Source organism: Rhodococcus opacus, from assembly GCF_012396235.1.
GTDB lineage: Bacteria > Actinomycetota > Actinomycetes > Mycobacteriales > Mycobacteriaceae > Rhodococcus_F > Rhodococcus_F opacus.
The window spans coordinates 172,221-286,431 of sequence record NZ_JAAXPA010000005.1 but is presented as its reverse complement, the minus strand read 5'-3'; the positions used below and the strand labels follow the sequence as shown (position 1 = coordinate 286,431).

General features: G+C 67.3%; 108 protein-coding genes (2 of these 108 only partly in view). 49 read left to right on the top strand and 59 right to left on the bottom strand.

The window, feature by feature from the left end:
• Positions 1-817: the 5' portion of an acyl-CoA dehydrogenase family protein gene (locus tag HGB39_RS08955; protein ID WP_005570194.1), read on the bottom strand. The gene continues 335 nt to the left of window position 1, outside the view; only the first 817 of its 1,152 coding nucleotides appear in the window; its start codon is at positions 815-817; its stop codon lies off the left edge, out of view.
• 141 nt (positions 818-958) lie between these two features.
• Between HGB39_RS08955 and HGB39_RS08950 the strand changes: the two genes are divergently transcribed.
• From HGB39_RS08950 to HGB39_RS08940, 3 genes are all read left to right on the top strand, one after another.
• On the top strand, positions 959-1,909 hold the full coding sequence (locus tag HGB39_RS08950) for a hypothetical protein (protein WP_005570195.1): 951 nt from the start codon (positions 959-961) through the stop codon (positions 1,907-1,909).
• A 132-nt stretch (positions 1,910-2,041) separates the two neighbouring features.
• A complete protein-coding gene (locus HGB39_RS08945) occupies positions 2,042-2,653 on the top strand; it encodes a TetR/AcrR family transcriptional regulator (protein ID WP_005250938.1) in 612 nt (203 codons plus the stop codon).
• A gap of 212 nt (positions 2,654-2,865) precedes the next feature.
• A complete protein-coding gene (locus HGB39_RS08940) occupies positions 2,866-3,516 on the top strand; it encodes a TetR/AcrR family transcriptional regulator (RefSeq protein WP_007301583.1) in 651 nt (216 codons plus the stop codon).
• On the opposite strand, the gene HGB39_RS08935 is transcribed toward HGB39_RS08940, so the two are convergent.
• Positions 3,513-3,980 (bottom strand): DUF6069 family protein, encoded by a 468-nt coding sequence (locus tag HGB39_RS08935; RefSeq protein ID WP_005567080.1) that lies wholly within the window; start codon positions 3,978-3,980, stop codon positions 3,513-3,515. The genes HGB39_RS08940 and HGB39_RS08935 overlap by 4 nt on opposite strands.
• Positions 3,981-4,161: 181 nt before the next feature.
• Between HGB39_RS08935 and HGB39_RS08930 the strand changes: the two genes are divergently transcribed.
• The gene (locus HGB39_RS08930) at positions 4,162-4,701 is read left to right on the top strand and encodes a nitroreductase family deazaflavin-dependent oxidoreductase (RefSeq protein WP_210752598.1); all 540 of its coding nucleotides are present in this window, start codon (positions 4,162-4,164) and stop codon (positions 4,699-4,701) included.
• Here the strand turns inward: HGB39_RS08930 and HGB39_RS08925 are convergent.
• Positions 4,679-5,239, bottom strand: coding sequence for a TetR/AcrR family transcriptional regulator (locus HGB39_RS08925; RefSeq protein WP_005567077.1), 561 nt, complete (start codon positions 5,237-5,239; stop codon positions 4,679-4,681). The two genes, HGB39_RS08930 and HGB39_RS08925, sit on opposite strands and share 23 nt — an antisense overlap.
• Positions 5,240-5,489: 250 nt before the next feature.
• On the opposite strand from HGB39_RS08925, the gene HGB39_RS08920 reads away from it, so the two are divergent.
• The 4 genes from HGB39_RS08920 to HGB39_RS08905 are packed head-to-tail and all read left to right on the top strand — an operon-like array spanning position 5,490 to position 12,339.
• The gene (locus HGB39_RS08920) at positions 5,490-6,725 is read left to right on the top strand and encodes a cytochrome P450 (protein WP_005567076.1); all 1,236 of its coding nucleotides are present in this window, start codon (positions 5,490-5,492) and stop codon (positions 6,723-6,725) included.
• A 26-nt stretch (positions 6,726-6,751) separates the two neighbouring features.
• The gene (locus tag HGB39_RS08915) at positions 6,752-7,378 is read left to right on the top strand and encodes a TetR/AcrR family transcriptional regulator (protein WP_005567075.1); all 627 of its coding nucleotides are present in this window, start codon (positions 6,752-6,754) and stop codon (positions 7,376-7,378) included.
• A 33-nt stretch (positions 7,379-7,411) separates the two neighbouring features.
• Entirely contained in the window at positions 7,412-9,121 is a 1,710-nt protein-coding gene (locus tag HGB39_RS08910; RefSeq protein WP_005567074.1) for an AMP-binding protein, read from the top strand.
• Positions 9,118-12,339, top strand: coding sequence for an acetyl-CoA carboxylase family protein (locus HGB39_RS08905; RefSeq protein ID WP_064080326.1), 3,222 nt, complete (start codon positions 9,118-9,120; stop codon positions 12,337-12,339). The genes HGB39_RS08910 and HGB39_RS08905 overlap by 4 nt, the downstream gene beginning before the upstream one ends.
• Before the next feature lie 32 nt (positions 12,340-12,371).
• On the opposite strand, the gene HGB39_RS08900 is transcribed toward HGB39_RS08905, so the two are convergent.
• The 10 genes from HGB39_RS08900 to HGB39_RS08855 form a co-directional block, all read right to left on the bottom strand.
• Complete coding sequence (locus tag HGB39_RS08900) at positions 12,372-13,361, bottom strand: MDR family oxidoreductase (protein WP_005572974.1); 990 nt, start codon at positions 13,359-13,361, stop codon at positions 12,372-12,374.
• Positions 13,362-13,449: 88 nt separating this feature from the next.
• The gene (locus tag HGB39_RS08895) at positions 13,450-14,520 is read right to left on the bottom strand and encodes an L-idonate 5-dehydrogenase (RefSeq protein WP_043793400.1); all 1,071 of its coding nucleotides are present in this window, start codon (positions 14,518-14,520) and stop codon (positions 13,450-13,452) included.
• A 35-nt stretch (positions 14,521-14,555) separates the two neighbouring features.
• Positions 14,556-15,494, bottom strand: coding sequence for a sugar kinase (locus HGB39_RS08890; protein WP_005572976.1), 939 nt, complete (start codon positions 15,492-15,494; stop codon positions 14,556-14,558).
• Complete coding sequence (locus HGB39_RS08885; RefSeq protein WP_005572977.1) at positions 15,494-16,108, bottom strand: bifunctional 4-hydroxy-2-oxoglutarate aldolase/2-dehydro-3-deoxy-phosphogluconate aldolase; 615 nt, start codon at positions 16,106-16,108, stop codon at positions 15,494-15,496. Before HGB39_RS08885 ends, HGB39_RS08890 begins: the two co-directional genes overlap by 1 nt.
• The gene (locus HGB39_RS08880; protein WP_005260999.1) at positions 16,105-17,484 is read right to left on the bottom strand and encodes an MFS transporter; all 1,380 of its coding nucleotides are present in this window, start codon (positions 17,482-17,484) and stop codon (positions 16,105-16,107) included. Before HGB39_RS08880 ends, HGB39_RS08885 begins: the two co-directional genes overlap by 4 nt.
• Before the next feature lie 49 nt (positions 17,485-17,533).
• Complete coding sequence (locus tag HGB39_RS08875; RefSeq protein WP_043793401.1) at positions 17,534-19,069, bottom strand: mannitol dehydrogenase family protein; 1,536 nt, start codon at positions 19,067-19,069, stop codon at positions 17,534-17,536.
• A gap of 5 nt (positions 19,070-19,074) precedes the next feature.
• Positions 19,075-20,292 carry a D-mannonate dehydratase ManD gene (gene manD / locus HGB39_RS08870; RefSeq protein WP_005572981.1) on the bottom strand — a complete coding sequence of 406 codons (1,218 nt, stop codon included), beginning with the start codon at positions 20,290-20,292 and terminating at the stop codon, positions 19,075-19,077.
• Positions 20,289-21,293 carry a 2-hydroxyacid dehydrogenase gene (locus HGB39_RS08865; RefSeq protein WP_005572983.1) on the bottom strand — a complete coding sequence of 335 codons (1,005 nt, stop codon included), beginning with the start codon at positions 21,291-21,293 and terminating at the stop codon, positions 20,289-20,291. The genes manD and HGB39_RS08865 overlap by 4 nt, the downstream gene beginning before the upstream one ends.
• A complete protein-coding gene (locus tag HGB39_RS08860; protein ID WP_005250920.1) occupies positions 21,294-22,310 on the bottom strand; it encodes a LacI family DNA-binding transcriptional regulator in 1,017 nt (338 codons plus the stop codon).
• Between the two features lie 112 nt (positions 22,311-22,422).
• On the bottom strand, positions 22,423-23,397 hold the full coding sequence (locus HGB39_RS08855; RefSeq protein ID WP_005572985.1) for an LLM class flavin-dependent oxidoreductase: 975 nt from the start codon (positions 23,395-23,397) through the stop codon (positions 22,423-22,425).
• Between the two features lie 137 nt (positions 23,398-23,534).
• Between HGB39_RS08855 and HGB39_RS08850 the strand changes: the two genes are divergently transcribed.
• Entirely contained in the window at positions 23,535-24,665 is a 1,131-nt protein-coding gene (locus tag HGB39_RS08850) for a nitric oxide synthase oxygenase (protein WP_005572987.1), read from the top strand.
• Here the strand turns inward: HGB39_RS08850 and HGB39_RS08845 are convergent.
• Positions 24,633-25,592 carry a LysR family transcriptional regulator gene (locus tag HGB39_RS08845; RefSeq protein ID WP_231137705.1) on the bottom strand — a complete coding sequence of 320 codons (960 nt, stop codon included), beginning with the start codon at positions 25,590-25,592 and terminating at the stop codon, positions 24,633-24,635. The two genes, HGB39_RS08850 and HGB39_RS08845, sit on opposite strands and share 33 nt — an antisense overlap.
• Before the next feature lie 77 nt (positions 25,593-25,669).
• On the opposite strand from HGB39_RS08845, the gene mdlC reads away from it, so the two are divergent.
• Genes mdlC through HGB39_RS08830 form a run of 3 tightly spaced genes read left to right on the top strand, consistent with a single transcriptional unit; the run spans position 25,670 to position 30,165 of the window.
• Entirely contained in the window at positions 25,670-27,256 is a 1,587-nt protein-coding gene (gene mdlC, locus HGB39_RS08840; protein WP_005572989.1) for a benzoylformate decarboxylase, read from the top strand.
• A gap of 47 nt (positions 27,257-27,303) precedes the next feature.
• A complete protein-coding gene (locus tag HGB39_RS08835; RefSeq protein WP_005572990.1) occupies positions 27,304-28,680 on the top strand; it encodes an MFS transporter in 1,377 nt (458 codons plus the stop codon).
• Positions 28,681-28,707: 27 nt separating this feature from the next.
• Positions 28,708-30,165, top strand: coding sequence for an aldehyde dehydrogenase family protein (locus HGB39_RS08830; RefSeq protein ID WP_005572991.1), 1,458 nt, complete (start codon positions 28,708-28,710; stop codon positions 30,163-30,165).
• 26 nt (positions 30,166-30,191) lie between these two features.
• Here HGB39_RS08830 and HGB39_RS08825 read toward each other — a convergent pair whose 3' ends face one another.
• Positions 30,192-30,662 (bottom strand): group II truncated hemoglobin, encoded by a 471-nt coding sequence (locus HGB39_RS08825; RefSeq protein WP_005572992.1) that lies wholly within the window; start codon positions 30,660-30,662, stop codon positions 30,192-30,194.
• Positions 30,663-30,732: 70 nt separating this feature from the next.
• Here HGB39_RS08825 and HGB39_RS08820 point away from each other — a divergent pair, with 70 nt between their 5' ends.
• Entirely contained in the window at positions 30,733-31,311 is a 579-nt protein-coding gene (locus HGB39_RS08820; RefSeq protein ID WP_005572993.1) for a TetR/AcrR family transcriptional regulator, read from the top strand.
• A gap of 8 nt (positions 31,312-31,319) precedes the next feature.
• On the opposite strand, the gene HGB39_RS08815 is transcribed toward HGB39_RS08820, so the two are convergent.
• Entirely contained in the window at positions 31,320-32,744 is a 1,425-nt protein-coding gene (locus HGB39_RS08815) for an MFS transporter (RefSeq protein ID WP_054245984.1), read from the bottom strand.
• On the bottom strand, positions 32,741-33,193 hold the full coding sequence (locus tag HGB39_RS08810) for a MarR family winged helix-turn-helix transcriptional regulator (protein ID WP_005572995.1): 453 nt from the start codon (positions 33,191-33,193) through the stop codon (positions 32,741-32,743). Before HGB39_RS08810 ends, HGB39_RS08815 begins: the two co-directional genes overlap by 4 nt.
• A gap of 257 nt (positions 33,194-33,450) precedes the next feature.
• Between HGB39_RS08810 and HGB39_RS08805 the strand changes: the two genes are divergently transcribed.
• The 6 genes from HGB39_RS08805 (at position 33,451) to HGB39_RS08780 (ending at position 40,191) form a co-directional block, all read left to right on the top strand.
• Positions 33,451-34,647, top strand: coding sequence for a L,D-transpeptidase (locus HGB39_RS08805; RefSeq protein WP_005572997.1), 1,197 nt, complete (start codon positions 33,451-33,453; stop codon positions 34,645-34,647).
• Between the two features lie 9 nt (positions 34,648-34,656).
• A complete protein-coding gene (locus HGB39_RS08800; RefSeq protein ID WP_043793403.1) occupies positions 34,657-36,066 on the top strand; it encodes an FAD-binding oxidoreductase in 1,410 nt (469 codons plus the stop codon).
• Positions 36,067-36,127: 61 nt separating this feature from the next.
• Entirely contained in the window at positions 36,128-37,108 is a 981-nt protein-coding gene (locus HGB39_RS08795; protein ID WP_064080327.1) for a quinone oxidoreductase family protein, read from the top strand.
• A 111-nt stretch (positions 37,109-37,219) separates the two neighbouring features.
• A complete protein-coding gene (locus tag HGB39_RS08790; RefSeq protein WP_043791111.1) occupies positions 37,220-38,140 on the top strand; it encodes an LLM class flavin-dependent oxidoreductase in 921 nt (306 codons plus the stop codon).
• A 6-nt stretch (positions 38,141-38,146) separates the two neighbouring features.
• Positions 38,147-39,481, top strand: a complete 1,335-nt coding sequence (locus HGB39_RS08785; RefSeq protein ID WP_005569373.1) for a PucR family transcriptional regulator — start codon at positions 38,147-38,149, stop codon at positions 39,479-39,481.
• Positions 39,478-40,191 (top strand): SDR family NAD(P)-dependent oxidoreductase, encoded by a 714-nt coding sequence (locus tag HGB39_RS08780; RefSeq protein ID WP_005569371.1) that lies wholly within the window; start codon positions 39,478-39,480, stop codon positions 40,189-40,191. The genes HGB39_RS08785 and HGB39_RS08780 overlap by 4 nt, the downstream gene beginning before the upstream one ends.
• Positions 40,192-40,204: 13 nt before the next feature.
• Here the strand turns inward: HGB39_RS08780 and HGB39_RS08775 are convergent, their stop codons facing one another.
• Positions 40,205-41,002 (bottom strand): SDR family NAD(P)-dependent oxidoreductase, encoded by a 798-nt coding sequence (locus HGB39_RS08775; protein ID WP_005569370.1) that lies wholly within the window; start codon positions 41,000-41,002, stop codon positions 40,205-40,207.
• A 122-nt stretch (positions 41,003-41,124) separates the two neighbouring features.
• Here HGB39_RS08775 and HGB39_RS08770 point away from each other — a divergent pair, with 122 nt between their 5' ends.
• Positions 41,125-42,165: a phosphotransferase family protein gene (locus HGB39_RS08770; RefSeq protein ID WP_005569368.1), complete on the top strand. Its 1,041-nt coding sequence runs from the start codon at positions 41,125-41,127 to the stop codon at positions 42,163-42,165.
• A gap of 10 nt (positions 42,166-42,175) precedes the next feature.
• Here HGB39_RS08770 and HGB39_RS08765 read toward each other — a convergent pair whose 3' ends face one another.
• Both HGB39_RS08765 and HGB39_RS08760 read right to left on the bottom strand, forming a co-directional pair.
• Complete coding sequence (locus HGB39_RS08765) at positions 42,176-43,168, bottom strand: NADPH:quinone oxidoreductase family protein (protein WP_064080328.1); 993 nt, start codon at positions 43,166-43,168, stop codon at positions 42,176-42,178.
• Positions 43,169-43,187: 19 nt separating this feature from the next.
• Positions 43,188-43,640 (bottom strand): MaoC family dehydratase, encoded by a 453-nt coding sequence (locus HGB39_RS08760; protein ID WP_043791109.1) that lies wholly within the window; start codon positions 43,638-43,640, stop codon positions 43,188-43,190.
• Between the two features lie 151 nt (positions 43,641-43,791).
• Here HGB39_RS08760 and HGB39_RS08755 point away from each other — a divergent pair, with 151 nt between their 5' ends.
• The 3 genes from HGB39_RS08755 (at position 43,792) to HGB39_RS08745 (ending at position 47,468) form a co-directional block, all read left to right on the top strand.
• A complete protein-coding gene (locus tag HGB39_RS08755) occupies positions 43,792-45,033 on the top strand; it encodes an acyl-CoA dehydrogenase family protein (protein WP_005569363.1) in 1,242 nt (413 codons plus the stop codon).
• Positions 45,034-45,162: 129 nt separating this feature from the next.
• On the top strand, positions 45,163-46,455 hold the full coding sequence (locus HGB39_RS08750) for an MFS transporter (RefSeq protein ID WP_005569362.1): 1,293 nt from the start codon (positions 45,163-45,165) through the stop codon (positions 46,453-46,455).
• On the top strand, positions 46,452-47,468 hold the full coding sequence (locus tag HGB39_RS08745; RefSeq protein WP_005569361.1) for an Rv3169 family protein: 1,017 nt from the start codon (positions 46,452-46,454) through the stop codon (positions 47,466-47,468). The genes HGB39_RS08750 and HGB39_RS08745 overlap by 4 nt, the downstream gene beginning before the upstream one ends.
• Positions 47,469-47,516: 48 nt before the next feature.
• Here the strand turns inward: HGB39_RS08745 and HGB39_RS08740 are convergent, their stop codons facing one another.
• Positions 47,517-48,068 carry a TetR/AcrR family transcriptional regulator gene (locus HGB39_RS08740; protein ID WP_064080329.1) on the bottom strand — a complete coding sequence of 184 codons (552 nt, stop codon included), beginning with the start codon at positions 48,066-48,068 and terminating at the stop codon, positions 47,517-47,519.
• A 45-nt stretch (positions 48,069-48,113) separates the two neighbouring features.
• Here HGB39_RS08740 and HGB39_RS08735 point away from each other — a divergent pair, with 45 nt between their 5' ends.
• Positions 48,114-48,635: a thioesterase family protein gene (locus tag HGB39_RS08735; protein ID WP_043789958.1), complete on the top strand. Its 522-nt coding sequence runs from the start codon at positions 48,114-48,116 to the stop codon at positions 48,633-48,635.
• A 127-nt stretch (positions 48,636-48,762) separates the two neighbouring features.
• Here the strand turns inward: HGB39_RS08735 and HGB39_RS08730 are convergent, their stop codons facing one another.
• The 5 genes from HGB39_RS08730 to HGB39_RS08710 all read right to left on the bottom strand — a co-directional run bounded on the left by HGB39_RS08730 (position 48,763) and on the right by HGB39_RS08710 (position 53,815).
• Positions 48,763-49,557, bottom strand: coding sequence for an IclR family transcriptional regulator (locus HGB39_RS08730; RefSeq protein ID WP_043789957.1), 795 nt, complete (start codon positions 49,555-49,557; stop codon positions 48,763-48,765).
• Between the two features lie 76 nt (positions 49,558-49,633).
• The gene (locus HGB39_RS08725; protein WP_005566962.1) at positions 49,634-50,647 is read right to left on the bottom strand and encodes a DUF7064 domain-containing protein; all 1,014 of its coding nucleotides are present in this window, start codon (positions 50,645-50,647) and stop codon (positions 49,634-49,636) included.
• Between the two features lie 31 nt (positions 50,648-50,678).
• Positions 50,679-51,986: an MFS transporter gene (locus tag HGB39_RS08720; protein ID WP_005566960.1), complete on the bottom strand. Its 1,308-nt coding sequence runs from the start codon at positions 51,984-51,986 to the stop codon at positions 50,679-50,681.
• 36 nt (positions 51,987-52,022) lie between these two features.
• Positions 52,023-52,571, bottom strand: a complete 549-nt coding sequence (locus HGB39_RS08715) for a hypothetical protein (protein WP_005566958.1) — start codon at positions 52,569-52,571, stop codon at positions 52,023-52,025.
• On the bottom strand, positions 52,571-53,815 hold the full coding sequence (locus tag HGB39_RS08710) for a phosphotransferase family protein (RefSeq protein ID WP_005566957.1): 1,245 nt from the start codon (positions 53,813-53,815) through the stop codon (positions 52,571-52,573). The genes HGB39_RS08715 and HGB39_RS08710 overlap by 1 nt, the downstream gene beginning before the upstream one ends.
• A 348-nt stretch (positions 53,816-54,163) precedes the next feature.
• On the opposite strand from HGB39_RS08710, the gene HGB39_RS08705 reads away from it, so the two are divergent.
• The 5 genes from HGB39_RS08705 to HGB39_RS08690 all read left to right on the top strand — a co-directional run bounded on the left by HGB39_RS08705 (position 54,164) and on the right by HGB39_RS08690 (position 58,026).
• On the top strand, positions 54,164-54,970 hold the full coding sequence (locus HGB39_RS08705) for an enoyl-CoA hydratase-related protein (protein WP_005566956.1): 807 nt from the start codon (positions 54,164-54,166) through the stop codon (positions 54,968-54,970).
• Between the two features lie 86 nt (positions 54,971-55,056).
• Positions 55,057-56,193 (top strand): acyl-CoA dehydrogenase family protein, encoded by a 1,137-nt coding sequence (locus HGB39_RS08700; RefSeq protein ID WP_005566954.1) that lies wholly within the window; start codon positions 55,057-55,059, stop codon positions 56,191-56,193.
• 28 nt (positions 56,194-56,221) lie between these two features.
• Positions 56,222-57,118: an SDR family oxidoreductase gene (locus tag HGB39_RS08695; RefSeq protein WP_005566953.1), complete on the top strand. Its 897-nt coding sequence runs from the start codon at positions 56,222-56,224 to the stop codon at positions 57,116-57,118.
• 101 nt (positions 57,119-57,219) lie between these two features.
• A complete protein-coding gene (locus tag HGB39_RS39555) occupies positions 57,220-57,342 on the top strand; it encodes a hypothetical protein (protein WP_005566952.1) in 123 nt (40 codons plus the stop codon).
• Positions 57,343-57,390: 48 nt separating this feature from the next.
• Positions 57,391-58,026: a PaaI family thioesterase gene (locus tag HGB39_RS08690; protein ID WP_005566951.1), complete on the top strand. Its 636-nt coding sequence runs from the start codon at positions 57,391-57,393 to the stop codon at positions 58,024-58,026.
• A gap of 67 nt (positions 58,027-58,093) precedes the next feature.
• Here the strand turns inward: HGB39_RS08690 and HGB39_RS08685 are convergent, their stop codons facing one another.
• The 14 genes from HGB39_RS08685 to HGB39_RS08620 form a co-directional block, all read right to left on the bottom strand.
• On the bottom strand, positions 58,094-59,128 hold the full coding sequence (locus tag HGB39_RS08685) for a phosphotransferase family protein (protein ID WP_005566950.1): 1,035 nt from the start codon (positions 59,126-59,128) through the stop codon (positions 58,094-58,096).
• A 36-nt stretch (positions 59,129-59,164) separates the two neighbouring features.
• Entirely contained in the window at positions 59,165-60,016 is an 852-nt protein-coding gene (locus HGB39_RS08680; RefSeq protein ID WP_005566949.1) for an enoyl-CoA hydratase/isomerase family protein, read from the bottom strand.
• Between the two features lie 5 nt (positions 60,017-60,021).
• Positions 60,022-60,831, bottom strand: a complete 810-nt coding sequence (locus tag HGB39_RS08675; protein WP_054245962.1) for an enoyl-CoA hydratase/isomerase family protein — start codon at positions 60,829-60,831, stop codon at positions 60,022-60,024.
• Between the two features lie 81 nt (positions 60,832-60,912).
• On the bottom strand, positions 60,913-62,100 hold the full coding sequence (locus tag HGB39_RS08670; protein WP_005569727.1) for a CaiB/BaiF CoA transferase family protein: 1,188 nt from the start codon (positions 62,098-62,100) through the stop codon (positions 60,913-60,915).
• A complete protein-coding gene (locus HGB39_RS08665) occupies positions 62,101-63,072 on the bottom strand; it encodes an EamA family transporter (RefSeq protein WP_054245961.1) in 972 nt (323 codons plus the stop codon).
• Positions 63,073-63,077: 5 nt separating this feature from the next.
• A complete protein-coding gene (locus tag HGB39_RS08660; protein WP_043791362.1) occupies positions 63,078-63,863 on the bottom strand; it encodes an enoyl-CoA hydratase-related protein in 786 nt (261 codons plus the stop codon).
• 116 nt (positions 63,864-63,979) lie between these two features.
• Positions 63,980-64,837 carry a 1,4-dihydroxy-2-naphthoyl-CoA synthase gene (menB, locus tag HGB39_RS08655; protein ID WP_005569731.1) on the bottom strand — a complete coding sequence of 286 codons (858 nt, stop codon included), beginning with the start codon at positions 64,835-64,837 and terminating at the stop codon, positions 63,980-63,982.
• A gap of 105 nt (positions 64,838-64,942) precedes the next feature.
• Positions 64,943-65,701, bottom strand: a complete 759-nt coding sequence (locus HGB39_RS08650; RefSeq protein WP_043791360.1) for an SDR family NAD(P)-dependent oxidoreductase — start codon at positions 65,699-65,701, stop codon at positions 64,943-64,945.
• 45 nt (positions 65,702-65,746) lie between these two features.
• Entirely contained in the window at positions 65,747-66,670 is a 924-nt protein-coding gene (locus HGB39_RS08645) for a hydroxymethylglutaryl-CoA lyase (protein ID WP_005569734.1), read from the bottom strand.
• A 19-nt stretch (positions 66,671-66,689) separates the two neighbouring features.
• Positions 66,690-67,928: an acetyl-CoA hydrolase/transferase family protein gene (locus tag HGB39_RS08640; RefSeq protein WP_005569735.1), complete on the bottom strand. Its 1,239-nt coding sequence runs from the start codon at positions 67,926-67,928 to the stop codon at positions 66,690-66,692.
• A complete protein-coding gene (locus HGB39_RS08635) occupies positions 67,928-69,121 on the bottom strand; it encodes a thiolase family protein (RefSeq protein ID WP_005569737.1) in 1,194 nt (397 codons plus the stop codon). The genes HGB39_RS08640 and HGB39_RS08635 overlap by 1 nt, the downstream gene beginning before the upstream one ends.
• On the bottom strand, positions 69,121-69,870 hold the full coding sequence (locus tag HGB39_RS08630) for an SDR family NAD(P)-dependent oxidoreductase (protein ID WP_005569739.1): 750 nt from the start codon (positions 69,868-69,870) through the stop codon (positions 69,121-69,123). Before HGB39_RS08630 ends, HGB39_RS08635 begins: the two co-directional genes overlap by 1 nt.
• Positions 69,870-71,036 (bottom strand): acyl-CoA dehydrogenase family protein, encoded by a 1,167-nt coding sequence (locus tag HGB39_RS08625; protein ID WP_005569741.1) that lies wholly within the window; start codon positions 71,034-71,036, stop codon positions 69,870-69,872. Before HGB39_RS08625 ends, HGB39_RS08630 begins: the two co-directional genes overlap by 1 nt.
• Positions 71,037-71,108: 72 nt before the next feature.
• Complete coding sequence (locus HGB39_RS08620) at positions 71,109-72,188, bottom strand: acyl-CoA dehydrogenase family protein (protein WP_064080330.1); 1,080 nt, start codon at positions 72,186-72,188, stop codon at positions 71,109-71,111.
• 117 nt (positions 72,189-72,305) lie between these two features.
• On the opposite strand from HGB39_RS08620, the gene HGB39_RS08615 reads away from it, so the two are divergent.
• Positions 72,306-73,067 (top strand): FadR/GntR family transcriptional regulator, encoded by a 762-nt coding sequence (locus HGB39_RS08615; RefSeq protein ID WP_005250869.1) that lies wholly within the window; start codon positions 72,306-72,308, stop codon positions 73,065-73,067.
• A 73-nt stretch (positions 73,068-73,140) separates the two neighbouring features.
• Here the strand turns inward: HGB39_RS08615 and HGB39_RS08610 are convergent, their stop codons facing one another.
• Both HGB39_RS08610 and HGB39_RS08605 read right to left on the bottom strand, forming a co-directional pair.
• A complete protein-coding gene (locus HGB39_RS08610) occupies positions 73,141-75,093 on the bottom strand; it encodes an AMP-binding protein (RefSeq protein ID WP_005560241.1) in 1,953 nt (650 codons plus the stop codon).
• A gap of 2 nt (positions 75,094-75,095) precedes the next feature.
• On the bottom strand, positions 75,096-76,271 hold the full coding sequence (locus HGB39_RS08605) for an acyl-CoA dehydrogenase family protein (protein WP_005560240.1): 1,176 nt from the start codon (positions 76,269-76,271) through the stop codon (positions 75,096-75,098).
• A gap of 62 nt (positions 76,272-76,333) precedes the next feature.
• Here HGB39_RS08605 and HGB39_RS08600 point away from each other — a divergent pair, with 62 nt between their 5' ends.
• Complete coding sequence (locus tag HGB39_RS08600; RefSeq protein ID WP_005560239.1) at positions 76,334-76,786, top strand: FAS1-like dehydratase domain-containing protein; 453 nt, start codon at positions 76,334-76,336, stop codon at positions 76,784-76,786.
• Entirely contained in the window at positions 76,783-77,199 is a 417-nt protein-coding gene (locus tag HGB39_RS08595; RefSeq protein WP_005560238.1) for a MaoC family dehydratase, read from the top strand. Before HGB39_RS08600 ends, HGB39_RS08595 begins: the two co-directional genes overlap by 4 nt.
• Positions 77,200-77,262: 63 nt before the next feature.
• Here HGB39_RS08595 and HGB39_RS08590 read toward each other — a convergent pair whose 3' ends face one another.
• A complete protein-coding gene (locus HGB39_RS08590; protein WP_005560236.1) occupies positions 77,263-78,942 on the bottom strand; it encodes an AMP-binding protein in 1,680 nt (559 codons plus the stop codon).
• Positions 78,943-79,045: 103 nt separating this feature from the next.
• The gene (locus HGB39_RS08585) at positions 79,046-79,825 is read right to left on the bottom strand and encodes an enoyl-CoA hydratase/isomerase family protein (protein ID WP_005560234.1); all 780 of its coding nucleotides are present in this window, start codon (positions 79,823-79,825) and stop codon (positions 79,046-79,048) included.
• Positions 79,826-80,047: 222 nt separating this feature from the next.
• On the opposite strand from HGB39_RS08585, the gene HGB39_RS08580 reads away from it, so the two are divergent.
• Together HGB39_RS08580 and HGB39_RS08575 are read left to right on the top strand one after the other, a co-directional pair.
• Entirely contained in the window at positions 80,048-81,175 is a 1,128-nt protein-coding gene (locus tag HGB39_RS08580; protein WP_005560233.1) for a LuxR C-terminal-related transcriptional regulator, read from the top strand.
• Positions 81,168-82,094, top strand: coding sequence for a helix-turn-helix transcriptional regulator (locus tag HGB39_RS08575; RefSeq protein WP_005560232.1), 927 nt, complete (start codon positions 81,168-81,170; stop codon positions 82,092-82,094). Before HGB39_RS08580 ends, HGB39_RS08575 begins: the two co-directional genes overlap by 8 nt.
• A 15-nt stretch (positions 82,095-82,109) precedes the next feature.
• Here the strand turns inward: HGB39_RS08575 and HGB39_RS08570 are convergent, their stop codons facing one another.
• The gene (locus HGB39_RS08570) at positions 82,110-82,430 is read right to left on the bottom strand and encodes a 2Fe-2S iron-sulfur cluster-binding protein (RefSeq protein WP_005560231.1); all 321 of its coding nucleotides are present in this window, start codon (positions 82,428-82,430) and stop codon (positions 82,110-82,112) included.
• A gap of 312 nt (positions 82,431-82,742) precedes the next feature.
• On the opposite strand from HGB39_RS08570, the gene HGB39_RS08565 reads away from it, so the two are divergent.
• From HGB39_RS08565 to HGB39_RS08545, 5 genes are all read left to right on the top strand, one after another.
• Positions 82,743-84,065 carry a cytochrome P450 gene (locus HGB39_RS08565; protein ID WP_005560230.1) on the top strand — a complete coding sequence of 441 codons (1,323 nt, stop codon included), beginning with the start codon at positions 82,743-82,745 and terminating at the stop codon, positions 84,063-84,065.
• A 4-nt stretch (positions 84,066-84,069) separates the two neighbouring features.
• Complete coding sequence (locus HGB39_RS08560; RefSeq protein WP_005560229.1) at positions 84,070-85,299, top strand: NAD(P)/FAD-dependent oxidoreductase; 1,230 nt, start codon at positions 84,070-84,072, stop codon at positions 85,297-85,299.
• Between the two features lie 57 nt (positions 85,300-85,356).
• Positions 85,357-86,463, top strand: coding sequence for an NAD(P)-dependent alcohol dehydrogenase (locus HGB39_RS08555; protein WP_005560228.1), 1,107 nt, complete (start codon positions 85,357-85,359; stop codon positions 86,461-86,463).
• A 35-nt stretch (positions 86,464-86,498) separates the two neighbouring features.
• The gene (locus HGB39_RS08550; protein WP_005560227.1) at positions 86,499-87,935 is read left to right on the top strand and encodes an aldehyde dehydrogenase; all 1,437 of its coding nucleotides are present in this window, start codon (positions 86,499-86,501) and stop codon (positions 87,933-87,935) included.
• Between the two features lie 73 nt (positions 87,936-88,008).
• On the top strand, positions 88,009-88,263 hold the full coding sequence (locus HGB39_RS08545) for a hypothetical protein (RefSeq protein ID WP_043786688.1): 255 nt from the start codon (positions 88,009-88,011) through the stop codon (positions 88,261-88,263).
• A gap of 19 nt (positions 88,264-88,282) precedes the next feature.
• Here the strand turns inward: HGB39_RS08545 and HGB39_RS08540 are convergent, their stop codons facing one another.
• A complete protein-coding gene (locus tag HGB39_RS08540; protein WP_005560224.1) occupies positions 88,283-89,152 on the bottom strand; it encodes a PaaX family transcriptional regulator in 870 nt (289 codons plus the stop codon).
• 47 nt (positions 89,153-89,199) lie between these two features.
• Entirely contained in the window at positions 89,200-90,306 is a 1,107-nt protein-coding gene (locus tag HGB39_RS08535; RefSeq protein ID WP_005560223.1) for a CaiB/BaiF CoA transferase family protein, read from the bottom strand.
• 158 nt (positions 90,307-90,464) lie between these two features.
• On the opposite strand from HGB39_RS08535, the gene HGB39_RS08530 reads away from it, so the two are divergent.
• From HGB39_RS08530 to HGB39_RS08510, 5 genes are all read left to right on the top strand, one after another.
• Positions 90,465-91,637, top strand: a complete 1,173-nt coding sequence (locus HGB39_RS08530; RefSeq protein ID WP_005560221.1) for a 2-hydroxyacyl-CoA dehydratase subunit D — start codon at positions 90,465-90,467, stop codon at positions 91,635-91,637.
• Between the two features lie 28 nt (positions 91,638-91,665).
• Positions 91,666-93,006, top strand: a complete 1,341-nt coding sequence (locus HGB39_RS08525; RefSeq protein ID WP_064080476.1) for a 2-hydroxyacyl-CoA dehydratase subunit D — start codon at positions 91,666-91,668, stop codon at positions 93,004-93,006.
• Between the two features lie 3 nt (positions 93,007-93,009).
• Complete coding sequence (locus HGB39_RS08520; protein WP_043791442.1) at positions 93,010-93,966, top strand: acyl-CoA dehydratase activase; 957 nt, start codon at positions 93,010-93,012, stop codon at positions 93,964-93,966.
• A complete protein-coding gene (locus HGB39_RS08515) occupies positions 93,963-94,763 on the top strand; it encodes an SDR family NAD(P)-dependent oxidoreductase (RefSeq protein WP_005569882.1) in 801 nt (266 codons plus the stop codon). The genes HGB39_RS08520 and HGB39_RS08515 overlap by 4 nt, the downstream gene beginning before the upstream one ends.
• Before the next feature lie 198 nt (positions 94,764-94,961).
• On the top strand, positions 94,962-96,611 hold the full coding sequence (locus tag HGB39_RS08510; protein ID WP_005569881.1) for an AMP-binding protein: 1,650 nt from the start codon (positions 94,962-94,964) through the stop codon (positions 96,609-96,611).
• A 66-nt stretch (positions 96,612-96,677) separates the two neighbouring features.
• Here the strand turns inward: HGB39_RS08510 and HGB39_RS08505 are convergent, their stop codons facing one another.
• The 5 genes from HGB39_RS08505 to HGB39_RS08485 are packed head-to-tail and all read right to left on the bottom strand — an operon-like array spanning position 96,678 to position 102,055.
• The gene (locus HGB39_RS08505; protein ID WP_005569879.1) at positions 96,678-97,763 is read right to left on the bottom strand and encodes an ABC transporter ATP-binding protein; all 1,086 of its coding nucleotides are present in this window, start codon (positions 97,761-97,763) and stop codon (positions 96,678-96,680) included.
• Positions 97,764-97,814: 51 nt separating this feature from the next.
• The gene (locus tag HGB39_RS08500) at positions 97,815-98,693 is read right to left on the bottom strand and encodes a carbohydrate ABC transporter permease (RefSeq protein ID WP_005261017.1); all 879 of its coding nucleotides are present in this window, start codon (positions 98,691-98,693) and stop codon (positions 97,815-97,817) included.
• Positions 98,693-99,658: a carbohydrate ABC transporter permease gene (locus HGB39_RS08495; RefSeq protein ID WP_005569878.1), complete on the bottom strand. Its 966-nt coding sequence runs from the start codon at positions 99,656-99,658 to the stop codon at positions 98,693-98,695. Before HGB39_RS08495 ends, HGB39_RS08500 begins: the two co-directional genes overlap by 1 nt.
• Positions 99,655-100,980, bottom strand: coding sequence for an ABC transporter substrate-binding protein (locus HGB39_RS08490; protein ID WP_005569877.1), 1,326 nt, complete (start codon positions 100,978-100,980; stop codon positions 99,655-99,657). Before HGB39_RS08490 ends, HGB39_RS08495 begins: the two co-directional genes overlap by 4 nt.
• A gap of 52 nt (positions 100,981-101,032) precedes the next feature.
• Complete coding sequence (locus tag HGB39_RS08485) at positions 101,033-102,055, bottom strand: sugar-binding transcriptional regulator (RefSeq protein WP_005569876.1); 1,023 nt, start codon at positions 102,053-102,055, stop codon at positions 101,033-101,035.
• 151 nt (positions 102,056-102,206) lie between these two features.
• On the opposite strand from HGB39_RS08485, the gene HGB39_RS08480 reads away from it, so the two are divergent.
• From HGB39_RS08480 to xylB, 4 genes are read left to right on the top strand one after another with little or no spacing between them, the layout of a single operon-like run.
• A complete protein-coding gene (locus HGB39_RS08480) occupies positions 102,207-103,211 on the top strand; it encodes an NAD(P)-dependent alcohol dehydrogenase (RefSeq protein ID WP_064080874.1) in 1,005 nt (334 codons plus the stop codon).
• Between the two features lie 10 nt (positions 103,212-103,221).
• Entirely contained in the window at positions 103,222-104,703 is a 1,482-nt protein-coding gene (locus HGB39_RS08475; protein ID WP_005569874.1) for a mannitol dehydrogenase family protein, read from the top strand.
• Positions 104,700-105,623, top strand: coding sequence for a carbohydrate kinase family protein (locus HGB39_RS08470; RefSeq protein ID WP_005569873.1), 924 nt, complete (start codon positions 104,700-104,702; stop codon positions 105,621-105,623). Before HGB39_RS08475 ends, HGB39_RS08470 begins: the two co-directional genes overlap by 4 nt.
• Positions 105,620-107,002, top strand: coding sequence for a xylulokinase (gene xylB, locus HGB39_RS08465; protein ID WP_005569871.1), 1,383 nt, complete (start codon positions 105,620-105,622; stop codon positions 107,000-107,002). The genes HGB39_RS08470 and xylB overlap by 4 nt, the downstream gene beginning before the upstream one ends.
• Before the next feature lie 53 nt (positions 107,003-107,055).
• Here the strand turns inward: xylB and HGB39_RS08460 are convergent, their stop codons facing one another.
• Both HGB39_RS08460 and HGB39_RS08455 read right to left on the bottom strand, forming a co-directional pair.
• Complete coding sequence (locus tag HGB39_RS08460; protein ID WP_005569869.1) at positions 107,056-108,063, bottom strand: NADP-dependent oxidoreductase; 1,008 nt, start codon at positions 108,061-108,063, stop codon at positions 107,056-107,058.
• A gap of 26 nt (positions 108,064-108,089) precedes the next feature.
• Entirely contained in the window at positions 108,090-108,476 is a 387-nt protein-coding gene (locus HGB39_RS08455; RefSeq protein WP_005569867.1) for a DUF1304 domain-containing protein, read from the bottom strand.
• Between the two features lie 80 nt (positions 108,477-108,556).
• Between HGB39_RS08455 and HGB39_RS08450 the strand changes: the two genes are divergently transcribed.
• Positions 108,557-109,150: a TetR/AcrR family transcriptional regulator gene (locus HGB39_RS08450; RefSeq protein WP_043791435.1), complete on the top strand. Its 594-nt coding sequence runs from the start codon at positions 108,557-108,559 to the stop codon at positions 109,148-109,150.
• A gap of 37 nt (positions 109,151-109,187) precedes the next feature.
• Here the strand turns inward: HGB39_RS08450 and HGB39_RS08445 are convergent, their stop codons facing one another.
• From HGB39_RS08445 to glnT, 5 genes are all read right to left on the bottom strand, one after another.
• On the bottom strand, positions 109,188-110,417 hold the full coding sequence (locus HGB39_RS08445) for an allantoate amidohydrolase (protein ID WP_005569864.1): 1,230 nt from the start codon (positions 110,415-110,417) through the stop codon (positions 109,188-109,190).
• A 104-nt stretch (positions 110,418-110,521) separates the two neighbouring features.
• Positions 110,522-111,838 (bottom strand): FMN-binding glutamate synthase family protein, encoded by a 1,317-nt coding sequence (locus tag HGB39_RS08440; protein ID WP_005569862.1) that lies wholly within the window; start codon positions 111,836-111,838, stop codon positions 110,522-110,524.
• Positions 111,839-111,848: 10 nt separating this feature from the next.
• The gene (locus HGB39_RS08435) at positions 111,849-112,547 is read right to left on the bottom strand and encodes a GltB/FmdC/FwdC-like GXGXG domain-containing protein (RefSeq protein ID WP_005569860.1); all 699 of its coding nucleotides are present in this window, start codon (positions 112,545-112,547) and stop codon (positions 111,849-111,851) included.
• The gene (locus HGB39_RS08430) at positions 112,535-113,431 is read right to left on the bottom strand and encodes a class II glutamine amidotransferase (protein ID WP_005569858.1); all 897 of its coding nucleotides are present in this window, start codon (positions 113,429-113,431) and stop codon (positions 112,535-112,537) included. Before HGB39_RS08430 ends, HGB39_RS08435 begins: the two co-directional genes overlap by 13 nt.
• Positions 113,432-113,455: 24 nt before the next feature.
• A protein-coding gene (gene glnT / locus HGB39_RS08425; protein WP_005255994.1) for a type III glutamate--ammonia ligase crosses the window boundary here: on the bottom strand, positions 113,456-114,211 show its 3' portion. Its footprint extends 606 nt past the window's final position; the window shows 756 of its 1,362 coding nt (coding positions 607-1,362); its start codon lies off the right edge, out of view; the stop codon is at positions 113,456-113,458.

Below are 114,211 nucleotides of genomic sequence, written 5' to 3'. Positions count from 1 at the left end.
GACGGTCGAACTGCGTGCGCTCGCGGGAATAGGCGACGGCGGCCTCGAGGCAGCCCTGGATGATTCCGACGCAACCCGCGCCCACCGACACGCGACCCTTGTCCAGCGAGTGCATCGCGATGGAGAAACCCTGCCCCTCGGATCCGAGCAGGCAACTCGCGGGGACGCGGACGTCCGTGAAGGACAACTCGGCCGTCGCCTGCCCGCGCAGTCCGAGCTTTCCGCGGATCTCGCGCGATTCGAATCCCGGGGTGTCCGTCGGAACCAGAAAGGCCGAAACCCCTTTGGGCCCAGGGCCTCCGGTGCGCGCGAACACCAGGCACAGTTTCGCCCACGTGCCGTTGGTGATGAAGATCTTGGACCCGTTGATGACGTAGTCGTCGCCGCTGCGTACCGCCTTGGTCTTCAGATTGCCCGGGTCGGAACCGTTGTCCGGCTCGGTGAGCCCGAAGCAGGCGAGCGCCTCACCGGACGCGATGCGGGGCAGCCATTCGTGCTTCTGATCCTCGGTGCCGTGCGAGAGGATGACCTTGCCCACCAGCCCCATCGACACCGACACGATGCCCCGGACCGCGGAGTCCGCCCGGCCGAGTTCCTCCATGCCGAGGCAGTACGTGATGTAGTCGCCGCCGAGACCGCCGTACTCCTCCGGAATGGTCATGCCGAAGAAGCCGATGTCGGCGAGCTTCTCGACGATCGCGGTGTCCACCGATTCGGCGCGGTCCCACGCGGCGCGGTGCGGCACGACCTCCTTGTTCACGAAGTCGCGGGCCAGCTGCCGGAACTCCTTCTGCTCCTCGGTCAGTGTCAGGTCCATGGATGCTCCTCGATGCCGCGTTGAATACACGATCACTTTTCGTGAGTTATCACTCACTTGAAGTGAAGCTATATTCACTCCCGGGTGTCGTCAACCCCCGAGCACTGGCCCGGTGCCGCGTCGGCTGAGTAGGCTCGACTCATGCCGGTCACCTGGTCGGACGGGGTCGATGACGTCATCCGTGGCGATCTGACCTGCGGGTTCGCGTACATCACACCCGCAGGCGGGGCGGTGGTGACGGCGGTGGCACCCCTCGGGCTGAGCGACCGCGAGCGGGGAACGGTCGGCTTCACCACCTCGCTGGGGTTCGGCCGCAAGCTCGAACGCATCAAGGGTGAACCCCGGGTGGCGCTCGCCTACCACGCCCGCGAGCACGGGATCGGCGACGGTACCAATAAGCGCTACGTGCTCGTGCAGGGAGACGCGACGTTCGACCCCACCCCCGACCCGGAACTGCTCGAGGACATCGGCCGGCGCTCGACCCCCTACACGGGCGAGCCACGCCGCGGCGCGTTCTGGGACCGGTGGCTCAGCGCGTACTACGCCGACCGGGTACCGGTGACCGTGACGGTGACACGGGTCGTCGCCTGGCCCGATCTGCACCTGACCGGCCGGCCCGAGGTGTTCGGCGCACCGCTGCCCGCCGTCGACCCGGAACCCCAGACTCCACCGAAGAGGGGCACCGGCCCACGGGTGGATGCGGCCAAAACCGGTGGGCGCGCGGCGAAGCTGTCGCACCGGTTGCTCGCCTACCGTCAGGCGGACGGCTATCCGGTCGTCGTTCCGGTCGACGTCGTTTCTGCGAGCAGCGAGGGCGTGCGTCTGACGGTGCCCGCCGGCGCGCCGCAGGGCGGCCGCCGCGCCGGGCTGCTCGCCCACGCCTACCGCGCCAAGCTCGTCGGCCTCGAGTCGCGTCAGAACACCGGTTGGATCGAGGTCACGGGCACCGAGGCGCTGTATGCGCCCCATACCCAGGCCGGGTTCGCGGCGCCGCCGAACAAGACCCTCCTGCTCCTCGCCAACGGGTTTGTCGCCCGGCGGGGGCTGGCGAAGGCCCGCAAGGAGGGCCGGACCCAGGCCATGGGCGGCTGATTCACCCGTCGCACGTGGTTCACCGCCGCCGGGTTACTCGCGGTATTCTCACCTCAACCGAACCTTCGGTCGGCTCCCGTGGATGACGGCGCACCGATGCGGTGGAGTTCTGCACCTGGAAGGATTGCGCGCATGACTACGGCACGCCCCGCACGGAAGACCGGATCGCCCGGACGTCCCGGCTACGACCTCGACTCGCTGCTCGCTGTCGCAGTCAAGGTCTTCAACGACAAGGGTTACGACGGCACCAGCATGGAGGTACTGGCCCAGCGCCTGGGAATCACGAAGTCGTCGATCTATCACCACGTGTCCGGGAAGTCGGAGCTGCTCGAGCTGGCATTGTCGCGCGCGCTCAACGCCCTCTTCGCGGTCACCACCGAGGAGAAGGCGACGAGCGGCCGGTACATCGACCGTCTCGAGTATCTCGTCCGCCGCAGTGTCGAGGTCCTCGCCGCCGAGCTTCCCTACGTGACGCTCCTGCTGCGCGTTCGCGGCAACACCGCGGTGGAGCGTCGCGCACTCGCCCGCCGCCGCGAGTTCGACGCGTTCGTCAGCGACCTCGTCGTCGCGGCGGCGGAAGAGGGAGACCTGCGGCCCGGCATCGATCCCGCGCTCACCAGCCGGCTCGTGTTCGGCACGGTCAACTCACTGATCGAGTGGTACCGCCCGCGCACCGGCGGGACCGTCGCGGACCTGGCGGACGCCGTCGTCGAGCTGACGTTCGACGGGCTGCGCCGCACCTGATCACCGCGGCGACCGGCGTCAGCCGCCGTCGCCCGGGGACGAACCGGAATCCGCTCCGCACCGCCGCGCCGAACGTCGTTGGGACGGAAGCTCTGTGGTGGTCATGACGACCTCCTGATGCCGCTCGATGCGGCACGTGGTGCATTCGGGATGACCGTTGACGTCTGGTGTGGATCCCCGATCGTTACCGGGATCGATGAGACGATGACGGCATGACCGACAGCGAGAACCCACGTGGAGCGCCGCGCAAATGGCGTGGCCGGGAGCCGGCCGACCGTCGCGCGGCGAGGCGTGCGGCACTGATCGAGGCCGGCCTGCAGATCATGGGAACCGAGGGAACGGCAGCGACGACGATGCGCGCGACCTGCCGTCAGGCCGGCCTCACCGAGCGCTACTTCTACGAGAGTTTCGACAATCGCGAGGCGCTGCTCGTCGCACTCCTCGACCACGTCGTCCTGGGCGCGAGGGACACCCTGCTCAGGGCTCTCGAGACGGGTCCCGACGATCCGGGCGAACTCGTCCGCCACGTCGTGAAGGCGTTCACCGGCTACATCGCCCAGGACCGGCGGCGGGGACGCATCATGTTCGTCGAGTCGCAATCGGTGCCGGAATTGGCCCAGCGCGGCGACCAACTCGTCACCGAGTTCACCACTCCCATGACGGCGGCACTGACAATGCTGGGTGTCGACGGCGCACCCCGCGACGCCGTCAACACCCAGCTGAACGCGATTGCCCTGTTCGGGGCGATCGCCTTTCTGTACCAGCGCTGGCTCACCGGCAGCCCGAAGATCTCGCAGAAGCGGATCGTCGAGCACATCGCACTCACCATCGAGGCTCATGCGCCGGTGAACAGCACCCCCTAGACGTGCGCGGCGCGAACCAGCGGTCGCCGCATCGCTTCCAGGCCCGCGACGACCGCCACGGCGATCACCACGTGCATGACCGAGAGCGCGATGGTGCTGGCGGTGTCGAAGTCGGCCTGAATGGTCAGGGCGATCGTCGCGAGCGGCAGCAGGGCGCCGATCACTTCGGCCGGACGGATGACGGCCACCCATTTCAGCGAGATCAGCGCGGCCAGTGTCATTCCGATCAGTATCGGAACGACCGTCAGGATGACGACACCGCCGGGCGCCACACTGCTGGTCTTGCCGGCATCCGTCATCTCGAACGAACCGCCGGCAGCCAATCCCAGCAGCCAGATCACCAGGTTGGGGACGAGCGCGCCGATCGTAGTCGCGGCGATCGCCCACGGACGGCTCAGTTCGAGCTCCATCGGGTTGATCCGTGAGGTCGAGGTTGCAGAAATCGTGGTTCCGGTGCTGGACATGTTCGTTTCTCCCTGTCGAGTGGCTCGAAGTGCTACTGACCGATCCTGCAACCTCAACCATTGTTTGGGTCAAGGCCTGAAATCGAGGTCTTGTCGGTGAGACCTGAACGGGTAGACCCGGGGGGAACGCAAAACTCATCGCGGGCGGCCCCGGTCGGCCATCTGGGGAAAGATGGTCACCATGAACTCTGCCCCCACGACACCTCCCCGACCGCGGGGGCTCCGCAACCCCCTCCGCATACTCGCGCGCTGGCTCGGCACCCGCGAATGGGTGATGCGGATGGCGCCGATCATCATCTGGCTGGAGTCGCACCTGCGCGCGTGGACCGGCAACCGGGTGAGCCTGATCGGTATCGCCGGACTGCAGTCCGTGCAGGTGACGGTCCCGGGACGCAAGAGCGGCACCCCGCGCACGACGGCCCTTCTGTGCATTCCGTACGGGGACGGGTACATCGTCACCGGCTCGAATTGGGGACGTCCCGAGCATCCGACGTGGTCGGTCAATCTGCGTGCGGCCGACGAAGCCCAGGTGAAGGCCGGGTCGCACGAATCCCGGATGAGCGTCCGGATGATTACCGGGGACGAACGCGAGAATCTCTGGAAACTGGTGGTCGACTACTGGCCCGGCTACCTCATGGAGCATCGACGGTCCGGCGGGCGTGAGTTCCGGCTGTTCGTGCTCGAGCCCACCCGCTCGGCTACAGAGAGTCGCGAATCCTGAAGACCGGCTCCACGAAGCGTTCGACGGCGCGACGCTCGGCGGCCGAATCGCCCAACGGCCAGGTCAACAGCGACAGGACGACGCGCACGATCCACCCCGCCGCCTCCTCGTCGGGCGCGATGCGGGTGAGCGAGATTGCCACCCGGCCGAGTTCGGGTGCGCGGGCCAGGTACTCGTCCGTACTTCTCGACCGTGACCCGGTGAACCACCGCGCCAGTGTCGGCTCCGCGCGGATCGCGGTCACCGACGCAAGAATCGCCTCGACGATCCGCTCCGAGTTCTCGAACGATTCCAGCGACTGCTCGACGTGGGCCGCCACGGCTCCGGCGGCGCGGGACATCACGGCGTCGACGAGAGCCCGCTTGCCCCCGACGTAGCGATAGAGCGTGGCGCGCGAGCATCCTGCCCGCGCGGCGACTTCGTCCACACCCACGCCGTCGATGCCCTGCTCGCGGATGAGGTCGGCCGCGGCGGCGTGAATCCGCCCGACGGCGAGCGCCCGCCGGTTGCCGCCGGTCAACCAATCCGCGTGTTCCACCCGCTCCACCGTTCGAAACGTCATTGCCACTGTGTCTCAGCATGAGACGGATCTCCCAAGAATTCTAGAACATGTTCTCCACTTTGACTTCGTGATCAGCGACGATGTTTCCAGATCCACTCGCGCTGAGACACCGGCAAAATTGCTGTTGGCCCCCGGTGTCGCAGTCCGCAGACCACTCTTGACAGCATCGTCCTTCGACGCGAACTGTGGTGATCTATAACAGGTTCCCGCCAACAAGGAGGCCCCGATGGCCCACACGCCGACCCTCGGAATCGACATCTTCGATCCCGTCCATCTCGACGAACCGAACGAGCTCTACCGGACACTCCGCGAGCACTCCCCCGTCCACCGGGTCGCCGGAACCGACTTCTTTCTGGTGTCCACGTGGGATCTCGTGACCGAGGCGGCAAACCGCACCGAGGTCTTCTCGTCGAATCTCACCGGTGTGCTGGTGCAGCAACCGGCGGGGCCGCCCGCGACGTTCGACATGGACGGCGGCGGTCAGGCCGTGCACGTGCTGGCCACCGCCGACGACCCGGCGCACCTGCACCATCGCAAGCTCGTGCTGCCGGCGCTCGGCCGCCGCATCCGCGCGCTGGCCCCGGCCGTGGACTCGCTCGTCGACACGCTGTGGGACGAGGGAATGCGGGACGGGCAGATCGACTGGGCGTCCGCGATGGCGGACCGGCTGCCGCTGGCGATGGTCGCGCATCTCATCGGCCTGCCCGAGTCGGACGTACCCCAGCTACTGACGTGGGCCTACGACAGCACGGAGCTGCTCGGCGGGGTCGTCGCCGCGGACCGCCTCGGTCCCCTCGTCACCTCCGCGGCGGAACTGGCCGGCTATCTGCGGTCCGAACTCGTGCGGGCGAGGTCGGACCCACGCGCCGACCTTCTGGGCGTCCTCGCCCACGCGTGCAATGCAGGCGAACTCTCCGAGGACGTGGCGACGCTCGTCCTGGTCCAGCTGGTCGGCGCGGGCGGCGAATCGACCGCGGGGCTGATCGGGGGCGCCGCACGCCTCCTCGCCACGCGCCCCGGACTGCAGACCCGGCTCCGGCAGCAACCCGCCCTCGTCGACGCGTTCCTCGACGAGGCGCTCCGTCTCGAGTCTCCGTTCCGGGGGCATCACCGGCACGTGGTTGCCGACACCACGCTGGGCGGCGTCGATCTGCCCGCCGGTAGCCACCTGCTCCTGCTGTGGGGTGCGGCCAACCGGGATCCGGCCGTGTTCGAGCGTCCGGACGAGATAATGCTCGACCGGCCGCACATCCGTTCGCATCTCGCATTCGGCAAGGGCGTCCACTTCTGTGTCGGATCGGCGCTCGCCCGCATGGAAGCGCTCGCCGCGACCACCGCACTGCTCGCGCGCACCAGCCGCTTCGCCCTCGCCGCCGACTCCGAGCCACGTTGGGTCCCCAGCTTGTTCGTGCGGCGCCACAGCGCGCTCCCGCTCCGACTCGAGGTGACACCCAGAGATTGACATTGACGTCAACATCAACACATACTGTGACCGTGACCACAAGTGAGGCTCAGGAGCGGGCGCGGTCGGCGCGGAAAGACAACGACGGTCCCCGCCGCCGCGAACTCCTCCGCGCCGCGAGCGCATGCTTCGCCGAACTCGGCTACGACCGGACGACCGTCGAGGTGATCACCACCCGGGCCGAAGTGTCGCGGGCAACGTTCTACGCCTACTTCTCGTCGAAGGACGAGGTGTTCCACGCCGTCGCCGCCGACGTGTGCGAGGAATTCCTCGAGTCGCAGCACGTGGAAGGACCGGCGAGCGAGGACCTGCGAGAGGTGCTGCGCACCACCACGAAAGCGTTCGTGGAAGCCGTGTACACCAACGGACGCGTCCTCGAACTGATCAGGCACCGGGCCCGGCTCGACCCCGAGGTCGGCCGAAGCTGGACCGCCGTGCAGACCCGGCTCATCCGCCGCTACACCCGGTTCATCGAGCGCATCGTCGCCACGTGCGACGTCACGCCGTGCGCGCCGCCCGCCCGCATCGCGCAGACCCTCGCCGACGCCCAGCTCGCGGGTGCCGCCCGGCTGGTCGACGCGACGGCCCGTGAACAGCGCCGGTACACCGCCGACCTGACCGCCATCTCCGAAAGACTCATCGGCTTCGCCTGACAACGACAATCCGCACAGAATCGGGAGTTCGGTATGCCCACTTCGCCTTCGAGTGACCCCGCGGCCCTGGAATCGGCCCTCGCCGAGATACGCGAACTCCAGGACGCCGCGTGGCCACCGCAGGTACCGCGGACAGTCGAGTACCCGATCGAGGGCCGCACCGTGATCGACTACCTGCGGCACTGGGCGACGGCACGACCGCAGACTGTCGCGATCGACTTCTACGGTCGTGCGATCACCTACGCCGAACTCGACGAACTGTCCGACCGCTTCGCCGGCTGGCTCCTGCAGCGGGGCGTGTCCGCCGGCGACCGCGTCGGCGTCCATCTCACCAACTGTCCGCAGTTCCATGTCGCCATGCTCGGGATCCTGAAGATCGGCGCCGTCCACGTCCCGATCAACCCGTTGTTCCGGGAGCACGAACTCGCGTACGAACTCGACGACGCCGGCGTGGAGATCCTGCTGACGCAGGATTCGTTCGCGGCCATGGTCGAATCCGTGCGCGGCCAGACGGCGCTGCGGCACGTCGCGATCACCGCCTTGTCGGACCTGCTGCCGGCCGAACCCGGCGTCACACCGCCGTTCCCCGCCGCCTCCGTAACCACCGACTGGGCGGAGATCATGGACTCTTCACGTGCCCAGCGGATTCCGATGGACCCCGACGCGTTGGCGGCACTGAACTACACCGGTGGTACCACCGGGATGCCGAAGGGCTGCGAACACACGCAGGCGCACATGGTCTACACCGCCGCCACCGCGACACTGGCCGGCGGCAGGCAGGTGGGCGAGGCTCCCCCCGTGGTCCTCGGGTTCCTGCCCATCTTCTGGATCGCCGGCGAGGACTTCGGCATCCTGTACCCGCTGATCAACGGCGGCACCGTCGTGCTCCTCAACCGCTGGGACCCGGAGGCCGCGGCGACGCTCGTCGACAGTCGTGGGGTGACGTCGATGGTCGGGACGGTCGACAACTATGTGGAACTGATGGATCTGCCCGGCTTCACCGACCGAGACTTCTCCACCCTGGACAACGCGATGGCCGTGTCGTTCGTGCTCAAGCTCGACCCCGCGATTCGCGGCCGCTGGCGCGACGCCACCGGACACGTGCTGCGGGAGGCCAGCTACGGGATGACGGAAACGCACACCGCCGACACCATCACGCTCGGTTTCCAGACCGACGACGAAGACCTGCTCAGCGAACCCGTGTTCTGCGGACTTCCGGTTCCGGGCACCGACGTGCTTATCGTCGACGAGGCCGGGGCGCCCGTGCCGGTGGGGCAACCCGGACAGATCATCGTGCGCAGTCCGTCGCTGCTCACCGGTTACTACGGCAAACCCGATGCCACCACTGCTGCGCTCCGCGACGGATGGCTCCAGACCGGCGACGTGGGCAAGCTGAACGGCAAAGGCGCACTGCACTATCTGGCGCGCAACAAGGAAATGATCAAGACCAACGGGATGAGCGTGTTCCCGTCCGAGGTGGAGGCACTGCTCATGCTGCACCCCGACATCCAGTCGGCCGCCGTGGTCCCGAAGCCCGATCCGGGCAAGGGCCAGGTGCCGTTCGCGTTCGTCCAACTCCTGCCCGACCGTCAGATCTCGGGTGAGGAACTGCGGGAGTGGGCCGCCCGGAACATGGCCACCTACAAAGTCCCTACCGTCGAGGTGCTCGACGCCCTACCCATGACGGCGACCGGGAAGGTCCGCAAGGCCGACCTGTTCGCTCTGGCCGAGGAGTACAAGTGACCCTGCTGGTCGCCAATCGTGGCGAGATCGCGCTCCGCATCATCCGCACCGCCGAGGAGATGTCGGTCGACACGGTCGCCGTCTACGCGGAGGACGACGCGGACAGCCCCCACGTGCGCGCGGCAACCGAAGCGGTCGCGCTCCGCGGGTCCGGCCCGTCCGCCTACCTGGACGCTCGCGCCATTCTCGACGCGGCAGCGGAGTTCGGTGCCACGGCAGTGCATCCCGGATACGGATTCCTCAGCGAGAACGCCGATTTCGCACGCGCCTGCGCCGAGGCGGGACTGTCCTTCGTGGGTCCGAGCCCCGAAGTGCTCGACATCTTCGGCGACAAGTCGTCGGCACGCGAGGCCGCCGTGGCCGCGAAGGTGCCGGTGCTCGCCGCGACCAACGGTCCCACCGACCTGGACGGCATCCGCGCGTTCTTCACGGAACACCCGGGCGGCATCATGATCAAGGCGCTCGCGGGCGGCGGCGGTCGCGGCATCCGTGCCGTCCGCAGCGCGGACCGTATCGACGAGGAGTACCGGCTGTGCGCGTCCGAGGCGCAGCTCGGGTTCGGCAACCCCGCGCTGTTCGCCGAGTCCCTTCTCGACGGCGCCCGGCACATCGAGGTGCAGGTGGTGGCGGCACCGCACGCGGGCGTGACGCGGGCCCTGGCCGTCGGCGACCGCGACTGCAGCGTGCAGCGCCGCCACCAGAAACTCGTCGAGATCGCCCCCGCGCAGGGGCTCGACCCGGGACTGCGCAGCGAACTGCACGAGGCCGCGGCCCGGCTGTGCGCCAGTGTCGGGTACCGGGGACTCGCCACCGTCGAATTCCTGGTGTCCCGGGACGGCTTCGTGTTCCTGGAGGTCAATCCCCGAATCCAGGTGGAGCACACGGTCACCGAAGAGGTGACGGGGATCGACCTCGTCGCCGTGCAGATCGCCATCGCCCGGGGAGCCGACTACGGGGAGCTGTCACTGCCGGACGGCGTCAGCGCCGTGGGGCTCGACGCGTCGGGCACACCCACTGCTGCGCGCGGAATCGCCGTCCAGGCCCGGGTGAACATGGAGACGATGCGCCCCGACGGTCAGGCCGTCCCCGCCGCGGGCACCCTGTCCGTCTTCTCGCCGCCGACGGGGCGGGGTGTGCGCGTGGACACCTACGGGCGACCCGGACTGTCACCGAGTCCGCGGTACGACTCGCTCCTCGCGAAGGTGATCGTGCATTCGCGGGGCCCGTCCTTCTCCGCCGCGGTGCGCAAGGCCGATGCGGCGCTCGCCGAGTTCGTCGTCGAGGGCGTCCCCACCAATATCGGCTTCCTCCGGGCGATTCTGGCGGACCCCGGCTTCGCCGACGGCGTCGTCGGCACCGACCATCTCGCCGAGCGGATGAGTGCGCTCGTCGACGCCGCCCACGTGCACCAGCCGGCGGAGGTGGCGTCGGAAACACTCGAGTTGCGGGCGGGCGAGGACGTGCTGCGCGCCCACATGGCCGGGACCGTCGTAGAGGCGGCCGGAGAAGGTGCGACCGTGGAGTCGGGTGCCCAGCTCGTGGTGCTCGAGGCCATGAAGATGCAGCACGTGATCGCCGCGCCCGCCGGTGCGGTAGTCGAGCGGAATCTGGTGGCGCCCGGGCAGACCGTCAACGCCGGCGACCCGCTGGTCGTGATCCGCCGCACGGGATCGGAGGCCGGTGACGTCGCCGACAGCGCAACCGATCTGGATCGTGAGCGCGCGGACCTGGCGGAGATCCGGCAGCGACACGAGGTGACCCTCGACGCCGCCCGGCCCGCCGCGATCGCGAAGCGCACGAAGCTCGGGCGGCGCAGCGCACGCGCCAACATCGACGATCTGGTCGACCCCGGCAGCTTCGTCGAATACGGACCTCTCGTCCTGGCCGCGCAGCGTAGCCGCCGCTCCGAGCAGGACCTGATCGAGAACACCCCCGCCGACGGGCTCGTCGCCGGGCTCGCCACCGTCAACGGTGACGTGTTCGGTTCGCGCGACGCCCAGGCGGTCGTGCTGTCGTACGACTACACGGTGCTCGCCGGGACCCAGGGCATGCGTAACCACGCGAAGACCGACCGGGTGATCGAACTGGCCGGCCGCAAGCAGGTCCCGGTCGTCCTGTTCGCCGAGGGTGGCGGCGGACGGCCCGGCGACACCGACGCCGGCCCGGCAGCAGGATTGGACCTGAACACCTTCCGGTCGCTGGCGGCGTTGAACGGGAAGGTTCCGCTGGTGTCGGTGGTCTCCGGCCGCTGCTTCGCGGGCAACGCCGCCCTCGCCGGAGTCTGCGACGTCCTCATCGCCACCCCCGACGCGAACATCGGCATGGGTGGCCCGGCGATGGTGGAGGGCGGTGGACTGGGTGTGTACCGGCCGGAGGACATCGGGCCCGTCGACGTGCAGCGGCGCAACGGCGTCATCGATCTGCTCGCCCGGGACGAGGTGCACGCCGTCGAACTGGCCAAGAAGTACCTGTCGTACTTCCAGGGCGCGCTCCCCGAGTGGGAAGCCCCCGACGAGCGGCTCGCGCGCCACGTCGTCCCGGAGAACCGGTTGCGCGCCTATGACGTTCGTAGTGCCGTGGAATCCATCGCCGATGTGGGCTCGGTCCTCGAACTACGCCGCGACCACGGCGTCGGCATCGTCACCGCGCTGATCCGGGTGGAGGGTGCGCCGTACGGGCTGGTCGCGAACAGCAGCCACCACCTCGGCGGCGCGATCGACGCGGTCGCGGCGGACAAGATGGCCCACTTCCTGGAGCTGTGCGAATCGTTCGGCTTGCCCGTCGTCTCACTGTGTGACACACCGGGATTCATGGTCGGACCCGATTCGGAGAAGGAGGCCACGGTTCGCCGCTTCGGCAATCTGTTTGTCGCGGGCGCGCGGATGACCGTGCCGTACGGAACGATCATCCTGCGCAAGGGGTACGGCCTCGGCGCGATGGCCATGGCGGGCGGCTCCTTCCACGCGTCCGAGTTCACGGTCGCGTGGCCGACCGGCGAGATCGGGGCCATGGGACTGGAAGGCGCGGTGCGGCTCGGATTCCGGAAGGAACTCGAGGCCATCGACGACCCCGCCGAGCGCGACACCGCGTTCGCGCAACTCGTCGACGCCGCCTACCAGCACGGGAAGGCACTCAACGCGGCGACGATCTTCGAACTCGACGACGTGATCGATCCGGCCGACTCCCGTGCCTGGATCGTGCGCCTCCGGCGCCCGTGAGTACTTGTTAACCGCGGGACGTTAATAAGTACTCACGGGGCGACGCCCACCACGGCCCGGCCCGAGTAGGTGCCGGCCCGCACCTGGTCGATCACCGAGACGACGTCCGCGATCGGAACGTCGTGGGTGATCGACTCGAGCCGGGACGGCGCGAGGTCGGACGCGAGACGGCCCCACAGCCGGCGCCGCTGCTCGATCGGGTACTGCACCGAGTCGATGCCGAGCAGGCTGACACCGCGCAGGATGAACGGCAGGACCGTGGTCTCCAACTTCGGTCCGCCGGTCAGCCCACTCGCCGCGACCGCACCGCCGTACTCGATGGTGCTGAGCACGTGCGCGAGGGTGGCGCCGCCGACGCAGTCGACCGCCGCAGCCCACTGCGCCTTGCCGAGCGGACGCGGTTTCGTGTCGGGCTCCGGGAGGCGGCCGATCACCGTGCTCGCGCCCAGTTCGGTGAGCAGTTCCGCCTTCTCCGGCTTTCCGCTCGACGCGACCACCTCGAAACCCGCCGCCGACAGCAGGTCGACGGCGACGGTGCCGACGCCGCCACTCGCACCGGTCACGAGCACCGGACCGTTGCCCGGCTCGACCCCACGGGACAGCAGCGCCTCCACGCTCATCGCGGCCGTGAAACCGGCGGTACCGATCGCGGCAGCGGTGCGGGTGGACATGCCGTCGAGTTTCACCACCCAGTCGGCCGGGACGCGGGCGAACTGCGCGTACCCACCGTGACGGGCGGTGCCGATGTCGTAACCGTGCGCGATGACCGTGTCACCGACGGAGAACTCCGGGGACTGCGACTCGACGACGGTGCCCGCCACGTCGATACCGGGCACGATGGGGTACTCGCGGACCACTCCACCCTTCGGTGTGAGCGCCAGTGCGTCCTTGAAGTTCACGCTGGAGTACTCGACCTGGATCGTGACCTCGCCCTGCGGCAGGAACGACTCGGCGACCGTCTCCTGGGAGAGGCCGATGGCGCCCTCGTTCTCGCGAGCGATCCAGGCGGTGAATTCCTTCATCAGCTTGCTCTCCTGACCTCGGGGGTGCGTCGAGACCATCATGCGACAGCCGTGCCCCGCAGACGAGGCCGGGGCGACGTTCCCCGGATCAGAACCGCAGGAGCACCTTGCTCGACGAGGACGCATCCCTGGCCGACGCGAACGCGGTGAGCGCATCGGCGACGTCGTACTCGGCCGTGACGATCGGATCCACCACCAGCGAGCCCTCGGCGAGGGCGGCCACCACCTCGTCGATCTCGTCGTTGAACCGGAACGAGCCGACCAGATCCAGTTCCCGGGTGATCGCGATCGACATGGGTACCGGCTGATCCCCCGAGGGAAGCAGACCGACCATCACGACCCGGCCGCCGCGGGCCGTGCCGTGGATTGCCGATGCCAGACCGCGATGGTTGCCGGAGCATTCGATGGTGACGTCCGCTTCCACCGCCGCGACTGCGTCGGTATCGGTGGCGGTGAGTGTCGCGTCCGCACCCACGGCGCGCGCGATCCTCAGCGGGTATTCGTGCATGTCCACTGCCGTGATCTTCCCGGCGCCCGCTCGCTTCAGCACCGCCACGACGAGCGCGCCGATGGGTCCGGCACCGATGACGAGGACCGACCGGTCCTTCACCTCCCCTGCCCGCGCGACCGCGTGCCACGCCACGCTCGCCGGCTCGGCCAGTGACGCCAGACGAAGATCGAGGCCGTCGGGAAGAACCCGGAGCATGCGGGTCGGGACGGCGACGTGGCTGACGAACAACCCGTCCGCGTGCGGGAAGTGCGCCGCACTACCCAGGTACGTGCATCCGGGGGAAATATTGGGGCGATCGGCTGGATACTTCGCGCTGTCGCCGCCGGGGGTCGCGGGATGGATGGTGACGGGGGTGCCGGCGCCGGGACCGCTTCCGTCCGTCGCGCCGATCAGGACGGTGCCCGACGCCTCGTGTCCGAGCCGCATCGGTGCGCGAAGGATCGACTCGCCGGCGGCGCCGTGCTGCCAGTAGTGCAGATCGGATCCGCAGATCCCGCCGTAGGCGATGCGGATCACCGCTTCGTCCGGCTTCGGTGCGGCGATCGGCACCTCCTCCACGCGCAGGTCCTGCGCGCCGTGGGTGACGACCGCCTGCGCGTGCGTCGGAATCTCGGTGGCGTGTGAAGCGGTGGTCGGGCTGGTGTTCATGCGTGGAGTCCAGTTCTGTCGGAGATCGGAGCTGGTCATCTGGTGACGGGTTCCGTTGTGGTGAGGAGGCCGAGTTCGTCCCGGCGTGGCATGCCCTCCCAGTCGCCGGACACGGTGCACGCGAACGCCCCGACCGTCACAGCGGTTCGCAGGCGGTCGGCGGGTGCCTCACCGGCCAGTCGTTCCGCGAGGTAGCCGGCGACGAAACCGTCTCCGGCCCCGACGGAGTCGACCACGCTCACCGGCACCGCGGGCAGGGAGTACGTCTCTCCGTCGACCATCGCGAGGCATCCCTGGTCGCCCAGTTTCAGGATGCTCTCGCGTGGTCCGAGGTCGCGGATGCGGGCGACGAGTTCGGCGGGAGTGCCGTCGCCCACCGCGATGGCGGCCTCGTCCTCACCTGCGAAGACGATGTCCGACAATCCGATCAGCTCACGGAAGACGGGGCCCGCGTCGTCCGGCGACCACAGCGCGCGGCGATAGTTGAGATCGAATGACACCGGAATGCCCAGTGCGCGTGCCCGTTCGACGCAGTGCAGGGTGGTCTTCCTGGCGGTGTCGGACAGGGCGGGGGTGATGCCGGTGACGTGCAGCAGGGACGCCGACTCGAGGCGGTCGTCCGCGATGTCCGACATCGTGAGCCGTGACCCCGCGCTGCCGGTCCGGTAGTACCAGACGCGGGTGGCGGTGGCGGTTCGCCGCTCCTTCACCATCAGTCCGGTCGGAGCGTCCGGATCGCGGATGACGTCGGCGGTGATTCCCTCGGCCCGGAGTTCCCGTTCGATCAGGTCGCCCAGGCTGTCCTGGCCGACGCGCCCGATCCAGGTGACGTCGACGCCGAGTCGCCGCAAGGCGATCGCGAAGTTCGATTCGGCGCCGCCGATTCCCAGATGCAGTGTCGATGTGTGGGCGAGGACACCGGTGTCCACCGCCCTGGTGAGGGCCATCGTCTCGCCGAACGTCAGCACCGTCATCACGCGACCTCCAGTTCGGCGACGACGTCGGTGAGGCGCCGGCATCGTTCGGCCAGCTGCCCGAGGTCGCCTCCGCGGAGTGCGTCCCCGATCAACGGTCCGCCGAGGCTGACCGCCGCCGCTCCGGCCGCGAACCACGCGGGGACGTCGTCGATGCCCACCCCACCCGAGGGGACGACCTGGATGTCGGGGAAGGGCCCGCGCAGGTGCCCGATGTACTCCGGCCCGACCACCGACGCCGGGAACACCTTCACGGCAGTGGCACCCGCGTTCCATCCGTTCCACAGCTCGGTCGGGGTGAATCCGCCCGGGTAGATCGGAACTCCGGCACGCACGGCCGTGGCGATGACGTCGAGGTTGGTCGTCGGCGTCACGAGGAAGTCGGCTCCCACGTCGAGGGCGGCGCGGGCCTGCTCGACGGTGGTGACCGTCCCGACCCCGATCTCGACGCCGTCGGGTGCGGCGCGCCGGATGCTGCTCAGGGACTCGAGGGTTCCCGGCGTGCTCATCGTCAGCTCGACGGCGCGCACGCCGTTCTCGGCGAGGACGTTCACCACCGGGGCGTACCGGTTGGCGTCCGCGGCACGCAGCACCGCGATGACGGAAGACGTCATGCCGCCGTCACCTCACGGTCGGTGGCGTTGGCGGCCAGCGTGAGGTCGCGGTCGCGGGTTTCCGGTGCCATCGCCGAGGCGATCAGAACGGTCACGGCCATCAGGATCATGTAGACGGCCACGGGGATCCACGAGCCGGAGAACGCCGTGACGAGCGCCGCACAGATCAGCGGTGCGACACCGCCGCCGAAGATCGAGGCGAATTCGCGGCCGAGTGTGACGCCGGCGTAGCGGTAGCGGGAGCCGAAGATCTCCGGGAAGTAGCTCATGGTGACGCCGACGGCGCCCTGGCAGGCCAGGATGAAGCCGACGATCATCGCCATCGTGATCAGCAGATGCGAGCCGGTGTTCAGGGCCAGGAAGGTCGGCACCGGCAGGATGATCAGGGCGATCACGATCGAGATGTACACCGGCTTGCGGCCCACCCGATCGGACAGGCGGCCGAACCCGTAGGCCGCGATGCCGCCGCAGATGGCCCCGACCAGCAGCACCTTGGGAATGAACGTGGGGTCGACGTGCACGTCGTTCTTGAGGTACGAGGCCATGAACACCTGGTACGTGTACGACTGCGCGCTGATGCCGATGGTCATGAACATGACGATGAACAGCGGCTTCTTGCCGTTCGCGAAGATCTCCTTCACCGGCGTCTTCGGAACCTGGTGCTGCTCCTTGAGTTCCTGGAACACCGGGCTCTCGTTGAGCTTGCGACGAATGACGAACGCGGCGACCGTGACGAACAGACTGCTGATGAACACGAGACGCCAGCCCCAGGACATGAGCTGCTCTTCGGGCAGGAGCTGCGCGGCGATCCACGCGACTGCGCCGAGCGCCGTGCCCAGTGCGGCTCCCGTCATCACCAGGGCGGCGAGCCTACCTCGCCTGCCTATCTGCGCCGTCTCCGTCAGAAGGGTTGCACCGCCGGACTGTTCGGCTCCCGCTCCGAAACCCTGGAAGAATCGGCATGCGACGAGGAGAGCAGGTGCGAGCAGCCCGACCTGACTGTAGGTGGGCAGCAGGCCGATACCCAGTGTCGCGCCGCCCATCAGCATCAGCGTCGCGACGAGCACCCACTTGCGGCCGAGACGCTCTCCGTACCGCGAGAAGAACAGGCCGCCGAGCGGCCGGGCGAGAAACCCGACGGCGTAGGCGCTGAAGCTCGCGAGGATGCCCGCCGCCGGCGAGATGTTCGGGAAGAACAGGGTGTTGAATATCAGCGCCGAAGCGGTGCCGTAGATGACGAAGTCGTACTGCTCGAGCGTGGTGCCGATGAGCCCCGCCCACGCCGCCCGGCGGACCGCGGACGGGTCTGCCTGGGGTGTACCGCCACCGCGGCCGGGAGTTTTCGGGTTCACCGTGGGGTCGAGTGTAGTGTCCATGGATTCCTCCATTGGTGGTTCCCGGAGTGTCCGGGCAGGGTTGAGGGAGTCAGATGGTCGCGCTGGACTGCAGCGACGTGGTAGTCCCGAGGTCCGGGACCGGGTCGGATGCTTCGCCTGCCGCAGCTACCGGCCCGTGACGGACGATGATGTCGACGAAGTCGGCGATCCGCGCGACGAAGTCGGTGTGCGAAGCGAGAGTGCTGGGAAACAGACCTCCGTCGAGGAAGACGGAGCGAACGAATTCTGTAGTGGAAGCGGCGTTGTCGGCCATTCCTGCCAGGCGCGGTCGAGCGGGGTCGGTCATGGATCGTGCGTGGGGGCCGGGATCGAACCCGGGCGGCGGGGCGATGCAGCAGAGGTATGCCGCCACCGTCAGAGAAAGGTACTGCGGGACGGTACCGCGGCCGAGGTGTTCGAGCGCGGGAATCGGGATGCGCTGCGTCAGTTTGACCGATCCGTCGGAGCCGACCTGCGAGGTGCGATGTCCCAGAGCGGTATTGGACCAACGCGAGAACAGCTGCCGGATGTAGTCGTCCGTGTCCACCGATTCGGGAACGGTGACCGTCGGCAGGTACTCGTCGCAGAGGATCCGGCGCGCTGCGTCCTCGACGAACGGCTGCGCCACGGACTCGGGGATGGTGGCGCGCCCGTCGAGTGCGCCGAGGTAGGCGATGAGCGAATGCGTCCCGTTGAGCAGTCGGACCTTCATCAGCTCGTACGGCTCGACGTCGTCGGTGAACAGCGCGCCACCGTGCTCCCAGGCGGGACGCCCGGCGGCGAACCGCTCCTCCATGACCCACATCGTGAACGGCTCCGCGGGGACGGCGATCGTGTCGCGCACGCCGAGGTGTGCCAGCGCCGCCTCGTTGTAGCGGTCCGAACCGGACGGCACGATCCGGTCCACCATCGAGTTGGGGAACGTCACGGACGAGTTCATCCAGGACAGCAGGTCGTCGCGGAGAGGCGGCGCGAAGGTGCCGACGAACTCGCGTACGAGCCTTTCGGTCTGGCGCCCGTTGGACAGCAGGTTGTCGCAGCTGAGGATCGTGACCGGGGCGGCGTGCGTGCTCGCCCGCAGGGCCAGTCCGCGGGCGATCTGCCCGATCGTGGTGCGGGGCGTCCGCATTTGGGCGAGGTCGCGGCGAACGACATCGGAGTCGAGGTCGAGGGAACCGGTCTCGGGTGAGACCGTGTACCCGTGTTCGGTCACCGTGATCGTGACGATCTTCGTCGCCGGGTCCGCGATCGCACGGACGACCGACTCCGGGTCCTGCTCGGCCACCAGCGTTCCGGTGTGTGAACCCGGGACGCTCACACGAGAACCGTCCGGCGAGATCTCGACGACGCTGTACAGGAGGTCCTGCGCGTTCATCGCATCGGCGACGGTGCTCGAGCGGCTCGCCACACCGAGAATGCCCCACGGTCCGGGTTCGCGTTCCATCGCGAGCGCGGTGTACACCGCCTGGTGTGCGCGGTGGAAGTTGCCGAGGCCCAGGTGCACGATCCCGGCGCCTTCCGGTACCCGCCGGTGGATCAGTGCCGCAGCGGGAACGTTTCGGCGCGAGAGTGTCGGTTCGGACATGCTCGTCACCAATCCGTCATGGAGCCGTCGCGGCGCCGGGCGACCGGGAGGTAGGCCTGCTCGTACGGATATTGCTCCGCGAGTTCCTCGTTCATGCTCACTCCGATGCCCGGAACGTCGCCGGGGGTGAGGTGCCCGTCCGAGAACGACCACTCGTGGGGGAAGACCTCGCTGACGAGCGGGTCGTAGCCCATGTACTCCTGGATTCCGAAGTTCGGCGTCGCAAGCCCGAGGTGCAGGCTCGCGCCCAGGGAGATCGGCGAGACGTCCGACGGGCCGTGCGGTCCGCCGCGAATCTGATACACCTCGGCGAGCGCGAAGATCTTGCGGACGTGGCTGATTCCGCCCGCGTGGACGATGGCCACCCGGATGAAGTCGATCAGCTGCTCGGTGATCAGGTGCTGGCAGTCCCAGATCGTGTTGAAGACCTCCCCGATCGCCAGGGGTGTGGTGGTGTGGTTGCGCACCAGACGCAGCGCGTCCTGGTTCTCGGCGGGCGTGACGTCCTCGAGCCAGAACAGGTCCACGTGTTCGACCGACTTCCCCAGCCGCGCAGCCTGCTGCGGGGTGAGCCGATGGTGGGCGTCGTGCAGCAATTTGAGGTCGGGGCCGACGTGTTCACGGACCGCTTCGAGGATCCGGGGTGCATGGTTGAGGTAGGCATCGGTGTCCCATACTTCCTCGACCGGGAGTGCGCCGCGGCTTGCGGGCTCGTATCCGGCGGCGCCCTGGTGCACGCCGTACACCGAATCCAGGCCGGGAACCCCGGACTGCACTCGAATCGCCTGGAAGCCCTTCGCGCGCTTGGCGTCGACGGAGTCGAGTAGCGCGGGCGCGTCCCACCCGGTCGCGTGGGTGTAGGAGAGCACCCGGTCGCGGACGGCGCCGCCGAGCAGCTGGTAGACGGGCTGGCCGAGGGTCTTGCCCTTGATGTCCCAGAGTGCGACGTCCACGGCTCCGATCGCGGCCATCGTGACGGGCCCGCGCCGCCAGTACACGCCGCGGTAGAGGTACTGCCAGGTGTCCTCGATCCGCGCCGGGTCGCGCCCGATCAGCAAGGGCGCGACATGGTCCCGGAGATACGACGCGACGGACAGTTCACGGCCGTTGAGCGTGGCGTCACCGTAGCCGACGACGCCGTCGGCCGTGGTGATCTTGAGGGTGACGAAGTTGCGGGTGGGGCTGCAGATCAGCACGTCCGCGGAGATGATCTTGTCGGTCATGCTCGTGATCCTTTCGAGCCGACGGCGGGTGCGACGACGTTGCGCAGTTGCTCACCGCGAGCGAGTCGAGTGATGTTGTCGGCGATGTCGTCGACGCGGCCGACGAAAGTCTGTTGTGAGACTCCGGAAGAATGCGGTGTCATCAGGATGTTGGGGAGTTCGGAGAACGGCAGAGCGCTGGGTGTCCCTCGACCGTCGGGTCCGGGATAGTCGTACCAGACGTCGATGGCCGCACCGGCGATGGTCGACGAGGACAGTGCGTCGAACAGGGCCTGCTCCTGGACGAGAGGTCCGCGGCCCACATTCACCAGCACACCGTCGCTACCGAGTGCGCGCAATTCGTCGGCGCCGATCATGCCCCGCGTACGGTCGTCGAGCGGTGCGGACACCACGACGACATCGGATTCGACGAGGAGACGCCCGAGTTGGGACACGTCGGCCGCCCAGTCCAGTCCCGCACTCGGCGCGTCGACGTTGCCACGACCGGTCACGGCCGCTCCTGTCGCGCCGAATGCTCGGAACAGATTCCACGTGGCGTGGCCGATGTGGCCGAACCCCACGAAGCCCACTCGCGCGCCCTGCAGCGAATTCGACTGCGTAAGACGGTCGTCGTAGACCGAGGTGGCCCAGACGCCCTGCCGGAGTGCCTTGTCCTGCGCGACGAAGCCGCGTCGAAGCATCACCGCGGCCGCCACGACGTATTCCGCGATCGACTTCTCGTGATGGAAGGTGTTCGCCACCAGCACGTCCTGCGCCAGGGCATCGAAGGTGATGTTGTCCGTGCCGGCACCGGCGACGTGGACGAGGCGCAGCCTCTCGGCAGCCGACGCCATGGACGGTGTGAACTTTCCCCCGACATAGACGTCGGCGTCGCGCAGATCCTCGATCAGGGCGGCCTCGTCGAAGCCGCCGTGCCAGGACAGCCGCGATTCGGACGGAACTGCGGCCTCGAGCCGGGATCGGTGCGGAATCAGGTTGCTGTCGGCAACAACGATTTTCATCTAGCGGCTCTCTTTTCCGGGGCGAAACACCCGATCGTGCGCCGGTCCGGCCGAAGCCCGGACGACCAGTTGAGTGGGGAGGTGGATTTCTCGGATATCGGAGTCCGGCTCGTTCGCGCGCTGGAACACCAGGTCCAGACTCAGCACTCCGGCTCGTGCCATCGGCACATTGATGCTCGTGAGCGCGGGGCTGGCGAGTTCGGCCAGCGGCGAGTCGTCGATGCCGACGACGCTCAGGTCCGCCGGCACCGAGAAGCCCATTGCGCGGACGCCGTTCATCACTCCGATGGCCATCGGATCGTTGTGTGTGATCACGGCGCTCGCGCCCGTCGCGATCACGCTCGCCGCTGCGGCATGACCGCCCGCGAGGGTTTCCTGCTGCCAGCCGAGTAGACTCAGCTGCACATCCCTGGCCTTGCAGAATTCCTCGACCGCGGCGACACGACGCTGGTTCGACCAGGACTGCGGCGAGCCCTGGACGTAGGCGAGGTGCTCGTGCCCGAGGGCGACGAGGTAGTCGATGGCCTGGCGAATTCCGTCTTCGGAATCCGCCACGATGCAATCGCATTCGGGTGACGAGCGGTTGACGAGCACCAGGGGGGTGTCGCCGGCGAGCTGCACGATGTCCGATGCGGGCAGCCGCGGAGCGCAGACCACGAGTGCGTCGACGCGACCCTGCAACTCGCCGAGAACCTCACGCTCACGGTCGGCGCTGCCGTCGGTGTCGGTGAGGAGCACCGTCTGGCGCCGGTGCCACCCCTGAGCCTGCGCCGCCTTCACGAAGCTCGCGAACACCGTGTGTCCGATGTCGGGCACCACGACCGCGACGGTGGTGGCGGTGGGGCGCACGACGTCGGTGCGGGTCGGTGACGCCGCCCGGTAGCCGATCTCGTCGGCGACCGCGATGATCCGCGCGAGCGTGTCCGGTCCGATCCGGTCCGGGGCACTGAACGCCCGTGACGCGGTGGACAGGGATACCCCTGCGCGTTGTGCGACCTCGGTCAAGGTGGGTGCCACGGTGCTACCGCCTCGCTGTTCGTTGTGACTGCCGACACACACTATCCACCGGCTTGCGCAAAGTTGTCAATAGTTGCGCAAGGCTTGCAGCAAACCTGCGCGTCGTGCGTGTTCACACGTCCAGGAGTGACAACTGCCGATCGGATTCGAACAACGCGGCCCGGTCGAACGTCGACGTCGAGGCCAGGAGTTCGTCCGCGCCGGTGCGCGCGGCGAGGGCCTCGACCGCGACCCTTACCTGCTCGACGGTGCCGTGGATCGACGACGCGATCGAGGCGTCGACCTGTTCGCGCAGCCGCGGCGTCCACGCCCGACCCCGGATGTCCGCGACCGATTCGAGCGGCGGGAACTCGCCGGTCCGGCTCGACTGCGCCAGCGCCCACGCCTCCGGAAGCAGCAGTTCACGGGCTCGATCTTCGTCCTCGGCGATCATGACCTCGAGCGAGACGATCACGTACGGGGACGGATTCCCGGCGGACGGGATGAAGCTGTCGCGGTACCGGTCGAGTTCCGGGACGCGGGCGCCCGGCGCTCCGAGGATCGGCCCACCGACCACCACCGGCAGACCCGCTTTCGCGGCGAAGTCGAGCCCGCGCCGGGTAGCGAGAACGAACATCGGCGGTGGACTCGTCACGTGAGGCCGGGCCGTCACGGCGCCCTTGCCCTCGAGGTAGCTCCGCACCTCGTCGAGGTCGCCGGCGAACGTGTCGGGGGCGTTGCGGTCGCGGCGCAGCGCCTCGCGTACCGGCTTCGTGAATCCCAGCGACCGTCCGACGCCCAGGTCGATCCGGCCCGGGTACATCGCCTCCAGCATCAGGAACTGCTCGGCCACCACGAGAGGCTGATGATTCGGCAGCATCACACCACCCGAGCCCAGCCGGATCCGGGCGGTGCGGGCGCCGAGGGCAGCGAGCAGCACCGGCGGCGACCCACTCGCGATGCCCGGCACGGCGTGATGCTCGGCCACCCAGAACCGATGGAACCCCAGATGCTCGGCATGCACCGCACGCTCGATCGTCCCGGTCAGCGCGGCAGAGTCGGGCGCACCCCGGCGCGTGCGGGACCGGTCCAGAATCGACAGCTTCACCCCCGGGGCAACGGTCCGCCGGCCGACGGTATTTCCTCACCCCGCACTCGGTGGACGAGTGTGCCCGCTTCGCTGACATACTGACCGCCGCAGGATCCACGATCGCCGGGAGGTCAATGGTGAGCAGCACAGGGACTATGTCGTACTCGCTGGACGTCACGTCGCGGTCCGCAGCGCAGATGCGGGAGTGTGCAGAGTTCTTCAGTGAGCCCGAGCTGGCCCACCTGCCCACGGCCCGCCTCGCGGACGCACTGGAGTCGCTGGCGGAGACGGGCCGCTACGAGCACACCGTGGAGGAACTGGAAGTCGGCTCGCAGCTGGCCTGGCGCAACCACGCCCGGTGCGTCGGTCGCAAGCACTGGCGCACGCTGAAGCTGATCGACGCCCGGCACGTCACCACCGCGGACGAGATTGCGGAGGCGTGCTGGGAGCACCTGCGGGTCGCGACGAACGGCGGCGCGCTGCGCTCGGTCATCACGGTCGGTCCGCTGCCGCTTTCCGACGGTCGCGAGTACAAGATCGTCAGCCCGCAACTGATCCGGTACGCGGGCTACCGCCACGCGGACGGGACGGTGACCGGGGACCCCGCGCAGGTCGGCATCACCGAGGCGGTGACGAAGATGGGGTGGCGGGGCGCAGGCACGCCGTTCGACGTGCTGCCGCTGCTGGTCAGCACCCCCGACGAGACGCTGCGCTGGTACGAGATTCCATCCGAGCTGGTGCTCGAGGTCCAGATCGAGCACCCCGACTACGCCTGGTTCGCCGATCTCGGTCTCAAATGGCATGCCGTTCCCGCCGTGTCGAACATGAGTTTCTCGGTCGGCGGGCTGACCTACCCGCTCGCCCCGTTCAGCGGGTGGTACGTGAGCACCGAGGTCGGGGCCCGCAACCTCAGCGACCAGGATCGGTACGACATGCTGCCCGCCATCGCCGAACGGCTGTGCCTGGACACGACGTCGGAGCGGACGCTGTGGCGCGACCGCGCACTGGTCGAACTGAACCGCGCCGTGATCCACAGTTACCGGCAGGCCGGTGTGCACATGGTCGATCATCACACCGTCGCCAAGCAGTTCATCAGCCACGTCGAACGAGAAGAGTCACTCGGCCGGAAGTGCCCCACCGACTGGTCGTGGATCAACCCGCCGATGTCGGCGGCGCTGACGCCCACCTTCCACCGGCTCTACGACGCACCCGACATGGACATCCGCCCTAACTTTCTCCCGGCCGCCACTGCATCAGGATGTCCAATCGGCGGCGGGAGCCTGTAGGACGTCGGCTATCAACTCCCGCAACCAATCGACGCCCGGCGACGGGAGAGCCCGCCGCACGGTAAAGAGCGACACCTCGACGTTCGGTATCTCGACAGGTAGCGCGAACGTGCGGACGGGCGAGGACCGGGTGAACAGTTCCGCGACCCGGCTCGGCACCACGGCGAGGTGCCGGGTCTGCGCCACCAGTTCCGGCAGCACCGCGAAGTGCGGTACCCGCACGGCGATGTCACGGCGACGCCCCATCCTCGCGAGGGCTTGATCAGCGTCCACGTGCCCGGCGGCGGCGTCGACGACGATGTGCCGTTCGGCAAGGAAATCGTCCAGTCCGGGTTCGACTCCGATCCGCGGATGCCCGAGTGCGCACAGTCCGAGATAGCCTTCCCGAAACAGGGGGTCGCGGCGCAGATCCGGCGCGTCGATGCGCGGGGTGCAGATGACGGCGTCAGCACGACCCTGACGCAATTCCTCTGCAGCACTGGCAAAATCGAGCGGCGTTACTTGCACGGCGCAGCCGGGAGCGCGGGTTTCCAGCGCCGCGAGCACTCCGGGGAGCAGTGAAATCTCCCCAAGATCGGTGGCGCAGATCCGAAAGGTTCGGTCCGACGTCTCGGCGTCGAATTGACCGACACCGGAGACGGTCTCGTCGATGACCTCCAGCGCCTGATGCAATTGCGGGTACATACTCGCCGCCAGAACCGTGGGCGCCAAGCCGTCCGACGACCGGATGAAGAGGTCGTCGTTGAACTGCCGCCGCAGTCGGCGGAGCGAATGGCTCACCGACGGCTGCGTGATGAACAGCAGCTCCGCCGTACGGGTGACGCTCCGCGTTTCATACAGCAGCACGAAGGTCCTGATGAGGTTGAGGTCCACGTCGGCCATACCGATAATATAGATCCTGTCTATGTGCTGATCGACAGTATTCATTGGACCTATAGGACGCGGCTCCCTACCGTGGTTCACGTCACACCGCGAGGACCATGCGAAGAAATGGAGAACACCTGATGGCCGACGTCAGCGAAGCGACCTATGACCTACTGCGGGCGCATGGCCTGACCACGATCTTCGGCAACCCCGGATCGAACGAGCTCCCCTTCCTCGCCGGGATGCCCGACGACTTCCGCTACATCCTGGGTCTGCACGAAGGCGCCGTCCTGGCCATGGCCGACGGGTACGCCCAGGCCCGCGGCGGCGCGGCCTTCGTCAATCTGCACGCCGCCGCGGGCACCGGCAACGCGATGGGCGCGCTCACGAACTCGGTCTACTCCCACAGCCCGTTGATCATCACCGCCGGGCAACAAGTCCGCTCGACCATCGGCCAGGAGGTGATGCTCGCCAACGTGGACGCGCAGTCGCTGCCGAAACCCCTGGTCAAGTGGTCCTGCGAGCCGGCGTGCGCGCAGGACGTGCCGCGGTCGATCAGCCAGGCCATCCACATCGCGAACCTGCCCGCGAAGGGTCCGGTCTATGTGTCGGTGCCGTACGACGACTGGGCGCAGGAAGCACCCGCCGAGACAAAGCACCTCCTCACCCGCGCCACAACCACTGCCGGTTCCCTCAGTGCGGATCAACTCGCCACCCTCGTCGACGCCCTCGACCGCGCCGAGAACCCGGTCCTCGTACTCGGACCGGAAGTCGATGCCGAGTACGCCAATGACGACGCGGTCCGTCTCGCGGACGCACTCGGCGCCCCCGTCTGGATCGCGCCGTCCCCGTCACGATGCCCGTTCCCCACCCGCCACCGCAGCTTCCGCGGGGTCCTGCCAGCCGCCGTCCAGGGCATCACCGACGCACTGGTCGGGCACGACCTGATCCTCGTCGCGGGAGCACCCGTGTTCCGGTACCACCAGTTCGTCCCCGGCGAGTACCTGCCCGACGGCGCCCGGCTCATCCACCTCACCAGCGATCCCGGCGAGGCCGCCCGCGCCCCGATGGGTGACGCACTGGTCGGCGGTGTGCGGGATGCGTTGTCCCGCCTCGCCGACAGCGTGACGCCGGGCCGCCGCCCGGTCCTGCCGCCGCTGCCCGACATCCCACAGGCCAGGACGTCGTCCGAGCGCGTGCATCCGGAGGAGCTGTTCGAACTGTTGCGCGGCACTGCGCCGGACGACGCCGTGTACGTCAAGGAGTCGACGTCCACCACCGGCGCGTTCTGGTCGCAGGTCGACGTCTCCCGCCAAGGCAGCTACTTCTTCCCCGCATCGGGCGGGCTTGGATTCGGACTGCCCGCCGCAGTCGGTGCCCAGCTGGCGAATCCGGACCGTCAGGTGATCGGCCTGATCGGAGACGGCTCGGCCAACTACGGCATCACCGCCCTGTGGACGGCCGCGCAGTACGACATTCCGGTGATCATCGTCATCCTCAAGAACGGGACCTACGGCGCACTGCGCTGGTTCTCGACGGTGCTGGGGTCCGGCGAGACCCCCGGCATGGACGTTCCCGGGATCGACTTCACCGCCATCGCTGCGGGGTACGGCGTGACGGCCACCGCGGTACGGACCGGCGACGACTTCGTCCGCGCCTTCAAGACCGCCCTCGGCAGCGGAAAGCCTGCCGTGATCGAGGTCGAGACCGACCTCACCGAGCCGTGATAGCCCCACTCGTTCCCACGGCAGCAACGCTGCCCCGCATCGGGAGTATGCCCTTGTCTCAGAACCCGCTGTCCCAGAACCCGCTGTCCCAGAACACAGTTACCTCGATCATCTCCAACGCCCGACTGCGGCCGTTCCATTATGGTGTCGTAGCCCTGTGCTCACTGCTGATGATCATCGACGGATACGACATGGTCTCGTACGGCACCGTGATCGTCCATCTGATGGACGAGTGGAACATGGACCCGGTCACCGCCGGCACCCTCGGATCCGCGGCGCTCGTCGGCATGCTGATCGGCGGACTGTTCGTCGCCCCGCTCGCCGATCGGTACGGCCGCCGTCCGCTCATGCTCATCTGCGTGACGGTGGCGAGCGTGGCGTCGTTCAGCTGCGCCTTCGCCGGCGCCCCGGCGCAACTCGGCATTCTCCGCCTCGTCGTCGGTGTGTCGCTCGGCGCGCTCGTACCCAACTTCACGGCACTGATCGCCGAGCTCGCCCCACGCACGTCGAAGGCACTGCTCGTCACGTTCGTGTCGTCGTTCTACTCCGTCGGTGGCATCGCCGCCGCGGTCTTCGCAATCAACGTGGAGCCGCTCTGGACGTGGCGCGGTGTGTTCTACGTCGCCGGTCTGCCGCTCCTGTTGTTACCCGTTCTGCTGAGGTACCTGCCGGAGTCGCCGGAGTTCCTCGCCATCAACGGTCGTCAGGACAAGCTGGAGGCTGTGCTGTCCAAGGTCGACCCGGGTCGCGACCTGAGCGACGTCGTGGCCACGCCACGTCCGGAAGCTCGGAAGGCGCCCGTCGCGCAGCTCTTTACCAACGGAAACGCCCTGAACAGCTTCCTGATTTGGGTCTTCTTCGCGATGTGCATGTTGTTGAGTTACGGGCTCAACACGTGGCTACCGAAACTGATGCAGACCGCCGGCTACGCTTTGAGTTCCGCGCTGTGGACCCTGGTGGTGCTGAATCTCGGGGGCATCGCCGGCGCGATCTTCGGCGGCTGGCTGGCCGACCGCTGGTCCTACCGCAACACCCTGATCACGTATTTCTCCCTGGCATCCCTGTCGCTGGTGGGACTGTCCTTCGACCCGGCCGCCGCACTGCTCAACGTGCTGCTGTTCGTCGCCGGTGCGGCGACCATCGGCGCGCTCGCCATCATCCACGCGTTCGCCGTCGAGTTCTACCCGACCGAGGTACGGTCGACGGGCGTCGGGTGGGCTGCGGGCATGGGACGGATCGGTGCGATCGGTGGCCCCACCCTCGGCGGCGCGCTCCTCGCTCTTCATCTACCGTTCCAGCAGAACTTTCTCGCCGTCGCCGTCCCGGGAGTCGTCGGCGCGGTCGCGGTGGCAATCGTCGCCAAGCGGAAGTTCCGCTCGCCCCGCACCGAATCCGCGGCACCGTCACCCGCACTCGCGTCCTGACCGACCTCACCGAAAGAAGGATCGACCATGAGCCTGCTCGACATCGACTGGGAGAAGAAGGTCTTCACCGGCAGCTGGACCGCCGCCGAAGGCGCGTTCTCCGAGGTCGTGGAGCCCGCGACGGGCAGCACCCTCGGTCACGTCGGCACCGCGACCGCCGCCGACGTCGCCGCGGCCTGCACCAAGGCCGCCGAGGTCCAGCGCCGCTGGGAGAAAATGCCTTTCGAGGATCGGGCCGCGATCCTGCGCCGCGCCGGTCGGCTCTTCGAGGAGCACGCCTCCGAGATCGAGACGTGGATCGTCCGGGAGGCCGGATCGATTCGCGCGAAAGCGAGCCTCGAGACGCACGTCGCAGCGCAGGAATGCTACGAGGCGTCGGCGTTGCCTTCGCATCCCAAGGGTGAGGTGTTCCCGTCCGCCGACGGACGTCTGAGTTTCAGCCGTCGGATCGCGGCGGGTGTCGTCGGCGTGATCGCTCCGTTCAACTTCCCCCTGATCCTCTCGATCCGCGCAGTGGCACCCGCACTGGCACTGGGCAACTCGGTGGTTCTGAAACCCGACACCCGGACCGCGGTGTGCGGCGGTGTGGTGCTGGCGGCCGTGTTCGCGGCCGCCGGGGTACCGGACGGCGTCTTCCAGATGCTGCCCGGCGGCGCCGATGCCGGTGCCGCCCTCGTCACCGACCGGCACACCCGCGTCATCGCGTTCACCGGCTCCACGTCGGCGGGACGGAAGGTCGGCCAGACCGCGGCGGCGCACCTCACGCGGGCACACCTCGAACTCGGCGGCAACAACGCCCTCATCGTCCTTCCCGACGCCGACGTCACCAAGGCTGCGTCGGCCGGAGCCTGGGGCGCATACCTCCACCAGGGCCAGATCTGCATGGCCGCAGGCAGGCACCTGGTCCACGAATCGGTTGCCGACGAATACGTGGCGGTGCTCGCCGAGAAGGCGCGAGCGCTCCCCGTCGGCGACCCGTACACCAGTGAGGTGGCACTCGGCCCCATCATCGACGCGGTGCAGCGCGACAGCATCCACCGACTCGTGACCGAGAGCGTCTCGGCCGGAGTGACCCTCGTCGAGGGCGGCACCCACGACGGGCTGTTCTACCGCCCGACCGTCCTCGACCACGTGCAGCGCGACACCCCCGCGTTCTGCCAGGAAGTGTTCGGCCCCGTCGCTCCCGTGCTGCGCTACTCGACGATCGACGAGGCCGTCGAGATCGCGCGCGACACCGAGTACGGATTGTCGCTGAGCGTCCTCGGCTCGGATGCGATGGCGGCCTGGGAAGTTGCGCGGCAGATTCCCACCGGGCTCGTGCACATCAACGACCAGACCGTCGGCGACCACGCCCACATCCCGTTCGGCGGAATGGGATCCTCCGGAAACGGCGGACGAGTCGGCGGCGCCGCAGCGAACCTCGAGGCGTTCACCGAACTCCAGTGGGCCACCATCCAGGGGCCGATTCAGCAGTACCCGTTCTGATCGGACAGGCTGACACCCTGCCCTACTCAGCCGCGGTAGGGCGGGGCCACGCCCCAACCCCAGTGCGGGACGGGTGCGTGCTCGATCACCTCGGCACCGGGGCTCGAGTTCTGCAGCGCGAGTCTGGTCCCCCACTCGACGTATGCCATGAATGCGGAACGGAATTCGGGATCCGACGGGAGGCCGGCGTCGTCGGCGGCGAGGCTCATCGTCGACGCGAAGCGGTGCCGCTGCTCCGGGCTGATGGCGAGGCCGATGTGGTGGCGCAACATTCGTTCGTAACCGCCCAGCTGTTCGCTGTAGCCCGGCGGGCCGCCGAACACCTCGCACCACCAGAGAGTCACGTTGCGCCGATGCTCCTCGTGCACGCCGCCGGGGAACATCGGCGACAGCAGTTCGTCGCCCTCCACCCGGTCGTAGAAGGCGTCCATCAGCCGCCGGAACGACGGCTCACCGCCCGCCCACTCGTACAGGGACGGTGTTTCCTGATCACTCATGGGAGCTCCCGATCTCCGTCGTCTGTCCATTACAATACACACCAGTATTGGATTGAAAAGAGGATCGAGCATGAGTGTGGCCGGGCGCAGTCGCGACACCGATATCGACACCCGGGTTCTGAAAGTGGCGGGCAGGCAGTTGTCCTGCGCCGGCTACGACGCGATGTCGCTCGCCGCGATCGCCGCGGAGGCAGGCACCACCCGGCAGGCGCTGTACCGGCGGTGGGCGTCGAAGTCGGAGCTCGCCGCGGCAGTCGTGGCGCAGTTGGCCGACGAACAGTCGGGGAGGGCGTCGGCCGATCCGTTCGGGGATCTGGTCCGCGAGCTGACCGACTTCCGGCGCGGGGTGTCGCGGAGCGGCCGGTTGTCGCTCGTCGGCACGATGCTGCAGGACACGATGGACGCCGACGTCCGCGCGCAGTACCGCGCCCGGGTGGTGGCGCCGCGCCGCCGCCGCATCCGCGCCATCCTGGACCGCGCCGCCGAACTGGAGCTGATCGACGCGGACGCCGATCTCGACGTCGCCGTCACCATGACCACCGGCAGTTGGTACGGCCGGGCGCTGGCCGGTGATCGCCCACCCGCCGACTGGCCTGCCCGGACCGCGACACTGATCTGGCGGGCCGTCGGCGGGGTGCCGCCGACCTGACGCGGCTGCTACGCCGTCGACGCGCTCGTCGACCGCCGGTCTCCCATGTTCCGTGACATCAGGACGCCGATGAGGAGGAGAACGCCCGCGACGGCGATGAACCAGCCCGTGCGGTGCAGTCCGTCGTCGCCGATGACGTGACCGGCGGTGGTCTGCAGCACGACGGCCGACAGGTTCGCTCCGATGTACTGCACGGTGCGGTACATCCCGATCGCCGTGCCGACTTCCTCGACGGACGTGACCGAGCTGATCAGATTCTGATTACCGATATTGTTGAATCCATTGGGAATCCCCAGCACCGCGGCCACCAGGAGTAGCACGACGATCGGGGCCGTACTGCTCTCCACCGACGCCAGGAGCAGTCCTCCCACCAGGAGCGCACACGTTCCGACCGTGAGCGTTCGGCGCACCCCGTGTCGCCGATACGTACGTGACGCGAACAGCGTGGAGCCGATGCCGACGACGGCGACGGGCAGCATCGTCAGACCGGCTTCGGTGGCGCTCATTCCGCGGGAATACTGCAGCCACTGCGGGATTCCGAAGAAGATGCAGTAGAACGCCGTGTACGTGAGGAGGGTGCGGGAGAGTGTGGCGCTGAGCGCACGGTTCCGGGCCAGGGCCCGAACGTCGATGAACGGTTCGTCCGCACGACGTTCCCAGTGGACGAACAGGGCGAACACCAGCGCCCACACCGGGATCAGCCACCAGACGGGATCGGTGGTGAGCGACAGCAGGAACAGCATCGTCGACGAGACGAGCCCGAGGAACAGCAGGACCCCGGCCACGTCGAGCGCGTGCAGCAGTTGCCGACCGCTGACCGAGATGCCGCCGACGAAGCCGACCTTCGCGAATTTCGTGACCGCCACCGCGCTGAACGCGACGATCGGCAGGTTGATCCACATGATCGACTGCCAGCCGAACGCCCCGACGAGCAGTCCGCCGAGCGTCGGGCCCAGTGCCACGACAGCCTGGCTGCAGATCGCGAGGGTCGTGATCGCGGTGCGCGGCTGCGCGCCGTGTCGGTCCGCGTACCCGCGAATCATCGTCATCGCATTGGGATACTGTGTGGCGGTTCCGATTCCGACGAGGATGCGGGAGAAAATGAGCCAGCCGACGCTGGGGGCGAGCAGACCGGCGATCGAGCCCAGCGCCACCAGGGCGAGGCCCCCGAGGTAGACCTTCCGGGCTCCGAGCAGCGCGCCGAGCTTGCCTGCCATCGGAGCGGTGACGGCCGTGGCGATGTAGAGCCCCGAGATCACCCATGCGATCCCGGACGAGGAGCCGAACTGGGCGGCGATGCCGACGATCGCCACCGCGATCATCGACGAGTTCAGCGGTTGAAGGATGCTCCCGGTGGCGACGGAGCCGCTGACCCGGAACGGTACGGACGGGGACTTCTGCGCGAGGCCGGTATCGGCGACGGTCGCGCTCACGAGTTCATCAGTGACTCCTGCGGCGCCGGCTCGGGAGTTCCGGCGAGCCGACGAAGTAGCCGTCCGGCGATGAAGAGGAGGTCACGTTCGGCGTCGGTGCATTCGGCGGCCAGCGCGGCCGTCAGCCACTCGCTACGCCGCGACCGGTCGTCGACGAGCGTCTGCAATCCCAGCGCGGTGACCGCGACGATGCTCGCGCGCGCATCGTGGGGGTCCACGGTCCGGGAGACCATTCCGGACTCCTCGAGGATCGAGACGGTCCGCGCGATGGACTGCGGCGCGACCTGCTCGAGATCGGCGAGAGCGCGTGCGCTCATCGGACCTTCCCGGTCGAGGTGCGCGAGGGCTTGGAGTTGCGAGGGGGTGAGCAGGTGCCCGGAGCGCTGGGTTCGGATACGTCGGTTGAACAGAACGACGTCCTCGCGGAACTGATCGACCATCTGGTCCATGGCGGCCTCCCTCTCACAGTCAGATTCATTAGCCAGTCTAGCTGTTCTATTTACAGCCTTCAATAGATCGATTAACGCTGTAAACAGACGATTCAGTCACAATTTTTCATCAGCACTGCTGTCTAATGCCTTGAGGGGAGACCCCGCGACCTCGAATTTCTGCAGGTGGGGCGGGCGCAGCGAGCGTCTCACAGGAAAGTCCGAGGCGATCGCTGGCAGTATGAGGACGGCGAGCGCTGATCCAGATCCGAAAGAAGGTGGTCGTGACTCTTCGCACACGGACAGCCGGCATTGTCGCGGTGGTGGCCCTGACGTTCCTGGCCACGGCGTGCACCATCGGAGACACCGGCACGTCGGAACCCCCGACAACGTCACAGTCCGCGCCCGCCTCGATTGTCGTCCCCGCTGCCGACGGGGCGCCGATCAATCCGACCACCCCGATCGTGGTCACCGCGACAGGCGGCAAGCTGACCGCCGTGACCGTCACGAATCGCGCGGAGCAGAACACCCCGGTCGCCGGAAATCTCACGCCCGACGGCACGAACTGGACGAGCAGCCAACCACTCGGCTACGGCTCCACGTACACAGTCGTCGCGGACGCGGTCAACCCCGACGGCGCCCCGATCGAACAGACCTTCACCGTCACGACGTTGACGCCCGGCACCACCGCGTACGCGAACGTCGTCCCGGCACCCGAGGTCGTCGCCGACACCGGCATCGGCGTCGGCCAGCCGATGGTCTTCCAGTTCACCGCACCGGTCGTGAACAAGGCCGAGGTGCAGCAGCGACTGCACGTGACGACGACACCGCCGCAACCCGGCGCCTGGTATTGGACCGACGACCAGAACGCGCACTATCGAGCGGCGGGATACTGGGCGCCCGGCACCAAGATCCACATCGAGGCCGACGTGTACGGCGTCGATCTGGGCGACGGGGCCTTCGGCGCCGAGAACAACTCCGCCGACTACACCGTGCACGACTCGTGGGTGGCCAAGGCGGACGGCGCGAGCAAAATGCTCACCGTCTTCCACAACGGCGTCCAGGAGAACGCGATGCCGATGAGTCTCGGCACCCCCGACCACCCCTCGCACGAGGGTCCGCACGTGATCTCCGACAAGCAGCAGAGCATCATCATGGACTCCTGCACGTACGGGGTGTGCGCCGGCGATCCCGACTACTACCGCGAAAAGGTCGATCTCAACCTGCGGATCTCCAACGACGGCGAGTTCGTCCATTCGGCGCCGTGGTCGGTGGGTGATCAGGGCAGCAGCAACGTCTCCCACGGCTGCGTCAACCTGGCACCCGCCAACGCCCAGTGGATGTTCGACCATTTCGGTATCGGCGACGTCGTCGAGATCACCAACTCGGGCGGGCCGCTCCTGCCCGTGTGGGACACGTACGGTGACTGGGAGGTCCCGTGGGATCAGTGGCAGGCAGGTAACGCAACGGGATAGGAGGTGCTCGTGAGTTCACCATCCGCGGAATGTGTCGCACAGTTGAAGGCGGTTCTCCCGCACCGGGTTCATCTGCCGGACACCGACGACTACCGCACCGCGCTGGGCAGAGTGTTCTTTCCCGATGCCGCGAGACGCCGTCCGTCCTGCGTCGTCGAACCGGCGTCCGTGGAGGAGGTCTCCACCGTCATGAGGGTCGCGCACCGGACGGGCGGCACCGTCACCGTCCGCGGCGGCGGGCTGAGTTCCAACTGCGTCGCCGACGATGCCGTCATGCTCGACCTGTCGGCGCACCTGAACACGGCCCGACCCGAGGACGACCGGGTGGTCGTCGCCGGCGGCGCCACCGTGGGAACCATGCTGGACGCCCTCGCACCCACCGGCCGGGTGGTGCCGGTGGGGATCGTGGGCCACGCCGGATTCGGACTCGTCACCCGCGGCGGCGTCGGATACCTCACGCGCAGTCTGGGATTGACGATCGATCAGCTCGTCGAGGCCGAACTGGTGCTTCCGTCCGGTGAGGTCGTCCACCTGTCCGATGCCAGCACCGGCGACGAGGCGGACCTGTGGTGGGCGGTCCGGGGTTGTGCACCGTGCTTCGGCGTCGTGACGTCGGCAGTGCTGCGCACACACCCGGTGGGTCCGGTGTGGGTCGACCGGATGGTGCTCGGACTCGAAGCGCTCGCCACCTACTTCCTTGTCGCACCGACGCTTCCGCGGGACACGACGATGGGCGCGGTACTCGGTTACAGCGCACTGTCTCCCGACGAGCCCGTCCTCTTCGTGTACACCGCGTGCGCGAGCGGGGACGAGTCCGACATCGACCGCGCCCGATCCGCCGCCACCACGGTCGCCGACGTGTCGGGCAAGGTGCTGTACCGATCCGAGATGTCCGGTACGTACCTCACCGGGTTACCCGAATTCGCGCCACCCGGCCCCGACGGCGAAGAACCGGAACCGATCCGGCTGCCCGAACCGGGCGAGCGCCGTGGGTCGTTCTTCGGGAAGGCCGTCTTCACCGGACCGACCCTCGACTCCGAACTCGCGGAGGCTCTGGCCACCCAGATCCGTGGGGCGCCGACACGGGAATGTCGTATCGACTTCCAGCACACCGGCGGTGCCCTCGCCGACGTCGGTGACGGCGACACCGCGTTCTGGGGCCGAAGCGGCGAGTGGAACATCCCGCTCAACGCCGTCTGGTCCGACCCCTACGACGGAGCCGCCTGCCTGTCGTGGGCGGGCGGCACCCTCGACGCGCTCGCACCCCACACGATCGGCATCTACAGCGTCGAAGTCCGGCCCGGCTTCCCCGAGACCGGCGCCGAGATCGACGCAGCCTACGGTGGAAACCTTCGCCGACTGCGCCAACTGCGGCAGAGGCACGATCCGATGGGGGTGCTGACGCACTATCCGCTCTAGCCGTGCTCACTACTCGGCCAAATCATGCTACTTTTCGAATGGTACGACCGAAAGGGTAGCTGTGGACGCCGTAGTGTTGCGAGAGTTCGGGGAGCCGGACGTCTTGAAAGTGGAGTCGGTCCCCGATCCCGTCGCGAGCGCCGGCTGGGTCACCGTCCGACTGAAGGCCGCCGCGCTCAACTGGCACGACGTGCTCGTCCGCCAGGGCAAGTACTCGTCGCCACTGCCACACGTCCCCGGCGCCGACGGCGCGGGTACTCGCGCGGACACGGGCGAGGCGGTCCTTGTCCTGCCGTCGTTGTGGTGGGGTGACCGAGAGGCCGCCCCGGGGCCACGGTGGGAAATTCTCGGAGACCACCACCGCGGCACCTACGCCGAGTTGGTACGGGTTCCCGAGGATTGCATAGCCCCGAAGCCCCGCGGCCTCACTTGGGAGCAGGCCGCCGCGCTGCCACTCGTCGGACTCACGACCTACCGCGCCTTGTTCACGCGCGGCCGCCTCCGCGCCGGCGAGAACCTCCTCGTCCTCGGCGCGGGCGGCGGCGTCGCGACGATGGCAGTGATGCTGGCCTCCGCGGTGGGCGCGAACGTCACCGTCACGTCGTCGTCGATCTCCAAGATCGCACAGGCGCAGGAACTGGGTGCGGCGAACGGCGTGCTGTACGACGACCCCGGCTGGCCGGAAGCCTCGCGCCGGCTCTCTTCCGACGGGCGGGGATTCGACCTCGTCCTGGATTCGGTGGGAACCTGGTCGCAGTCCATCGCGGCCCTGTGTCCGGGCGGCCGTGTGGTCGTGCTCGGTGCGTCGCGGAGCGAACTCGCCACCCTCGACGTTCGCCAGTTCTACTTCGGCCAGTACGAGCTGATCGGGACCACGATGGGTAGCCCGGGGGACTTCGCGGGCCTACTGACACTGTTGGACACCGAAACCGTCCCGCCCGTACCCATCAGTGCGGTGTTCCCGCTCGCGGAGGCAGCGGCCGCGCACCAATACCTCGAACAGGGCAGCGGGTTCGGCAAGGTCGTCCTGTCGCACGGCTGACACGTGTCCCACTACCGAACGGGAACGATCGTTATCATTATTTCGCCCAGCCCTTGCCACCGTCGGGGTTAGAAGTTTATGGTCAGTCCATTCGCATGAGAGGAGATCAGCGTGTCGATCAGAGTGGGATTGTCGGTCACGGACGCACTCCTCGTCCCGAAACCCGCGGATCGGCGGCTTCTGCTCGATTCCGCGGCAGAGGCGGGGCTCGATCACATCACCGTCGGTGACCACATCAGCTTTCACGGCGGGACCGGGTTCGACGGCATGGTCTCGGCCACATCCGTCCTGTCCAGCCACGACACCCTGTCGGTGGTCATCGGCGTCTACCTACTCGGCCTGCGCCATCCGATGCTCGCTGCCCGCCAGATCGCGACGCTCTCGCAGTTCGCTCCCGGCCGACTGGTCCTCGGTGCCGGGGTGGGTGGAGAGGACCGCTCCGAGATCTCGAACAGCGGGGTCGACCCCAGCACCCGCGGCCGTCGCCTCGACGAGACCCTCGAGGTGCTGCGCGCCGTCCTCACCGGCGAAGAGGTGACCCATCACGGTGAGTTCTTCACCCTCGACCGGGCACGTATCCTGCCGGCGCCGCAGCCGGCGGTGCCGATCCTCATCGGCGGCCGCGGCGAATCCGCCATTCGCCGCACCGCCCGCTACGGCGACGGCTGGCTCGGAATCTTCTGCACACCGCGACGTTTCGCCGAGACTCGCACCGCGATCCTCGAGGCCGCCGCGCGGGAAAATCGTGCACCCGACTCGTTCGGCGTCAACGTATGGTGCGGGCTCGACAAGGATTCCACTGTCGCGGACCGACTCGTCGGCGAGAAGATGCAGGCGCTGTATCAATTGCCGCGCGACAAATTCCGCCATCTGGCACCCGCCGGAACACCCGAGCAGGTGGCCGAGTGGCTGAACTCGTTCGTCGAGGCAGGCGCCGACAACATCACCCTGGTGCCGGCCACCACGTCGATGGAGTCGGCCATCGAGCATGCGGCGTCCGTCCGTGCGCTGCTACTCGAGCATCACCGCTGACCGGTGATGTCCACCTCCGACGAGCGCGCCGGCCGTAAGCACCTGCCGCTCAGCGTGTTTGACGAGCTGCTCGACGACGCGGCGGTGGCCGTCGACTGCCTGTCCGCGATCGTCCGGGTCTGTGCGGAGGCCACCGGCAAAGCAGTCACCCTGTTCGACCGCCAGGGGAACGTCGTCGCGTCCACCCGGCCCGATGCCGGCAGGCAGACCACGTTCCCACCACTGCGCGACATCGTGCGCGGGCACACGACGACCCCGACCAGCGCGGACCCCGTGCTGTTGCCAGCCGAACTCGGCACCGGGTTGTCGCGGCGCAAGATCCTCAGCGCGATCGTCGAACGCGGCGAACACCTCGGATGGCTCGTCGTCGACGAACAACCCACGCCGTTCCACGCCACGGACGAGTACGTGGCCCTGCGCTGCGCCCGCCGCATCGGAGCGCAGTTCCTCACCCAGCGTCGCATCACCCGGGTCGCCTGGAATGCACGGTCCGCCCTGGCCCGCCAACTCGTTCGCGGCTCCGGCGCCTGGGCCGATCTCGCGGCCGGTGCCGAATACCTCGGCGTGAACGTCCACGCCCGCCGCGCCCTGGTGTACATCCGCGAATCCGAGGGAGCACCCGCGGATCTCGACCGCTCCCTCGCCGAGCACACCGAGCGGGCTCTTGGTCTGGAGGTGCTGTCGACTCGCGGTTCCGAGGGAATCCTCCTGCTCATCGAGGCACCCGATCACGTCGCATCCCCGACCGTCGTCCGGCGCATCACCGCGAACCTCGAGACGGCGGCCACCGAACTGAGCCCCACCGGCGGACTGATCGCCGGAGTGTCGTCGGTGTACGAATCCGATTCGTTCGCCCGTGCCTACCGGGAGGCACGGGAAGTCGTGCGCTGCATAGACCGTTTCACCCACGGAACGGGGCATCGCGTGCTCGCCGTCGACGATCTGGGACCGGCCCGCCTCTTCCTGGCGAACGGTGAGGTCTCGGCCATCCGGCACTTCATCGACGACATGCTCGGCCCCCTCCTGGACGACGCAGCTGCGTCGACCGAACTGATTCGCACACTGGCCGTCTGGTTCGAGCAGAACCGCGGCATGCGCCGCACCGCCACCCGGCTGGGCGTGCACGAGAACACGGTGCGCCTCCGGTTGTCGCGAGTGCACACTCTCACCGGCCTCGACGTCACCGGCGAGGCGTCCCATCAACTGAGCATCCACACCGCGCTTCTCGTCCTCCGACTTCGCGACCATCCGGCCTTCCACATCGAAAGCCGCTGTGCCGAAGCAGAGGACGACGACCTCGAGCGCGCCGACACATTGCCCGACGAACGGAGATCCGCATGACCGACCCGCGCCGCCGCAAGGCACTGGTGACCGGTGCCGCACGTGAGGGCGGTATCGGCAAGGCCATCGTCACCCGGCTGGAAGCCGACGGGATGGAGGTGGTCACGCTCGACCGCGCGCCCGGATGCACGTACCAGGCCGACATGTCCACCGACGAACTGCCGCCCCTCGACGACATCGACGTCTACGTGGCCAATGCGGGTCTGACGACGATGTTCGGTGCCGCACACAGTCTGTCGATCGACAAGTGGCGGAAGGATCTCGATGTCAACCTCACCGGGACCTTCCGAGTGCTTCAGCAGTGCCTGCCGGGGATGCGCGGACGGCAGTATGGCCGCGTGGTCGTGATCTCCAGTACCGCAGGCACGCAGGGCATGCCGGCCCAGGTGTCCTACAGCACCACGAAGGCGGGCCTGCTCGGTCTGGTGAAGACCGTTGCGGCCGAGAACGTCGCCCTCGGCATCACCGCCAACGCCGTCCTGCCCGGGATGACAGCCAGTTCCGGCATCCTGTCGATGCCACAGGACATCCAGGACGCGTGGCTCGCGTCGATGCCCAACGGATTCGTCGACCCGGCCGACATTGCGGATGCCGTCGCGTTCTTCGCCTCCCCCACCGCTCGCAGCGTCACCGGCCAGTTCCTCACCGTCGACGCGGGCGACGGTCTCAACACCCGCACGGTCACCTCCTCGATGGCGCAGCACCGATAGCGTTCGCGCGCGCTCAGTTCACCAGCACGCCGCCGTCGACGGGCAAGCTCACCCCGGTCAGATACGCGGACGCGTCGCTCGCCAGGAACACCACCACCGCGGCGATGTCCGCGGGATCACCGATGCGTCCGAGGGGTATCCGCGCGTCGATGATCTTGCGCTTGTAGTTCTCGGTGTAGTGCGCGGTCGCCTCGGACGGAAAGACACCCGGCAGAATGGCATTCACCCAGATTCCGCTCGGTCCGAGTTGCGCGGCGAGGTCGCGGGTCAGCCCGAGGACGGCGGCCTTGCTCGCGCTGTACGCGGCGGCGGGCATCTTCGCAGTCGTGAGCGCCATGACGCTGGAGACGTTCACGATCGAACTGCCGCGGCCCATCACCCGCGCGCATGCCTGAATCATCCAGTAGGAGCCGTGCACGTTCACGTCGACGACGGACCGGAAGTGGTCGGGTGGATCCTCCGTCACGTGGTGGTACTCACCGCCAGTGCCTGCGTTGTTGACGAGGACGTCCACCCGCCCGAACGCCTCGACGGCGGCTTCGACGAGGCGATCACACTGGTCCACCTGCGTCACGTCGGTCTCCACCGCCACCACGCGGGGGTTGTACTTCCGCACCTGCTCCGCGGTCGCGGCCAGTTTGTCGCCACGCCGGGCCCCGAGGACGACGTCGGCACCCGCTCGAGCCAGCGCGAGCGCGTATGCCACGCCGAGACCGGACGACGCCCCGGTCACCACCGCGACCTTGCCGTGCAACGAGAACCGCTCCAGCCCAGCATCGTTCCGGGACCGATATCCGCTGATCGATGTCATAGGCAAGCTCTATCACGCACCGGAGATCACCCGAAGCAACCACCGAGGGGCCACTGTGGATTTCTTCAGCGACGGTCGTGCGCGTGTTTGCGGTACCGGCCGACCGGCCCGATCGTGGAGACGTGACGGAATTCGACGTGAACACGCTGACCACACGCGCGACGGCGGCCGCGGGTCGCCGATGGCCGGGAGCCGTGGTGTCCGCGCCGTCGGCGCTGCCGGGTGGGGTGTCGAGCCTGACCTACCGGGCCACCCTCACGCGGCCGGAGCGGCCAGACACAGCGGTCGTCCTCAAGATGGCACCGCCCGGCCTCGAGCCGGTCCGCAACCGCGACGTGCTCCGGCAGGCGCGGATCATCGGACTTCTCGGCGCTGCCTCCGGCGTCCGCGTCCCCACGATCCTCTTCGAGGAGAACGGGACACCCGAACGCCCACCCCTCTTCGCGATGTCCCTCGTCGACGGGCAGTCCTACGAACCGCTGCTCGACGTCGTCGACTCACCGCCCGAACCCGACACCGTCGCCTCCCGCGCCCGCGCGGCCGCCGGGATGCTCGCCCGGATGCAGAACCTCGACCCCGTCGCGCTGGGTGTCGGGAACGAGCCGGTCGTCCCGGTCCCGGAGGAACTCGCCCGCTGGGCGCGTCTACTCGACACCGTCGACGACGACATCGTGCCTCGCCACGCCGAATTGCATGCAGCGCTGGCGGACCGGATCCCGGCACCGGTCGCCCCCACTCTGCTGCACGGCGACTACCGGCTTGCGAACATGCTGTTCGCCGGCGAAGACCTCGCCGCGATCATCGACTGGGAGATCTGGTCGGTCGGCGATCCCCGCACCGATCTGGCGTGGTTGCTGATGCACACCGACCCGGTGCACCGGTTCCGGCGGTCCCGTCCGGCCGCCGATGTCGCGGCCGGCGCCGGGATGCCGTCCCCCGGCGAACTCCTGGCCGCCTACCGCGCCGAGCGTGACATTCCGGTTGCCGACCTGGACTGGTTCCTGGCCTACTGCCACTACAAGACGGTGTCGACGATGTCGGTGTTCGTCAAGCGCAACCGGAGGCGGTCCGACCCGGACCCCGCCCTGGTCGTCGCCGCGGAAAGCCTCGCCGAGGTCGTCGAACGAGGGCTGGCCGTCCTCGGCGCCCCGGCGGTTCGCTGAGTCTGTGTCGTCAGGCCGGCGGCACCACCTCGACGACGACCTTGCCGAGCGCGGCCCGGTCGTCCAGCGCGCACAGTGCGGCCGCCGCCTGTTCGAGCGGGAACGTCGCGCCGACATACGGTCGTATCCGCCCGTCGGCGGCCAGTGATTCGACGGCGTCCCGGACCATCCGTAATGTCCCGGGATACTCGGTTTCCATGTTGTCCATGGTGATTCCCGTGACGGTGAGGTTGCGGTGGAGCAGTCGGTTGACCTTGACGGTGGGGATAGAGCCACCGGTGAATCCGACGACGACGAGCCTGCCGCCCTGGCGCAGGGCGCGGAGCGAGTCGGTGAACCGGTCGCCGCCCACCGGATCGATCACCACGTGCACACCGCGCCCGTCGGTGAGACCGCGCACCTCGTCGAGCCACGGCCCGTCCGACCGCACCACCGCATGCGCTCCACACTGGCGCGCGACCCCTTCCTTCCGGTCGCTGGAGACCACGGCGATCGCCTTCACCCCGAACGTCACTGCGAGATCGAGGGCCGCGGTGCCCACCCCTCCCGCGGCGCCGTGGACGAGTACGTATTCGACCGGCTGAACCTGCGCCCGGTGGAGTGCGTACCAGGCCGTCGAGTAATTCATGTAGAGCGCCGCACCTTCGACGAACGACATCGACGCCGGAATCTTCACCGTGTACTCGGGCAGTGCCAGCGCACGGTCGGCGAGGGCACCGTGCCAGACGATTCCCCCGACCCGGTCGCCCGGTCGGAAGTCCGCCCCTTCCGGCGCCTCGACGACGACACCTGCGTACTCGCTGCCACACACGTACGGAGTCGGCACACCGTTCTGGTACTTACCCCAGCTCTGCAACGGGTCGATGAACGACAACCCGGCGGCGTGCACGTCGACGAGCAGTCGCTGTCCCTCCGCCCGGGGGTGGGACCCGTGCGGTTCTGGTATCTCCACCAGCGTCGCGGCCTGCGGACCGGTGAGCTCTTCGACGACGACAGCACGCATGGACGTCTCTCCTTCTGCTTCAGTGGAAGTAGGCCACGACCGCGTCCGCGACGCAGGCTGCCTTGTCGTGACCCTCGATCTGGAAGGTCTGCCGGATCGTGAACCGGTATCCGCCCTCGATCGGCCGCGCGTCGAGCAGTCGCGCCGTCATGCGGATCCGGGAACCGACCCGGGCGGGGCCCAGGAAGCGCACCGTGTCGAACCCGTAGTTGAGCCCCAGCGAGTGCCCGGTCATCTCGAAGATCTCGTAGAGGAACTTCGGCCCGAGGGACAGCGTGAACAACCCGTGGGCGATCGTGCCGCCGAATCCGGCCTCCCGGCCTCGCTCGGGGTCGAGGTGGATGCGCTCGAAGTCGTCGGTATCCCGAGCGAATGCCGTGATGCGGTCCTGCGTCACGTCGTACCACTCCGTCGCGCCCAGGTCGGCGCCGACCCTCGCGACCAACTCGTCGATCCCGTTCAGCTTCAGCATGACCGCATGCAACCACGGCGGCCGCGGTGTCGACACGACGTGCCGGTCCGGGCACTGGAGAAATCAACAGTGCATCGCGGCGACGTCGTGGCCGAGTGCCCAGGCGCTCCCTACCGTCCGACACATCGGATCCCGAACCGGAGGACGCCTTATGGACTGGACCATTCCCGACGACGTGCAGCAGTTCGTCACCGACCTCGACGCGTTCATCGATCGCGAGATCGCGCCGCTCGAGGCCAAGCACCCGCAGTTCTTCGACCATCGACGCGAGTACGCCCGCACGGACTGGGAACGGGACGGGTTCCCGAAACAGGAATGGCGCGAACTGCTGCTCGAGGCCCGACGTCGATCCGACGCCGCCGGATTCTTCCGGTTCCCGTTGCCGCAGGCCCTCGGCGGGAACGACGGCAGCAACCTCGCGATGGCCGTCGTCCGCGAATACCTTCTCACCAGGGGTTCCGGTCTGCACTTCCCGCACGCCGACGAGGCGTCGGTGGTCGCGAACCTGCCGCTCGCCCTCGTGCTGCACGAGTACGGCACCGACGAGCAGCGGGAGCAGTACCTCGAACCGTTGATCCGCGGAGACCTCGAGATCGCGTTCGGCCTCACCGAGCCCGGACACGGTAGCGACGCCAACTACCTGGAAACGACCGCCCGACGGGACGGGGACGACTGGATCATCAACGGGGCGAAGCGCTTCAACAGCCTCGTCGACTGCTCTGAGGTCGACCTCGTGTTCGCCCGCACGTCCGGGCAGGCAGGCGAGGCGGACGGGATCACCGCGTTCTTGGTACCAACGAACGCACCGGGCTTCTCTGTTCCGTTCAACCACTGGACGTTCAACATGCCCAGCGACCACTCGGAGGTTCATCTCGACGACGTGCGGGTCCCGGTGGGTGCCGTGGTCGGGGAGGTCGGGCGCGGTCTCGACTGCGCGCAGCTGTTCGTCCACGAGAACCGGATCCGGCAGGCGGCGTCGTCGCTCGGTGCCGCGCAGTACTGCATCGACGAGAGCGTGAGGTACGCGCAGGAACGCGTCGTCTTCGGGAAACTGCTGCACGAGCATCAGGGCATCCAGTGGCAATTGGTGGAACTCCAGACCGATGCGGAACTGATCCGCAACACGATCTACAAGACCGCGGCGATGATGGACGAGCTCGGGAAGACGGCCGTCACCGACAAGGTCGCGATGGTGAACCTGCGTAGCAACCAGCTCGCCTGCCGGGCGGCCGACCGCGCGATCCAGATCCACGGCGGCGTCGGATACTCCCGTCACAAGCAGTTCGAGCACATCTACCGCCACCACCGTCGCTACCGCATCACCGAGGGCACGGACGAGCTGCAGCTGCGACGCATCGCGAGCAGGATGTTCGACTTCTCGTCCCCCCGCTAGTTCCGTTTTGGACTGTCCTTTACTTTGGACTGTCCATATGGTGTTATTTGTGACGGAGACCACTGACCATGGGATCCCCTGCGCGGCATCGCCGCCCCCGACTACCGATATCAATCGACAGGAGCTTCCATGAGCGCAGTCGGCACGACTGGGTTGCAGGCGCCCACGCGGCATCTGAACCGCTGGTGGTATGTGGTGACAGGCTTTCTGACTCTGTTGTTCGGCACGACCGCGGTGAACGTCTTGTTCAACATCCTGGGCAAGCCGATGACCGCGGAATTCGGCTGGGAACGAAGCGTCATCAGCAACGGTCTGTCCATCGAGACGGTGCTGGTGGGTATCAGCATCGTCATCCTGGGCTTTCTCATCGACCGGTACGGTCCCAAGATCCCGTCGGTTCCGATGTCGCTGGCGTTCGGAATCGGCCTGATGCTGATGGCCACCCTGCCGAACAACCAACTCGTCTTCTACCTGCTCTGCGTGGTGATCGGTGCCGGAGCGGGCGCCGTGAACCCGGTGGCGCACTCGACCGTGGTGAGCGCGTGGTTCCAGGACCGTCGCGGCATGGCGCTGGGCATCCTCATGGCCGGCCTCGGCTCGTGCGGGGTACTCATGCCGTATCTGGCCAACTGGATGCTCAGCATCGGCGGATGGCGCCTGGCGTTCCTGGTCATCGGCGCACTGTGCACGGTCATCCCGGCCGCGGTCTACGCCTTCGTCACCCGAATGCCCGCCGAACACGAAGCCGAGCGCAAGGCCGCACGTCTGGAAGGCCGGATGGCCGGGGAATCGCTGCTCACCGTGGCGAGGAAGTACCGGCAGTTCTGGTTGCTGTCCGTCGCCATCTTCCTGGTGTCCTCGGCGACGTTCGGCTTGATGTCCCAGGTGGTGCCCATGACCACGGACAAGGGCATCAGCCAGGGCACCGCCGTCTCGATCCTGTCTGTTCTGAGCCTGGCGTCGATCGCCGCGCGACTGTTGGTGGGCTACCTGCTGGACCGGTTCTACGCCCCCGCCATCGGCTCGATCATCTTCGCACTGTGCGGGGTCGGGGTCTTCTTCATGATCACGTCGTCGCAGACCGGCCTTCTGTTCGTCGGCGCGGCCCTGATCGGCCTGGGCCTGGGGTCCGAGGGTGATCTCGCCGCCTACATGGTGAGCCGATACTTCCCCAAGCACTCCTACGGCCGGGTGCTGGGATTCATCTACTTCCTCTACGCGCAAGGGTCGGCGTTCGGCATCTTCCTGCTCGGACAGGTCTACAGCGCCACCGGTTCCTACAGTGCCGGCGCGCTGCCGATCATCGCGCTGGTCGGAATCGCCATCGCCTGCCTGCTGATGATGGGCTCCTACCGCTTCACCCTGGACCATCGCGAGATCGGCGCCGACAATGTCAGCGTCGAAGAAAAGGAGCACGTATGACTGGCGGATTTCACGACGCCTTGGTGACTCGCGCCACCGAGGACATGCCGGAGAAGTTCTTCGACCGGTTCATGTTCAACCTTCACCCGGACGGGCGTACCGCGCCGTCGGTGATCCTCGGCGCCGGGGTCTACCCGCCCCGCAACGTCGTGGACGGCTTCGTCGTCCTGACCACGGAGTCCGAGCAGCGCAACCTCCGCTACTCCACCGAACACTCCGAGACCGACGGCGCCTCCGTCGGACCACTGAGGTGGGAGACGGTCGACGACAATTCAACCTGGCGAATCCAGCTGGGCGAGAACAAGACCGGACTTGAACTGGATCTTCTGTGGCACGCCCGTGCACCGTATTGGCTCGGGTCGGTGGATGTGGAGAACACCGACGGAAACGTCACCTCGTTCGACCACCTGTTCCAGCCCGGCCGGTACGAGGGCACACTCGCCCTCGACGGAACCACCACCGACGTCGCGGGCTGGTACGGACTGCGGGACCGTTCCCGCGGGGTACGCACCATGTCCGGCGGGCAGGGCCTGCACATCTGGTACCAGGCGCAGTTCCCGGACCGCACGTTCGGATTTCTGCTCGTCGAGGACCGTCGAGGTGGCCGAATTCTGCTGGAAGGCGCCGTCATGCACGACGACGGCGGACTCGACGACATCACCGACGTCCGGCACGACCTGTTGTTCACCTCGGGCAACGACCTCGTCAGCGGCGCAGTGGAGGTGGTAACTGCCGGCGGTGCGACCTACCGCGTCGACGCGGACGCCTCCGCAGGCGGCGGCTATATGGCAGGCGGCGGCTATGGCGGACACCACGGCAAGGTTCGTGGCCGCGACCACGAAGAGTTCGACGTCTATCCCCTCGACGGAACCGTGGGCCCGAAGACTCTCGACTCCGCCCTCACCGACCGTTGCTGCACGTTCGGGTGGAACGGCCAGACCGGGTACGGGATTTTCGAATTCGCGCTGTCGCGGTCATCCTCTTACACGTACCGCCCCAGCCTCGCACCATAATCCGAAGTAGTACTGCCTCTGCACCTATCGGTAGGTGCAGAGGCAGTACTACTTACGGAAAGCGTCCAGGCCCTCGGTCGCCATCCGCACCATGTGATCGGCCAGCCCTGCGGTGCGGGTCACCTTGGCGGGCCAGTACGCGATCGAGAAGATCATGCCCAGGCAGGACTGGGTTGCCACCGAAACCTCCGCCGGCGACGCGGCGGGGATCGACCGCGTCACCGCGGCCTCCCACCCCTGGACGTACTGCTTGCGCCGGCGGTTGATCGCCTTCCGCCACGGATCGACCAGCGACCGGTCCTCCCGCTGGCTGACGTTCACGAGATGGCGGTGCCGGGCAGCGTAGAGAGCGTGGTGGCGGATCATCCGCTGGAGATCGAGATCCGCGTCCTCGTGCACCGGTTCGGTGGCGCCGATCAACTCGTCCATCGCCTCGTCGAACAGGGTGGCCAGAATCTCGTCCTTGCCGGAGAAATGGCGGTAGATGGCAGGACCGCTCAGACCGGCGCGGGAGCCCAATTCATCGACACTCGTTCCGTGAAAGCCTTTTTCGTAGAACAGCTCTGCGGCGGTGTCGAGGATCTTCCTGTTCCGGTCCACAGTTGCATTCTAGCACTCGCTGTTAACGATCGTTATTATGGACCGATGACGTCACCAGCCGGAATCCCCTCATACCACCAGGTGGTTGCACTACCCCGCGAGTGCGGGCCCGTGCTCGTTCCGTCCGCCTACGAGGACGAGAACGGCCACATGAACATCCGCCACTATTTCGATCTCGAGGCGCAGGCGATCGCGGAAGTGTTCGATCGGATGGGCATAACCGACGACTACCGCACCACCCGTGACCAGGGATTCTTCACCGCGGAGCATCACATCCGCTACCACGCGGAAGTCCACGTCGGCGATCGCGTGTCGGTGCACGCGCGGATCGTGGAACGCTCCGACAAAGTCGTCCACGCCATGGCCTTCCTCGTCGACGACACCACCGAGCGCCTCGCCAGCACACTCGAGGTCACCGCGACCCACGTCGACCTCACCAGTCGCCGGGTCGTGTCCTTCGCGGACGACGTCGCCGACGCCGTCGACCGGGAACTCGCCCGCACCGACGTCGACTGGCCCGCCCCCGTCTGCGGTGCGATGGGCATCCGCGCTAGGGCCGCGCGCTGACGGCGTCGGACTGACGGCTCCCACCATCCATTGACGCTCACCTTCTCGGTTCCCGCACTCGCTGCCGAGGCCCAGAAGGTGCGCGTGTGCGGAAAAGTAGTGCCGGATGCCGTCACCGCGGCCCGTGTCATGCGGCGTCGGACGACCTCAAGTCACGAATGCGAGACTCGATTCCCGCTGCGGTTCTGCGCATCTGGCTGACCAGTCCCGACTCCAGGCTCGCATGAAACCTGGTTGTCGGCATCGCCACGACCAGAGCGCCGAGAGCCACACCCTCGCCGTTACGCAGGCAGACCGCGACGGAGGACAAGCCGACCTCGACCGTGTCGACCGCTGTCGCGTAACCCTTCTCGGCCACCGCTCGCAGTTCCCTCTGCAGCTGAGCGAACTCCGCCGGCGACAGCCGGGCGGCCGAGAGCGCATGGTCGGACCGATAGAGATCGGCGAGTGCAGTGTCGTCGAGTTGCGCGAGCAGCACCCGGCCGCCGGCCGACGTTCGTGCAGGCGGGACGTGCCCCTGACGATTACCGACCCGGAGCAGCCGCTCCGACTCGACGGCTCCGATCACTCGCGACTCGACCCCGGTCCGCACGACCAGATTCACGGTCTCCCCTGTCAGAGAAGACAGTTCGTGCATCGAGTCGAGGCAGGCGTCGCGGAATGTCCGGGTCCAGGACGAACCGGTGGGCCCGACTCCCATCGACGGCCCTGGTAGGTACCGCCGTGATTCGTCCTGGACGACGAAGCCGTGGTAGACCAACATGGCCAGCAGTCGGTGGGCAGTCGATTCGGCCACGCCAATCTCTTCGGCGGCGTCCTTCAACCGGAGGCTGCCGTGGTCGCGGACTGCGTTCAGCAGCAGAAGCGCATTGTGCACGGACTCGATCATGTAAGTCGGCTTACTGATCGGCCTCGTCCTCATACCGGGATGATAGTCCGACTTCGCAGCATCCGAAAAGGGTCTCCAGCACGCCGCACCCGAGGTTCCGGCGGGTCGCTCAGACGCAGACAAGTCCGCGTGTCTCGGCCTGGAATCGCCCGAACTTCCGATTCAACTCGGACAGGTGCCGAGTACTCATGACGACCCCGTAGCCCTCCCGGCCCGCGCAGGTCCAGCGCATCAGGGCGTTGTGCACCATCGCGGTCGGCGCCGCGATCCAGGGCGCCCCGATGTGGGGCGTGGCCTGGAGTCGGAACTTCTTCCCGCGCACATCGGTGACCGTCATGTCGATGCCGGTACACACCATTCCGAGGTGCGTGCTGGTCATCTCCAGTTCGTCGGTGAGGCCGTAGACCTCGCCGTCGTCCAACACGTATCCGTGCGAGAGCTGGAAAGCGTTCGGGTTTGCCGCCTCGGGATTCCAGGGACAGATCATGTGGAAGGCGAGGTCTTCACCGAAGGTCGCCGACACGATGTGGTTCGGCTTTCCGGCCTTCATGGGGTCACGCGGTCCCCAACTCCGATCCATCCGCTCGATGGAATCCACGATGTACTCGCGGCCGCGAACGATCATCCTCCCGGTCGCACGCCCGGTGGCATCGCCGTGCCCGACGGACTTGTGCGCACCGACCTCCAGGTCGGCGTGGATGTCCGGGGCCGCGCCGGCCTGCGGGCTGTGCTTCGGATCGTGAATGTCGAACGGGTCCATGAGATTCACCCAGTCGACGTGGATCTCGGTGCCGTCGTCGGCGACGTAGTCGATGCGGAACTTGCGCGGTGCGTCCACCGCATCGATCGACAGTCCGATCGGCGAATCGATCCGCGTGAAGGATGCCGGCGCAGGGAGATGCGGATTCTCGTTGTAGTGCAGCAGTTCCGCGCGGGTGTCGGTGAGCGAACCGCAGACCATGACCTGGTTCCACATCACCCCGAGACTGGGACGCACGTTGGTGTAGATCAAGGTGTAGAGATTCGCTTCCGGAATCACAATCGGGAACAGGATCGTCTCGACCCACAGATGGTCGGCCTCAGGGGGGTTCTGGTACTCGAAATTCTTGGCGTCGAATGCCATTGTTCTCATTCCTCAGTTCTGAGTGGTTGGTCTAGTGGGCTCGGGATCGTGCAAGCGTGCGCGCCGCGAAGATGCCGGCGATCACGGTGAGTGCGACGACGGCCATCGCATAGAAGGCCGGGACAGTCGCTCCACCGAGCCCGGCGAGGGCGGCAAGGATGATGGGGGTGGGACCGGCGAAGAGGGTCGTCGACATCTGCCAGCCGAGAGACAGGCCCGTGTACCGGGTGTCGGTCCCGAACATCTCGGTCAGCAGGGGTGTCACTGCGGCGATGTTCGCGGCCACCACGGGGGTCACGACCACCATCGCGGCGACCGCGAGCGCGAGTACACCGCTCGAGAGCATCACGAGGGACGGGTAGATCAGTACGATCAACGTGGCCGACGAGACGAGGAGTTGCGGTATCCGTCCCACTCGATCGGACATCCGCGCAAAGGGAAGCACTGCAACGCAATACGCCACCAGTCCGACGAACGTGATCAACTGGGCGTCGGCGGCGGAGAAATCCGTGAACTCCTTCAGCGCGGACGGCATGTAGATGAAGTACAGGGCCATCATGCACGAGTTGGTCGCCGCGATACCGATGCCAATGAGAACCGAGCGGTAGTCCCGTCTCAGCGTCGTGAGCAGCGGCGACTTCTGCACGCGCCCCTCCCGGGAAAGAGCGGTGAATGCCGGGGTCTCCTCGAGCCGGAAGCGGATGTACAGACCGATCAGCCCCAGTGGCAGCGACAGCAGCAGCGGCAACCGCCACCCCCACGACGACATCGACTCGGGCGACAGAGTCCGGGTGAGCACCATCGCCGTTCCCGATCCGAACAACATCGCCCCGCCGACGGTCAGCGAGATGAATCCGACGAAGAACCCACGCCGCGAAGGCGGCGCGAACTCGGCGATGAGTGATGTCGCTCCACCGTATTCGCCGCCCGCGGAGATTCCCTGCACGAGTCGAAGCGTCATCAGGAGAATCGGTGCGGCGACACCGATCTGGTAGTACGTGGGCAGCAGCCCGATGCCCGCCGTGGCGAGGGTCATGAGAATGATGACGACGGAGAGGACAGTCCGCCTGCCGTACTTGTCCCCCAACGGCGCGAAGATCACCGCACCGAGGGGGCGTGCCACGAAGCTGGCGGCAAAGGCACCGAAGGTCACCAGCAGGCTGACGAACGAGTTCCCGGTGGGGAAAAAGGCTTGCGCGATGTAGGTCGCCACGTAGCCGTAGATGACGAAATCGTAGTACTCGACAAAGGTTCCGAAACTGGCGGCGGAGATCGCGCGCCGACGCACGGCTGTCGAGACCGTACTGTCGGGGGCGGTGGTGATCACCTCGGATGACATGTTTTCTCCTGATCCATGAGGCAGACGCTGCGTTGGCTAGTGCGCGCGAGGCGTGGCGGCGGTGTCGCCGAGCAGAGAGCGGAGCGGCGGGACCTTATGCGGGTCCGGATCGACACCCTGAGGGAGGAACCACGACCGCTGCAACTCGACGAGTGGTCGTGAGTGTTCGAGCACGATGCGGCTGACCTCGGCGCCCGTGGCCGGGTCGGTGGTTCGCGCCGATCGGATGATCCCGGCAATCGCACGCGTCAACTCGTCCGTGGCCCGGTCGAGTTGTCCGTACTCGGGAACGGCGAGCCGATCGGTGCGGCGCGCATTCTCGAGTGCGTCCGCGAGCAGTGACCGGGCAGTGCGATCGACCTTCGCGTAGTCGCTGAGCCGTTCTGCGAGAGCGAGATATGTTCGGAACTCGTACTGCTTCCGCGGATACTCGTGGTGTGCGCGGTCGCGATAGAAGTCGAGGACGCCGGCGATGACCCTCACCTGCTCTGCGGCCAGCGAGTTCGATTCGCCCAGCGCCGGTGTCACCGTCACGCGGAGGGAGCGGGCGGCAGCGTCGAACGTGTTCGCGGATTTGTTCACCATCACAAAACCTCCTCGAGATCCTGGCCGAGTTGAAGGGCCATCAGATATCCGGTCGCCTCGAGTCCTGTCAGTAGAACGTCCTGGTGGGTCTTCCCCAGCTTCGAGACGCGGTAGGCCGAGCCCAGCGCGGTGACGACGGACTGGTATTCGTTCAGAATCCGGTAGAACGTCAGTTTGTCCGGATCGACGGTCAGGCCGGATGCCTGCTCGTACATCTCGAAGAACACGGCGGTCGGCAGCAGTCCGGTCGCGAGGAATTCGGAACCGTCCTCGGACGGATGGCCGAACGGGTACAGCGTCGCCCACGCCAGGTCGCGGTGGCGGTCGCCGAGGAAGCTGCGCTCCCAGTCGAGAATGGCCGTGACGGATCCGGTGTTCTCGTCGAACAGGAAGTTTCCGCCCCGGTAGTCGCCGTGGACGAGACTGACACGGTCGAGAACAGGCAGGTTGTCCTCCAGCCAACCCGCCGCCGCATCGAGCAGCGGAAAGTCTTCGCCGCGGTCCTCCTCCCATACCCGCCTCGCCCGATTCAATTGCCACAGTGCGCTCTCGGTCGTGGCAACGACGGGCTTCTCGTAGTGATCCAGCTTTGCCGCCGTCACGTCGAATGTGTGAATGCGTGCCAGAAGATCGACGAACTGCGGTGCCAAGACTTCTCGGAGTTCGGGACCGAAGTTGATCCCGATGCCGGCGATCCGGCTCTGGGCGCGGCTGGGCTTCGCGGATCCGTGCACCCACGTATAGACGAGCGCCGGCTCCGGGAACCACCTGGCGTCCTCGTCGACCCACCGGACCGTCGGAACGGGAACCGTTCCGGCGAGGGCGTTGATCACCTCGAATTCCCGCATCCGGCTGGTGGCGTTCAGTGACTCGGGCGGCTCCATGCGCAAGACCAGATCCTCGGTCACCTCACCGGCTACGGAGTCGTCGTAGCGCAGCGTGAAACCCATCTGAATTTTCGACGCCCCACCTGTGAGCCACCGCGCGTTTCGGACCTCGAACCGCGAAGACGGCAGTACTTCCCTCAGCATGTTCTCGAGCGCCGCGGTGAGAAGGTCGAGATCGAAGCTGCGATAACCCTCCCCCGCCCGCCGCTCCATCTTGCGGGTCAACATCCGATCGTATTCGGTTTCGGTGGGGAACCGCGCGCGAATCCCCTCTATGACGTCGGGCGTGGGCTCGTCTCGATCGGAGTCTGCGATCAGTCCGGGTATCTGCCGATCCCGTTGGATGGTTGCACTCATGATTTCCTCATCACGCTCATGGCGGGACACGCCGTGACCGGAGCGCTACAGCACGGCTCTCCGGGAGATTGGGCTTGCGAGTCGGGGGGTCGTCATCTCGACGACCCGAACACTAATGTGACCGGGCGCACACGTACAGAAGGTTCTGCTGTGCAGAGGATGGGGACGCGACAACCAGAAATCGGACGGATATTGCAGACCTTGCTCCGATATCACTGCAGGTCACTGCGTTCTTCACCGTCGCTCTTGAAAACGCTCGTTATCAGCGCTACCTTCGTCATAAGGTAAGACCAAAAGAACTTCGCGGGGCTCACGTCCCGCGGGCAACACGAAAGGACCAACAGGTCGATGAGTGACTTCACGAGTGACTTCACGGATGTGACGTACGAGGTCGAGGACGGACTCGCCTGGATCACGATCAACCGGCCCGACCGGTACAACGCGTTCCGTGCGCGGACTGTCGACGAGTTGGTGAAGTCGTTCAAGAAGGCGTGGGGCAGCTCCGAGGTCGGCGCGATCGCGCTCACCGGCGCCGGCGAGAAGGCGTTCTGCTCGGGTGGCGACCAGAAGCAGCGGATGGAGACCGGCGACTACGGCCCGTCCGACAGCGGCCTGTTCGAGGTCGAGGCACTCCACCGCGTCCTCCGGGACGTCCCCAAGCCCGTGATCGCCGCGGTCAACGGTGTCGCGGTCGGTGGCGGTCACGTGCTGCACCTGCTGTGCGATCTGTCCATCGCCGCCGAGCACGCAATCTTCGGGCAGAACGGCCCGCGCGTCGGGTCGTTCGACGCCGGACTCGGCACCGGCTACCTGGCGCGGGCCATCGGCGAGAAGCGCGCACGGGAGATCTGGTTCCTGTGCCGCCGCTACAGCGCCGAGCAGGCCCTCGACTGGGGATTGGTCAACAAGGTGGTGCCCGGTGACCAGTTGCGGGCGGAGGTCCGGGCCTGGGCGGACGAAATCCTGCAGCTGTCGCCGACGTCGCTGAAGGTGCTCAAGCAGTCCCTGAACGCCGACACCGAGCACTTCATCGCGCAGGGCAACATGGCCTACTCCACGCTCAAGCTGTTCGGTGAGTCCGCCGAGGCGATCGAGGGCATCAGCGCGTTCAACGAGAAGCGCAAGCCCGACTTCTCCAAGTTCCGCGGGGCCTGACGGATCGGGGAGGCGGGGCGTACGCGCCTCGCCTCCCGCCGGCCGCGTCGACCCGAACCCCCTCACGCGAGAGAGCAGCCGCCGCTATGCGTTTCACTAGAGAGCAACAAGAGTTCGCGGTCGCCGTCCGCGAGTTCTGCGCCGCCGAATGCAAGACCCTCCAGCAACGCGACCTGCTGACCGAGGGCGGCACACTGGCGAACAGCCCCGTCATTCTCGACAAGTTCGCCGGCCTCGGCTGGCTCGCCGTGTCCCTGCCGGAGGAGTACGGAGGTGGCGGCGCCGGAATGGTCGAGGAGTGCATTTTCCTCGAGGAGTCTGCACGCGGCCTCGCCCCCGTCACCGCCTACTCCACCGGTCTCACCGCCGCCCAGACGTACTTGCGCTACGGCACCGAGGAACAGAAGCGGACGATCGTCGGCAACATGGCGTCCGGCACGCTCGAGGCGATCGCCCTCAGCGAGCCCGGTGCGGGTTCCGACCTCGGTGGTGTCCGGATCAAAGCGGAACTGGTCGACGACCACTACGTCATCAACGGGCAGAAGACCTGGATCTCCGCGGCCCATATCGCCGAGCACATCCTCCTCCTCGCCCGGACCGACACGACCGGTAGCAAACACCAGGGCCTGACCCTGTTCATGGTGCCGACCGACACACCCGGCCTCGAGATCCACGAGATCAAGACCATGGAGGCCCGGACCTGCAACGACCTGTACTTCACCGACGTCGCGGTTCCGGCGAGCGCTGTCGTCGGTACTCCGAACCAGGCGTGGCGTCACCTCATGCGGGGGCTCAGTGTCGAGCGCCTCATCATCGCGACGATGGCACTCGGCGGAGCACAGCGATCGCTCGACGACGTGATCGCCTTCGTCACCGAGCGTGAGCAGTTCGGTCACAAGATCAGCAGCTTCCAGGCCATCCGTCACCGCATCGCGGATCTCGCCACGGAGATCGCCTTCGCGAAGTCGTTCGTGTACGAGGTGGCCGAGCGGATCGATGCCGGCGAGGAAGACAACCTCAACCGCGAGGGGTCGATGGCTAAGCTGAAATGTACCGAGATCGCGAAGAAGACCGCACTCGAGGCGATGCAGATGATGGGTGGCTACGGCTATACGCGCGAGTACGGCATGGAGGAACAGGTCCGCCGCTCTCTGGCTCCGCCGATCTACGGCGGTACCAACGAGATTCAGCGCGAAATCATCAGCAAGAGCCTGGGCCTGTAGCCCTCGTTCCCGACCAGAGGACCATCGCATGACCACTTCACCCTTCACTCCCGACGCCCTCGCGGGCAAGCGCGTGCTCATCACCGGCGGCGGCACCGGCCTCGGCCGCGGCGTCGCCCGGCACCTCGTCGACCACGGCGCCGAAGTCCACCTGTGGGGCCGGCGGCCCGCCGTCCTCGAAGAAGCCGCGGCGGAAGCGTCGGTCTCCCGGCCGGGCTCGGTCCACTGGCAGACCGTCGACGTCCGCAACGCCGACCTGGTGTCGTCGGCGATGGACGAGATCTGGACCCTGCACGGCCCGCTCACCGGCGTGATCAACAACGCCGCGGCCAACTTCATCGCCCCCACCGAATCGCTCAGCCCACGCGCCTTCGAGGCCGTCACCTCCACCGTGATGAACGGGTCCTTCAACACCACCCACGCCGCGGGCCGCCGCTGGATCGACGGCGGCACCAAGGGCGTCGTCCTGTCCACCCTCACCACCTGGGTGTGGAGCGGCTCCGCGTTCGTCGTCCCCTCCGCGATGGCGAAGGCCGCCGTGCACTCGATGACGATGTCACTCGCCGTCGAATGGGCCCGCTACGGCATCCGCCTCAACGCGCTCGCACCGGGACCCATCCCGACCGACTACGCATGGGAAATGCTCAACCCGACCGAAAAGAGCGCAGTCGGCGCGACCCAGGCAGACCAGGTACCCATGGGCCGGATGGGCACAATGGAAGAACTCGCCAACCTCACCATCTTCCTGCTGTCGGACGCCTGCGACTACCTCACCGGCCAGACCATCGCCATGGACGGCGGCCAGATGCTCGCCGGCCCCGGCACTTTCGCCGGACTGACATCGATGACCAACGAGGACTGGGCCACCGCCCGGGAGAAGAGCAAGGCCGCCAGCGAAGCCGCCAAAGCGCAGCGCGGAGTCTGACCCCCACATACGAGGCCTGCCTGCCGGTGACGACGGTCCCGGCCGGCAGGCCTTCGCCATGTGCCACGCATTCCGCATCGCACCAGCCGTCCAGGAGAAACGTGAGCATCGAGAACATCACAGCGCTTCCGTTCGTCGAAACCGGCGTCGAAGCGCTGTTCCGGGTAGCTCCCGTGACCGGCGACGGGACCCACGGCAGGTCGGAAATGCCGACCGGACCGTAGCTGTCCGACCAGCGCGGCCTGCCGTGCCGCGGCGCACTCGGCGTCCTGATGGACGACGTGACCGGCTACCCGATCACCGCACGTTGTCAGACCGGGCAATGGGCCGTCACGACGGAACTTCACCTCGACTTCACCCGCGGCCCTGCCCTCGACGGCTCGATCCTGCGGGCGGAGAGCACTGTCGTCGCCGTCAACGCGGACGGTGGTGTGGCGACCGGCCGGATCCTCGACGAGAGCGGACAGGTCGTGGCCCTCGGGAGTGCCCGGCTGCGATACGTCGCCGCCGACGCACCAGCGGGATCCGTGCCCGACGACGTCCGCGCACGGGCGACCGCCACGTCGATCGTCGAACTACTCGGCGCCCACCACCGACGGGACAACGCCGGCGCGGGACTGGAGCTCGATCCGTCGGAGTCGCTGTGCAATCCGCTCGGCAATGTCCACGGCGGTATCCTCCTGTGCGCGTCCGAGATCGCCGGCCACTCCGCGGTAGCACCGCACACGGAGTTCCAGACGACGTCGATCGCAATGGCATTCGTGCGGCCGTGCCCAGGCACCGAGCCGCTCACCTTCGCACCCCGGATGATCTACCGCGGCCGCAGCTTCGCCGTCGTCCAGGTCGTCGCGCGCAATCGATCCGGAAAAACCTGCACCACAGCGACGGTCACGTGTCACCGGGCGTGATCTCGACATGCACGAGGCGGTCGGTACGTCGAGGTCCACTCGCGTACCGACCGCCTCACCCGCGTCGTCAGACCACCGACGGTGCCAACCCTGCCGCCCGGTGCGCGGCGTCGAGGAAGGAGCGCACCAGTGCCCCGTCGCGGTAGTACTGGTCGCCGACGCCGGCGACGGCGCGGCGCCGCCCGTATTCGTACAGGACCGCCAGTTTCCACAGGGCCAGTGTCGTGTACCAGTTCAGGTTCGACAGGTCGGCGCCGGTGGCGTCCGCGTACCGCTGCGCCAGTTCGTCGCGGGTGGGATACCCCTGCTCGAGCACGGCCACGCCGAGGTCCTCGGTCGGTGTGCGCTGTTCCCCCGCGACGGGATACGACGTGAGGAAGTAGCCGAGATCGAACAGGGGGTCGCCGATCGTCGCGAGCTCCCAGTCCAGCACTGCGGCAATACGTCCCGGTGAGTCGGGGGCGAGGATGACGTTGCCGATGCGGTAGTCGTTGTGAATGATCGCGGCACCGGATTCGGCGGGCACGTGGGCGCCGAGCCACGCGTCGATGTCCGCGAACTCCGGCGGCGGTGTCCCGTCGTCGGCTGCCACCAGCCTGCCCATGCGGCGCAGGTGACGTTCGTTGAATCCGTCCGGACGGCCCAGATCTCCCAATCCGGCGGCCTGCCAGTCCACCGCGTGCAGCGCTGCGAGGGTGTCGATGAGCGCCTCACCGATCCGGCGACGGTCCGCGGGGGCGCTGAGCGCCGGCGGTGTCTCGATTGTGACCACCGGACCGGCGACGTAGTCCATCACATAGAACGGGACGTCGAGCACGTCCCCGGTCTGGCCGACGGCGAGAACGTCGGCCACCGGCACGCCACTGCCCGCGAGGCCGCCGACGAGTCGCGCCTCCCGCAACATGTCGTGTGCGCCCGGCGGAACCGGCGGAGGCGGCGGTCGGCGGACGATGACCTGACGGACGCCGTCGGACACGAGGAACGTCAGGTTGGAATGTCCGTCACCGATCCGGGCGGTCGTGAGCGGGCCTTCGGTGATCCCGCGCTCGCGCAGGAATGTCTCCAGCGCACCGAGCGTGTCGGGCGTCCATTCCCAGGTCATGCGCTCGCCTCCATCCGTGTCGTCATTGGTTGATTCCTACTGCCCTGTGAAGCGCGGCGCCCGCTTCTCCTTGAACGCCGCGAGCGCCTCCGGCATGTCGGCGCACCGGGTGAGCAGCGCCTGTCCCCGGTTCTCCAACTCGAGCGCCGCCGCATACGATGTCACCTCCTGGTTCCGTTGCAGCGCACGCTTCGACATCCGAACGCCGCCAGGAGAGTTCGACGCGATCGCCTGGGCCACCGCGACGGCCTCGTCGAACAGGTCCTCGCTCGGCACCACCCGGTTCGCCAGCCCGATTCGGGCGGCCTCCTCTGCTCCGACGAAGCGCGCGGTGTACGCGATCTCCGCCGCCCGGCCGGGCCCGACGAGGCGGGTGAGCTTCCACGACGTGCCCAGCTCCCCCACGGACAGGCCGACCTTGACGAACGCCGCGTTGAACTTCGCAGTCGGCGCTACGAGGCGGATGTCGGCGGCGAGCGCGAGAGCCATCCCGCCACCCGAAGCAGCACCGTGAATCGCCGCGATCACGGGGAACGGCAGGTGGTACAGCGCTGCCAACCCACCGGTCGCGGTCTCCTGGAACCGCAGGAACTCGCGCACACCCATTTCGGTGATGACGTGAATCTCGTCCAGATCGAACCCGGCACAGAACACCCGGTCCCCCGCGCCCCGGATGATCAGGGCCCGCGCATCGGTGTCACGCAACGCGTACGCCACGGTGTTGAACTCCTCGAACATCTTCACGACCATCGAGTTCATCCGGTCGGGCCGATTGATCGTGAGGACGACGATCTGCCCGTCGAGCACGTCGAGGGTGAGGGTCTCCAACCGGGGCGGCTCGTAATTGCTCAGCACCGCCGTATTCTCCCGCACTTCGGTCTGCGTCATCTGGCTCACCTTCCCGTGAACTTGGGGCTGCGCTTCTCTTTGAACGCGGCCAGCGCCTCGGGCATGTCCTCGCCGCGGGTCAGCAGCGCCTGACCGCGGTTCTCGAGTTCGAGCGCCGCCGCGTACGACGACACTTCCATGTTCGCGTGGAGTGCACGCTTCGACAGCTGGACTCCGGCAGGCGAATTCGCGCTGATCAGGCGGGCCATCGTGAGCGCCTCGTCGAGCAGCGATTCGGCGGGCACGACCGCGTTGAGCAGTCCGAGGGACTCCGCCTCGACCGCCTCGATGAAGCGGCCGGTGTAGGCGAACTCCGCTGCCCGCGCCGGGCCGATGAGCCTGGGCAGGTGCCACGACGCACCCAGGTCGCCGGCCGACAGTCCGATCCGCACGAACGCCGCGTTGAACCGCGCGGCAGGCGAACCGATCCGGATATCGGCGGCGAGAGACAGGGACAGCCCGCCACCGGCGGCCGCACCGTTGACCGCCGCGATCACCGGGACCCGGATGCTGCGGATCGCCGAGAGTGCCCGCGCGGCCAGTTCCTGCTGATCGAGCATGCCCATCGGTGTCATCGACGACAGTCCGTCGGCATCGTCGAGATCGAAACCACCGCAGAAGGCCTTGCCGGCACCGGTCAGGATCACGACGCGCAGGTCATGCTCGTGGTCCAGTTGCAGCGCGACCCTCTCCAGTTCGACGAACATGGTGTTCGTCATCGAGTTCATCCGTTCGGGGCGATTCAACGTCACGACGGCGATGCCGGGTTCCGGCCGCTCGAGCGTGAACGTCTCCCATGTCGTGGGCTCGGTCACGAGTGCACTCCTTCTCAGTTCGGCGACCCCAGGTGGTCGCCACACGTTTCGTGGTGGTCCGGACGTCAACGGCCCGGCGGGTCAGGTCTCTGCTTCGGCCTCGCGCACCGCGCCCGAGCGCAGCCAGTCGGCGCTGCGGCCCGGGTCGATTCCCCAGTCGGTCAGGATTTCGGTGGTGTGTTCCCCCGGCATCGGCGGACGGCGGTCCACGGTGGCCGCCGTCCGGCTGAATCGGGGCGCCGGCGCCGGTTGGACGAGACCGTCGACATCGACGAATGCATTTCGGGCGACGTGGTGCGGGTGCGACGGCGCCTCGTCGACCTCGAGGACGGGCAATATGCAGGGTGTGAGTCCCTCTCCCGCCTCGAGCCATTCCGTGAGTGTGCGGCCGCGCACGGCGTCGGCGAAGACCTTCTTCATCTGCGGCCATTGCGAGCGGTCGTTCTGGTCCGGCAGGTCGTCGGGCAGTTCCAGCAACGCGACCAGGTCGGCGTAGAAGTGCGGTTCCAGCGCGCCGACGGCCAGCCACTTTCCGTCCGCGGTCTCGTAGGCGTCGTAGTAGGGCGCACCGCTGTCGACGATGTTCGTGCCGCGTTCGCCCCACACCCCGGTCTGCGCAAACCCGAAGAACGGCGTCGCGAGGAGTGCGGCGCCCTCGACCATCGACGCGTCGACCACCTGCCCTAGTCCCGAGCGTTGCCTCTCGAACAACGCCGACAGGACGCCCAGCGCGAGTAGCATTCCTCCACCACCGAAGTCACCGATCAGGCTGAGCGGCGGGGTGGGCGGTTGGCCCTGACGTCCGATCAGCGACAGGGCACCGCTGAGCGCCACGTAGTTGATGTCGTGGCCGACGTGCTGAGCGAGAGGGCCGTCCTGCCCGAAACCGGTCATGCGGCCGTAGATCAGCCGAGCGTTGCGTTGCGCGCAGTCATCCGGTCCGATGCCGAGGCGCTCGGCGACCCCGGGGCGGAAACCCTCGATCAGGACGTCGGCGTCCGCGACGAGCGAGAGCACCACCGCGGCGCCGTCGGGATGCTTGAGGTCGACGGCGAGCGAGCGACGTCCGCGGTGCAGCAGTTCCGTGCGGAAGTCGGCGTTCGGCCCCACCAGTCCCGAACCCGTGGCGCGATCCACGCGAATCACGTCCGCCCCGAGATCGGCAAGGAGCATGGCGCAGAACGGACCCGGTCCGATCGAGCCGATCTCGACCACCTTCAGCCCCGCCAGCGGCCCGGTGAACGAGCGTTTCGAGTCGTCCCGCACCATCTACCCACCTCCTGCCGGTCTTTGGTCTGATAATAATACCTTGAATTCGTTCACGGAGGAATCCCCCCGACCCCGCATCCGGGCGTGCGCACTGACGACCAGGACGACGGACATCAGTACAACGGCTCCCCCGATCACGAGAGCGGGCGTGACGGGTTCGGAGAGAACGAGCGACCCGAGCGCCACGGCCACCACCGGATTCACATACGTATGTGTGGCCACCAGCGACAGCGGGGCGTGGTGCAGCAGCCACGCGTACGCGGTGAATCCGATGATCGAGCCGAAGACGACGAGGTAGCCGAACGCACCCCACGCGCGGGGCCCGATCTCCCCGTCCAGCCGTTCACCCGTCGCCACCGAGGCGACCGACATGGCCGCTCCGGCAGCCAGAAGCTGATATGCCGCACCGACATACACGTCCCGGGGTAACAGGACCCTCGGCTTGAGCCACGAGCCGAACGACCACGACAGACTGGACAGCACGATGACGGCCACGCCGACGACGGGGAGCCCCGACCGCTCGCCGCCGTGTGGCAACACCAGCACCGCGAGTCCGATCAGCCCCACCCCGACACCCGCCAACTCGAGCATTCGCGGGCGGTCACCGGACAGCGTGCGATAGAGGCAGATCCACAGCGGCACCATGGCGACGAGGAGCGCAGTCACCCCGGAGGGCACGCCGTGCAGTTGGCCGACCGAGGTCAGGCCGTTCCCGCACGCGAGCAGCAACACGCCCAGGAACGCCGCGCCCGCCGCTTCCCGCCGGGTGAGGCGCAGCCGCCGCCAGCCGCCGCGACAGGCCAGGAAGGCGGCCATCAGCGCGCCGGCAAGGAGGAACCGCGCGCCCATCGAGCCGAGGGGCGGGACTTCGTCGATCACCAGGCGGATCGCGAGGTAGATCGATCCCCAGATCACATAGACGAGGAACAGGGCGAACGCGATCGCACCCTTTCCGGCACGCCCGGACGACATGGCGTTCAGGAGAAGCGCGGGGCGCGCTTCTCCAGGAAGGCGGTAATACCCTCCTTCGCCTCTCCGTTCTCGAACAGATCTTGTTCCTGGGCCACCTCGAACCGGAAGCCCTCCTCGAGCGGCGTGTCGAACGACGCGTCGACCGTGCGGATGACGGCGCGCTGCGCGGGCAGCGACATCGTGCACAACTCGGCGGCGAGCGCCAGCGCGGCGTCCGTCGCGGTACCGGCGTCGACGAGCCGGTCGATCAGCCCGATCGCGTGCGCCTCGGCGGCGAGGACCTGACGGGCGCTGAGCATGATGTCCAGGGCGCGACCGCGGCCCACGAGACGCGGAAGTCGCTGCGTTCCACCGGCTCCGGGAATCAGTCCCAGCTTCACCTCGGGCAGCCCGAACTTCGCGTCCGCCCCGCCGACCCGCAGGGTGCAGGCCATGGCCAGTTCGAGGCCGCCGCCGAGCGCGAGGCCGTCCACCGCGGCGATCGTGATGCGGTCGGCAGACGCGAGACGGTCGAGAGCCCCACGGAGTCGATCGCCGTAGGCAGTGAAGGACTCCGCGTCCACGGACGACATGTGCTTGATGTCGGCGCCGGCCGCGAAGAAGCCCGGAATGTCGGATCGGACGACGATCACCTTCACCGAGCCGTCGGCGTCCGCCGCGTCGAGCGCGGCGTTCAGCCCGTCGATGATCGGCAGCCCGAGCGCGTTCGCCGGCCTGCGCTGCAGCGTGATCGTCATGACGCCGGCATCGACGTCGCTCCATGCGACTGCGGGCGTTGCGGTTTCCGACATGCACACCATCCTTCTCGTTCCAGTCCCATGTGAGTGGCAAGGGGTGCGTCGGCACACTTTGCCACTCACATGCGGTATTGACCCAACCATACTAATTGTCGGACCGAAATGGAAGATCAAGGGCGGCGCGGAAACTTCTCGAACTCCGGCCGCCGCTTGGCCTTGTACGCCTCCCGGCCTTCCTTCGCCTCGTCTGTCGAGTAGAAGAGCAGGTTCGCATCGTGGGCCAGCTGCTGGATGCCCGCCATGCCGTCCTCGGCCGCATTGAAACTCGCCTTCATGAGGCGGAGCGCGAACGGTGAGAGCTCGAGCATCTCGCGGCACCACTGCACCGTTTCCCGTTCGAGGTCGGCAAGGGGGACAACGGTATTGACCAAGCCCATCTCACGCGCCTGCTGCGCGTCGTACTGCCGGCACAGGAACCAGATCTCCTTGGCCTTCTTCACCCCGACCAGTTCGGCGAGCAAACCCGCGCCATAGCCGCCGTCGAACGACCCGACCTTCGGGCCGACCTGACCGAACCGGGCGTTGTCCGCAGCGATGGAGAGGTCGCAGACCAGGTGCAGGATGTGCCCGCCGCCGATCGCGTAGCCGGCGACCATGGCCACCACCGGTTTCGGAAGGCGGCGGATCTGGATCTGCAGATCGGTGACGTGGAACCGTCCGACGCTGCCCGCCTTGCCCGGCTCGATGAGATAGCCGGTGTCGCCGCGCACCCGCTGGTCGCCACCCGAGCAGAACGCCTCGGGCCCCTCGCCCGTCAGCACGATGACGCCGACCGAGGAGTCCTCGCGGGCGTCGACCAACGCCTCGGAGATCTCCATCAGCGTCTGCGGACGGAACGCGTTGCGCACCTCCGGACGGCAGATCGTGATCTTCGCGATCCCGTCGCCACTGTGCTCGTATCGGATGTCCTCGAACTCACCGACTGCCGTCCAGGACACGAAATCCGCTGTATCACCGTTGTTCGTCATGAACCGATCATAGGCACACGCGCTAACGATCGTTACCGTCCGAGCCCGCGAATGCCGAAGGTGCGGACCGGAACCCGAGCCGCACCTTCCGAATCGAACTGCCCGTCAGGACATCGTCAGGCCACCGCTGACCGACAGGGTCTGGCCGGTGACGAATTCGGCCGCGTCGGACGCGAAGAACGCCACCGTGGCACCGATGTCTTCCGCCTTGCCGAGCCGCTTCATCGGCACGGCGCGGGTCATGCCGCCGATCACCTTGTCGGCCTCCTGGCCCGAGCTGTCGGCGAACTTGCGGAGCGCGGGAGTGTCTGTGGGGCCGGGGCACACCGTGTTCGCGGTGACACCCTTGGTCGCGACCTCACGGGCGAGGGTCTTGGTGAAGGCGATGATCCCGCCCTTGGCCCCCGAGTAGACGGCCTCGAGCGACGAGCCGACGCGGCCCGCGTCCGAACCGATGTTGATGACACGGCCCCAGCCGCGCTCGACCATGCCCGGGACGGTCGCCTGGATCACGCGCAGCTGGCCCTTGAAGTTGATGTCGAGGATCCGGTCCCAGAACGCCTCGTCGGTCTTCAGGAACGGCATGAAGTCGTCCCAGCCTGCGTTGTTCACGACGATCTCGACGGGGCCGAACTGCTCGGCGACCTGCTTCACCGCGGCCTGCACCGACGCGGTGTCGGTGACGTCGACGGGGACGGCGATCGCCTGGCCGCCGGCGTCGCGGATGCCGGCCGCGGTTTCCTCGGCGACCTCCAGGTTGAGGTCGGCGACCGCGACGCGGAAGCCGGCAGCACCCAGTGCGTCGGAGATGCCCTTGCCGATGCCCTGCGCACCGCCTGTCACGAATGCAACTCGATTACTCATGTTCTTCTCCGTTTGTGTGTGTCGTGGTTCGAGGTTCGGTCGATTTCAGCGCAGGCTCGAGGCCCACTCGATGGGGCCCGCGACGATCGAATGACTGGTGAGCTTGCGGCCGAGCACGCTCTGCGCTTCCCGGGCCGCGTCGATGACGCGCGGAAGGTCGAGGCCTGTCTCGACGCCCATTTCGTGGAACATGCTCACCAGGTCCTCGGTGGCGATGTTGCCGGTCGAGCCTGCCGGAACGGGGCAGCCGCCCAGCTCACCGAAGCTCGATTCGAAGCTCGCGCAACCTGCTTCGAGTGCCGCGTATGCATTGGCAAGGCCCTGGCCGCGGGTGTTGTGGAAGTGCGCGGTGACCTCCACACCGGGCAGTCGTTCGAGCGCCGCCGCGAAGAATTCCGACGCGTACGCCGGGTTGCACATGCCCGTGGTGTCGCCGAAGCCGATCTCGGTGGCGCCGGCCTCCGCGAAACGTTCGGCGAGGTCGAGCACGCGGGTCAGGTCGATCTTGCCCTCGAACGGGCAGCCGAACGACGTCGCGATCACGGCGGCGCAGTCGAGGCCCTCGGCGACGATCCGTTTGGCCATGACGTCATTGTCCGCCATCGTCTCGTCGACGGTTCTATTGACGTTCTTCTTGTTGTGGGTCTCCGACGCGCTGACGAAGATCGCGACCTCGTGGAACTTATCGCGCACCTTCAGTGCATTGTCGAGACCCTTGCTGTTGGGGACGAGCACCATCAGCTTCGTCTCGTCGGGGACCTCGATGCGCCCGAGAACCTCGACGCCGTCGGCCAGCTGCGGGATCACATCCGGTCGCACGAAGCTGGCCACCTCGATCCGGGCGAATCCCGCCCGCCCGAGGGCGTTGATCAACCGCACCTTGTCGTCGGTCGGGATGCGTTCCGGTTCGTTCTGGAAACCGTCACGCGGTCCGACCTCCCGGATCTGGACCTTGTGGGGACGCGTCATGGCGTCGGCTCCTTTCCCCTCACTCCGTTGCGGATGCAAGGTCGTACTCCTCGAGATCGAATTCCAGCCTTTCGCGGTGCTCGGGTGCCGCCACGGCGATCATGCGACGCGCACGCTCCCCGAGGGAGCACCCCCGCAAGGCCGCGACACCGTGCTCGGTGACCACGAAGTCGACGTCCGCACGGGCGGTGGTCACCACGCCGTACTCGAGGGCCGTCTTGATCGTCGACTCCCCGCGCGAATCCGCGCGCATCGCGATGATGGAGCGGCCGCCGGTCATCGCCGCCGCCCGGGAGAAGTCCACCTGTCCCCCGACTGCACCGGCGTAGGTCGTGTTGCGCAGTTCCGCGCCGACCTGCCCGGTCAGGTCGACCTCGATCGCCGAGTTGATCGACACGAACGACCGCAGCTGCGAGAGAACCTGCGGCGCATGGGTGTAACTCGCCGGGCGGAACGCCACCGGAAGCCCAGGCAGCCGGTCGTACAGTGCCGCGGTTCCGAGCGCGGCACCGGCCACGTGCAGTCCGGGGTCGATTTCCTTCCGCGCCCCGGTCAGCACACCTCGGTCGATCAGCCGCAGCGCCGCGTCGGAGATCATGCCGGAATGCAGCCCGAGGTCCTTGTGTCCCGCGAGTGCGGTGAGGACGGCGGACGGCAGTGTTCCGACGCCGATCTGGATCGTGTCTCCGTCGGCGACGAGATCGGCGACGTTCCGCGCTATCGCCAGTTCCACGTCGGCGGGCTGGCGGTCCGGTGCCTCGAGCAATGGCCGGTCGGTCTCGACCACCGCGGCGAACCGCGACAGCGGAATCTTCGGTGCGCCGAGTGTGACGGGCATGCGCCGGTTGATCTCGGCGATGAGGACCGGTGTGTGGTCGAGGGCGTCGGCGATGTAGTCGACACCGACCCCGAGCGAGCAGTTTCCGGCAGAGTCCGGCGGTGACACCTGCACGAACCCGACGTCGCACGGGAGCCGCCGTTCGGCGAACAACCGCGGCAGGGCCCCGTAATGGCAGGGCACGACCTCGAGTCGGGCGAGGCGCCGCAGTTCGCCGAGGCCACCGTAGGAGACGATGGACAACTCGTCGGGCAATTCGCTCGTCAGTCGCCGGTTCCAGGTGAGCCCCACGAAGGCCCGGACCGGGCCGATCGACGGCACCTGGTCGAGCAGGGCGTGGACGAGCGGGGTGGGTTCCGCGCTCGTCTGGCTCCACCAGATTCCGTCGCCGGGCCGGATGTGCGGCGTCAGATCGATCATCAGTCGATCCGCTGGATCAGGGTCGCCGTTCCCAGACCGCCGCCGCAGCACATGGTCACCAGACCGATTTCGGCGTCCCGCCGCTCCAGTTCCGCGACGATCGTGGCGATGAGACGCGCACCGGTCGCGCCGACGGGGTGCCCGAGCGCGATCGCGCCGCCGTTGACGTTGACCCGGTCCATGTCGGGCTTCAGTTCCCGCTCCCAGGCCAGGACGACCGAGCTGAACGCCTCGTTGACCTCGAAGAGGTCGATGTCGTTCATGCTCATCCCGTTGCGGTCGAGCAACTTCCGGGTTGCCGGGATCGGACCGGTCAGCATGATGATCGGGTCCACCCCGACGGTGGTCTGATCGAGGATCCGGGCCCGGGCCCGCAGTCCGTGCGCGTCGACGGCCTCGCGGGAAGCGAGCAGCACACCGGCCGCCCCGTCCGAGATCGGCGACGAACTGCCCGCCGTGATCCGGCCGTTCTCCCGGAACACCGTCTTCAGCCCGGCCAGGCTGTCCAGGCTCGTTCCGGGGCGAATGGTCTGGTCGGTGGACCGACTCTCGCCCGCGAGATCGAGGGGGATCATCTCGGCGTCGAAACGGCCCGCCTCGATAGCCTCGGTCGCAAGACGATGGGAGCGGACGGCGAACTCGTCCATCTCCTGCCGGGAGATCTCCCACCGGTCCGCGATGAGTTCGGCACTCTCGCCCTGGTTCACGAAGTCGTACCGGTCGCGCAGCGCTTCCGGCCACGGATCCCCGTACAGTTCGGAGATCTTGGCCGGTGAGTTCATCGGCACGTGGCCCATGTGTTCGACACCGCCGGCCACGACGACGTCGTGGGTACCAGAGCCGACCAGGGCGGCGCCCATCTCGACGGCCGTCTGAGCGGATCCACAGCGGCGGTCCAGCACCACTGCCGGGACCTCCGGCGGGTAACCGACCTGCAACCAGGCGTTGCGGCCGATGTTGCGGGACTGCTCGCCGAACGGTGCGGTGCACCCGATCACGAGGTCCTCGACCGTCGCCGGCGCCAGCCCGCTGCGGCGGATGAGTTCCGTGTACACCGCGCCGAGCATGTCGTTGGGATGGGTGTCGCGGAACCAGCCGCGGTCGGGGTGCGACTTGCCCATGGGGGTGCGCGCTGCTTCCGCGATGATCACCTCGCGAGCGGAACGCTGGAAAGGGTTGCGCTTCTCGGCCATCAGATCACCGTCCCGCCGTCGACGGGCAGCACCTGGCCCGTGATGTACGCCGCGCCGTCGGATGCGAAGAACACGAAGCTGGACGAGATCTCGTCCGGTTCCGCCCAGCGGCCCAGCGGGATTCGCGCGAGCGTCTTAGCGGAGAGCTTCTCGTTGCTGCGGATGTTCTCCGTCATCTTGGTGGCGGCGAGCGGCGCGATCGCGTTGACCGTCACCTGCTTCTTGGCGAGTTCCCGCGCCAGCGACTTCGTGAGTCCGATGATGCCCGCCTTCGCGGCACCGTAGTTCGCCTGCCCGATGGTGCCCACCAGACCGGCCGCGGAGGTCACGTTGATGATGCGGCCGCTGCCGTCGGAAGGCAGGTACGGGAGGACGGCCTTGCTGCAGACGAAACTGCCGACGAGATGAATGTCGACGATGCGGCGGAAGTCCTCCTCCTCGAGGTTCGGGAACATCGCCGGTGCGATGGCACCCGCGTTGTTGACCAGGATGTTGAGGGTGCCGTCGTTCAGCGCGGCGGCCTGCTCCGCCGCGGCGGCCGCCTGATCGCCGTTGCGGACGTCGAGGGCCGCGGACTTCGCCGAACCGCCGGCTGCGGTGATCTCCGCGGCCACGGCCGCCGCGGCATCGCCGTCGACGTCGGTGACGAGCACGGCCGCACCTGCTTGCGCGTAGGCGTGCGCCACCGAGGCGCCGATTCCACTGCCCGCACCGGTGACGAGTGCGGACTTTCCGGTGAGTTCGAACATCAGTAGCTCCTGGGGAGGCCGAGGACGTGCTCGCCGAGGTAGTTGAGAACCATCTCCTGGCTGAGCGGGGCAATCTTGGTCAGGCGGGCTTCGCGGAAGTACCGGGCAACGTGGTATTCCTCCGAATAGCCCATGCCGCCGTGGGTCTGGAGGGCGCGGTCGGCGGCCTGGAACCCGGCGTCGGCGCACAGGTACTTGGCCATGTTGGCCTCGCGGGCGCACGGCTTTCCGTTGTCGTAGAGCCACGTCGCCTTGCGCAGGACGAGTTCCGCGGCGTCGAGTCGGGCGAGCGAATCGGCGAGCGGGAACTGCAGACCCTGGTTCATGCCGATGGGGCGCCCGAACACCTCACGCTCGTTGGCGTACTGGACGCCGCGACGGAGAGCGGCGCGGCCGATACCGAGGGCCTCGGACGCCACGAGCATGCGCTCCGGGTTGAGGCCGTCGAGGATGTACTTGAAACCCTTGCCCTCCTCGCCCACCCGGTCCTCGACCGGAATCTCGAGATTGTCGATGAACAGTTCGTTCGATGTGACCGCATTGCGGCCCATCTTCTTGATCGGGCGGATGTCGACCTTCGAGCGGTCGAGATCGGTGAGGAACAGCGTCAGACCATCTGTCTTCTTCTTCGCGTCCTCGAACTTCGTTGTGCGGGTGAGGAGAAGGATCTTCTCCGACTCCATCGCCTTGGAGATCCAGACCTTGCGGCCGTTGACGATGTACTTGTCGGCCTCACGTCGCGCGAAGGTGGTGATCTTGGTGGTGTCCAAACCGGCGCCGGGCTCGGTGACACCGAAGCAGACGTGCAGGTCGCCGTCGACGATCCGCGGGAGGGTGCGCTGCTTGAGTTCCTCGGAGCCGTGCACGATCACCGGGTGCATCCCGAAGATGGACAGGTGCATCGAGCTCGCGCCGTTCATGCCGGCGCCGGACGCGGCGACTTCCTCCAGCAGGATGGAGGCCTCGGTGATTCCCATGCCGTGCCCGCCGTACGCCTCGGGTGTGGTGATGCCGAGCCAGCCGCCCTTGGCGAACGCGTCGTAGAACTCGGTGGGGAACTCGTGCTCACTGTCCTTCTCCACCCAGTACTGCTCGTCGAACTTGCCGGCCAGCTCTCGCACCGCATCTCGGATCGTCGCCTGATCCTCGGTCAGATCAAAGTCCACAGCACGTCCCGTCGTCGTTGGTTCAGTTTGGACTTAAGTTACTAAAGGACAGACCAAAAAGTCAACGACGAATCACCCAGCAGCGGGCAACAGGGGTAGATCCCGCGCGAGACGCTCGTTCCACGCGCCCGGGCCGCCGAACAACTTCTCGTCGAGCTTGGCGCGCTTGTAGTAGAGGTGCAGGTCGTGTTCCCACGTGTAGCCGATCGCGCCGTGCATCACGAGGGCACTGTCGGCCGCCTGCACCGCGTTTCGCGGCACCTGCGCCTTGGCGACGGCGGCGTGTATCGCTCGATCCGGCAGACCCAGGTCGACCGACGCAGCGGCAAAGTAGGCAATGGACCGGCCCGCCTCGACGGAGACGAGAATCCCTGCCGCAGCATGCTTCACGGCCTGGAACGATCCGATCGGCACACCGAATTGCTGGCGTTGCTTGCTGTAGTCCACGGCGAGATGCAGCATGCGGTCCATCGCCCCGAGCGAATCCGCGGCCACGAGCACGGCCGCGCGCAGTCCGGCATCCCCGAGGGCCGTGGCCGCCTCGATGTCGAGACGCTGTCCGGTGACGCCGTCGAACCGGACATCCGCGGCCGCGCGGGACGGGTCGAGGAAGCGCCGCGGTTCGACCGTGACACCGGGATCGTCGACGCGTGTGAGGTAGAGGGCGGCGGTTCCGTCGGCACCCACAGCCGGGACGACCAGCAGTTTCGCCCGTTCGGCGCCGAGCACCGTTGCGACGCGGCCGGTCAGAGCGCCGCTCTCGTCGGCGCGTATCGAGTCGGCGACGCCGAACGGTCGGGTCGCGTCGACGGCAACGGCTGCGAACCCACCCCCCGCCAGCACGTCGGCGGCGACGTCGGCGGGCAGCAGGGGCGCCGCAAGGACGGACGCGGTCCAGGCACTCGACGGCGCGGCGTACCGGGCCAGCGCCTCGGCGGTCAACGCCAATTCGAGCAGACCACCGCCCTGACCACCGATGTCCTCGGCGAGGCCGGCGGAGAACCAGCCCTCCTCGACGAATTTCTGTTCGAACTCGGCAGGATTGCCCGATTCACCCCACTTACGGACATTTGCCGGAGCAGCGAACCGCCCGAGCCAGCCGTCGAGGGCTTCGGTGAACATTTCCTGCTCTTCTGACAGTTCCCAGCGCATACAACTGGCCCTCTCGATGAGACGAAGAATAGGCTGCAAGACGAACGCAGCGAGAAACCAATGGTATATTAGGTCTGACCGTTAGACCAGAGAGGGCGGGGAGCCATGCCATCAGCCGTGCCGAACACCACCCGGAACGGACGTTCCTCCATCCAGTTGACACCGATGGCGGTACCGAAGGCGTCGGACGTCCTCGCGAACGAGCTGCGCGAGCGCATTCTCAGCGGGGACTACGTCGAAGGCACACCGCTGCCACCGGAGCGCGAACTCGTCGTTCAGACGAAGATGAGCCGCACCACCGTCCGCGAGGCCCTCCGCATCCTCGAGGTGCAGGGACTCGTGCGCATCAAGGCGGGCCGGGCCGGGGGCGCCTTCGTTCAGCGGCCGGGCGAACAGTCCATGGCCGACACGGTGGCCCTGCTCATTCGCGGTCGTCAGATCCGTCTCGCCGCGCTGCTCGAGACCCGCGAGGCGATCGAGCCGTTCTGCGCCCAGCTCGCCGCCCGTCATCGCACCGACGAGGATCTCGCGCGACTCGACGCCGCCAACGACGACATCGCGGGCGCAGGTGACAGCCTCGACGCTTTCCTGCAGGCGAACATCGACTGGCACGTCGCCGTGGCGAGCGCCAGTCACAACGAACTGTTGTCGGGCCTCATGATCTCGCTCTCACGGGCCATCTATGCCGCGACGGAGAACGAAGGTTTCATCGACGACAAGGTCCGCGAAATCACCGTCCGGGCGCACCGCTCGGTGACCAAGGCCATTCGCGACAAGGACGCCGATGCCGCCGTGCGGCGCATGAGCAGGCACGTCCACTCGTACGCCGAGTCGATCAAGGACTTCGAGGAGCGCACCGACATTCCTCTCGACGACTGAATGTCGCTGCAGCATAACTTCATCCAGTAGTTGCGAGGGCCCCACACTGTGAGGTGTGGGGCCCTCGTCGCACTCACGTCGCAGAGTTGGCGGTGACCACGGCGCGGATCTCGTCCACGGCCTCCGGATTCTCGGCACCCGACAGGTCACCGGGATCGGCGCCCAGGGCCGCAGCCCGCACCGCGCGCCGCAGGATCTTCGCCGACCGGGTCTTCGGCAACCGCGATACCCGGTGTACCACGCTGGGCGCGAAAGGTTTTCCGAGTTCTGCGGCGACACGGGCGATCAACTCGGCCGAGATGTCCGTGTCGTCGTCGGCGTCCACGCGGGGAACCCAGAACGCCCACACCGCCTCGCCCTTCTTCTGATCCGGGACACCGACCGCGGCCGCCTCGGACACCGCCGGATGTGCGGTGAGCACCGCCTCGACTTCTGCGGGCGCAAGCCGCTTTCCGGCCACGTTCATCACGTCGTCCGAGCGGCCCCGGATGTACCACTGGCCGTCGTCGTCGACGAGCGCGTAGTCGCCGTGCCGCCACATTCCGGGGAACGTCGACCAGTACGCCTCGAGATAGCGTTCCTCGTCCTTCCACACCCCGCGCGTCATCGACGGCCACGGTTGCCGGCAGACGAGTTCGCCCTGTTCGCCGCGCAACGAGCGTCCCGCGTCGTCGACGACGTCCACGTCCATGCCCAGCGAGGGCCCGCCCAGCGAGCAGCTGTGGATCGGCTCCACCGGGTACGGCGCGAGGAACGACCCGCCGACCTCGGTGCCGCCGGAGAAGTTGATGACCGGCACGCGCCCGCCGAAGACGTCCAGCGCCAGCCAGTCGTACGAATCCGGGTCCCAGGGCTCACCGGTGGACCCGATCGTGTGCACCGAGGACAGGTCGTACCGTGCCGCGACATCCGTCTCCCGCCCGCGTAGGGTGCGGATCAGCGTCGGGGAGACGCCGAGCATCGTCACTCGATGCCGCTGCGCGAGCTGCCACAGCCGGTCGGTGTCCGGTACGTCCGGGGAGCCTTCGTACAGTACGAGAGTTCCACCGTTGGCGTGGGTGCCGACGATCGACAGCGGGCCCATGATCCAGCCCATGTCGGTGATCCAGCAGAACGCGCCGCCCGGCCTCAGGTCGAACGAGTACGCGACCTCGCTGGCCGTCTTGACGAGAAATCCTGCATGCGTGTGGACGGCGCCCTTCGGCTTTCCGGTCGTGCCGGACGTGTAGGCCAGCGCGAACGGCTCGCCGGCATCCATCGCCTCGACCGGACCTGGGTCGCCGCCGTTCCCGAGGAGCTTCGCCCAGGAGATGTCGCGGCCGGTGGAATCCACTTCGGCGCCGACGTTCTCGACCACGACGACCGACTGCACCGTCGGACAGGCAGCCAGGGCTTCGTCGAGGGCCGGCTTCATCGTGACGGTCTTGCGTCGCCGCACCGTCCCGTCCGCGACGATCACCACCTTCGCGTCCGCATCCTGGATGCGGGACGCGATCGCACTCGGCGCGAATCCGGAGAAGAGCGGTACGAGGACCGCACCGAGCCGCGCGACCGCGTACACCGACACGACCGCCTCGGGGATCATCGGCAGGAACAGGGCGACGGCATCACCCTTGCCGACGCCGAGCTCACGCAGCCCTGCCGCTGCCCGCTCGACGTCCGCCGCGAGCTCGCGATACGACAGGCTGCGGACGGCGCCGTCCTCGGCTTCGTGCACGACAGCCACCCGATCGGCGGCCGCCGGGTCGGCGAGCCAACGCTCCAGACACGCGTCGACGACGTTCGCCCTGCCCCCGACGAACCAGTCCGGGTGCTCGATTCCCCGGGAGGTGTCGAGAACCTCGTGGTACGGCGATTGAAACGGCAGGCCCAGGTCGCGGACCACCGCATCCCAGTACCACCGCACGTCGGCGACGGAACGGGCACGGAGCTCACCCAGACCCGAGAGGCCGTGGGCGCGGGCGAGCCGGGTGACGTTGGCGTTCTCGACGTAGTCGTCAGTGGGGTGCCAGGTGTAGTCGGACACGGTCAGCTCCTCGGCATGTCGAGCATGCGCTCGGCGACGATGTTGCGCTGGATGAAGGTGGAACCGCCGGCGATGGCGGTGCCGCGGGCCTGGTAGGCGAGACGTTGCCACCGCGCGGTCCGCTGCCCCACCTCGTCGAGTACGAATTGCCCGCCGACCGGTTCGAGGGACAACCGGAAGTCGGCCAATTCCTCCACGAGGGGACAGAAGAACAGCTTGCCGATCGAGGTGACCGGCCCCGGCGGCCCGTCGTTGGCCGCGAGTGTGATGACGCGCTGGCCGATGAGGTAGTGCACGAGGGCCCGGCCGTACAGATCGGCGACCTTCTGCCGGATCACCGGATCCTCACCCAGCGGGCGGCCCGCGTCGTCGGTCATCCCCGCGATGTCGGTGACGATGTCGTCGACGGCCCGTTTCGTGTTGACGCGGCCCGTCGCGATCGCCACCCGCTCGTAGGCGAGCGTGCCCATCGCGACCTTCCAGCCGCCGTCCACCTCCCCGACGACGAGTTCGTCGGGGATGAACACGTCGTCGAGGAACACCTCGTTGAATTCCGCCTCGCCGAGCATGTGCGCAAGCGGTCGCACCGTGATGCCCTCACTGTCCATCGGCACCAGGAAGTACGTGATGCCCTTATGCCGCGGGCCGCCACCGGTACGGGCCAGCAGGATGGCGTGCGCCGCGATGTGCGCGCGACTGGTCCAGATCTTCTGCCCGTTGACCTTCCAGCCCCCGTCCACCTTCGTGGCCTTGGTGCGAAGCGAGGCGAGGTCCGATCCGGCGTCCGGCTCGGAGAACAGCTGGCACCAGATTTCCTCACCGGTCAGGATGGGCCGGAGAAACCGTTCCTTCTGGGCGGGTGTCCCGAAGTCGATGATGGTCGGGCCGGCGAAATCCTCGCCGATGGTGTTGAGACGCTCCGGCGCTCCCACCCGGTCCATTTCCTCGGTGAAGATGGCCTTGCGGATCGGGTCGGCAGCTTGGCCGCCGTACTCCTGCGGCCACGACATCCCGCCGTAGCCGGCGTCGAAGAGCAGTCGCTGCCATTGCTGCCAGAACGGCACCTTGTCGACCAGATCGACGGGTTCCGGCCACGGCAGCGTCGGGACCGCTTTTTCGGCCCACTCCCGGACTTCTGCACGGAATGTGGCCTCGTCTGGGGAATCAGCGAGCTCCATTGCACCCTCCTCACGAATTTAGGCTCAATGATACTATAGGTCAGTCCAAAAAGGAGGCCCGGATGTCCGACCCACTCCCCGCCGGCGTCGTCGACCGCGTCGACTACGACGTCGAACGCGGCAAGATCCGCGAATTCACGCGCGCCACGTTCACCACCGATCCCGTGCACACGGACCCGGCAGCCGCGCGCGACGCCGGATTCGGCGACGTGCCTGCCACTCTCACGCATACGGTCGTCGCCGGACACCAGCGCGACCAGCGCGCGTTCGTCGACACACTGGGCCTGGCGCTCGAACGCGTGGTCGTCGGTTCGGTCACGTGGACGTACCTGCGACCGCTCACCGCGGGCGACCACGTCGTCGGCACCCGCCGCGTCGTCGACGACGTGCAGCGAGAAGGCAAGCGCGGCGGGACGATGCGCATCGTCACCCTGGAGACCGAGTACGTCGACGCCGACGGTGCACCCGTGGTGCGGCTCGAGGAAGTCCTGATCGAACGAGGAGAGCAGCGATGAGAATACCGGCGAAGGTCCGCGTCGGCGAGGTACCCGACACCCGGGTGGTCGGCCCGGTGAGTCAGACCGACATCGTCCGATTCGCCGGAGCCGGAGGCGATTTCAATCCCCTCCATCATGATCCCGAGTTCGTCGAGACGTCGGGATTTCCCGGTGTCATCGCGATGGGCCAGATGCAGGCCGGAGTTCTGGCGGGCTGGGTCTCCGACATATTCGGCGTCGAACATGTGCGCTCCTTCGGCGTGCGGTTCGTCGCCCCGGTCTTCCTCGGTGACATCCTGACAGTGGGTGGGACGGTTGTGGCGATCGCCGAGACGGACGGGGAGTCGCGGGCGAACCTCGACCTCGTCGTGTCCGGGACCAAGGGTCCGGTCGTCACCGGATCCGCGACCGTCGTGGTAGCCACGACCTGACCACCCTCCTCATACCGCCGAAAGGGGGCGAAGCCGATCGGCTTCGCCCCCTTTTCGATTCGATCAGACGACGGCCCGCGCCTCGCGGTCTGCCTCGATCTTCGCGGCGATCTGCGCGCGCAGCAGGTGCTTCTGAATCTTGCCGGTCGCCGTCGTCGGCAACGCCTCGACGATCTCCAGCCGTTCCGGAACCTTCTGGATGGCGACGCCCTGCTCGAGCAGGTACGTCTTGATCTTCTCCAGGGTGATGTCGCCGTACCCGGGCGCGGGAACGAGGTAGAGGCACACCGCCTCGCCGAGCCGCTCGTCGGGCATCGCGACCGCCGCGACACCGCGCACGGCGGGATGCGCCGCCAGGAGGTCTTCGACCTGACGGACGCTGATGTTCATGCCGCCGCGGATCACGATGTCCTTCGTCCGGCCGGTGACGCGCACGTAGCCGTCCTCGTCCATCCGGCCGAGATCGCCGGAGCGGGAGTGGCCGTCCGGTGTGAACAGCTTGGCCGTCTCCTCGTCGTTGTGGAGATAGGCGAGCATGTGCATGGCGCCCTTGTAGGCGATGTCGCCCTCCTCGCCGCGCGGAACCTCGTCGCCGAGTTCGTCGACGATCTTCACCGACTGCATCGGCAGCGGACGACCGTCCGAGGTGATCGACCGCTGAGGGTCGTCGCGAACCGTGCACATGGTGGTGGTGACGTTCTCGGAGCGGCCGTACAGGCTGAGCACTTGCAGGCCCGGGAACTGTTCGGCGGCGTGGGTGACGAAGCTGCCGGGGATCGGGGAGCCGGCGGCGACCCACAGCCGCATGCTGCCAATGTCGTGGACTGCCGGGTCGTAGGCGTCCATGAGCATCTGCAGGAACGTCGTGGCACTGACCGCGACGGTGCACCCGCGTTCCTTGATCTGTTCCATTCCACGGACCGGCTCCCACACCTCGATGAGATGCGACGCCGCGCCGTGCATGAGCGGGAGGATGATGCTCGTGACCAGTCCGGTGGTGTGGGTGATCGGTGAGGGGCCGAACTGCACGTCGTCGGGTGTGTAGGCGAATCCCTTGGCCAGCAAACGGGATCCACAGGCCATCGTGTTGAACGTGTGGATGCACCCCTTGGGCCGGGACGTCGTGCCGCTGCTGTAGACGATGACGAACGGCTCGTCGGGGCCGACGCCGGGGCCGAGTTCGGCGATGGCCTCCTCCGGGCTCACATCCGCCGACAGCGACTCGAACGACACCGACCGGTCCGGCCGTTTGCCGGTCCCACGGACGGCGACGACGTCCTCGAGCGAGTCGACCGCACCCAGGATCTCGGTGTACATGCCGGCGTAATCGAATTTCTTGAACAGTTGCGGTGTAATCGCTAGCCGGACACCGGCATTGTTCAGGATGTATTCGACGTCGTCCCGGCGATAGATCGGCATGATCGGCACCAGAACGGCACCCAGTCGAGACAACGCGACGGCGATGATCGAGAACTCGATCCAGTTCGGGACCTGCACGGATACACGGTCGCCGGCAGCGATTCCACGACGCTGAAGGCCTACCGCCAGGCGCAGAGCCTTGTCACGCAACTGCCGGAATGTGATGCCGCCGCTGGTGTCGTCGGTCAGGAAGACGCGGTCGCCCCGCTCAGCGACCTGAACCTCGAGCAGATCGAAGAACGTGTCGCGGCGCCACTGCCCGGTGGCATAGAAATCTCGGATCTGTTCGTCCGAGTAGCGATCGGTGACCGATGCGAACGCCATGGGAAGCCTTCCTCTGAGCGCAGATGTGGAGAGGGAATAAGTACCCGTGTTGGCCCTACAATATAATGGTTAGACCGATACTGCAATGAGCTTCAACGCTCGGTCAGCGCAGACTCCATACGGGGGAGCGTTTTTCGCGAAACGCAGTGACACCCTCGACGATGTCGTCGGTGGTGAACGCGAGAGCGAGCTGGGATTGCAGCGCCGAGAGGGCGTCGGGCAGCGACATGTCACGGGTGTTGTTGATCGCCTCCTTGCCGAGACGCATGAGAAGCGGCGATTTACTCGCGAGCCGGCGCGCCCATTCCCGAACCACGGCATCGAACTCGCCATCCGGAATCACCCGATTCACGAGCCCCAACTCGAGTGCGTCTGCGGCGGTGATCGACTCGCCGCACATCATCAACTCGTTCGCCTTCAGCCGCCCGACGTTCCGGTAGATGAGAGCGGAGATCATGAAGGGAAAGACGCCGACATTGATCTCCGGGCACCCGAACCGCACCGACTCCTTGGCGAGGACGAAGTCACAGGCCAGCGCGAGCCCGAACGCCCCCGCGAGCACGTCGCCACCGGCCGCGCAGATCACCGGTTTCCCGAGGCCGCCGATGAGCCGGTAGAGCCTCGGGAATCGGTCCAGTCCGGCATATTTGACGATCGTGGGGGCATCGCTCGCGAACGCCTTGAGGTCACCACCCGCCGAGAAGATCTTCTCGTGCGACGAGGCCAGGACGACAACCCTCACGTCGTCGTCCCCGCGCGCGCGTTCGAGCGCGGCGAGAAGCTCGTCGAGCAGGTCGTCGGACAGCGCGTTGCGGGTTTCGGGGCGATCGAGGGTGACGACGGCGATGTGCTCGTCGACGTCGTATCGCACAGGGTGCGCCATGGTGCCGATCCTTCCAGTTTGGTCGTACCATTCGACCCTAGTACGGACCGGACGTCGGGAACAAGAACTCATTCGAAAGACTTCCCCGGAATGCGTGACGCGATTGGACTGACCATATACATTGATATTGAGGCTGCAGACGATGACGAACGCCCCGGTGACACCTTCTCTATACTGTGCGTTGTGTCACAGGTGCGGCAGCCGCGGCGCAAGGAGTGGTGAGTGGTCATTTCGACGAGTTCGTACGAGCTTGCCGAGCAGGCAGTTGCCGAGTTGCTGGAGCTACTCGGGAGCGAGCCGAACCTCATCCGCTTGGCGGACGGCGAGCCGGATCCGACCGTGATCCGCGCGTTCGCGGCCCGGAAACTGCGCGAAGGACTCGACTCACCCGAGCAGGCCCTGCGCCTCGCGGAACTCGTGACGCGACTGGACACCGCGAGCCGCGACGACATCGCTCGCCGACTCCGCGTGCACACCGAGCAGTTCGAGGCGTTGCAGCAGGTAGTCCGCGCCATCGATGCCGAAGCCGACCAGATCGCCCGCATCGTGACGCAGGAATTGTGCACGAACCTGGGATACGGCAAGGCAATGTTCTCCGTGGTTCGCGGTTCCACCTGGTCCCCCATCGCGCTAGCTGTCAATCCCGAGCTGACCGGCGACTTCCACGAACTCGTCACGGCGATCGACGGCCGGGAGATCTCGCTGCGCGAGGCGCCCCGCGAGGCCGAATTGGTCCGCCGCCGCCGGCCGTATGCCGTGGACGGCGTGGACACCTACCGGCACACGTACCGCCCTCTCATCGATCTGTCGCGTCCGGCGGGATACCTCGCGGTCCCCGTGGTCGTCGACTCGCGCGCGGTGGCGATGATTCACGTGGACCGCCAGAGTGACAGCCTGACCGACACCGACGTCCACATCGTCGGAGCGCTGGCGGGTGTCTGCGCCTCGGCGAAGGAGCGCGCCGCCCTGCGCCAACAGATCTCTGCGCGCAACGAGCACGTCGACGCCGAGGTCCAACGGCTCAGCCGGGCGTTGCGACACCTCGAGCAGGCGCCCCTCACGATGCCGGACCTGGCCACCTCCGAAGTGCCGCGCGTCGGCGCGGCGAGCGTGGACGACACCGCGCAGGGAGCGATCGTTCCCCGTGCACACACACTGACCGCTCGGGAGCGGGAAGTACTCACGCTGATGGCAACGGGAGCGACCAACGCGGCCATCTCCCGTCGGCTGTGCATTTCCGACGGCACCGTCAAATCCCACGTCCAGCGGATCTTCAAGAAGCTCGGCGTCTCGACGCGAGCCGAGGTGGCAGCGCTGTGTGCCCATGCCAAGACGGTGAACGGTGGCTGACGAGCTCGACCGGGCCATCTCGGACACCCTCGCCGAAATGCGCACGGCCACTTCGGAGCACGCCGTCGAACTCGGCAGGCGTCTGGTCGATCTCCTCGACCGCAGGAACGCACTCGCTGCGACGCACACCGCCGACATCGGTGCACTCGCGAAGCGTATCGATCGCGCCGTCCACGCACTCGACGACGCCGCCTCGAGTGCGGAACTCGTGCGGCGAGCATGTGAGCGCGTCGCCGAACTCTGCTCCGCGGACAATGTTGTGCTCTCACGAGTCGACGGCGACCGGATCATCCCCGTCGCCTCGTTCAGCGCCGACCCCGACACGACACCCGCTCTGCCCGCCGAGTTCAGCCTCCCGGCATGTTCGCCCGAAGCGCGCGCCCTCGAGACGAACACGGTGACGGCCGGTTCCCAGGTTCCCGCCGAACTGCGAGACGCGCTGGGCGCGAACGGTTTCACCATCGTGCCCGTCGTCGTCGACGGGACTGCTGCTGCGCTCGTCCATGTCGGGACACCATTGGACGGATCACGACGCCACGCCCTGGGCGTATTCGCCGAGGTGCTCGGCGGATGCTTCGAGCGGGTCGGACTCGAATCTCGTCGCGACCGCCAGGACGCCCTCCTCCGGGAAAGTGCCCAGCGGTGGGGCAGCGACACCGAGTTCGACGCAGTGACCGTACGAGGATCTACCGACCTCGATGCCGAGCACGACGTCGAGCGCCGCCTGCTCGACCCGCTGACCGAACGCGAGGCGGATGTGGTCCGGCTCATTCTCACCGGGGCGTCGAACTCCACGATCGCCGCCGAACTGTTCATCACTGTCGACACGGTCAAGTCCCATGTGAAACGCATCCTCCGAAAACTCGGCGCCACCAACCGCGCCGAGCTGATCGCGAAGTATCAGTCCTCCACCCGGTGACACGACCGGAGAGCGTCAGGCGTCCGAGGACGGCACGGTCACCGTGACGGTGTCCACGTCCGGTGTCAGCACGAGCTGGCACGCGAGGCGGGAGCACGGCTGGACGCCGTCGAGGAACTCGAGGAGGTCCTGTTCCTCCAATGTCGGCTCTTCAAAGGCCGGTGTGGATTCCTCGTCCAGGTACACGTGGCACGTGGCGCACGAGCAGCTACCGCCGCATTCGGCGACGATGCCGGGGAGGTTGTTCCGCACCGACCCGTCCATCACGCTCTGGCCGGCGGGGACGTCGACGGACGACGTCGAGCCGTCGGGGAGCTGGTATACGACGGTGGGCATGGCGATCTCCTTCGGATTGATCGGTGAACATCTGCGCGGTTCCGGCCGCGTTCTGTACAAAAATTGTGTCGCGGGTCACTGATCCGCCACATCACCACTTCGGCGGATTACCCCCCTCCGGTGGGGTGAAGTTGCGCTGCATACGGCCGCCGCCGACCGCGTGGCGCAGCACACATACCCCGTTAGGTAGACAACTTTCGATCAATGGTGTGATGCCCCTCACTTCTCTGGCTGACAGGCTGATGTCACTCCAGTCGGCGAGGGCGCCGCAACACACGGCGCCGGAACTCGCTACACCACGAAGGGGAATTGATGAGCACCACAGAACAGGTCACGGAACTGATTCCGGACGCCGTCGCCCGTCAGATCGTATTGCCCGAGGGACACCGGGACAACGACGCGCTCTTCGAGGCCTACCGCTGGCTACGCGAGAACAATCCTCTCGGCCGCGCCGAGGTGGAGGGTTACGACCCCATCTGGTTGGTGAGCAAGCACGCCGACATCATGGAGATCGAGCGCCAGCCCGACATCTTCACCAGCGCGGGAGGCGAGGACAAGGGGTCCGTCAATCCGATCCTGGCGAATCAGGCTGGCGACGCATTCACCAAGAGCATCAACAACGGCAGTCTCCGCATCCTGGAGACCCTCACCTACCTCGACCCGCCGGAGCACACCGCGATCAAGGACATCGCGCTGGACTGGTTCCGGCCGACCAACCTCGCGAAGTGGGAAACGGTCATCCGCGATCTGGCGAAGGCCGCCGTCGGCAGGCTCCTGGAGACGGACGGGCGGGTCGACTTCGTCAAGGACTTCGCGCTCCACTACCCCCTGCACGTCATCATGAGCCTGTTCGGGGTGCCCGAAGAAGACGAGCCCCGCATGATGGCCCTCACGCAGGAATTCTTCGGCACCGCTGATCCCGACGCCGCCCGCGAGGACGTCGAACCGCTCACCCCGGACGCAGCCGCGAAGCAGTGGGTGGCCACGATCCAGGACTTCTACGCGTACTTCGAGAGGCTGCTGCAGGACCGGCGCGCCAACCCCCGCGACGACCTCGCGACGATCATCTCGGTGGCCCGCGACGAGAGCGGCGAGTACTACCCCAACGAGGTGGCTTACGGCTACTTCATCGCGATCGCCACCGCGGGGCACGACACCACGTCCAGCACTCTCGCAGGCGGCATGCTCGAACTCGGCCGCAACCCCGACCTGCTGGCGAAGGCGAAAGCGGACCTGGCGCTCGCGCCGCAGATCGTCAACGAGTCGCTGCGCTGGGCGTCGCCGGTCAAGCACTTCATGCGTCAGGCAACCCAGGACTACACGCTCCGCGGTCGCGACATCAAGAAGGGCGACCGCTTCATGCTGCTGTACCAGTCGGGCAACCGCGACGCGGATGCCATCCCTGATCCCGACCGTTTCGATTACACCCGCAGGCCCAACAAGCACATCGCCTTCGGCTACGGCCCGCACATGTGCATCGGCCAGCACCTGGCGAAGCTCGAACTCCGAATCATGTTCGAGGAGTTGCTCCCCCACATCGAGTCGCTCGAGTTGGTGGACGACACGAAAATGATCCAGACCAACTTCGTCGGCGGGCTCAAGAACATGCCCGTCAAGATCGAGTTCACCGGTTAGCACGATGACCACAGCACACCCGTCACCCACCGTGGTGATCGTCGGGGCCGGGCATGCCGGCGGCACACTCGCCGGCATGCTGCGGCAGCAGAAGTTCGACGGCCGAATCGTCCTCTGTGGCGAGGAGTCGCATCCGCCGTATCACCGTCCTCCGCTGTCGAAGAAGTACGCCGACGACGAGTTCGTCCAGTGGCTCAAACCGGACACGTTCTACGCCGACAATCAGATCGAAACCCGGTTGGGAGACCCCGTCGTCCGGATCGACCGCGACGCCCGAACCGCGACGACGGCGTCCGGCACAGTCCTCGAGTACACGACGCTCGTCCTCGCGACGGGCGCCGCGCCGCGAACCCTGACGCTGCCGGGGAGCGACCTCGCGGGTGTGCTCAGCCTGCGCACCCTCGCCGACGCCACCCTGCTCCGCGACGCTGTGCACACCGGATCGGCACTCGCCATCATCGGCGGTGGGTACGTGGGTCTCGAGGTCGCAGCGTCGGCCCGCGCTCGCGGATGCGAGGTCACGGTGATCGAACGGGAGGACCGGGTGCTGGCGCGGGTGGCCAGTCCGGAACTGTCGACGGTCCTCACCGAGTTCCACCGGGACCGCGGGACCCACATCCGCACGGGCGCGGAGGTTCGGGAGATCACCGGGACGGCGGGTCGAGTCGACGGTGTCGTGCTCGGCGACGGAACCGAAATCCCCTGCGACCTCGTACTGGTGGGTGTCGGCGCAATCCCGAACGACGCTCTGGCACGCCAATCGGGCATCGACTGCCTCGCGGGCATCGTCGTCGACGGTTCGGCACACACCTGCGATCCGAACGTCCTCGCGATCGGTGACGTCACCTACCGCCTGCACGACACGCTCGGCAAGATGGTGCGGCTCGAAAGCATCCCCAGCGCAGTCGAACAGGCGAAACAGGCGACTGCGGTCATCATGAACGCACCCCTGCCGCCGCACGAAGTGCCGTGGTTCTGGTCCGACCAGTTCGACCTGAAGATGAAGATGGCGGGGATGGTCGGTCCGGACACCCGGGCGGTCCTGCGAGGCAGCCCGTCCGACTCCTCCTTCGCCCTGTTCCACCTCGACAGCGACGGGATACCCGTTGCCGTCGAGACCGTCAACGCCGCAGCAGAATTCATGGCGGGCAAGAAGTTCATCGGCAACCGCACCAAGATCGACGCCACTGCTCTCGCCGATCCCGTCATCTCGTTGCGGGAAACCGTTCTCTGAGCATTTCCATTCCGGCCGGCCATCTCCGGCCGGCCCACAAGACATGGAGTATCGACGATGGAAGCACTCGCAGCAGTCGCGAGAGAACCGCACACCGAGTTCACCCTCGAACCGATCACCATCGAGGGCCCTCGGGCCGGTGAAGTACTCGTGGAGATCGAGGCGGTCGGCATCTGCCACACCGACCTCGCCGCCCGCGACGGCGCCCTCCCCACCGCACTGCCCGCCGTCCTCGGCCACGAAGGATGCGGCGTCGTCCGCGCCGTCGGCGACGGCGTCACCAAGGTCGCCCCCGGCGACCGGGTCGCCATCACCTTCAACAGCTGCGGCACCTGCCCGTCCTGCACCACCGGAGCACCGTCCTACTGCCACCAGTTCATGCACCTCGCCTACGACGGCGTTCGCGACGACGGCACCGGTCCGATCACCACCACCGACGGTGAGTCGCTGACCGGCCTGTTCTTCGGACAATCCTCCTTCGCCACCCACAGCCTCGCGTTCGAACGCAACGTCGTGAAGGTCCCCGACGACGTCCCCGCCGAACTCCTCGCACCCCTGGGCTGCGGGATCCAGACCGGCGCAGGCGCAGTCCTGCGCTCGCTGAACTGCCGACCCGGATCGGCGATCCTCATCGCCGGCGCCGGATCCGTCGGGCTGGCCGCCGTCATGGGCGCCGTCGTCCGGGGCTGCAGCACCATCATCGCCGTCGAACCGCACCAGTCGAGGCGCGACCTCGCTCTCGAACTCGGCGCCACCCACGTGATCGACCCCGCCGCCGGCCCCCTCGCCGAGCAGGTCCGGACCGTCATCCCCGCCGGGGTGGACTACGCCATCGACACATCCGGCGTTGCCGCCGTCATCGAATCACTCGTCGGCGCCATGACGTTCCACGGCAAGATCGGACTCATCGGCGTGCCCGCCGACCCCGAATCCTCGGTTCCGCTGAACATCATCAACTCCCTTGCCATGGGCCTGACCATCACCGGAATCATCGAGGGCGACAGCGTTCCCGACGAGTTCATCCCCGAACTGGTCGAGCTCTACAAGTCGGGCAGATTCCCGCTCGACAAGCTCGTCACCACGTTCCCCTTCACGAAGATCAACGACGCCGTCGACGCCCAGCACCGCGGCGAGGTCCTCAAACCCGTCCTCGTCCACGACTGACCACCCGCACCCGAACCACTCACGAAGGACACCCGATGACGATCGACTACCCCGATCTCTACATCCGCGGCGAATGGGCACGGCCGTCCGGCGACGCGACCATCCCGGTTATCTCCCCGGCCACCGAGCAGCAAATCGGCTCCGTTCCCGAGGGCACCGAGACCGACATCGACGACGCCGTCGACGCCGCCCGCACCGCGCTCACCGACTGGGGGTCCCGGACCGCGGCCCAGCGCGCCGAGGTCCTGGGCCGCTTCGCCGACGAACTCGAATCCCGCGCCGAAGACACCGCCACTCGCGTGAGCAGCCAGAACGGCATGCCCATCACCCTCGCCCGGCAGTTCGAAGGCGGCTTCCCGCCCGTCCTGCTTCGCTACTACGCCGAGATGGCGGCAAAGCAGGAAGACGAGATCCGGCCCGGCATGCTCGGCGGTTCCACCCTCGTCACCCGCTCCCCGATCGGCGTCGTCGGCGCCATCGTCCCCTGGAATGTGCCGCAGGCCATCACGTTCCTCAAGCTTGCCCCCGCCCTCGCCGCCGGGTGCACCGTCGTCCTCAAACCCTCCCCCGAGACGGTCCTCGACGCGTTCCTGATGGCCGAGGCCGCCATCGCCGCCGGGCTTCCGGCGGGGGTGCTCAACATCGTTCCCGGCGGACGCGACCTCGGCGCCTACCTCGTCGCCCACCCCGGCATCGACAAGGTCTCCTTCACCGGCTCCACCACCGCCGGCCGCGCCATCGGCCGCACCTGCGGCGAACTACTCCGCCCCGTCACCCTCGAACTCGGCGGCAAATCCGCCGCCGTCATCCTCGATGACGCCGACCTGGCAGCGAACCTCGAATCCTTCTACGCCGCAACCCTGCTCAACAACGGTCAGATCTGCTGGCTCGGGACCCGCGTCCTCGCACCCCGATCCCGCTACGCCGAGATCGTCGACACCATCAGCGACCTCGCCAAGGGACTGACCGTCGGCGATCCACTGTCCGACACCACCCAGATGGGACCACTCGTCTCGTCCCGGCAACGCGACCGCGTCGAGGGCTACATCGAGAAGGGCCGCTCCGACGGCGGCCGGGTCACCGCGGGCGGCGGCAGGCCCGCCGACACCACACACGGCTGGTTCGTCGAACCCACCGTCTTCGCCGACGTGCAGACCGGCCACACCATCGCGCAGGAGGAAATCTTCGGACCCGTCCTGTCCGTCATCCCCTACACCGACGAAACCGAAGCGATCGCGATCGCCAACCACTCCGACTACGGACTCGGCGGCTCCATCTGGACCGCCGACCCCGAACGCGGCGCCCAGTTCGCCCGGGGCATCGCCAGCGGAACCGTCGGCATCAACGGTTACTCCAACGACCCCACCGCCCCCTTCGGCGGCATCAAGAACAGCGGCCTCGGCCGCGAACTCGGACCCGAGGGCCTCGCGAGCTACCAACAGCTCAAGAGCATCTACCTCGACATGCGATGACCCAGTGGACGCGGTCGTGCGATCCGTCGCGCGACCGCGTCCTGGCACACGGACAAGAAAGAACGGTGACGTCGTGACGAAGGACGAACTCGCCATGCTCGACTTCGCGGTCAAATGGGCACCCTTCGGAGGCGGAGACGAACACATCCTGCCCGAGTTCGGCGTCTACCCCGCCGTGTTCTACCGCAGGTTGCAACCTCTCCTCACCCACCACCCCACAGTCAACGACAGCGTCCGGCGGCGGCTCGACGAACTGTGCACCCTCAAACTCGCGCCGACCCACCCCGCCAAGCGGAGGTCGTATTCGCGCGTTCGCACCGCGGGGTGAACCCCACCACCGAGCGCGATCAGTTGAGACCTGCGATGCGACGCCAGTGCGCGTGCGCGGTGGGGGTCCACTCCGCGCGCAGGTCTCGCAGTCGGCGCGCGGCCTTCAGCCCGCGCCAGTCGGGCAGCAGCACCTCGGGCAACCGGGGATCCATGTAGGGCATGCGCCGCAACGCGTCCGCGAGTTCCAGGTGTGCGAAGAGCAGCTCGTCGCCCGGCTCGAATGTGCGGTCGTCGAATCGGTCGAGGAGTCGGTCGTACTCCTTCTCGGCGGCGTCCAGATCCCATGAGCGGCGGACGAGTTCGTCTTCGGGGATTCCAGGGACGGCGAGCGCCCCGACGAACGAGACCGTGCTGGAAGCCAATCCGAGGCCCTCGATGGTTCTCGCCGCTTCCGCGGCGCGGTCGACGTGGGGGGTGACCCAGACGCCGGGCGTCGGATTCCCGAAGCCGGCCCACCGCAGCGCGGCATACAGTTTCTTGCGGGTCGAGCGGTGCGACTCCGGGATCGGCACATTCACGACGAGCCACCGCCCGTCCCACTGCGTGATGTCCACGTCGGTGGAGAACACCCGGAGTTCCCCTTCGGTGAAGAGCCGATGCGCCTTGTCCGTCAACGTCCACAGCGTCTCGCGACCGTTCCGGTCTGCGGCGATCAGGCCCGCGGATCCCGTCCGCGCGACAGCCTGCCGTGCGGCATGCTCCCCGTACCCGAGTCCCTTGAGGACGTAGAGAAGCGCAGCCGTCCGCACCGGCTGCCCGTAGGGTTCCACGAGCTCACCGAGCACGGTGACGAGGACGGACCGCGCACTGCCGGTCGACGCCGCCTCCTTGTCGGGTGCAGGTACCTGTTTCGAGTCGGACGGTTTCGAGTCAGACATGAGTGTCATCGTCGCGCATCGGGTTGTCCCCGTGCCACGACACCCCTCCGGGCCGGTCATCGATCGGCATCGACACCCCAGTCACGGTAGACGGCCTCGGTGTCGGCGCCGGGCGTTCGGGGCGCGTCATATGTTGCGTCGTGCGCGCTCGCGAACCGCGGTGCCGCGGCCGGCTGACGTTGTCCGAATGCGCTCACGATCGTGTTGCGAGCCGAGATGTGCGGGTGATCCGGCACTTCGTCCAGGGCCAGCACCGGTGTCACGCAGGCATCGAGCCGGGCGAACGCCTGTACCCACGAGTCCCGGTCCCGCGTGGCGAATACCTCGGCGAAGTTCTTCCGGAGCGTCGGCCAGGCCGACTCGTCGTACTGATCCGGCAGACCCCCCGGGTCGAGTCCCAGCCCCTCCAGCAACCGGGCATAGAAGACCGGTTCGACTGCGCCGACCGCGATGTACCGCCCGTCGGCGCACTCGTAGGTGTCGTAGAAGGGTGCTCCGCCGTCGATGACGTTGGTGCCCCGCCGATCGGACCACAGCCCGCTCTCGGCGAGTGTCCAGAACATCGTCATGAGCGCACTCACCCCGTCGACCATCGCGATGTCGACGACATCTCCGACCCCGGTCTGCGCCCGCGCGTACAGGGCGCCGAGAATGCCCATGACCGCCTGCATCGAACCGCCGCCCAGGTCGGCGACAAGGTTGAGCGGCGCGAGCGGGCGTTCACCTTCCCGTCCGATGGCGTTCAACGCACCGCTGAGTGCGAGGTAGTTGATGTCGTGGCCGGCGTAGGGCGCGAGGGGGCCGTCCTGGCCCCACCCGGTGATCCTGGCGTATACGAGCCGAGGGTTCCGCTCGCGGCACACGTCGGGACCGATGCCGAGACGCTCCGCCGCACCCGGTCGGTAACCCTCGATGAGGACGTCTGCCTTGTCGACCAGCTTCAGCACCTTCGCGAGGTCGGCGGGATCCTTGAGGTCCGCACTCACGGAGCGACGATTCCGCAGTCCCGCGTCCTTGTCCACGGGCAGCAACTGCGTCACACCCCCGGGACGCTCGACTCGCACCACCTCGGCACCGAGGTCCGCGAGCAGCATCGCAGCGTGCGGCGACGGGCCGATTCCGGCGAGTTCGACGATCTTCAGTCCATCCAGCACACGTTTCACAGGAACCTCCGAAGGGGGACGCCGCAGCTCTCTCAGCGGCTAATGTTTGACAACTATGGCTACTATCTATCCAATAACGTAATATCTCAAGTCAGGTCGCCGCGACGCAGTTCGTCAGTCGTCGCAGTGTCACCGTCCACGAAGTCGAGAGGCTAGATGTGAGCGAACTGGATCCGACCGTCATGTCGTCGCTGCGAGCCACTGCCGATGACCCGGTCACCTACGCCCAGGCGTGGAAAACGAAGCGCGGGAAGCAGGTGATCGGTTCCTTTCCGATGAACTTTCCGTCCGAGATCGTGCACGCGGCAGGCGCGTTGCCGGTGATCGTGCAGGAGAGCCGCACCCCGATCACGGAGGGGCGCAACCTGCTTGCCGAGTTCTACTGCGGCTACACACGTAGCGTCGCCGACCAGGCCGCGGTCGGTGAACTCGACGTCTTCGACGGCTTCGTCGCCGCCGACCACTGCGTGCAACTCCTCGGCGCGGTCGACGTGATCCGCTGGGCGCGACCCGAGAAACCCGTGCACTTCGCGCAATTCACCAGCGCGATGGACGATCCGTGGACCAAGCCGCGGGTGGCGGGCCGAGTGCACGAACTGAAGCACGAGATCGAAGGCGTCGTCGGCGCCACGATCACGGATGCGGCTCTCGCCCACAGCATCCGGGTGTTCAATACGAATCGACGCCTGCTCCGGAAACTGTACGACCTGCGGCGTACCGGCCGTGCGCGCATCACCGCGAGCGACATGCAGGTGTTGGTGAAGTCGAGCATGGTGATGGACATCGAAGAACACAATGCCGTGCTGAGCCGCCTCCTCGATCGCCTCGCTCCCCATGCCGACGCGCCCGACGATCTGGTGCGGTTGCATCTCTCCGGTCACTTCTGCCACGCCCCTCGCCCCGAAGTCCTCGATGTGATCGAGGAATCCGGAGTGATCGTCGTCGACGACGACCTGTACACCGGCTTCCGGTACATCTCGACCGACGTGCCCGAGCATGGCGACCCATTGGCGGCGCTGTCGGAGTGGTACCTGGACCGCAACGACAACGCCCCGTGCCCCACTCGAGTCACCGTCGGGGTCGATTGGGACACCTACCTGATCGACTCACTCGAGAAGAGCCGCTCCAACGGTGTCGTCGTCTTGATGGCGAAGTTCTGCGAACCCCACATGCTCTACTACCCGGAGCTACGCAAGGCGCTCGACGCGCGCGGGATACCTCTGCTGCTCCTCGAGACCGAGCACGAAGGCAACCCCGTCGAGACGCTCCGCACGAAGATCGAGACGTTCGTGGAGCGCATTCGCCGTCAGCTCGCACCCGTCCCGTCCTGAATTCGACTCACACTCAGAGGAGTTCGCAATGTCGATCGAACAGACCAGCAAGGAAAAGGCTCGCCGTTTGTCGAGTACGCGGGTCGGCGGCAAGATGGTGGCCGACTACTGGGAGAACATCTTCACCGCCAAGGAACGCGGGAAGCATGTCGTCTGGTACAACGGCGCCGCACTGAACCCGTTATTCCAGGCCGCGGGCTTGGAGTGGTGTCACGGCGAAGCATTCGCCGCCCGTCTGGCAGCCCAGCACCTCGAAGGACCCGCCCAGGCGGCCGGTGCCGAGTACGGCTACATCGGTGAGCTCTGTTCCTACGCGCGAACACATCTGGGCTGCGCCGTGCTGACACACCAATCCGCCGCCGAACGGGAGACCGGTGTGGTCGGCATGGTCGACCAGCAGGAACTGGCAAGCAAACTGCCGGCCCCGGACTTCTTCGTCAACGGTTACGCCGGATGCAGCACCGGCCAGCAGTGGGATGCCATGACATACCGGGTCTTCGACCGCAAGCTCCCGCTGTTCAACGTCTCGATTCCCATGCTGTGGGGCAACAAGCCCGACGCCGGTTACATGCGGGGTGAGGAGTGGGACGAGGTCGGCAAGTACGTCGAGGAGCAGTTGCGCGAGCTGATCGCCTTCCTCGAGCACCAGACCGGACGGCCGTTCGACTGGGATGCGCTCAGCGAGAGCATGTCCTACATCAAACGCGCGTCCGAGTTGCGACTGGAGGGAATGGCACTCTGCACGCAGGCGCCCACTCCGGCGACCTACTGGGACTGGGTCGCGAGCATCGCACCGATCAACTTCCTGCCCGGCAACCAGGGGCTCGTCGACTACTTCGCCGGGGTGAAGGCCGAACTCGAACAGCGGGTCGCCGAAGGGGTCAGCGCGGTCGCGGACGAACGCTACCGTGTGTACTTCGACGGCATCATGAACTGGAACAAGCTCGGCTTCCTCACCCGGAAGTTCGCCGAGTACGACGTGGCCGTCGTGGCCGGTCGCTACACCCACGAGTCGTTCTGGCAGGAGCCTCAGCTCATCGATGTGGACAATCCCCTCCGGGGTATGGCACAGCACTACCTGCTCTGCCCGCTGAACCACGGATTGAAGAACCTGCAGGAACTGCTGCTCCGGCGCCTGGACGAGTACTCCATCGACGGGATCGCGTTCCACTCGACCCGGACGTGCCGGGCGATGACCAATCCGCAGACGATGCTGGCCCGCGCAGCCGAGTCGGAGCGTGGCGTCAAGTCGTTCTTCTTCGAGGGCGACGTCGCCGACGTGTCGTTCTACAATGACGAACTGTTCGACAGTCGCCTGGAGGCCATGCTCGAGGCCATCGACGTACAGCGGATGAAGTCAGCGGTCTAGCGAATGACTACCGGAAGTTGGTTCGTCATGGGCGTCGACCTCGGGTCGACGACGGCGAAGGCCGCTGTGGTCGACGAGAGTGGCGCCCTGGTCGGGTTGAGTGTCGTCCAGATGGGCGCGGTGAGCCGCGAGGCGGTCGCCCGTGCGATGGACGGTGCTCTGGCCGCCGCGGGCGCCTCGCAAGCTGACATCCGGCGCACCATCAGTACCGGCTACGGGCGCAAGCTGGTCCCCGGCGCGGACCGCACGTTCACCGAAATCACCTGCCACGCCCGCGGTGCCGCAGCCCTGCACCCCGGTGCGCGACTGGTGATCGACATCGGCGGACAGGACAGCAAGGCGATCATCGTCGATGACGACGGCCTCGTGGAACGGTTCGCCATGAACGACCGGTGCGCGAGCGGGACCGGCCGCTTCTTCGACGTGCTCGCGAGGGCACTGGAGGTCGACGTCAGCGCAGTCGGCGAACTCGCCCTCGCCGGTTCCGAGACCCTCGAAGTCAGCAGCATGTGTGCCACGTTCGCGGAAACCGAGGTGATCTCACTGCTGGCACAGGGCCGCGACAAGGCCGACATCGCGGCGTCGGTGCACAAAGCCGTCGCGGCGCGCACACTCGGACTGGTGGCGCAGGTGGGTAAGGCAACACCGACGGTGATGACGGGCGGAGTGGCGAAGAACCCGGCCGCGCGTCTGCACGTCTCGCGTGCGCTGGGACACCCGGTGGAAATACTCGATCAGCCCCAGATCGCGGGCGCGTACGGTGCCGGACTGCTGGCGCGTGACGCCTACGCAGGCGGAACCGTGTCACCGGCATTATCCGACGCCGCGACGGAGGAACAATTCCAGGTGAGTCTGTCGGCCGGAACGCCCCACTGCCAGGACTGCGACGGCAGCCCCGGCCATCCCGATCCCGGCACCGGTGAACCGGTGCCCCTCGAACTGCAAAGGAACATCCGATGAGTACAGACACACGCGAAGTCTGGGTGCCGGACTTGTCCGAGGCCACCGTCTACATCGTGGGTGGGACCAGTGGAGTCGGCCTTCAGGTCGCCCGTCAGTTGGTCCGGGCGGGCACCCAGCGCATCGGTCTGGTCGGCCGCGATGTCGAGCGCGGAGAGAAGGCGGCGACGGAGGTCCGATCACTCGCGTCGGGTGTCTGGGCCTTCTTCGCCTCGGGCGATGTGAACGACCCGGCGGAAGCGACCCGGGTGACCGAGGAACTGAGTGCTTCGCTGGGACCGGCTGACATCCTGATCAACAGCACGGTCAGTGCCTTCACGCCGAACCTCTTCCACGAGACGCCACCCGAAGACGTTCCCGCCATCCTGTTGCGACAGGCTCTCGGTCCCCTCAACATGTGCCGCGCCGTACTTCCGCACATGCGGGCGAAGCGCGGCGGCGTGATCGTGAATATCGCCTCCGACGCCGCCAAGCACCCCACACCCGGTGAGTCCGTCATCGGCGCCGCAATGGCCGCCATCGTGATGTTCTCCAAAACACTTGCGATGGAAGCCAAACGCGACGGTATCCGCGTCAACGCGGTGACGCCGTCGCTCATTCGGGACACGGGTGCCTACGACCGCGTCATGGCCGAGCCGTTCAGCGCGAAGCTGTTCGAGAAGGCTGCCCGACTGGCGTCGCTGGGGGTCGCCGAGCCGGCAGACGTGGCCGACCTCGTGTTGTTCCTGTGCAGCCCGCAGGCCCGTCGGATCACCGGTCAAGCGGTGAGTCCGAACGGTGGCATCTCGGCGGGATGAGGGGGCGGTGGCCGCCGGCAGCCCCCATCCCAATAATTTGACTGATTCGCAGCTATCAGCTCCACGGATGTATTACATTTCTTCTGACCGAGACAGCACTTCACAGCCGATTCCGGATTCTCTCGGTAGCGGGCGCACGCTCGCCCCCCAACTCCCCCGCACACCGCACACCGCACAGCCCGAAGGCAGGATTGCATCATGCCCCTCGAAAAGTCTCTCTGGCCGGCGACACCGAGCTCAGGCGTCCGCGACATCACCGTCGGCGACCTGCTGCGCGAGGCCGCGGCAGCAGAACCCGACCGCCTCGCCCTCGTCGACGGAACTCCCGATGCGGCCGAACGGCGAGAATGGACGTACCGTGAACTCCTCGCCGACGCCGAGGATGCGGCCAGGGCACTGCTCGCCCACTTCGCACCCGGCGACCGGATCGCGATATGGGCACCCAACAGCGCCGACTGGGTGATCCTGCAACAAGCGATCGCGATGGCCGGGATGGTGGTGGTGGGTGTGAATCCCGCCTACCGCGCCCACGAACTCGAGTACATCCTGCGCCAGTCCCGCAGCGTCGGACTCTTCTACCGGGAGACCTATCGCGGCGCAGACCTCACGAAAGTTCTGACGGAGGTCCGGCCCTCCCTGCCCACCCTCTGTAAGGTCGTCCCGACGAGCGAGTGGCGAGCGTTCGTCGCGACCGGCGATCCGGCAACGGAGTTCCCCGTCGTCGCACCCACCGCCCCGGTGCAGATCCAGTACACGTCCGGGACCACCGGGTTCCCCAAAGGTGCACTGCTGCATCACAAAGGCATCGTCAACGAAGCCACCTTCGTCTTCGAGCGGGCAGGCCTGGTGGACCATGTCGTCTGCGTCAACGCGATGCCGATGTACCACATCGGAGGCGGCGCCGTCACCGAACTCGGGACGTTCGCCGCGCACGGAACCTATGTAGTCCTGCCCGGCTTCGACGCCGCACTGATGCTCGAGATGCTCGAAACCTGCCACGGAACACACTCACTGATGGTCCCGACCATGCTCATCTCGCTTCTCGAGCATCCGGATCGCCGAAGTCGTGACCTGTCGAGCCTCCATACCGTCCTGTCGGGAGCCGCCGCTGTTCCCCAGTCGCTGGTCGAACGGGTGATCGACGAACTCGACTGCCAGTTTACGATTCTGTTCGGGCAGAGCGAGATGCACGGAGTGATCAGCCAGACCCGGGTCACCGACGACCCTGCCGATCAGGCGACCACCGTGGGCCAGCCACTGCCGGAGCTGGAAGTGAAGATCATCGATCCCGTGTCCGGTGAGGTTGTGCCGATCGGCGAGCAGGGTGAAATATGCTGTCGCGGTTACCAGACGATGCTCGGCTACTCCGACATGCCAGACGAAACGGCAGCGACGATCGACACCTACGGATGGCTGTACATGGGCGATCTCGCCACGATGGACGAACGAGGCTTTCTGCGGATCACCGGACGCCTCAAGGACATGATCATCCGGGGCGGACTCAACATCTACCCGCGCGAGATCGAAGAACTGCTGTTCCAGCACCAGGACGTGGCCGAGGTGGCGATCGTCGGGGTTCCGGACGAGAAGTGGGGCGAGCAGATCGGCGCCGTCCTGCGACCGTCGGACCCGGCAAATCCGCCGGACGCGACCGAATTGAAAGCCTGGTGCCGCGACCGAATCGCGGCGCACAAGACGCCCTCGCTGTGGTATTTCACCGACGGACTCCCCATGACGCCCACCGGCAAGATTCAGAAGTTCCGCGTGCAGCAGGAGATAGCATCCGGGGCACTGACCGCCACACACCTCGACGACAAGACGGCACCGGAACGCCTGTCCAACAGTTGATTCGATGTTCGGGACAACCGGGTGGGCGCGGACCTGATCTCGGATCAGCCCGCGCCCACGCACGCTCTAGTCGCCGATCCGCTCCCCCGTCTCCGGGTGGAACAGGTGGACCGCTCCGTCCCGCTTGTGCAGGGACACCGTGTCGGCCAGCCGCGCGGGGGTGCGGGTCAGTGACCGGGCGGTCAGTTGCGTACCGTCGCCGGCGATGTGGGTGTGGACGTAAGATTCGCTCCCGAGTTCCTCGACCAGGTCCACGATCACCTCGATGCCACCGTCCCCGGTCGACAACTCCAGCTGCTCGGGGCGCACACCGACCGTGACGGTCTCCAGTCCGGCCGCGTGCAGCGCCGACAGCTGGTCGCGCTCGAGCGCGAGCGTCGAGTTCCCGAGGCGCACGCCGTCACTGACTATGGGCATCGTCATCAGGTTCATCGCGGGCGAACCGATGAATCCGGCGACGAACGCGTTCTTCGGGCGATCGTAGAGTTCGGTCGGCGCCGAGAACTGCTGCAGCTTGCCGTTCTTGAGGACGGCCACCCGGTCACCCATGGTCATCGCCTCGACCTGGTCGTGGGTGACGTACACGGTGGTGGTGCCGAGCCGGCGCTGCAACGCCGCGATCTGCGTGCGGGTCTGGACGCGCAGCTTGGCGTCGAGGTTCGACAGCGGCTCGTCCATGCAGAACACCTGCGGCTCCCGCACGATCGCTCGACCCATCGCGACGCGCTGGCGCTGACCGCCGGACAGCTTGCCGGGCTTCCGGTCGAGGTAGTCGGTCAGGTCGAGCAGTTTGGCGGCATCGGCCACCTTCTTCTTACGTTCCTCCACACCGACTCCGCGCATCTTCAGAGCGAAGCCCATGTTCTCGCCCACCGTCTTGTTGGGATAGAGGGCGTAGTTCTGGAACACCATCGCGATGTCACGGTCCTTCGACGGCACCCCCACCATGTCCTTGCCACCGATCTCGATGGTGCCTTCGTCGATGTCCTCGAGGCCGGCGAGCATCCGCAGTGCGGTGCTCTTGCCGGAGCCGGACGGGCCGACGAGGACGATGAACTCGCCGTCTTCGATGTCGAGGTCGAGCGAATCGACCGCCAGCGTGTCGGCGTTCTCGTAGAGGCAGGATGCGCCCTTGTACGCGATGTCAGCCATGATTGCTCCTCAGGTGGGTACGAACGGTGGGGGAAGTGGTTGCCGGGGCGATCATTTGATCGCACCGAAGGACAGGCCGCGGACCAGTTTGTTCTGTGCGACCCAGCCGGCCAGGATGACCGGGAGCGCCGCCAGCGTCGCCGCCGCCGACAGCCGGGCCCAGTACAGGCCCTCACCGGTGATGAACCCGACGAGGAACACCGGAATGGTCTGAGCCTGAACGGCGGTGAGGTTGACCGCGAAGAAGAATTCGTTCCACGAGAAGATCACGCAGATCAGTGCGGTGGCCGCGATGCCGGGTGACACGAGCGGAAGGATCACCTCACGCACCGACGTCCACAGGCTCGCGCCGTCCATGCTCGCGGCCTCGAGCAGCTCACCGGGGACCTCGAGGAAGAACGAGCGCATCATCCACACCGCGATGGGGACGTTCATCGCCGTGTACAGGATCACCAGCGCCCAGATGTTGTCGAGCAGACCGATGTCGTTGACGATCACGTACAGCGGGATGATCGCGGCGACGATCGGGAGCATCTTCGTGCTGATGAAGAAGAACAGGGCGTCCTTCGTCTTGCGGACCGGACGCAGCGACAGCGCGAACGCCGCCGGCACACCGAGCACCAGCACGAGGATCGTCGACATGGCGGTCGCGAACGCCGAATTCAGCAGTGCGGTGCCGATTCCGCTGTCGAGGACCGCCTTGAACTGGTCCAGGGTGGGAGTGAAGAACAGCTTCGGCGGAGTCGTGTAGGCGTCGCCCTCCTGCTTGAACGCGGTGAGCACCATCCACGCCACGGGGAAGAAGAAGCCGAGCGCCACGATCCACGCCACTACGCTCCACGGACTGAACTTGCGGTGCTTGCGTGCCCGCTTCGTCTCCGGCGCGGTGGGGGTGGACTCCACCGGCGCCGCCGCAGTGTCGGTACTCATTACGCTGCCTCCTCGTTGCCGGTAAAGCTCTTGAAGATCAGGCGCAGCGCCAGGGTCGCGACGACGATGGTCGCGATCACGACGATGACGCCCATCGCTGCGGCCTGCCCGATGTCGAAACCGAGGAATGCGCGCTGATAGATGTAGAAGGGGAGGTTGGCACTGGCGGTGCCCGGCCCGCCCTGGGTCATCATGTAGATGGCGTCGAACGTGTTGATCAGGTAGATCGCGCCCAGCACCGCGCCGAGTTCGATGAACCGGCGGAGATGCGGGAGTGTCAGTTCGCGGAACATCGCGATCGGCTTGGCGCCGTCCACCCGTGCCGCCTCGAGGATGTCGCGCGGCATGGACTGCAGACCGGCCAGGATCAGCAGCATCATGAACGGGGTCCACTGCCAGATCAGGTTCACCATGACCGCGGCGAGCGGGAACTTGCTGACCCAGTCGACCTGTCCCACCCCGAACGGGGAGAGGACGAAGTTGACGATGCCGAACACCGGGTCGAACATCGTGGTCTTCCACAGCAGCGCACCGGCGACCGGGGTCACCAGGAACGGGGTGATGAGCAGGGTCCGCACGATGCCGCGGCCCAGGAAGGCGCGGTCGAGCAGCAGTGCCAGCAGCAGGCCCAGCACCACCGAGATGATCACGGTCCCGACGATCAGGATCACGGTGTTGACCGCGACCTCACGGAACTGGCTGTCCTGGAACACGTCCACGTAGTTCTGCAGTCCGACGAAGGCCTGGGACCCCGGACGGACCAGGTTCCAGGACTGCGTCGAGTAGTACAGCGTGAACAGGAACGGGATCTGGGTCACCACGATCATGAAGATCAGGGCGGGGAGCAACGGTCCCCGGCGACGCCATCCCTCGGCGCGGGAGACGCTGTCGTCCTTGGCCTCCCGCAGTTGCCGCACCCGGTCGGCGGTGCCGTCCGCGGTGGGTTTCTCGGCGATGGTTGTCATCGTTCCTCCCGATACGTCGCGCCGACCACCTCGGCGTACTGCTGTGCCTGGGCGAGCGCCTCGGGCACGGTCTGCTGTCCTGCGATCGCCGCGCTGATCTGCTGGCTGACGCGGGTTCCGAGATCCTGGAACTCCGGGATCGCCAGGAACTGCACGCCGGTGTACGGAACCGGTTGCACGGTGGGCGCTTCCGGTGTCGCGTTTTCGATCGCCTCGAGCGTCAGCGGACCGTAGGCCGCCGAGGCCTCTTTGTACTCGGGAATCTCGTAGGTCGACAGCCGGCTGCCCGGAGGCACCCGCTCCCAGCCGAGATCCTCACCGACCGTGCGTATGTATTGCTTGTCGGTCATCCACGAGATGAACTTCCACGCCGCATCGGGATTTTCGCTGCTCTCGGGAATTCCGAGCGACCAGCTGTACAGCCAGCCGGCGTTGTCCTTCACCTCGGTCGGCGCGGGCGCGTAGCCGATCTTGCCGACGACGGCGCTCGACGCCGGATCCTCCAGCGTGGACACTGCGGACGTCGAGTCGTACCACATCGCCACCTGACCCTGAGCCAGCTGCGTGGCGCACTCACCGAAACCGCTCGTCGCGGCGCCCGGCTCGCCGTACTCGCGCACCAGGTCGACGTAGAACTGCACCGCCCGTTCCACCTCGGGGCTGGTCAGCTGAGCGTTCCAGTCCTCGTCGAACCAGCGGCCACCGAACGTGTTGATCACCGTGTCGAGGGGTGCGAGCAATTCACCCCAGCCCGGCTTGCCGCGCAGGCAGATTCCCGCCATGTCGTCGGAGTCGAGTTGCTTTGCGGCCGCTGCCACCTCGGTCCAGGTCGGCTTCTCCGACAAGGTGATTCCGGCCTGCTCGAACAGGTCCTTGCGGTACATCAGGAACGAGGACTCGCCGTAGAACGGCACCGAGTACATGTTCCCCTCGTAGGACAGGGATTCGCGCAGGGTCGGGATGAAGTCGGCCTCGTCGTAGCCCTCGGTGGCCTGCGCGTACTGCGACAGATTCTTCAGCCAGCCGTACTTGGCCCATTGCGGAGTCTCGTAGTTGCTGATCATCACGACGTCGAACTCGCCGCCACCGGTTGCGGTGGATGCCGTGATCTTCGCGCGCGCCTGGTTCTCCGACAGCGTGACGAACTTCAGGTCGATGTCGGGATTCTCCTCCTCGAACTGCGAGGCGAGCTTCTGGGCATCCTGCATCTGCGAGTTGGAGACCATCGCGATCGTGATGGTCTGGTCCGATGCACCCAGCGTTCCTGCGCCCGCGCATCCGCTGAGCGTGAGGCAGAGTGCTCCCGCGCCCGCTACCAGCATCGTCGCCGGTTTCCTGTGTTTCTTCACCGATCTTCACCTCTCTTGCGTGGTGCTACTGATCGAGCAGCCAACGCGCGCATTCGATGTCGCAGACCAGCATCTTGGCCAGTCCGCCGTGGAGGGCACCCAGTGCCGCTTGGTGTTTGGCGACGCCACCCGTGACGAGGATCGATCCCTCGCATGCGCGGATGTCGTCGAGTGGAACGGACATGGCCCGTTCGTCCAGTGGACCGGCGACCTCGGTTCCGTCGAGCCGGTAGAAGCGTCCACCGACTTCGCCGACTGCGCCGAGGTCGGTGAGCACCGACAGCATGTCCGTGTCGATGAAGCTGCCCTCGAACAACGTGGTCGACGTGGAGACGGCGCCCGTGCCGAACATCATCATCTCCGCGGTGCGGCCGGCCTCGAGGGCCTTGGAGATGACGGAGTCGCCCCGCATGGATACCACGGTCGATGCGTCCGCGTACAGCGGAACGGGAAGCCGAACGGTGTTGGCCTGCAGTTGCTCTGCGCATCTACCCAAGACGTACTCCGTTCCGGTCTGATAGTTGATCGCGCTCACCGAGCCGTCGAGCTGGACGACCGACGCGCACGTGGCCGCCCCGGACGGCAACCCCTGCGCGACGGCGACCGTCTCGGGCCCCCACGTGAATCCGAGGGTGTCGCCTTCCCGGATCCGGCGCACCAGCAGGGACGCGGCGGCGCGCCCGACCCCGGCGAAGCTGTTGTGGTCGTCGATCGAACCGGCGGCGTCGACGGAATCGGCGACCACCACCGCCTCGACGAGGCTGTACTTCTCCTCGAGCGCACGCTCCTCGTCCGAGCGCAGCGAATCCCGCAGATGCGCGGGAGCCTGCACCTCGATGCGTACCAGGCCCTGGGCGCGGGCTCGTGCCACCAGCCGGCCCGCGGTGGGGCGGGAGACACCGAGTCGTGTGGCGACCTCGGCCTGGGTCATTCCGTCGAGGTAGTACAGCGTTGCAGCGCGCAACGCGAGGCGCAGATCCTCCGTCGTGGACGGCGGTGGTGCCGTGATGAGAGACGGCGTCGGGGCCGTCGAATTGGGGGACGTCACTGGTTCTCCTCGCCATGATCCCGGGTCCGTCGTGTGTGTCTTCGGAGCCTCGGGGAAACCGTGAGCAAATGATCACTATGCGTTCATCTGCTCAATACGCTAGCATCGAAGTGTGACCCACACAACACTCCCTTCGGATATCCCCAGGACGATGCGTGCCAGCGTGCTCGTCGAGCCGGGTGTGATCGAGATCCGGGAACGCCCCGTGCCCACTCCCGCCCCCGGCGACGTCCTGGTCCGCGTGGCCTCGGTAGGCGTCTGCGGATCGGACGCCCACTACTACCGCGAGGGCCGCATCGGCGAGTTCGTGGTCGAACAGCCGATCGTGCTGGGCCACGAGGCGTCGGGCACCGTCGTAGGTGTCGGCGACGGGGTCCCGGCAGCGCGTATCGGGCAGCGTGTCTCCATCGAACCGCAGCGCCCCGACCCGGACACCGACGAATCCCGGCGCGGTCTCTACAACCTGTGCCCGCACATGCAGTTCTATGCCACCCCGCCGATCGACGGGGCGCTGGCCGAATACGTGACCATCGGCTCGGCGTTCGCCCACGCGATTCCGGACGAGATGTCCGAGGACGCGGCCGCGCTGTGCGAGCCGCTGTCTGTGGCCATCGCCACCACCCGCAAAGCCGGAGTGACGGCGGGATCCCGTGTTCTGATCGCGGGCGCGGGACCGATCGGAATCGCCATGGTGCAGACCGCCCTCGCGTTCGGTGCCACCGAAGTGGTCGTCTCGGACCTCGATCCCCGGCGACGCGACGTCGCAACCAAATTCGGCGCAACCGCGGTGCTCGACCCCCGCGAGCAGGACGTCGCGGGACTCCACGTGGACGCGTTCGTCGACGCGTCCGGCGCCCCGAGCGCGGTGCTGGCCGGGATCCAGGCCGTCAGGCCCGCGGGATCCGTGGTTCTGGTGGGCATGGGCGCCCCCGAGATGACGCTGTCGGTCCAGACCATCCAGAACCGGGAGTTGTTGCTGACCGGGGTATTCCGCTACGCCAACACCTGGCCGACGGCGATCGCCCTCGCGCGGTCGGGACGGGTCGACCTCGATTCGATGGTCACCGGAAGATTTCCGCTCGCCGAAGCGGAGCAAGCACTGAACGCAGACCGGACGCCGGGCAGCCTCAAGGCCGTCGTACGCGTCCAGGAATGAGGAGAGACCGATGCAACTGTGCGCGCAGGCACTGCAGCAGTTCGACGACACCGTGCAGGTGCCGAATTACGATCGAAGCGACATCACCGTAGGGATAGTGCATTTCGGTGTCGGCGGATTCCACCGCGCGCATCAGGCGATGTACGTCGACCGGTTGCTGCGGCGCGGGGAGGCCCGCGAGTGGGGCATCTGCGGGGTCGGGGTCCTTCCCGGTGACCGGCGGATGAAGGACGTCCTCGACGCGCAGGACGGCCTGTACACGCTGGCGCTGCGACACCCGGACGGCACCTGGGACGTGAGCGTCATCGGGTCCATCGTCGACTACCTCTTCGCTCCGGACGATCCCGAGGCCGTGATCGAGAAGATCGCCGCGGAGACCACGAAGATCGTCTCGCTGACGATCACGGAGGGCGGCTACAACTTCACCCACGACACGGGCGAGTTCGATGCCGAGAACCCGGACGTCGTGCACGACCTCACCGACGGCGCCGCCCCGCGGACCACGTTCGGACTCGTCATCGAGGCCCTGGCCCGGCGCCGCGCGCGCGGCTTGCCGTCGCCGACCATCATGTCCTGCGACAACATTCAGGGCAACGGCGACGTGGCCCGCAAGATGTTCCTGGCCTACGCAGAGTTGAAGGATCCCGAACTGGCGGCGTGGATGCGCGAGGAGACGTCCTTCCCCAACTCGATGGTCGACCGCATCACGCCCGTCACCACCCCCGAGGTGACCGAGGCGCTGTCGTCGCGGTTCGGCATCGACGACCGGTGGCCCGTCGCCGCCGAACCGTTCACGTCGTGGGTGCTCGAGGACGCCTTCCCGCTCGGTCGCCCGGCATTCGAGGACGTCGGCGTCCAGGTGGTCGACGACGTCGAACCCTACGAACTGATGAAGCTGCGCCTGCTCAACGCGAGCCACCAGGGCCTCTGCTACTTCGGATACCTGTCGGGATACCGGCTCGTGCACGAGGTCGCGCAGGATCCGCTCTTCGCCGACTTCCTGCTCGCGTACATGGACGAGGAGGCCACGCCCACCCTGGCGCCGGTGCCCGGAGTCGACCTGGACGACTACAAACGCACGCTCATCGAGCGCTTCTCCAATCCCGAGATCCGCGACACCGTCGCCCGCCTGTGCGCCGAGTCCTCCGACCGCATCCCGAAGTGGCTGCTGCCGGTCATCCGCGAGAACCTGGTCGCCGACCGCCCCGTTCGACTGTCCGCCGCGATCGTGGCGAGCTGGGCCCGGTATGCCGAGGGAGTCGACGAGAACGGCGAACCCATCGACGTCGTCGACCAGTTGAAGGACTCCCTCGTGCCGATCGCGCGCAGCCAGCACGAGAATCGCACGGCCTTCATCGAGAACCAGTCGGTCTTCGGTGACCTGGCCGAGAATCCGCGCTTCGTCACCGCGTATCTCTGGGCGCTGGACTCGCTGTACAGCGTCGGTGCACGGAAGACGCTCGAGGCTCTGCGTGAGAAGGTGCAGTCATGAGTCTGGTCATCGGTGAAGCCCTCATCGACATCGTCACGGCGAGCGACGGCACCACCACCGAGTACGTCGGCGGTAGCCCGCTCAACGTCGCGGTCGGTCTCGGCCGGCTGGGCCGTCCGGTCGAATTCGTCACCCGGATCGGTGACGACACGAGGGGCGGTGCGATCGTTCGGCACCTCGAGCAGTCGGGGGTGAGCCTCGCGCCCGGCAGTGTCACCGCGCAGCGAACGGCGACGGCCCACGCCACCCTCGATTCCGCCGGATCCGCCACCTACGAGTTCGACATCGAGTGGGACCTTCCCTCCCCCAGCGGGTCATCTACCCCGTCGCTCGTTCACACCGGTTCCATTGCCGCCGTGATGGAGCCTGGCTGCGACGTCGTCGCAGACATGCTCCACCGCCGCCGCTCGTCCGCGACCATCAGCTACGACCCCAACGTGCGACCGGTGTTGATCACCGACAAGGCACGTGCCCGGCAGCGGATCGAGCACCTCGTGTCGATCTCGGACATCGTCAAGGTCAGCGACGAGGACCTCCGCTGGTACGACCCCGAACGGGATCCCGTCGACATCGCCCGCGAATGGCTTTCCCGCGGACCGGCGATGGTCGCGGTGACGAAGGGCGCCGAGGGCGCATTCGCGGTCTGCGCGGCCGGACTCGTCGAGGTCGCGGCCCGCGACGTCGAGGTGGTCGACACGGTCGGCGCGGGCGACGCGTTCATGGCCGGACTCCTCGACGGGTTCTGGTCGCACGGCTTCCTCGGCGCGGAGAGCCGCAACGCACTCCACGCGATCGCCTCGGAGGAAGTGCGGAACGTGCTGGACAATGCCGTGCTGATGTCGGGTCTCACGGTCGCGTGTGCCGGGGCGGACCTGCCCACCCGCGAGACACTGGACCGCGCGGCAGGTGTCCGGCAATGACCCTCGTCGCGGGCATCGATTCGTCCACCCAGTCGTGCAAGGTGATCGTCTGCGACGCCGACACCGGTGAGTTCGTCCGCGAGGGCAGGGCGCCGCATCCGGACGGCACCGAGGTCGACCCGCAGGCGTGGGCTGCGGCTCTCGACAACGCCATCGCCGCCGCCGGCGGACTGGACGACGTCGCCGCGGTGTCGGTCGGTGCGCAACAGCACGGCATGGTGTGCCTCGACGACGCCGGAACGGTCGTGCGTCCGGCGTTGCTGTGGAACGACACTCGCTCCGCCGACGCCGCCGCACAGCTGGTGGACGATCTCGGTGGTCCGGACGCGTGGGCGGACGCGGTGGGGGTGGTGCCCCTCGCCGCGATCACCGTCAGCAAGCTGCGCTGGCTCGCCGATTCCGAACCGGCGAACGCCGACCGGACGTCCACGGTGTGCCTGCCGCACGACTGGCTCGGCTGGCAGCTCACCGGCAGGTCCGATCTCGGCACCCTGGCCACCGACCGCGGTGACGCCAGCGGAACCGGATACTTCTCCGCGGCAACGGATTCCTACCGCCCCGACCTGCTGTCGCTGGCACTGCGCGGACGCACCGCCGCCGTGCCGCGCGTGGCCCGCCCGGCCGAGCGGATCGGGGAAACCCGATGGGGCGCCGCCGTCGGTCCCGGCACCGGCGACAACGCCGCCGCCGCACTCGCCCTCGACGCCCAGGAAGGCGACGTCGTCGTCTCGGTGGGAACGTCGGGTGTCGTATCCGCGGTGTCCGTGACACCGGCGAACGATCCGGGTGGATTCGTCGCCGGCTTCGCCGACGCCACCGGACGTCAACTGCCCCTCGTGTGCACGCTGAACGCCGCCCGGGTGCTCGACGCGACCGCCTCGCTGCTGGGCGTCGATCACGAGGAACTGTCGCGGCTGGCGCTGTCGGCGCCGTCCGGCAGTGGCGGGCTGGTGATGGTGCCGTATTTCGAGGGTGAGCGCACCCCCAACCGTCCGAACGCCACCGGCTCCGTCCACGGACTGCGGCTGGCCAATTCGACCCCCGCTCACCTCGCTCGCGCGGCAGTCGAGGGGCTGCTGTGCGGCCTGGCGGACGGCATCGACCACCTGATCGCCCAGGGTGTCACGGTGCGTCGCATCCTCCTCGTCGGGGGCGGCGCCCGCTCACAGGCACTGTGCGAACTCGCGCCCGCGATCTTCGGGGCGCCGGTCCTGGTGCCGCAACCGGCGGAGTACGTCGCGATCGGCGCCTGCAGGCAGGCGGCCTGGACGCTGGCCGGGACCCCGGAACCACCCCAGTGGGATCAGACGTCCACCCAGCGTTACGAGGCCGACCCGGCACCCGAAGTGCGCGAACGGTATTCCTTCGTGAGGCGCTGACGCGCCTGTGCGCCTTTCCGGTTGCTCCAGCTACCAAAAAGGCGCACGGGTGGCTACGCCACCTTCACCAGCATCTTCCCGACATTTCCGCCGTGCATGAGCTGCAGGAACGCGTCGACCGAGTTCTCGATGCCGTCGACGACGGTCTCGTCGTGGACCACGTCGCCGGACGCGAGCCACGGTCCCATCTTGGCGGCGAACTCGGGGAAGACGTGCGTGTAGTTGCCGAGGGTGAAGCCCTCGAGGGTGAGCCCGCGGCTGATGATGTTCACCATGTTGTCGGGGCCCGGCGTGCGCTCGGTGGCGTTGTACGCGGAGATGGCACCGCAGAGGGCGGCGCGTCCGCCGTTCCGCATGACGTCGAGCGCGGCCTCGAGGTGGTCGCCGCCGACGTTGTCGAAGTAGACGTCGATGCCGTCACCGGCGAGTCCGCGAAGCTGCTCGCGCACCGGTGCCTGCTTGTAGTCGAATGCGGCGTCGTATCCGTAGCGGTCGGTCAGCAGGGCGACCTTTTCGGCGGACCCGGCGGATCCGATGACGCGCGACGCGCCCTCGAGTCGTGCGATCTGCCCGGCGGCGGTCCCCACCGCACCCGCGGCGCCGGAGATGAACACGGAGTCGCCGGGCTTCAGGTGGGCGATGTGGACGAGTCCGACGTAGGCCGTGAGCCCGGTCAGTCCGAGAATCCCCAAATAGGCCGAGATCGGCACTCCCGGAATCTCTTCGACGACGCGGAACGCCGAGGCGTCACCCTGCGCGACGTCCCGCCACCCGAGGTCGTGAACCACCACCGAGCCGACCGGATGCGTGGCGGCGGTGGATTCGATGACGCGACCGACAGCTCCGCCGGTCATCGTCTCGCCCAGCGCGAACGGCGGGATGTACGACTTCACGTCGTTCATCCGGCCGCGCATGTACGGGTCGACCGAGACGAACTCGTTGGCCACGCGCACCTGGTCGGGCCCGAGGTCGGGCAGCTCGACGGTCGCGGTGCGGAAGTCGTCCTGGGTGGGCCAGCCCACCGGCCGGTTGATCAGCTGAATCTGGGTGCTCGTCGTCATGGGTGTTCCTTTCGATACTTCTGAGGTCACAGCGCCAGTCCGAGCGCGAAGAGGAGTACCGCGAGCAGCGGAAGTGTTCCCTGCGTGATCGCCGCGCGAGCCTTGTCGGGCGACGACAGCAGGAGCACGAGGGCCGCGAGGAGCATGGAGCCCGCGCCGGCGAAGACGAGAGCCGCACCGACGGCGGTCGCGCCGATGATCACGGCGACGATGCCGACTGCCGTCACGATCGCCAAGAAGAGGTTGTAAAAGCCCTGGTTGAAGGCAAGCTCCTTGGTGGCCGCGGCTTCTTCGGCAGTGGTCCCGAACGTCGCGCGGGTGCGCGGAGCGGTCCAGAGGACGGACTCGAGCACGAAGATGTACACGTGCAGCGCACTGGCGAGCGCGGCAAGAACAAGACCCGCGGCGACCATACGAAACTCCTCCTCGTTCTGAACTGACCATTTCAATATATACTGAAATGGTCGTTTCACAACCAGGAGTGAGGATCGTCATGCCGCGCACGCAGGATTTCGACACGGCCGAAGTGGTCGGCCGCGCCCGCGACCTGTTCTGGGACAAGGGCTTCGAAGCCACGTCGATACCCGACCTCGAGCGCGTCACCGGACTGAATCGGTCGAGCCTGTACAACGCGTTCACCAGCAAACGCGGACTCTTCGACGCCGCCGTGCACGACTACCTGGACCGGGTGGTTCGCCCGCGCCTCCGCATCCTGACCGACGAGCCGACCCGCCCCGACGCCGCCGAGCGCTACTACCGCAGCCTCGCCGGCGCCCTCGCGTCCCTCCCCGACGAAACCCCCGGACGCGGCTGCCTGCTGCTCAACAGTGCCGCAGGTTTCGCCGCACACGACGACACGCAACGGTCCGTCGTCGACGCATACCAGCGCGAACTGTCCGGAGCGCTCGCCCACGCTCTCCGGGCCCACGACCCGGACGCGTCGACGGCCACCCTGGCACACCGGACCCGGCTCCTGACATCACTGTCCGTCAGCGCGCTCCTGCTGTCGCGGGTCAACCGGGACGAAGCCGTCGCGGTCGCGAACACCGCTGTCGAGCAACTGGAGGAATGGCGGCCCACCTCCTGACGTGAGTGGCAAAGTGTGCCCCGACACGCTTTGCCACTCACATGGCGGTGACCCAGTCCGCCATCACGTCCGCCAGCGCCTCGGCGCCGCGGTTGCAGTCGTCCGCTTCGGCGAACTCGTCGGGCGAATGGGACACGCCGGTGGGGTTGCGGACGAACATCATCGCGGTGGGCACCTTCGCGGACAGGATTCCGGCGTCGTGCCCGGCAGCGGTCGGGAGGACGGGAATGTCACCCAGGTGGGCGAGTGAGCGGCGCAGTCGTTCCCGGGTCGAGTGTGGGAACTCGACGATCGGCGTGACCGATTCGGCGTCGACCTCGAGACCGATACCGTCGGCGGCCGCGTAGGCCTGCGCCTCGGCGGTGATCTGCTGCACCAGCTTCGTCAACGTCTCCTCGTCGGCGGCCCGCGCGTCGAGCCACGCCCGCACCTCCGACGGAATGGCGTTGGCACCGTTGGGAAGTACCCGCACCTTGCCGAACGTCGCGACCGCCTCGTGCAGCGTCGCGGCGGTCCGGGCCGTGTGAACCGAGGACGCGAACGCGAGCATCGGGTCGCGGCGGTCGACGAGTCGGGTGGCGCCGGCGTGGTTGGCTTCCCCCGAGAACACGAACTGCCACCGGCCGTGCGGCCAGATCGACGAGGCCACGGCGATGGGGCTGTCGACCAGGTCGAGGGCGCGTCCCTGCTCGACGTGCAACTCGACATACACGCCGACGCGGTCGACCAGGTCGGGGTCCTCGCCGAGATGGTGCGGGTCGCGGCCGGCGCCGACCAGTGCTTCGCCGAGGCTGATGCCGTCGTTGTCCCGCAGCGCCAGGGCGCGTTCGGGTGCCAGTGCCCCGGTGGACAGTTGCGAGCCGACGCACGCGACACCGAACCGTGCGCCCTCCTCGTCGGAGAACGCAGTGACCGCCACCGGACGCGTCGGCGTGATCCCCCGCTCGCGAACGAGGTCGATCGCGGCGAACGCGGACACCACCCCCAGCGGTCCGTCGTAGGCGCCGCCGTCGGGCACCGAGTCGAGGTGCGATCCGGTGACGAACGCGTCGCGAGGGTCACCGTCCCAGCCCTCGGGCATCCACCACGCCCACAGATTGCCGTTGCGGTCCTCCTCGACGCTCATGCCACGAGCCTGCCCACAGTCCGAGAACCATTCGCGCAGCGTCATGTCGGCGTCGTTCCACGCAAATCTTCGGTATCCCCTGGTCGACTTGTGCTGTCCCACATCGAGGATGCTCGCCCAGAGCGAATCGAAGGAAGTCATGTTGTCGGTCCTCTACTCATAGTTTCAAGCCGGTAGGCGCTTCGCGCCCGTGCGCCTTTCTGGTTGCTCCAGCTACCAAAAAGGCGCACGGGTGGCGGAGCCGCCTACAGGGCGCCGGGGATCCAGGTGGTTCCGGCGAGGGGCACGCGGGCCATCGCCGACGCCTCGACGGTGAGGGCGACGAGGTCCTCGGGTTCGAGGTTGCGCAGGTGCGACTTCCCGCAGGCGCGGGCGAGGGTCTGCGCCTCCATGGTGAGCACCCGCAGGTAGTTCGCGAGCCGGCGTCCGCCCTCGACGGGGTCGAGGTTCTTCGACAGTTCCGGGTCCTGGGTGGTGATGCCGGCGGGGTCCTTGCCGGCCTGGAAGTCGTCGTAGAACCCGGCCGCCGAGCCCAGTTCCTCGTACTGCTTCGCGTAGCGGGGGCTGTTGTCGCCCAGCGCGATCAGGGCGGCGGTGCCGATGGCGACGGCGTCCGCCCCGAGCGCCATGGCCTTCGCGACGTCGGCGCCGCTACGGATACCCCCCGACACGATGAGCTGTACCTTGCGATGCACCCCGAGTTCCTGCAGCGCCTGGACCGCCTGCGGGATCGCGGCCAGGGTGGGGATGCCGACGTGCTCGATGAACACGTCCTGGGTGGCGGCGGTGCCGCCCTGCATGCCGTCGACCACGACGACGTCGGCGCCGGCCTTCACTGCGAGCTTCACGTCGTAGTAGGTGCGGGTGGCGCCGACCTTGATGTAGATCGGCTTCTCCCAGTTGGTGATCTCGCGCAGTTCGATGATCTTGATCGCGAGGTCGTCGGGACCGGTCCAGTCGGGGTGCCTGCAGGCCGACCGCTGGTCGACACCCATCGGGAGGGTGCGCATCCCGGCGACGCGTTCGGTGATCTTCTGTCCCAGCAGCATTCCGCCGCCGCCGGGCTTGGCGCCCTGGCCGAGGACGATCTCGATGGCGTCGGCCTTGCGGAGGTCGTCCGGGTTCATCCCGTACCGGGACGGCAGGTACTGGTAGACGAGGTTCTTCGACTGCCCGCGTTCCTCGGGGGTCATGCCGCCGTCACCGGTGGTGGTGGATGTGCCGACCTCGCTGGCGCCGCGGCCGAGGGCTTCCTTCGCCTGCCCGGACAATGCCCCGAAGCTCATGCCGGCGATGGTGATCGGGATGTCCAGGTGCAGCGGGAACTTGGCGTTGCGGTCGCCGAGCACGACGTCGGTGTCGCACTTCTCGCGGTAGCCCTCGAGCGGGTACCGCGACATCGACGCGCCGAGGAACAGCAGGTCGTCGAAGTGCGGCAGCTTGCGCTTGGCACCCCAGCCGCGGATGTCGTAGATGCCGGTCTCGGCGGCCCGCTGGATCTCGGAGATGACGCCGCGGTCGAACGTCGCCGATTCGCGCAGGGCCGGGTTCGGGGTGTTCATGACGGTTCTCCTAGTACGCGCTGGCGTTGTCGACGTGGAAGTTGTAGAGCTTGCGGGCAGAGCCGTAGCGAGTGAACTCGGACGGGTCGGCGTCGAAACCGGCCAGATCCAGCAGTTCCCGCAGTTCCGTCAGGTGCTCCTCGCGCATTTCCTTCTTGATGCAGTCGGCGCCGAGGGAGGCGACGGTGCCGCGCACGTAGATGCGGGCCTCGTACAGCGAGTCGCCGAGGGCCTCGCCGGCGTCGCCGAGAACGACGAGACGCCCGGCCTGACCCATGAACGCGGACATGTGGCCGATGTTGCCGCCGACGACGATGTCGACGCCCTTCATCGAGATGCCGCAGCGCGCAGCGGCATTGCCGTCGATCACGAGGAGGCCGCCGTGGGCGGTGGCGCCCGCGGACTGCGACGCATCACCCTTGACGTGCACCGTTCCCGACATCATGTTCTCGGCGACCCCGACTCCGGCGTTTCCGGTGACGGTCACCGTCGCGTGCTGGTTCATGCCGGCGCAGTAGTAGCCGACGTGCCCGTCGATGGTGACGTCGATGTCGGAGTCGAGGCCGCAGGCCAGCGCGTGCGCGCCCTGCGGGCCGGTGACCGTGACCGTCTTCGGGGCTTCTGGGGAGGTGAGCCGCTCGTTGACGGCACGGGTACTCGACGTCTCGAGGTTCAGGACAGTCGCTTCGGTGGTGGCTACCGGTGCCATACGTACACCTCTTCCGGTTCGGGCTCGAAGATTCGGGCGTTGTCGACGCCAGGCAGGTTCGCCAGGGCGCGGTATTCGGAGGCCATCGCGACCCACTGGTCGGTCTGGGCTATGACGGCGGGCTTGCAGGAGATGGCGTCCCGGACCACGGCGAACGAGTCGGCCGTCGAGACGAGCAGGGTGTAGAAGCCGTCGAACGTCTCGTTCAGCATCAGCAGCGCCTTCTCCAGGTCGACGCCCTCGGCGAGCTGCTTGGCGACGAACCGCGCCCCGACCTCGGTGTCGTTGGCGCTGTCGAACGCGACGCCGTCACGTTCGAGCTGATGCTTGATGCTCATGTGGTTGGAGAACGAGCCGTTGTGCACGAGGCACTGGTCGGGGCCGACGGAGAACGGGTGCGACCCCTCGGCGGTCACCGCGGATTCGGTGGCCATGCGGGTGTGCGCGACACCCTGCCAGCCGCTCGCCGACGGCAGCCCGAACCGGTTCGCCAGGTCGATGGGGTTTCCGACGCCCTTGAGAACGGTCAGGTCGTCACCGAAGCCGATGACCCGCGCCGACGGCACCACGCTGCGCACTGCCGCCGCGAGATCCTCGGCGCCGACGACGCCGTGCAGGATCGTCGTCGGCTGCAGGTCGATTCCGGTGACGGTGGTGTCGAGGGACGCCGACAGCGTTGCGGCGAGTTCCGCTGCGGGGACGGGGCAGTCGAGCAGCGAGACCGTGGACTCACCGACCGGCGACCAGGCCTGGTCCCCGTAAATCGCCATGCCTGCGGAATCGGGTCCGCGGTCGCACATCTGACCGAGCATGTCGGTGAGCAGGGCGCCGAGTTGTGGGTAGAGGGACGGCTCACGCAGGTGAAGTCCGACGATTCCACACATGGATGTCTCCTTTCGGGAGGTCTGTCAGAACGCTGTCAGGTAGTGGTCGAGTTCCCAGGGGGAGACGGTGTTGTGCCAGGCGAAGAACTCCTCGCGCTTGAGTGTCGCGAAGTACTCGGCGACCCCGGGGCCCGCGACGTCCAGGGCGCCCGTCACGACCGGATCCGATTCCAGGGCGTCCATCGCGTGCAGCAGCGTCATCGGCAGCATGTCGCTGGGACTGTCGCCGGAGCCGGGGGTGCCGGGGTCGAGATCGCGTTCGATGCCGTCCAGGCCGGCGGCGATGGCGGTGGCCGCGGCGAGGTAGGGATTGGCCGAGCCGTCGCCGCCGCGCAGTTCCACCCGGTTCTTGTCCGGCACCCGGAGGTAGTGGGTGCGGTCGTTGCCGCCGTACGTGGCGTAGCGAGGCGACCAGGTGGCGCCGCTGCTCGTGGACGTGGCGCCGGTCCGCTTGTACGAGTTGACGGTCGGCGCGATCACACCCTGCAGCGCGCACGCGTGCTCCAGGATCCCCGCGATGAACGCGTACGCCGTCCTCGACAGTCCCAGCCCCTTCGGATCGTCGCCGTCCGGAAACACCGAACCGGCGTCGTTCCACAGCGACAGGTGCAGGTGCATGCCGGACCCGGTGCGGTCGGAGAAGGGTTTGGGCATGAACGTGGCCTTCATGCCGCGCTTCTCGGCGATCACCGACAGCAGGTACCGGGCGGTGATCACCCGGTCGGCGGTGGTCATGGCGTCGGCGTAGTCGAAGTTCTGCTCGAACTGCCCGTTGCCGTC

What these genes read in the sequence shown, in the direction of transcription:
- HGB39_RS08950 (WP_005570195.1), top strand. Translation starts at nt 959, where the DNA reads ATGCCGGTCACCTGGTCGGACGGGGTCGATGACGTCATCCGTGGCGAT.
- HGB39_RS08945 (WP_005250938.1), top strand. Translation starts at nt 2,042, where the DNA reads ATGACTACGGCACGCCCCGCACGGAAGACCGGATCGCCCGGACGTCCC.
- HGB39_RS08940 (WP_007301583.1), top strand. Translation starts at nt 2,866, where the DNA reads ATGACCGACAGCGAGAACCCACGTGGAGCGCCGCGCAAATGGCGTGGC.
- HGB39_RS08935 (WP_005567080.1), bottom strand. Translation starts at nt 3,980, where the DNA reads ATGTCCAGCACCGGAACCACGATTTCTGCAACCTCGACCTCACGGATC.
- HGB39_RS08930 (WP_210752598.1), top strand. Translation starts at nt 4,162, where the DNA reads ATGAACTCTGCCCCCACGACACCTCCCCGACCGCGGGGGCTCCGCAAC.
- HGB39_RS08920 (WP_005567076.1), top strand. Translation starts at nt 5,490, where the DNA reads ATGGCCCACACGCCGACCCTCGGAATCGACATCTTCGATCCCGTCCAT.
- HGB39_RS08910 (WP_005567074.1), top strand. Translation starts at nt 7,412, where the DNA reads ATGCCCACTTCGCCTTCGAGTGACCCCGCGGCCCTGGAATCGGCCCTC.
- HGB39_RS08900 (WP_005572974.1), bottom strand. Translation starts at nt 13,361, where the DNA reads ATGAAGGAATTCACCGCCTGGATCGCTCGCGAGAACGAGGGCGCCATC.
- HGB39_RS08895 (WP_043793400.1), bottom strand. Translation starts at nt 14,520, where the DNA reads ATGAACACCAGCCCGACCACCGCTTCACACGCCACCGAGATTCCGACG.
- HGB39_RS08890 (WP_005572976.1), bottom strand. Translation starts at nt 15,494, where the DNA reads ATGACGGTGCTGACGTTCGGCGAGACGATGGCCCTCACCAGGGCGGTG.
- HGB39_RS08885 (WP_005572977.1), bottom strand. Translation starts at nt 16,108, where the DNA reads ATGACGTCTTCCGTCATCGCGGTGCTGCGTGCCGCGGACGCCAACCGG.
- HGB39_RS08880 (WP_005260999.1), bottom strand. Translation starts at nt 17,484, where the DNA reads ATGGACACTACACTCGACCCCACGGTGAACCCGAAAACTCCCGGCCGC.
- HGB39_RS08875 (WP_043793401.1), bottom strand. Translation starts at nt 19,069, where the DNA reads ATGTCCGAACCGACACTCTCGCGCCGAAACGTTCCCGCTGCGGCACTG.
- manD (WP_005572981.1), bottom strand. Translation starts at nt 20,292, where the DNA reads ATGACCGACAAGATCATCTCCGCGGACGTGCTGATCTGCAGCCCCACC.
- HGB39_RS08865 (WP_005572983.1), bottom strand. Translation starts at nt 21,293, where the DNA reads ATGAAAATCGTTGTTGCCGACAGCAACCTGATTCCGCACCGATCCCGG.
- HGB39_RS08850 (WP_005572987.1), top strand. Translation starts at nt 23,535, where the DNA reads ATGTCGTACTCGCTGGACGTCACGTCGCGGTCCGCAGCGCAGATGCGG.
- HGB39_RS08845 (WP_231137705.1), bottom strand. Translation starts at nt 25,592, where the DNA reads ATGAATACTGTCGATCAGCACATAGACAGGATCTATATTATCGGTATG.
- mdlC (WP_005572989.1), top strand. Translation starts at nt 25,670, where the DNA reads ATGGCCGACGTCAGCGAAGCGACCTATGACCTACTGCGGGCGCATGGC.
- HGB39_RS08835 (WP_005572990.1), top strand. Translation starts at nt 27,304, where the DNA reads ATGCCCTTGTCTCAGAACCCGCTGTCCCAGAACCCGCTGTCCCAGAAC.
- HGB39_RS08830 (WP_005572991.1), top strand. Translation starts at nt 28,708, where the DNA reads ATGAGCCTGCTCGACATCGACTGGGAGAAGAAGGTCTTCACCGGCAGC.
- HGB39_RS08825 (WP_005572992.1), bottom strand. Translation starts at nt 30,662, where the DNA reads ATGAGTGATCAGGAAACACCGTCCCTGTACGAGTGGGCGGGCGGTGAG.
- HGB39_RS08820 (WP_005572993.1), top strand. Translation starts at nt 30,733, where the DNA reads ATGAGTGTGGCCGGGCGCAGTCGCGACACCGATATCGACACCCGGGTT.
- HGB39_RS08810 (WP_005572995.1), bottom strand. Translation starts at nt 33,193, where the DNA reads ATGGACCAGATGGTCGATCAGTTCCGCGAGGACGTCGTTCTGTTCAAC.
- HGB39_RS08785 (WP_005569373.1), top strand. Translation starts at nt 38,147, where the DNA reads ATGTCCACCTCCGACGAGCGCGCCGGCCGTAAGCACCTGCCGCTCAGC.
- HGB39_RS08780 (WP_005569371.1), top strand. Translation starts at nt 39,478, where the DNA reads ATGACCGACCCGCGCCGCCGCAAGGCACTGGTGACCGGTGCCGCACGT.
- HGB39_RS08775 (WP_005569370.1), bottom strand. Translation starts at nt 41,002, where the DNA reads ATGACATCGATCAGCGGATATCGGTCCCGGAACGATGCTGGGCTGGAG.
- HGB39_RS08765 (WP_064080328.1), bottom strand. Translation starts at nt 43,168, where the DNA reads ATGCGTGCTGTCGTCGTCGAAGAGCTCACCGGTCCGCAGGCCGCGACG.
- HGB39_RS08760 (WP_043791109.1), bottom strand. Translation starts at nt 43,640, where the DNA reads ATGCTGAAGCTGAACGGGATCGACGAGTTGGTCGCGAGGGTCGGCGCC.
- HGB39_RS08755 (WP_005569363.1), top strand. Translation starts at nt 43,792, where the DNA reads ATGGACTGGACCATTCCCGACGACGTGCAGCAGTTCGTCACCGACCTC.
- HGB39_RS08750 (WP_005569362.1), top strand. Translation starts at nt 45,163, where the DNA reads ATGAGCGCAGTCGGCACGACTGGGTTGCAGGCGCCCACGCGGCATCTG.
- HGB39_RS08745 (WP_005569361.1), top strand. Translation starts at nt 46,452, where the DNA reads ATGACTGGCGGATTTCACGACGCCTTGGTGACTCGCGCCACCGAGGAC.
- HGB39_RS08735 (WP_043789958.1), top strand. Translation starts at nt 48,114, where the DNA reads ATGACGTCACCAGCCGGAATCCCCTCATACCACCAGGTGGTTGCACTA.
- HGB39_RS08730 (WP_043789957.1), bottom strand. Translation starts at nt 49,557, where the DNA reads ATGAGGACGAGGCCGATCAGTAAGCCGACTTACATGATCGAGTCCGTG.
- HGB39_RS08725 (WP_005566962.1), bottom strand. Translation starts at nt 50,647, where the DNA reads ATGGCATTCGACGCCAAGAATTTCGAGTACCAGAACCCCCCTGAGGCC.
- HGB39_RS08720 (WP_005566960.1), bottom strand. Translation starts at nt 51,986, where the DNA reads ATGTCATCCGAGGTGATCACCACCGCCCCCGACAGTACGGTCTCGACA.
- HGB39_RS08715 (WP_005566958.1), bottom strand. Translation starts at nt 52,571, where the DNA reads ATGGTGAACAAATCCGCGAACACGTTCGACGCTGCCGCCCGCTCCCTC.
- HGB39_RS08710 (WP_005566957.1), bottom strand. Translation starts at nt 53,815, where the DNA reads ATGAGTGCAACCATCCAACGGGATCGGCAGATACCCGGACTGATCGCA.
- HGB39_RS08705 (WP_005566956.1), top strand. Translation starts at nt 54,164, where the DNA reads ATGAGTGACTTCACGAGTGACTTCACGGATGTGACGTACGAGGTCGAG.
- HGB39_RS08700 (WP_005566954.1), top strand. Translation starts at nt 55,057, where the DNA reads ATGCGTTTCACTAGAGAGCAACAAGAGTTCGCGGTCGCCGTCCGCGAG.
- HGB39_RS08695 (WP_005566953.1), top strand. Translation starts at nt 56,222, where the DNA reads ATGACCACTTCACCCTTCACTCCCGACGCCCTCGCGGGCAAGCGCGTG.
- HGB39_RS08690 (WP_005566951.1), top strand. Translation starts at nt 57,391, where the DNA reads ATGGACGACGTGACCGGCTACCCGATCACCGCACGTTGTCAGACCGGG.
- HGB39_RS08685 (WP_005566950.1), bottom strand. Translation starts at nt 59,128, where the DNA reads ATGACCTGGGAATGGACGCCCGACACGCTCGGTGCGCTGGAGACATTC.
- HGB39_RS08680 (WP_005566949.1), bottom strand. Translation starts at nt 60,016, where the DNA reads ATGACGCAGACCGAAGTGCGGGAGAATACGGCGGTGCTGAGCAATTAC.
- HGB39_RS08670 (WP_005569727.1), bottom strand. Translation starts at nt 62,100, where the DNA reads ATGGTGCGGGACGACTCGAAACGCTCGTTCACCGGGCCGCTGGCGGGG.
- HGB39_RS08665 (WP_054245961.1), bottom strand. Translation starts at nt 63,072, where the DNA reads ATGTCGTCCGGGCGTGCCGGAAAGGGTGCGATCGCGTTCGCCCTGTTC.
- HGB39_RS08660 (WP_043791362.1), bottom strand. Translation starts at nt 63,863, where the DNA reads ATGTCGGAAACCGCAACGCCCGCAGTCGCATGGAGCGACGTCGATGCC.
- menB (WP_005569731.1), bottom strand. Translation starts at nt 64,837, where the DNA reads ATGACGAACAACGGTGATACAGCGGATTTCGTGTCCTGGACGGCAGTC.
- HGB39_RS08650 (WP_043791360.1), bottom strand. Translation starts at nt 65,701, where the DNA reads ATGAGTAATCGAGTTGCATTCGTGACAGGCGGTGCGCAGGGCATCGGC.
- HGB39_RS08645 (WP_005569734.1), bottom strand. Translation starts at nt 66,670, where the DNA reads ATGACGCGTCCCCACAAGGTCCAGATCCGGGAGGTCGGACCGCGTGAC.
- HGB39_RS08640 (WP_005569735.1), bottom strand. Translation starts at nt 67,928, where the DNA reads ATGATCGATCTGACGCCGCACATCCGGCCCGGCGACGGAATCTGGTGG.
- HGB39_RS08635 (WP_005569737.1), bottom strand. Translation starts at nt 69,121, where the DNA reads ATGGCCGAGAAGCGCAACCCTTTCCAGCGTTCCGCTCGCGAGGTGATC.
- HGB39_RS08630 (WP_005569739.1), bottom strand. Translation starts at nt 69,870, where the DNA reads ATGTTCGAACTCACCGGAAAGTCCGCACTCGTCACCGGTGCGGGCAGT.
- HGB39_RS08620 (WP_064080330.1), bottom strand. Translation starts at nt 72,188, where the DNA reads ATGCGCTGGGAACTGTCAGAAGAGCAGGAAATGTTCACCGAAGCCCTC.
- HGB39_RS08605 (WP_005560240.1), bottom strand. Translation starts at nt 76,271, where the DNA reads ATGGAGCTCGCTGATTCCCCAGACGAGGCCACATTCCGTGCAGAAGTC.
- HGB39_RS08600 (WP_005560239.1), top strand. Translation starts at nt 76,334, where the DNA reads ATGTCCGACCCACTCCCCGCCGGCGTCGTCGACCGCGTCGACTACGAC.
- HGB39_RS08595 (WP_005560238.1), top strand. Translation starts at nt 76,783, where the DNA reads ATGAGAATACCGGCGAAGGTCCGCGTCGGCGAGGTACCCGACACCCGG.
- HGB39_RS08590 (WP_005560236.1), bottom strand. Translation starts at nt 78,942, where the DNA reads ATGGCGTTCGCATCGGTCACCGATCGCTACTCGGACGAACAGATCCGA.
- HGB39_RS08585 (WP_005560234.1), bottom strand. Translation starts at nt 79,825, where the DNA reads ATGGCGCACCCTGTGCGATACGACGTCGACGAGCACATCGCCGTCGTC.
- HGB39_RS08570 (WP_005560231.1), bottom strand. Translation starts at nt 82,430, where the DNA reads ATGCCCACCGTCGTATACCAGCTCCCCGACGGCTCGACGTCGTCCGTC.
- HGB39_RS08565 (WP_005560230.1), top strand. Translation starts at nt 82,743, where the DNA reads ATGAGCACCACAGAACAGGTCACGGAACTGATTCCGGACGCCGTCGCC.
- HGB39_RS08560 (WP_005560229.1), top strand. Translation starts at nt 84,070, where the DNA reads ATGACCACAGCACACCCGTCACCCACCGTGGTGATCGTCGGGGCCGGG.
- HGB39_RS08555 (WP_005560228.1), top strand. Translation starts at nt 85,357, where the DNA reads ATGGAAGCACTCGCAGCAGTCGCGAGAGAACCGCACACCGAGTTCACC.
- HGB39_RS08550 (WP_005560227.1), top strand. Translation starts at nt 86,499, where the DNA reads ATGACGATCGACTACCCCGATCTCTACATCCGCGGCGAATGGGCACGG.
- HGB39_RS08540 (WP_005560224.1), bottom strand. Translation starts at nt 89,152, where the DNA reads ATGACACTCATGTCTGACTCGAAACCGTCCGACTCGAAACAGGTACCT.
- HGB39_RS08525 (WP_064080476.1), top strand. Translation starts at nt 91,666, where the DNA reads ATGTCGATCGAACAGACCAGCAAGGAAAAGGCTCGCCGTTTGTCGAGT.
- HGB39_RS08520 (WP_043791442.1), top strand. Translation starts at nt 93,010, where the DNA reads ATGACTACCGGAAGTTGGTTCGTCATGGGCGTCGACCTCGGGTCGACG.
- HGB39_RS08515 (WP_005569882.1), top strand. Translation starts at nt 93,963, where the DNA reads ATGAGTACAGACACACGCGAAGTCTGGGTGCCGGACTTGTCCGAGGCC.
- HGB39_RS08510 (WP_005569881.1), top strand. Translation starts at nt 94,962, where the DNA reads ATGCCCCTCGAAAAGTCTCTCTGGCCGGCGACACCGAGCTCAGGCGTC.
- HGB39_RS08505 (WP_005569879.1), bottom strand. Translation starts at nt 97,763, where the DNA reads ATGGCTGACATCGCGTACAAGGGCGCATCCTGCCTCTACGAGAACGCC.
- HGB39_RS08500 (WP_005261017.1), bottom strand. Translation starts at nt 98,693, where the DNA reads ATGAGTACCGACACTGCGGCGGCGCCGGTGGAGTCCACCCCCACCGCG.
- HGB39_RS08495 (WP_005569878.1), bottom strand. Translation starts at nt 99,658, where the DNA reads ATGACAACCATCGCCGAGAAACCCACCGCGGACGGCACCGCCGACCGG.
- HGB39_RS08490 (WP_005569877.1), bottom strand. Translation starts at nt 100,980, where the DNA reads ATGCTGGTAGCGGGCGCGGGAGCACTCTGCCTCACGCTCAGCGGATGC.
- HGB39_RS08480 (WP_064080874.1), top strand. Translation starts at nt 102,207, where the DNA reads ATGCGTGCCAGCGTGCTCGTCGAGCCGGGTGTGATCGAGATCCGGGAA.
- HGB39_RS08475 (WP_005569874.1), top strand. Translation starts at nt 103,222, where the DNA reads ATGCAACTGTGCGCGCAGGCACTGCAGCAGTTCGACGACACCGTGCAG.
- HGB39_RS08470 (WP_005569873.1), top strand. Translation starts at nt 104,700, where the DNA reads ATGAGTCTGGTCATCGGTGAAGCCCTCATCGACATCGTCACGGCGAGC.
- xylB (WP_005569871.1), top strand. Translation starts at nt 105,620, where the DNA reads ATGACCCTCGTCGCGGGCATCGATTCGTCCACCCAGTCGTGCAAGGTG.
- HGB39_RS08460 (WP_005569869.1), bottom strand. Translation starts at nt 108,063, where the DNA reads ATGACGACGAGCACCCAGATTCAGCTGATCAACCGGCCGGTGGGCTGG.
- HGB39_RS08455 (WP_005569867.1), bottom strand. Translation starts at nt 108,476, where the DNA reads ATGGTCGCCGCGGGTCTTGTTCTTGCCGCGCTCGCCAGTGCGCTGCAC.
- HGB39_RS08450 (WP_043791435.1), top strand. Translation starts at nt 108,557, where the DNA reads ATGCCGCGCACGCAGGATTTCGACACGGCCGAAGTGGTCGGCCGCGCC.
- HGB39_RS08445 (WP_005569864.1), bottom strand. Translation starts at nt 110,417, where the DNA reads ATGACTTCCTTCGATTCGCTCTGGGCGAGCATCCTCGATGTGGGACAG.
- HGB39_RS08440 (WP_005569862.1), bottom strand. Translation starts at nt 111,838, where the DNA reads ATGAACACCCCGAACCCGGCCCTGCGCGAATCGGCGACGTTCGACCGC.
- HGB39_RS08435 (WP_005569860.1), bottom strand. Translation starts at nt 112,547, where the DNA reads ATGGCACCGGTAGCCACCACCGAAGCGACTGTCCTGAACCTCGAGACG.
- HGB39_RS08430 (WP_005569858.1), bottom strand. Translation starts at nt 113,431, where the DNA reads ATGTGTGGAATCGTCGGACTTCACCTGCGTGAGCCGTCCCTCTACCCA.